This is a genomic window from Gryllotalpicola daejeonensis, assembly GCF_039538145.1.
GTDB classification, from domain to species: domain Bacteria; phylum Actinomycetota; class Actinomycetes; order Actinomycetales; family Microbacteriaceae; genus Gryllotalpicola; species Gryllotalpicola daejeonensis.
The window spans coordinates 2,405,340-2,520,682 of sequence record NZ_BAABBV010000001.1 but is presented as its reverse complement, the minus strand read 5'-3'; the positions used below and the strand labels follow the sequence as shown (position 1 = coordinate 2,520,682).

The window sequence follows — 115,343 nt, the reverse complement described above, 5'->3', positions numbered from 1 at the left end:
CGATCGCGATCAGCGTCGTGGCGATCGAGCTGATCGCCTCGGCGATCTTCTTCCCGCTGCTGCTCGCGCACGGCTTCACGCTCGGCGAGTCCGCGCGCGACGCCGTCTACTACTCGGCGATGGCGTTCACGAACACCGGCTTCACGCCGAACAGCAATGGGCTCATCCCGTTCGCGCACGACTACGTGTTCCTCACGACCCTCGCGCTCACGGTGATGCTGGGGGCGATCGGATTCCCCGTCATCTACGCCCTCGCCCGCGTCATCCGCACCCCGTCCGAGCGTCGCCGCATCGTCTCGCTGCACGTGAAGCTCACGGTCGTCGCCTACCTGCTGCTGTTCGTCATCGGCGGCATCGTGCTGTGGTCGCTCGAGCACGACAACACCAAGACGTTCGCGCGGCTCGGCACGGGCGACGGCATCTTCCAGGGTTTCTTCCTCTCGGCGATGGCCCGCTCGGGCGGCTTCGCGACGTTCGACGTCTCGCACCTGCACAACTCGAGCCTGCTCGTGACCGACATGCTGATGTTCATCGGCGGCGGCTCGGCCTCCACAGGCGGCGGCATCAAGGTGACCACCCTCGCCGTGCTGTTCCTCGCGGCGGTGGCAGAGGCCAAAGGCGTCGAGAGCATGGAGGCGTTCCACCGCCGCATCCCGGGCGACGTGCTGCGGGTGGCCGTCTCGGTCGTGCTGTGGGGCGCCACGATCGTCGCCGTCGCCACCGTGACGATCCTCGCAATCACGCACGACTCGCTCGATCACGCGCTCTTCGACGTCATCAGCGCCTTCGCGACCTGCGGCCTATCCACGGGGCTCACGATGGGCGCACCGACGCCGGCGGTCTACGTGCTCGCCCTGACCATGTTCTTCGGCCGCATCGGCAGCATCACGCTCGCGGCCGCCCTCGCCCAGAGCCAGCAGCGCCGGCTCTACGCCCACCCGGAAGAGAGGCCCATCGTTGGCTAACCCGCATGAGATCCGTCACGACGCCGCCGTGCTGCTGATCGGGCTCGGCCGCTTCGGCTCGGCGGCCGCCGCCGAGCTCGACAAGCTCGGCCGCGAGGTTCTCGCCGTCGACGTCGACGCCGCCCTGGTGCAGGAGTGGGCCGAAGAGGTCACGCACACCGTGCAGGCCGACTCGACCCAGCTCGACGCGCTGCGCCAGATCGGTGCGGCCGACTTCCAGATCGCCATCGTCGCGGTGGGCTCGCAGATCGAGGCATCCGTTCTCATCACCGCGAACCTCGTCGAACTCGGCATCCCCCAGATCTGGGCGAAGGCCGTGACACCCGCGCACGGCAAGATCCTCAGCCGCATCGGCGCGCACCACGTCATCTACCCCGAGGCCGAGGCGGGCGAGCGCATCGCACGGCTGGTGAGCGGGCGGATGCTGGACTTCATCCAGTTCGACGACGACTTCGTGTTCGTCAAGATGCACGCGCCGAGACCGATCTGCGGCAGGTCGCTCGCCGATTCCGGGGTGCGCCGCGTGCACAAGGTGACGGTCGTCGGCATCAAGCGGCCGAACGAGCCGTTCACGGATGCCTCGGAACAGACCGTCGTGCACGAGGGCGACGTCATCGTGGTGTCCGGCAGAGAGGCCGCCGTCGAGAGGTTCGCGTCGCTGGAGGAGTGACGCGGTTGCGCCACCAGGATCCGCTTTGCGCTACTCGGATCCGAGTAGCGCAAAGCGGAAGCCAGTGGCGCACACGCTATGCGCCGGACGCGAGCTCGCGGGCGCGGGCGAGCGCGGCGTCGGTCGCGCGATCGAAGAGGGCCGAGAGGTCGGCGCCCTGCAGCACCTCGATCGCCTTCTCGGTCGTGCCCTTGGGGCTGGTCACCCGGCGGCGCAGCTCGGCGGGGTCCTCACCGGTCGAGACGAGCAGCTCGCTCGCCCCGAGGAACGTCTGCTCGACGAGCAGCTTGGCTTGCCCGGGCGAGAACCCCTTGGCGAGCGCGGTCTTCGTCAGCTCCTCGACGAGCAGGAACACGTACGCGGGCCCCGACCCCGAGATCGTCGACAGCGCGTCGAGCTGCGACTCCGGCACCTCGACCACCGCGCCGACCGTCTCGAACAGCGCGCGCACGAGCGCCACATCGTCTTCTGTCGCGCGCGTTCCGGCGCTCACGCCCGTCACGCCGCGCCCGACCTGGGCGGGTGTGTTCGGCATGGTGCGGATGACGGCGACGGATGCCGGAACCGCCGCTTCCATCGTCGCGATCGTGACCCCGGCGGCGACGCTCACGACCACGGCGTCGGGCTCGAGGTCGCCGGCGACCTCGGCGAGCACCTCGGGCACGAGGTACGGCTTGACCGCCAGCACGACGAGCTTCGCCCCGCGAACGGCGATGCGATTGGCATCCGCCTCAGCCTCGGTCGCATACGCGGCGACGCCGGGCACGCCCGCGAAACTCGCCGCCTTCTCAGCCGTACGGCTCGTCACGCGCACGCCGCCCGTCACGCTGACCGCCGGCGAGAGCAGGCCGCCCAGAATGGCCCCGGCCATCGATCCGGCACCGAGGAAGGCGGTGGTGGGCAGGGTCGTCGTCGGCGCATCGGTCATGGCCCCACCTTAATTGCGCCCCGCGCCGACGCCTGCGGCCGCGAACAGGGCCGCAGTTGTCGGTCGCGGACGCACAAGCTCCTCATAGGATTGGGGCCATGACGGATGCCCCCGCCGAGCACCAGCCCGAGTCGCACGGCGGCGCCGCGATCTTCGCCGCGCTCGGCGCGAACGTCGGAATCGCGATCGTCAAGTTCCTCGCGTTCCTGTTCTCCGGCTCGAGCTCGTTGCTCGCGGAATCCGTGCACTCGCTCGCCGACTCGGGCAATCAGCTGCTGCTGCTCATCGGCGGCCGGCGGGCCAGGCGCGACGCCGACCGCGAGCACCCCTTCGGCTACGGCCGCGAGCGCTTCATCTACGCCTTCGTCGTGGCGATCATCCTGTTCTCGGTCGGCGGCGTCTTCTCGATCTACGAGGGCGTCGAGAAGATGCAGGACCTCGACCACTACGTGCGCCCGCACCTGTGGTGGCTGCCGCTCGCGGTGCTCGTGATCTCGATCGTGCTCGAGGGGCTGTCGCTGCGCACCGGCATCGCCGAGTCGCGGCCCCACAAGGGCTCCGGCACGTGGGTGCAGTTCATCCGCCGCGCGAAGAACCCCGAGCTGCCCGCCGTGCTGCTCGAAGACGTGGCGGCCCTCACCGGTCTGCTGCTCGCCCTGATCGGCGTCGGCCTCGCGCTCATCACCGGCAACGGGGTGTTCGACGCCGCCGGCTCGATCGCCATCGGCGTGCTGCTGGTGCTGGTCGCGATCGTGCTCGGCACCGAGGTCAAGAGCCTGCTGGTCGGCGAAGGCGCCACCGAGGCCGAGCTGCGCACGATCGAGGCTGCGATCCTCGCCGGCGGCGAGACGGACCGCATCATCCACCTGCGCACGATGTACCTCGGCCCCGACGAGCTGCTCGTCGCGGCAAAGATCGCGATGCCCGGGGCCAGGACCGTGACGGATGCCGCCGCCGCGACCGACGCCGTCGAAGAACGGATTCGCGCCGCGGTTCCCGTTGCGCGCCTGATCTACCTCGAGCCCGACGTCTTCGATGCGACGCGCTGATCACGCGCGTTGAGGAGCTCGCGGAGCCTGCGGCCTTCGAGACGCGGCGCTTCGCGGCCCCTCAGGATCCGCGCGCGTCTCGAAACGCGCTAGCGACGCTGCTCGAAGAACTGCAGCAGCAGAGCGGCGGATTCCTCGGCCCGCACCCCCGCGTAGACCGCCGCACTCTGCGGCAGCCGCCGGTCGCGCAGCAGATCGTAGACCGAGCCTGACGCCCCGGCCTTCTCATCCCACGCGCCGAAGACGACCGTCGGCACCCGCGCCGAGAGGATCGCGCCCGCGCACATGGCGCACGGCTCGAGGGTGACGACGAGGGTCGCGCCCGTCAGCTGCCAGTCGCCGGTGACGCGGGATGCCTCGCGCAGCGCCTCCACCTCGGCGTGCGCCGTCGGGTCCTGTCGCGCCTCGCGCGCGTTGCGCCCCCGCCCGAGCACCGCGCCGTCGGCCCCGATCACGACTGCGCCGACGGGAACGTCGCCCGTCGCGAGCGCCGCGCGGGCCTCGTCGAGCGCGAGTCCCATCCACGCGTCGTACTGCGGCGGAACGGTGAGCATCACGCCCCTTCTGACCTGGCTTTCGGGCACGGGCGGCCCGGTAGCCTTGAGCCTATGCGAGTGCACGTTGCAGACCACCCGCTCATCACCCACAAGCTGACGGTGCTGCGCGATCGCGAGACCCCCAGCCCGCAGTTCCGCGCGCTGGTCGCCGAGCTCATCACGCTGCTGAGCTACGAGGCGACACGCGAGGTGCGGGTCGAGCCGATCACGGTGCAGACCCCGGTCGCGCCCTACAACGGCCTCGCCCTCTCGAAGCCCGTGCCGCTGGTCGTGCCGATTCTGCGCGCGGGGCTCGGCATGCTCGACGGCATGATGGCCGTGCTGCCGAACGCCGAGGTCGGCTTCCTCGGCATGGCCCGCGACGAAGCGACTTTCCAGCCCACGACCTACGCAGAGCGACTGCCAGAGGACCTCTCCGGTCGCCAGTGCTTCGTGCTCGACCCGATGCTCGCCACCGGCGGCTCGCTCGGCGCCGCGCTCGAGTTCCTCTTCCAGCGCGGCGCTTCGGACGTCACCGCGATCTGCATCCTCGCCGCGCCAGAGGGCATCGAGCGGCTCGAGAAGGAGACCGCGGGGCGCGACGTGCGCCTCGTGCTCGGCGCGCTCGACGAGCGGCTCAACGAGCACGGCTACATCGTGCCGGGCCTCGGCGACGCGGGCGACCGCCTCTACGGGCTCGCGGAGTAGCCCAGACCGCCCGCTGGCGCCGGGACGACCGCGCACCCGCGCGAGTGGGGCGCCGGTGCAGGCATCCCTCGCTCTGATTCATTCGCTCCTGTCATGTTTGACATAACGCGACGTTTTATGTTTTGCTTTGTGACATGACTGACACCGTGAGCCTTCGTTCCGCCCTCGAGGTGAGCGAGACTGCCGGCATGATGATGCCCGGCCGCGGCGCTCTCATGTGTCGAATGTGTGCCTGATTCCTTCAGCCCTTCGACTGGGGTGAGTCCGCTCCCCCCGCCTGCCTCGCTGACGAGGCGCACACCATCAGGGCCGCTCTCTGAGCGCGAATCCGCGTCGGCCCGCCGCAGCATCATCATCCAAAGGATCTGATTCCGATGACCTTCACTCTGCCCGAGTCCGCTCTCACCTCCTCGACCACGGCCGCTCCCGCCGCGCGCATCGCGCCCGCAGGGACCGCCCGCGGCTTCGCCCTCTACGTCGGCTTCGACGAGGCGAAGGCCGCCGCCGCAGGTACCGACCTCGGCACCATCGTCGCCGCGCTGAAGAAGACGCTCGCCGAGGTCGCCTCCGGCGCCGAGTCGTTCGCCTCCGTCGCGCTCGCCCCCGAGGGTGCGGGCGGCCGCGACGTCGACGTCGTGCGCCTCGCCCTGCGTGACCCCGCTGCGGTCGCCAGGCAGCGCCCGGCCGGCTCACGCGCCGACGACAGCGCCGACAAGACGGGCGTCACGATCGACGTCACGCGCCGCCACCTGCTGCTCGACGGCGACCGCGTCTCGCTCACCTTCAAGGAGTTCGAGCTGCTGCAGTACCTCGTCCTTCGCGAGGGCCGCACGATCGAGCGCACCGAGCTGATCGAGTCGCTGTGGTCGTCCGCCTCCGATGAGGAGATCCCGAACGAGCGCACCATCGACGTGCACGTGCGCCGCCTGCGCGCGAAGCTCGGGCGCTACGAGGACATCGTGCGCACGGTGCGCGGCGTCGGCTACCGCTTCGACCGTCACGCCGACGTCGTGATCCGCCAGTCGCACGCGCCGTCGCCCGACCGGTTCTGAGCTCCCCGACCGGCTCTGGCCTCTTCGTAACCTTCGGCGAAGTCGGAATACGTTCCGGGGCGAGCTGGCTGAGGCATACATGACCTCTATTGCGATCATCGGTGGCACCGGGTATTCAGGCAGCAACATCGCCGCGGAAGCAGTGAAGCGCGGCATCAGCGTGACGGCCGTTTCGAGGCACGCACCGGATGCCCCGATCGACGGCGTCTCGTATGTGCAGGGCGACATCACCGACCGCGCCTTCACCGACCGGCTCGCGGCGGAGCACGACGTGGTGGTCGTGGCGATCCACGCCGTCGACGGCTCGAACCAGCCCGTGCTGCCGCAACTCGTGCCCGGCCTCGCCGAGGGTGCCGTCGCGGGCGGCGCTCGGCTCGGGTTCGTCGGCGGCGCCGGCTCGTCGCACGAGGGTGTCGGCGGCCCGCGGCTCGTCGACAAGCCCGAGTTCGTCGAGGCGTACAAGCCCGAGGCGCTGGCACACGCCGGCATCCTCGACTGGCTGCGCAGCGACGAGACGCCCAACGGGCTGCAGTGGTTCTATGTGAGCCCCGCCGAGACGTACGGCGGCTTCAACCCCGGCACCGCGATCGGCGGCTACCGCACCAGCGCCGACACGGTGCTGCGCGACGCCGAGGGCAAGTCCGAGATCTCCGGCGCCGACTTCGCGCTCGCGTTCGTCGACGAGATCGAGACCCCGACCCACATCAACCGCCGCTTCGTCGTCGGCTACTGAGCCGCTGCGCCTCCGCCGTCGGGCGGTGCCGAAGCGGCGTCGGGCGAGCAGACCTCCGTGTCCGCAGCCCCCGAGGGCCCGCACATCGACATGTTCCGTAATGTCGGATCGCCCCGGCCGCAGCGCCGTTTCGGCACTGTTCGCGGTGATGGCGCGGCATCCGGCGGCTTGATCGTGCTGCGAAGCAGCGCATAAACAACTCGCAGGAAAAATCACGAACAGATAACTAGACAGCGTTACCTGGCCGTTATATCTTCTAAGAGCGTTAGTTGTTTGCTGTGGCAGCCAACGCGGAATGTGATTGCAGGACACTCTTGGTGCAAGGGAGAGGCCCGAAGGCGAAAGCCCTCGGGCCTCTACTTTTTGGCCGCTGGCTACTTTTTGGCCGCTGGCGCAGAGGGCTCTGCTCGCTGCGCGGCTACACCGCCGGCAACTGGGCGCGCAGCTTGGTGCACAGCGCGGTGAGGGTCGCCAGCTCGTCTGCGTCGAGGGCCTGCCCGACGACGCGATGGATCGATGCGCCGTGCACGTGTGCGACGCGATAGAAGGCCTCGTAGCCGGCATCCGTCAGCCGGATGACCGTGCCGCGCGCATCGCGCGGATCCGGGCGCTTCTCGACCAGCCCACGAGCCGCGAGCCGATCGATCATGCGGCTCACGCTGGGCTGCGTCAGCAGCAGCGACTTGTTGAGGTCGCGCAGCCGAAGGGCACGCCCCGGAGCGCGGCTCAGGGTGAACAGGACGTCGTATTCGTTGAACGAGATGTCGCCGTTCGGGAAGTCGGCACCGAGGCGCCGCATGATGGCGACCTGGGCTCGGAACAGCGCTTCCCACGCGGCGACGGACCGCGCCTCATCACTCACGCACCAAGCCTAGGCTCGGCCGGCGCTGTGCCGTTTCTGTGACGGCACCGACGATCGTGGCGTCCATGTCCGTTCTGCTCATCGCCATGATCTGCGTCGCCGGGGTCGCGCTGGCCGCGATGATCACGGTCTTCACGATGCTGATGATCATCGCCCACGCCGACAGCGACGACGAGCTCTGACCGCGCGCTACGCCGCCGGAAGCTCGAGCACGAAGGTCGTGCCGTCGGGACCGGTGCGCTCGACGCGCACCGTGCCGCCGGCGCGCGCCGCGACGTCGCGCACGAGCGCGAGGCCGATGCCGAAGCCGCGGCGGCGCGGCAGGCCGTCCGCCGCCTCCGGATCGGAGTGGGCGAAGCGCTCGAAGACCCGATCTGGAGTGATGCCGCGGATGCCTGGGCCGTGGTCCGTCACGGTGAGGGCCACCACCGCGCCGCGCCCCTCACGCTCGGCACGCCCGGCGCCGGCGCCGAGCCGCTCGAGCGAGACGTCGACCCGGCCGCCGTCGGGCGTGTGCGCGAGGGCGTTGTCGACGAGTGCGGTGACGCAGCGCCGGAAGCCGACGGTCGGCATCGCGACACGCAGCGGGTCGGCGGCGTCTGCGCCCGGTGTCCGCAGCTCGATCGACACCCCGCGCTCGCCGGCGAGCAGACGCAGCGACTCGACGACAGAGGCCGCGTCGGCCGAGGCATCCGTCACGGCGTCGCCCTCGGCCGGCTCATCGCCGGCGGCCGCGAGCAGCTCGTCCACGATGCCGATCAAGGTGCCCGCGTCGCGGCGCAACTCGGCCACGGTCTCGGCGTTCGGGTCGACGGCGGTGAGCCGCAGCTGCAGCAGCTGCAGCCGCGCGTCGAGCACGGCAAGCGGGGTGCGCAGCTCGTGCGAGGCGTCCGCGACGAAAGCCCGTTGCAGGGCGAGCGCGCGCCCCAGCGGACGCACCGCCCGCCGCGCGATCACCCAGCTGATCACCGCCGCGAACACGATCGCGCCGACGCCGATCACCGCGAGCGCGACGAGCACTGCGCCCGCGTCGATGTAGATCTTGTCCTCGCCGGGCACCGCCCGCTCGCGCAGCTCGCTCGGCTGCGACTGCCAGATCACGACGATGATCGCCATGATCACGATCACGAGGACGAGCGCGACCGTCGCGATCGAGATCTGGCGGGTGACGGATGCCGCCGCGCGGCGCACCGCCGCCTCGTCGGCATCCCCGGCCCGCGCTCGCGCCCGCCCCGGCGCGCGCCCCTGCGTGCGTGCGCTCACAGCGACCCCAGCCGATAGCCCTTGCCGCGCACCGTCAGCACGACGCTCTCTTCGGTCTTACGGCGCAGGTAGTGCACGTAGGTGTCGACCGTGCCGGGCAGATCGGTCGGGGTGAACACGGCGGAGAGGATCTGCGCGCGACTGAAGGTGCGCTGCGGGTTCTCGGCCAGCAGCCGCAGCAGCTCGGCTTCTTTGGGCGTGAGCGCGACGGGGCCGATGTAGGGGGACTCGATGATGCGGTCCTCGGGGAAGAAGTCCCACGTGCCGACCGAGAGCGACGCCTCGTTCGAGGTGTAGGTGCGCCGCAGAGCCCGCAGCCGCGCGAGCAGCTCGGCGAACTCGAAGGGCTTCACGAGGTAGTCGTTCGCACCGGCGTCGAGCCCGTCGACGCGATCGGCGACGGTGCCGAGCGCGGTGAGCATGATGATCGGCGTGCCGATGCGGGCTCGGCGGATGCCCTGCACCAGGCTCACTCCGTCGAGCCCGGGCAGGCGCCGGTCGACGACCATGACGTCGAACTCCTCGGCGAGGGCGGTCTCGAGCGCCCGCGCGCCATCGGCGCGGTGCGTGACGTCGTAGCTGCCGGCGAGGTACTCGACGATGATCGGGGCGAGGCGGGCGTCGTCTTCCACGAGCAGCAGGCGAGGCATCCGTTCGCTCATGTCCTCATGATCCGCGCCTCGGCGCCAAGAATCCGCTAAGAACGCGGTCAGCCCGCGGTGCAGGCGCCCGTCGAGACGGGCGAGGTCAGGGTCGCCGCTTTGGCGAGTGTGGGCCGCACCTGCGCGAGGGTCAGCGCGTAGCCGGTCTGCGAGTCGGTCGTCGACATGGCGAAGACGACGCCGGTGACGTGCCCGGTGGAGTCCAGCAGCGGGCCGCCCGAGTCGCCGGGGCGCACGACGGCGCGCAGCGAGTACACCTGGCGGGTGACGGTCTTGTCGTCGTAGATGTCCTTGCCGATCGCGTTCACGGTCGTGCGCACGCGGCCGGCCGAGACGGTGTAGGCCCCGCCGCCCGGGTAGCCGGCCGCGAACACCGCTGCTCCCTTCTCCTGCGGCGCGGCGTTCTGCTGCAGCGGCTTCGCGTCGAGCCCGGGCACCGCGAGAATCGCGAGGTCGGTCTCGGGGTCGTAGCTCACGACGCTCGCGTGCAGCCGCTCGGACTTGCCGTCGACCAGCACGGCCGTCGAGGACGAGCCGGCGACCACGTGCGCGTTGGTGACGATGCGATCGGATGCCACGACCCAGCCGCTTCCTGAGGACTGCGTGCCGCACTTGGGCTCGTCGGCGACCACCTCGACGATCGACGGCGAGGCCGCACCGACGGCCGCAGGCACCGAGCTCGGGGGCGCCGCGACGCCCGGGATCTGCTCGTCGCCGCTCTCGAACACCTTCGGCAGCCCGGCGGCGGCGATCGCGTCGTCGACCTGGCTGAAGACGCGCTCGGCCGGCATCGGCGCATAGGAGTCGAGCGCGGCCACGATGCGCGACGAGTCGACGAGCTGGGTGACGGGGCGGAACCCGGTGCTCGTGATGAAGCCGGCGGCGAGCCACACGACCGTCGCCCACGCGAGAGCCCCGAGGACGGCGCCGAGCACCGCGTCGAGGCCGCCGGCGACCGGAATCGGGCGCACCGCCCTGCGCACCAGGTTGCCGATCGTGATGACGATGATCGCGCAGACGGCGGCGATGAGCAGCACCACGCCGAGCACCACGAGGTTGCGCTGCCACACCGGCATGCCCGAGATTCCGCCCATCGCCTCGACGAACGCGGGTGCGAGCTGCAGCGCCACCCAGAAGCCGATCAGCCAGCCCACGAGCGCAGCGAGCCCCGTGATGACACCCCGGCGCGCGTAGCGGATCACGGTGAGCACGCCCACCGCGGCGAGCACCAGATCGATGACCAGCTGCATGCCTACAACTCTTCCATTCCCGCCTGAACAGTCGGCGTAGCGTGACCGCTATGGAACTCGGTTTTCATCTGGCGCAGCTGACATTCGGCTCGGGGCCCGCCCAGCTCGGCCCGACCCTCGCGCGCGTCGCGCACGACGCAGAGGAGGCGGGTATCGCCCGCCTCACCGTGATGGACCACTTCTGGCAGATCAGCGCCTACGGACCGCCCGAGCGCGACATGCTCGAGGCGTACACCTTCCTCGGGTTCCTGGCGGCGAACACCTCGAAGGTGCTGCTGCACACGATGGTCACGGGAGTCGTCTACCGCGAGCCCGGACTGCTCGCCAAGGCCGTCTCGACGCTCGACGTGCTTTCGGGCGGTCGCGCGGGGCTCGGCATCGGGGCGGCCTGGAACGAGGAGGAGTCGAACGGGCTCGGCATCCCCTTCCCGCCCATCGGCGAGCGCTTCGAGCGGCTCGAAGAGGCCATTCAGATCGCGCTGCAGATGTGGAGCGACTCCGAAGAGCCGTACCAGGGGCGTCACTATCACTTGGGCCGCACGCTCTCGGTGCCGAAGACGCTGTCGCAGCCCCGCCCGTATCTGATCATCGGCGGGGTAGGCGAGCGCAAGACGCTTCGCATGGTCGCGCAGTACGCGGATGCCTCCAACTGGTTCGCCACCGCCGATTTCCCGCATCTGATCGACGTGCTGAAGGGTCATTGCGACGCCGTCGGCCGCGACTACGCGACGATCGAGAAGACCGCGCAGGGGCGCATCACCGAAAACACCACGCGCGATTCGCTGCTCGCCGAGCTCGAGCGCCTGCGCGGCTACGAAATCCGGGCTGTGTACTTCTCGAGCCCGCTCGGCGACCCGCACCGCGTGGTCGAGCTGCTCGGGTCGGTGACGGGCGAGGTGGCTGACTGGTGAGGGCAGTGTGATTCCTGATGGCAAAGTGAAGGGCCCCGCTCCGATGGAGCGGGGCCCACTCTCTCCCCACAAACCGCGCCCATTCCCTGCGACCCGAAGAGTCCCCTTATGCCGGGTTGGTGCGTGTAAGAACCATTGAAACGGGAGGACGACGACGTGCGAACCCCGTTGACAGCGCGGAATCTGGGCGCTAGTCGATCGTCCAGACCCGGTGGGCGTACGCCCGTGACGCCGGTCGTGACGCCCCCGTGACGCCGCGCGTCAGCCCGCGGCGACGCCGAAGAGCAGGCCGAGCAGATAGGTGACGGCCGCGGCGCCGTAGCCGATCGCGAGCTGCCGCAGCGCCCGCTTCCACGGCGAGGAGCCCGACAGCAGCCCGACCACCGCGCCCGTGCCGACCAGCGCGATGCCGACCAGGCCGGCCGAGAGCGCGACGGCGCCGAGGCCGCTCATGCCGAACAGGTAGGGGATGACGGGCACGATGGCACCCGAGGCGAAGAAGCAGAAGCTCGACAGCGCGGCGCCCATGCCGGTGCCGATCGCCTCGTGCTCGTCGGAGCTCGGGCCGTCCGCCGACAGTGCGGCCGTGTCGGTGTGCATGCCCCAGATGAGCCGCGCCGCACGCGTCTGCGCCTGGCGCTCGGTCATGCCTCGCGAGCGGAACACGAGGGCGAGTTCATTCGCCTTGACGTTCAGCTTGCCGATCGCCTCGCCCACCTCGGGGTTCGGGGTCGATGCGGCGAGCAGCTCGCGCTGCGAGTGCACCGACACGAATTCGCCGGCGCCCATCGAGAGCGCGCCGGCGAGCAGTCCGGCGACGCCCGTCAGCAGGATGACGTGCGTGGCGACGCCGCTCGCCCCCACGCCGAGCACGAGCGACAGGTTGCTGACCAGTCCGTCGTTCGCACCGAACACCGCGGCTCGGAAGGTGCCGGAGAGACGGTTGCGGCCGCGCTCGGCGAGCGCGCGCACGACCTCTTCGTGGATCTGCTCGTCGGCGGCCATCTCGGAGGTGGCATCCGGGTCGTCCGCATAGGGCGAGCGCGACTCCGCGCGCTGCACAAGCGCCAGGATGAACACCGAGCCGAGGCGCCGCGCGAGCCAGCCGAGCAGGCGGCTGCGGAAACCGACGCCGACCGGCTTGCCGACGTCGTCGCCGAGCAGGTCGAGCCAGTGCTGCTCGTGGCGCGACTCCGCCTCGGCGAGCGCGCTCAGGATCTCGCGCTCCTCACCGCTGCGACGGCGTGCGAGATCACGGTAGACGGATGCCTCAGCGCGCTCGTCCGCCAGATAGCGGCGCCACCGGCGCAGCGTGCGCTCGTCGGGCCCCGTCGGGGCGCTCTCAGGGGTGCTCATCGGGTTACCAGCCTGCCACCTGCGGCGCGCCCGCGGCATCCGCGCTCTTATAGTCATTCTGACTTTTACGCGAGGTTGGGGTTATAGTGATGGCGACTCTAAGGAGGAGCCATGTCCGGTGCGTCGCTCGCGGTATCGACCGTGATCTTCGCGCTGCGCTCCTCGGGTCGATTCGGAGAGGACGGCGGCGAGCGCGGGCTGTGGCTTCCGCTCGTGAGGCGCATCCGCGAGCCGTACGAGGGCAGGTGGGCGCTGCCCGGCGGCCCGCTCGGCGAGAGCGAGGGTCTCGCCGAGGCGGCGACCTCGACGCTGGCGAAGACGACCGGTCTCGCGCCGCGGTACCTCGAGCAGCTCTACGCGTTCGGCGACCCGGAGCGCTCCGGCGAGCAGGCAGGCTCCGCCGGCAAGCCCGCCGCCTCCGGCGACCGAGTGGTCTCGGTCGTCTACTGGGCACTGGTCGGCGACGACGAGGCGCGCGCCGCGCGCATCGGTCAGAACGTGCGCTGGTTCCCCGCCGACGACCTGCCCGCGCTCGCGTTCGACCACGAACTCATCGTCGAGTACGCCCTCTGGCGCCTGCGCAACAAGGTCGAGTACAGCCGCATCGCGAGCGCGTTCCTCGGCGCGACCTTCACCCTCGCACAGCTGCGCGAGGTGTACGAGGCGGTGCTCGGGCGCACGCTCGACCCCGCCAACTTCCGCCGCCAGATCGAGGCGAGCGGTGTGCTCGAGGACACCGGCGAGGTGCTCACCGGCGTGCGGCACCGGCCGCCGAGGCTGTACCGCTACAACCAGGCGGTCGACCTCGCCGACCAGGGGCCGCTCGGGCGGCTGGCGCAGAAGTAGCTGCACGAGACCCACAGGAGAAGACATGACCTTGCTCGACGACCGCGCTGCGGCATCCGTCACCCGCACCATCGCCGGCATCTCGAACGGCACGCTCGCCGGCGAGACCTGCGCGCCGGCGCTCGCCGACGGCCCGTGGGCGTTCGACCTGGGGATGCCCGGCTACGGCCCAGGCGCCTCGCAGGCCGACACGCTGCCGGCCGGGTCGCCCGCGCAGGGAGAGCTGCCGGCGCGCTACCGCGAGGCCTCGGCCGAGCAGCTCTCGGAGTGGATCGCCGCGGCGAAGGCATCCCTCGGCTCTCGCGTCGCCGTCATGGGGCACTTCTATCAGCGCGACGAGGTCGTGCGGTACGCGGACTTCGTGGGCGACTCGTTCCAGCTGGCGCGGGCGGCGCGCGAGCTGCCCGAGGCCGAGGCCATCGTGTTCTGCGGCGTGCACTTCATGGCAGAGACGGCCGACATCCTGACGGGCGCGGGGCAGTCGGTGATCCTGCCGAACCTCGCCGCGGGGTGCTCGATGGCAGACATGGCCGACATCGATTCGGTCGAGCAGTGCTGGGCCGAGCTGACCGCCCGCTTCGGTTCGGCCCCCGATGAATCCGGTCGCGTGCCCGTGATCCCCGTGACCTACATGAACTCGTCGGCCGCGCTCAAGGCGTTCTGCGGCGAGCACGGCGGGATCGTGTGCACCTCGTCGAACGCGGCGACGGTGCTCGAGTGGGCGTTCGAGCGCGGGCAGCGCGTGCTGTTCTTCCCCGACCAGCACCTGGGGCGCAACACCGCGAAGGCGATGGGCGTGCCGCTGTCGGCGATGCCGCTGTGGAACCCCGCGCGGGTGCGTGGCGGGCTTTCCGATGACGAGCTGGATGCCTCGCGGGTCATTCTCTGGAACGGGTTCTGCTCGGTGCACAAGCGCTTCACGGTGGCCCAGATCGCCGCTGCGCGGGCCGCGCACCCCGACGTGCGGGTGATCGTGCACCCCGAGTGCCCGATGGAGGTCGTGGACGCGGCCGACGGCGCCGGGTCCACCGACTACATCGTCAAGGCGATCGCCGCGGCACCCGCCGGGTCGGTGTTCGCCATCGGCACCGAGATCAACCTCGTGCAGCGGCTCGCTGCCGACTACCCGCAGCACGAGATCTTCTGCCTCGACTCGGTGATCTGCCCTTGCTCGACGATGTACCGCATTCACCCCGGCTACCTCGCGTGGGTGCTCGACGAGCTCGTCGCCGGGCGCGTCGTGAACCGGATCTCGGTGACGCCGCGCGTGGCCGACGGGGCGCGCGTCGCGCTCGAGCGGATGCTCGCCGCGCGGCCCGACACGACGATGGCTGCGTGAGCGATGCGCGTGATCGTCGTGGGCTCGGGGCTCGCGGGGCTGCTGGCCGCGACCGAGGCCGCCGAGCGCGGTGCGTCGGTGCTGCTGGTGACCAAGGCGGCGCTCGCCGACGCGAACACCACCCGCGCGCAGGGCGGCATCGCAGCGGCGCTCTGGCCCGATGACTCGGTCGCGGCGCACGTCGCCGACACCTTGGCCGCCGGCGCCGGGCTGTGCGACCCGGAGGCGGTGCGCGCGCTGTGCGCGGAAGGGCCCGACCGGGTGCGCGAGCTGATCGCGCGCGGGGTGCGGTTCGACGCGGCATCCGGTGGCGGCTTCGCGCGCGGCCTCGAGGCGGCGCATTCCGCGGCGCGGGTGCTGCACGGGGGCGGCGACGCGACCGGCGCCGAGATCGAGCGGGCCCTGATCGCGGCGGTGCGCTCTGCTCACGGTGTCGAGGTGCGCGAGCACACGGCGCTCGCGGATCTCGTCGTCGACGAGGGCCGGGTGGTCGGCGTCGAGTTCGCCGACGGCGCGGTCGAGTGGGCGGATGCGGTCGTGCTCGCCACCGGCGGAGCGGGGCAGCTCTACGCCCACACCACGAACCCGGCGGTCGCGACCGGCGACGGCGTCGCAGCGGCGTGGCGCGCGGGCGCCGAGCTCGCCGACGCAGAGTTCTACCAGTTCCACCCGACGGCGCTCGCGGCGCCGGCGTCGTCGACAACCGGGTCGTTCCTCATCTCAGAGGCCGTGCGCGGCGAGGGCGCCGTGCTGCGCAACGCCCGCGGCGAGCGCTTCATGCTCGACGTGCACCCCGATGCCGAACTCGCGCCGCGCGACGTCGTGGCCCGTGGCATTGCGACCGAGATGGCCGCGCAGGGCGGGGAACCCGTCGTGCTCGACGCGACCGCGCTCGGGGCATCCGCTCTCGCCCGTCGCTTCCCGACGATCGACGCCGCGACGCGCGCGGCCGGCTTCGACTGGGCGCGCCAGCCGATTCCGGTGACGCCGGCCGCGCACTACTGGATGGGCGGGATCGTGACGGACACGTACGGCCGCACGTCCCTGCCCGGACTGTGGGCGGCAGGCGAGTGCGCGTCGACAGGGGTGCACGGCGCGAACCGGCTGGCATCGAACTCGCTGCTCGAGGCGGCGGTCTTCGCGCACCGGGTGGTTGAGGACGTGCTCGCCCCCGCCGACCTCGTCGAGTACGCAGTACTCGCGCCCAAAGCGCCTCGATACCCGCGAGTACTGCGTACTCGACGCGAGGCAGCCGGAGGCGACGGGTTCTCGCGCGCCGCGTTGCAGGAGCTCATGTGGGCGCACGCGGGGGTGCAGCGCTCGGGCGAGGGGCTGCGGCAGGCGGCATCCGTTCTCAGCTTCTGGCAGGCCGACGACCTCGAAGACCGCAACCTGCTCGACCTCGCACGCGTCGTCGTCGACTTCGCGCTCGTCCGCGAAGAGTCTCGCGGCGCGCACTACCGCGCCGACTTCCCCACCCCGAAGCCCGAGCTCGCTGAGCGTCGTCGCCGCGCTCGAGAAGGAGAATTTGCATGCTGACCAGCCAGATCATCGACGCCGCCGTCTCGGCGGCGCTGCGCGAGGATGCCCCGTGGGGCGACGCGACGAGCGAGGCGGTGATCCCCGCGGGGGCGACGGCGACGGCGCAGCTCGTCGCCCGCGAGTCCGGCGTGTTCAGCGGCGGCGAGGTCTTCGCGGCGGCGATGCGGTTGACCGACCCGCGCATCGAGACGACCCTGAAGCTGCCCGACGGCGAGTTCTTCTCGGCCGGGAAGGTGCTGGCCGAGGTAAGCGGCCCGGCGCGCTCGGTGCTCACCGCCGAGCGGGTGGCGCTCAACTTCGCGCAGCGCATGAGCGGCATCGCGACGCTGACCGCGCGCTACGTCGGCGCCGTCACGGGCACCCGGGCACGCATCGTCGACACCCGGAAGACGACGCCCGGGCTGCGTGCGTTCGAACGGCACGCGGTGGTGAACGGCGGCGGTCACAACCACCGCTATTCGCTGTCCGACGCGGTGCTCGTCAAGGACAACCACCTCGCCGTGCTGACCGCCGGCGGCTTGTCGGTGACCGAGGCGCTGCGCGCCGTGCGCGCCCGCATCGGCCACACCGTGCACCTCGAGGTCGAGGTCGACCGCGTCGACCAGATCGACGCCGTGCTCGCGGCCGGCGTCGACACGATCATGCTCGACAACTTCTCGCTGGACGACCTGCGCGCGGGCGTCGCGCTCGTGCACGATCGCGCGAACATCGAGGCGTCGGGCGGCGTCAATCTCGACACGGTGCGCGGGATCGCCGAGACCGGCGTCGACCTGATCTCGGTCGGAGCGCTCACCCACTCGACGCGCTCGCTCGACCTCGGGCTCGACGTCGTGCTGTCGCGATGAGGCCCGCGTGATCCTGCTCGACGCTGCCGCGACGACGCCCGTGCGCCGTTCGGCGCTCGAGGCTGCGTGGCCGTACCTCACGGGCACCTTCGGCAACCCGTCGAGCGTGCACGAACCCGGGCTCGCGGCGGCGCGCGGGCTGGCTGCGGCGCGGCAGTCGGTCGCGTCGTTTCTCGGCTGCCGGGCGTCTGAGGTCGTGTTCACGAGCGGCGGCACCGAGGGCGCGAACCTCTGCGTCAAGGGCCTCGCGCTGGGCGCCGTGCTCAAGTCGGGGCGCGGCCGCCACGTGGTGACGACACGCATCGAGCACGAGGCGGTGCTCGAGTCGGTCGCGTATCTCGCGCGGGTGCACGGATTCGCCGTGACCTATGTCGAGACGGATGCCTCCGGCCTGGTGTCACCTGAGGGGTTGCGCGCCGCGCTGCGCTCGGCGCCGCCTGAGGGCACCGCGCTCGTCACCATCGGCTGGGCGAACAACGAGGTCGGCACCGTGCAGGACGTGGCAGCCCTGACATCCGTCGCGCACGAAGCTGGCGCGCTGTTCCACACGGATGCCGTGCAGGCGGTCGCCGCGCTGCCGGTCTCGGTCGGCGAGCTCGGCGTCGACGCGCTCTCGTTCTCCGGCCACAAGCTCGGGGCGCCGAAGGGCTCCGGCGCTGTCTTCGTACGCGCCGGCCTGCCGCTGGAGCCGGTGCTGCACGGTGGCGGTCAGGAGCGCGGCCGCCGCTCGGGCACCGAGAATGTGGCGTGGGCCGTGGCGCTCGCGACGGCGTGCACAGAGTCGGCTTCATCGCGGAGCACCCGAGTCCTGCCGAGCGCGCGTTTCGAAACGTCCGACGCGGATCCTCTCGAGACGCCTGTTGACGCACCCTTTCGAGTGATCGAGGCGGTGCTCGAGGCGGTGCTCGAGGCGGTGCCGGGCGCGCGGCTCACGGGCCACCCGACCCGGCGGCTCCCCCGGCATGCCTCGTTCGTGCTGCCGGGCGTGAACGGCGAGACGGTGCTGCTCGAGCTGGAGCGGCGCGGGGTGATCGCCTCGGCGGGGTCGGCCTGCGCGGCGGGGCGCACCGAGCCGTCGCACGTGCTGCTCGCCCTCGGGTGCACTGCCGACGAGGCATCCGGCGCCCTGCGCTTCACGTGGACGGCGGACGTGACCGACGCGCAGCTCGCGGATGCCGTGCGGGCGCTCGAGGACGCGGTCGCCGCCGTCCGTTCCTGACGCAGCCCTTACCTCGGCGGCTCGGTCGGGAATAGGGTGACCCGCAGGTGAGCACGTGGCTGCGGGATGCGTGGGGAGCGTCATGGCCGACGAGACGTGGGAAGAGCCGTGCGGCTTCAAGGCTCCCCGACGCTTCGTGCCGGACCAGCGCGAGGACCTGAGCAGCCTGGTCACCGACGGCGTCATCACCCGTCAGCAGCTCGACGACGCGGTCGCTCTGGCCGAGGCGTCGCACGCGAACGCCGCCGGGGTGCTGCTCAGCCAGGACTTCGTGACCGAGCTGCAGCTAGCGGTCGCGCGCGGGAAGTCATGGGGCATCGAGGCCGTCGACCTCGCGCATGAGCGCTTCGAGCGGGACCTGGCGCGGCGCCGATCGGGCCCGGAATACATCCGCCGCGGCTGGCTCCCGATCCGGCGCGACACGGACGGGCGGCTTCTCGTCGCGACCTTCTTCGCACCGACCCCGCAGCTGCGAGACGAGGTCGAGCTCGAGCTCGACGGCCAGGTGCGCTTCGTCGCGACGAGTCGCTGGGCGCTGCGCGAGGCGGTGCTCGACATCTTCGCGGACTACTTCGCCGACCATGCCCGCGATGCGCTCGGCGCGAGCGACCCGCTGCTGTCTGCGCGAAAGGTGCTCAGCCGCGCGCAGGCCGTCGGCGGCGGCGCCCTGATCGTCGCCTATGCCGTCTGCCTCGTCATCTGGACGCTGTCGACGATCGTGTGGACGGTGGCGGTCGGCAGCATCGTCTTCCTGTTGGCGACCACGTTCAAATACGTCGTCGCGCTGCACGGCTCGCGCTACGACGTCGTCGAGCAGCTGACGCCGGCCGAGGTCGAGGCCGTCGATGACAACGCGCTGCCCATGTACACGGTGCTCGTGCCCGTCTTCCGCGAGGCGAACGTGGTGGCGCGGCTGATCGCGAACCTCCGCACGCTCGACTACCCGCGTCACAAGCTCGAGGTGCTCGTGCTCGTCGAAGAAGAGGATCACGAGACCAGGGATGCCATCACGGCGGCCGACCCGCCGGCGAACTTCCACGTCCTCACCATTCCGAAGGGCACGCCGCAGACGAAGCCGCGCGCGTGCAACGTGGGGCTGGCCGTCGCCACCGGTGAGCTGCTCGTGATCTACGACGCCGAAGACGTTCCCGACGCCGACCAGCTGAAGAAGGCCTATCTGGCGTTCCAGCGCGGCGGCGAAGACCTCGTGTGCGTGCAGGCGGCGCTGAGCTACTTCAACGACAGCGAGAACGTGCTGACGCGCATGTTCACGCTTGAGTACGGCTTCTGGTTCTACTACATGCTCACCGGGCTGGAGGCCGCGCGGCTGCCGATTCCGCTCGGCGGCACCTCGAACCACTTCCGCGTCTCCGGGCTGCGCGCGCTCGGCGGTTGGGACCCCTACAACGTCACGGAGGATGCCGACCTGGGCATCCGCGCCTCTGCCCTCGGCTACCGCGTCGGGATCATCAACTCGACGACGCTGGAGGAGGCGAACAATGCGTTCCCCAACTTCATCCGGCAGCGCAGCCGGTGGATCAAGGGCTACCTGCAGACCTCGATCGTGCACGCCAGACAGCCGCGCAGGCTCGTGCGGCAGATCGGCTGGGTGAGCTTCCTCAGCTTCGTGCTGCTCGTCGCCGGCACGCCGATCACCTTCCTGGGCGTCATCCCGTCGTTCGTGGTCACCTTCGTGTCGATCTGGCTCGAGCACGTCACCATCGCCGACCTCGTGCCGGCCTGGGTCATGTGGATCATGCTGTTCAACTTCACCGTCGGCAACGCGGTGATGATCTACGTCAACATGATGGGCCCGTTCAAGCGCGGGCAGTACTACCTCGTCCCGTGGGCGATCCTTAACCCGCTGTACTGGATCCTGCACTCGATCGCCGCGTACAAAGCCGTCTGGCAACTGGTCACCCGGCCGCATTTCTGGGAGAAGACCACCCACGGCCTCACCACGCACCTCAGTCCGACGGAGAGGCAGGCACCGGATGTCGAGCGTCAGCCCGCCGCTTGAGCACGCGGGCCGCCGGGCGCGCGACTGGCATCACCGCCTGCGCACGCGCGTCGCCCCGTTCCCGCTGAGCCCCGGGCTGCGGTGGCTCGTGCGCCTCGGCTTCGCGGCGCCGTACGTCGTGATCGCACTGCTCGCCGCCAGGGGGCACGCCGGGCCGCCCAGCGACAACGACCTCGTCTACCAGCACGTGCTCGGCATCGACTGGAGCCGGGCCGACGTCGAATGGGTGCGCGACCTCTACCCGCCGCTCGGCATGATCTTCGCCACCGGGGTCATGCGACTCATTCCGCTCGGCGACTTCGGGCTCGCCCTCCTTGGGGCGGCCGTCGCCGGTCATCTCGGGCAGAAGACGCTCGAGAGCATGCGCCAGCGCGTGTTCCCCCCGACCGCGATCGCGCTGTTCTGCATCGCGCTCTTCGTGAACCCGTTCACCGTGTACCTGGTCGAGCGCAGCACGCTGCTGTTCATCTGCATCGCGCTGTTCGCCCTCGGCACCGACAACATGACGCGCTTCATCGCCTTCAGGTCGACGCGCGACGGGTTTCGCGCCGGGCTGTTCTTCATGCTCGCCGCCCTGACGGATTCGGTCGGAATCATCCTGGTCGCGACCGCGGCGGTCTCCTCCCTGTTCCTGCGGCCCGGCGAGAGGCAGGAGCGCGGTCGGCGCCGCGCGGACCTGCTCGTCATCGCGTTCCCGACGATCGGCACCCTCGCGCTGTGGTATTTCCTGCAGTGGGCGTTCGGCGCCGTGCCGTATCGGCTGTTCGGCATCGGAGTGACCCCGGGCGAGCTGGCGGACGAGCTCGAATACTTCTATCGCTACGGCTGGATCGTGCTCACGACCGTCGCGTGCATCTGCGTCGTCGCGCTGCTCGCGCGGCGCCCGTCGATCGCCCTGATGACCGTCGCCCTCGCCGCGGTCTACGTGCTCGCGCTGTTCATCGGCCTCGGCCACGACCCGTCTGCCGCGGGCTTCGCCGTGCTCGTGCTGCTTCTGCTCATCTTCTACACCCCCGAGATCAGACCCCGCGCCGTCGATCTCGCCCTGCCGTCCGTCGCCGGGCTGCAGGTCGCCATCATGTGGATCGCGGGCATCGACGACTACTACCTGGTCGCGTGGTTCAACGCCGTGCGTGACGCACTCGGCGGGTGAGCGCCCGGCGCGGTGCGCTGTAGCGCAGGCATCCGCTCGCCCAATATCGTGGCAATAACTGGGAGATAAGGGGTCACGGATGCCTGCGAATCCGGTCGTTCGCTTCGCCAACCGCCTCGTGCTGAGCCGCGCACGGCGCTCCGGTTCGCTCGACACGTCGGGCATGGGCGCCCTGACCACTGTGGGCGCGAAGACCGGGGCGACCCGCAGCACGCCGGTCGCGATCTTCTCTACGGCGAGCGGCGGCTGGTTCGTCGTCGGCGCGGCGGGCGGCGGCCCGAAGAACCCGTCGTGGGCACACAACCTCATGGCACACCCCGACCAGGTCAGCATCGAGCGCGGCGGCGTGAAGCGCGAAGTGACCGCCGTGCGGCTGCGGGGCGAAGACCGTGCCGCGGCGCTGCGCGAGGTGTACGCGACGGCGCCCCGGTTCCAGGGCTACCAGAAGCGCACGACCCGCGAGATCCCGGTCTTCCGGCTCACGCCACGCTGAGCTTCCCCAGCGCGCGCGACGACGCGAAGTGTCGGAATCGCGCGGCATTCCGACATCTTGCGTCGTCGCGCGGGGTGCAGGATTGGCCGGACGACGCGAAGTGCAGGAATGCCTCGCGATTCCGGCTTTTCGGGTCGTCAGACGAGCGGGGCCGGGGCGGCGAGTGCGGCGGCCTCGGCATCCGCCTCGTCGTTGTGGGCGTGGATCGCGGCGATGATCTCGCGGTCGTCGTAGAACGCGAACAGGGCGAGCGCCGCCGCGATGAAGATGCCGGAGACGAGCGCGGTCAGCTGAACCCCATCGACGGTCGCCTTGCCGTTCGTCGACCCGAGCGAGATCAGGCCCGGCACGACGAGCAGCACCGCGGTCTGACTCAGCGCTCCGACGAAGCTGCGGGCGGCGACGAACATCCCCGTGCGGTTCTTCCCGGTGCGCAAACTGTCGTACTGCGCCAGGTCCGCGAATGCCGACGGCGGGATGATGTTGGTGATCGAGATCGGCACGCCGATGAGCACCCCGATCAGCACGGCGAACAGCGCGCCGGGCACAAGGCCGTCGAGCACGTAGCGATACAGATAGATCGCGAAGTAGATGACGACGTATGCCACGCAGGCCGCCACCATCAGAGGCCGCTTCCCCACCCGGCGCGCGAGCCAGTTCACCAGCGGGTACGCCGAGACGCCGACGACGATCGCGAGCACCAGCACGATGGTCGAGAACGCCTGCGGCTGCCCGATGAGCATCGTGATGTAGTACAGCAGGGTCGCGTTGAACAGCGAGAACGCGACCTGCATCACGAAGGTCGCACTCACCAGCACCCGGAAGCTGCGGTAGGCGAATGCCGCGGCGAACGAGGCCAACAGGGGCGTGTGTGCGGCCGTGACGGCATCCCCCACGTATCTGCGCTCGTCGATCGTGAACGCAGGGATCACGGCGGCCAGGAATCCGATCACCCCGAACAGCGCGAACGACAAGCGCCACGCGGCAAGCTCGCTGAACCCGGCGCCGACGAGCGCCGACTGCAAGGTCGGGGTGACGAACACGATCGCGTTGCCGATCACGAAGAACAGGGTGTTGATCGTGTAGAACCACACGCGGCGGCGCACCTCGGTGACGAGCTCGGCGACGAGCGCGAAGTACGGCACGAGGAAGAACGTGCCGGTGATGTAGTACAGCGACAGGAACACCGCGACCCACACCGTGTTCCACGCGCTCGAGTGGTCGAGCGGCGTGAAGACGACGAGCGCGGTCGTCGCCGCCCACGGCAGCGCCGCCCACCTGAGCATGGTCGTGCGACGGCCGCCGCCGGCCCGCACCCGGTCGCTCCAGCTCGCGACGAGCGGGTTGAGGAAGGCGTCGAGCCCGCTGCCGATTCCGCGCACGAGCGCGAAGGTGAGCGCGGCGGCCGGCAGCAGCACGGGCAGCGAGCTGTCGGCCTGCGGAATGAACACGACCATCACGTAGCTCGTGATGAGCCCCGTGAGCACGGCCTGGGCGAAGTCGCCGAAACCGAAGCGGACGAGCACGCGCGTCGGGGCACGGTCGGGGCGGGGTGCAGCGGCGTCGGTCACGGTCACGGGGTTTTCCTCTCAGCGGGCTGCGCCGTCGCGGGCAGCAGGGCGGCGCGCAGCTCGCGAATGAACTTCTCGGTCTCGGTGGACGAGGGCCCGTGACCGGATTCCTCGAACCAGACGAGCTTCACCGCTGGGGCTTTGAGCACCCCGGCGTACTCCTCGACCAGCACCGACGGGGTGGTCAGGTCGTGCCGCCCCTGCAGGAACGTCACGGGCACGGCGAGCTCGTTCGCGTCGCGCGTGAAGTCGTAGTCGATGACGCGCGGCCACAGCTCGGCCAGCGACCTGGTCGCGCCGCGCACGTACCCCCAGCGATCGCGCCACGAGTACTCGGGATCGGTGAGGATGCCGCCCGTGAGACTCTGCACGAAGCCCTGCGCGCGTCGTCCGGGAGCCGGGGTCTTCGAGCGCAGCGGGTGGTGCCGCCCCGCGACCTGCCGCTGGGTGATCAGCCCGCGCACGACGGGGCGGTACTGGCCGGCCACGGGCGGCCCGACGCGCTTCAGCGCCCGCACGCCCTTCTCGTCGCCGGCGGCCGTCGCGGCCTCGAGCGCGGCGGCGTACCCGATCTCCTCATTGCGGATGCCGTCGACCGCCTGCCCGCTGCCGACGTAGGCCGCGTAGAGCTCGGGGTGGCGCTGGACAAGGCGGATGCCGAGCTCGGTGCCCCACGAGAAGCCGAGCACGCTGACCGAGTCGAGCTCGTAGCGCTCTCTGACGAGCGTCGTGAGGGTTGCGGCATCCGTCACCAATTGATCGAGCGTGAGCTCGCCCTGCGTGCGCGGGCGGTAGCTGCCGCCCACGCCGCGCTGATCCCACAGAATCAGGAAGAAGTCCTGCGCGAGCTCGCGCAGGCGGCCGGTGAAGGCGTGCCGGTTCGGAACGCCGGGGCCGCCGTGCAGCACGAGCAAGCCAGGCAGGCCGGGGCGGTCGGCGATCAGGTGGATGCGCTGCGGGGTGCCGTTCAGCTCGATTGTGAATTTCTGATCGATCGAGAACGACGGGTCGCGCTGATCGTGCTGATCGAGCTGATCGTGCGGGGACGGCATGGGGTGAATCATCTCGCGAATCCGGGTCAGCTCGCGCTCAGCGCCCCGCCCACGCCGCCGAAGCTGAAGTAGCGGTTGAGCAGCGCGAAGATCAGCACGGGCGGCACCGCGATCAGCACGGCGAAGAGCGGCGAATGGCCCGCCGCCTGCAGGCCGATGCCGGCGGTGTAGTTCGCATTCGATCTGATGAAGGTGAACGCCGCGAGGTAGTCGTTCCAGACGAACAGGAACACGAAGATCGCGGTCGACAGGATCGCGGGGAGGGAGTTGCGCAGCACCACCCGGAAGAAGGCGCCGATCACCGAGCAGCCGTCGAGCCATGCGGCCTCTTCGAGCTCGATGGGCACGGTGGCGATGTAGGCGGAGAACATCCAGACCGCGACCGAGAGCGACAGGCCGAGGTAGACGAGGCCGAGGCCGAACAGGTCGTCGATGAGCTGGACTTTCGCGAACAGCAGGAAGAGCGGGATCAGCATGAGCACGCCGGGGAACGACTGCAGCAGGAAGATCACGAGCGCGTAGATCGAGACGGCGCGACTGCGACCGCGGGCGAGCACGTAGCCCGCCGGCGCCCCGATCACCACGCAGACGACGACGGTGCCGAGCGCCAGGGCCAGGCTGTTCTCGAACCAGGTGAGTGCCGGGCCGGTCAGGGTGAACTTCAGCGACTGACCGAGGCCGATCGCCCACTGGGTGAAGGTGAGTGCGCCTGTGCCTGCGGCTGCACCGGGTGCTGCACCGGGTGCTGCGCCCTGGCCGTGCAGCCGATTCAGACCGAGGGCGCCCGAGACCGTGTTCTCGAGCGGCGAGAGCGTGATCGCCGTGATGGCGACGATGACCGCGAAACGCGCCCACCGCCCGACCGCCGCGCGTTGCAGGGGCCGGGGCCGGCCTGTCGCCGTCGACGTGGTCACGTGGCAACCCTATTTGGTTGCGTGACGCACCATTTCCTGCGCTACCCCAGCACCTGCCGCGCGACGCGCTCGATCGCGTGCACCGCGAGGTCGATCGTGGCGAGGTCGACGCGCTCGTCGACGCTGTGCACCAGGTGCCGGAAGTCGGAGTGGCGCCACCGCGGCGAGAACATGCCGAAGCCGTACGCCGGAATTCCGCGCTGCCGGAAGTACCGGCTGTCGGCGGCCCCCGGTGCGATCACCGGAACGGCGTGCGCCCCGGGGTAGGCCGCCGCGACCGCGTCGCACAGCGCCCCGTACAGCGGGGTGTCGAGCGGCGAGCGGCTGGCGGGCGACTCGCTGCCGAGCGGCTCGATGGTCACCCGCGAGGCCAGCGGCCCGAGCGCCGCGCGCAGGTGCTCGTCGACGTCGGCGGCAGAGACGCCCGGCAGCGTGCGGATGTCGAGGTCGACGTGCGCGCTCTGCGGCACCACGTTGAGCTTGTCGCCGCCCCGCACGATGTCCGGCGAATAGGTCGTGTGCGTCACCGCGTGCGCGAGCCCCGCGATCGGCCCGAGCTGCGGCAGCGCGGCGTCGATCAGCTCGGGGTCGACGAGGGCGGCCTTGACGTCGTCCGGCACGTCGAGCACCGCGACGTACTGCGGCCACAGGTCGTCGATCTGCGCGGTGGCCGCGTGCTCGCCGATGCGGGTGATGGCCGAGGCCGCCGTGATGACCGCATTGTCGGCGCCCCACGGCGTCGAGGCGTGCCGGGGATGCCCCGCGACACGCAGCCGCCGGCCAGACATCCCCTTCTCGCCCACGGTCACGGTGACGCCGCGCACCTGCCCGTCGACGGCGAGCGGAATGCCGCCCGTCTCGCTGATCACGCCGTCGACGTTCACCAGGTCGGGGCGGTTCGCGAGAATCCACTGCGCGCCGAGGACGCCGCCGGATTCCTCGTCCGCAACACCCGCGAACACGAGCCGGCCCCGCAGCGGCACCCCGCTCGTCGCGATGGCCCGCAGCGCGACGGCATACGACGCCGTGAGGTGCAGCATGTCGAGCGCGCCGCGCCCCCACACCTCGGCGTCCGGCCCCTCGCCGACGACGTCGCCGCCGAACGGGTCGTGCGTCCAGCCGCGGCCGGCGGGCACCACATCGGTGTGCCCGAGCAGCAGCAGGCTCGGGCCCTCGGGGTCCGTGCCCGGCAGCGTCGCGATGAGCGAGACGCGGCCGGGGTGCGGCTCGACCAGCTCGATGCGCACCCCAGAGCCCTCGAAGAAGCGCTGCAGGGTGGCCGCGCTGCGTGCCTCGCCGCCCGAGTCGGCAGACCCGTCGCTCACACAGGCGTTGCGGATCAGCTCGCGCAGCAGCTCGATGGTCTGGGTGGTGAGGTCGTCCTGAGTCTCGGCTGTCATCAGGCCGTCCACGCTACCGAACGGGCAGCGGGCGCTCGGCGTCGAACTCCGCGATCAGGTGCTTCACGACCTTCGTGAGGTCGCCGTCGCCCCGCTGCGCGACCGCGATCTGGCGCTGGTAGCCGGCGCCCAGGTCGAGGATCGTGTGCAGACCGGCAAGCTCTGCGCGGCATCCCAGGTCATCAGCGATCGGCTCGAGCTGCGGCAGGATCTCGCGCAGGTGGTCGGTGACCTTGAGCTCGCGCCCGCCGCGGTCGACGATCACCTCGACGTCCATGCCGTAGCGCGCCGCGCGCCACTTGTTCTCACGGTGATACCAGGGCTGCAGCGGCTCGAGCTGCTCGCCCGCGTCGAGGCGCCGCGAGAGCCACTCGACGAGGCACTGCGCGAGCGCGGCGAGCGCCCCGAACTCGAAGGTGTTGCTCACCGAGTCGCAGGCGCGCAGCTCGATCGTGCCCCAGCGCGGTGCGGGGCGGATGTCCCAGCGCAGCTCGGTCACCTCGCTGATGACGCCCGTGCGGATCAGGTCGTCGACGTAGCTCTCGAAGCCCGCCCAGTCGGGCAGCTCCCACGGCAGGCCGGCCGTCGGCAGCTGCTGGAAGACGAGCGCGCGGTTCGAGGCATACCCGGTCTGCTCGCCCGCCCAATAGGGGCTCGAGGCCGACAGCGCCTCGAAGTGCGGCAGGAAGTTGGTCAGCTGGCTGACGATCGGCATGACCTTGCGCTGGTCGTCGACGCCGACGTGCATGTGGATGCCCCAGATCATCAGGTTCCGGCCCCACCACTGCGCCCGGTCGATCAGGGTGCGGTAGCGGCTCTTCTCGGTGATGTTCTGGTCCTGCCACTTGGCGAAGGGGTGGCTACCCGACGAGAGCAGCTTGACGCCGTGCTTGTCTGCCTGGTTGCGCACGGCCTCGACGCGGCGGCGGATGTCGTCGATCGCGTCGCCGATGCGCTCGCGCGGGTCGCTGGTCAGCTCGATCGTGTTCGTGAGCAGCTCTGCGGTGATCTTCTCGCCGCCGTCGAGGACCTGAAGGATGCCGGGCGCGGCGGGCACGAGCCCGCCGGTCTCTGCGTCGGCGAGCATCAGCTCCCACTCGAGGCCGACCGTCGAACGTGCGGATTCTGCGAACGGAATCTCCATCTTGCCGAGTGTGGCACGGGGCCGGTCGGCCCGGCAGAGCCTTGCGCGGGGCCACCGTCACCCGGTAACCGGGCGCCCGCGGCGGCGAAAGCTGAGTCGGACCTGAACGAGTTGTCCTACCCCGGTAAAGGGGTAAGAAAACTCGGTGGAGTCCGGCGCCCGGGCACAAAAAAAGACCCGGTCACATGACCGGGTCTTCCAACTGTCTCAACCAGTTTGTGTGCGCCCGAAGGGACTCGAACCCCTAACCTTCTGATCCGTAGTCAAGCGGAACGAGAGCCCCGCTCATTGTGAACAGAGAGATCATTAGCCGAAGTGCACACATCAGTGCACACATGCTGGCGACTCGCCAGTCGGGCGTACATCACCTGAGTCCAAGACCGCTTCAGTCGGTCAGGACCAGTGGGAGATGTTGGATGAGGCTCGCGAGCCAAACACGAGCTAGATCGGCTTGATTCCGTAGAAACGCGGAATCCGGGCCCCATGCGCAGGTTCAGATGTCCTGAAGGGCTGGCCACCGAAGTTGCCACGGCGACAGCCTTCGATCGCTCACCGGCCCAGCACTCTTAGTGTGTCGCGTGCAAGCCGCCCTGGAGCGAGGCTAGGTCGCGTCAGAATTGATCGCTTGGCTCAACTCGCTAGCTGCGGCCGCGTAGTGGCCTATGCCGCGCACGACACGCACTCGGATTGACGACATCTTGCCGCCCGGAGACTTCAAGTCTAGAAGTACACCGGGCTGATAATCAAACATCCGCGGGACCCATTGTGCCTCGGCCGCATGGATTAGGTCGCGTGGCAGAGAAAAGACATATTCGAGCTCGGACCTTGTTCGAACCCAGAGACTCAGACTATCGCGGTCTAGGGCCCAATAGATACGCCTCCCAACCCTTAAGCGGGACTGGGCCAAGTGCTCTGCTAGCCATCTAGTGGAGGCCGTCTGCTCGGCGGCCCAGGCCTTCGCGCTTGAAGAAATTCCAGCGAGTGCCGCCAGTGCTTGTCTATCAATCCCCAATGGGGTGCGCAGCCACAGCAACACTGCGACCCCGATCAACGCTAGTAGCGCGGCTGAAAAAGGCATCCATCGAAGAATCGGATGCCAATCGAGCCACACCGCGCCCGCACCTAGCAGCGACCCGGCAACAGCACAGGCAAGAGCGGAGGTGGCAGCGCGCTCAAGCGCGCGCGAATGATCCTCGGAGACGGGCACCAACGAAATTCGAGTGCGCGACTCTAGGCCCACGCGCGATGCACTGAGCGAACCAGCAAGGTCGAAACCAGCGCCCCTTGCCATTGCGTTGAATTCTCGTGCCTGTTCTCGAATTCCACCGATCCACCCCCAGCCCCAAAAACCGACCGCAAACGCGACCGCTGCGGTGGGAATAATCAGCCCAAACGGCACCGTCGACTTTGACCCATGTGGCGAAAATAGTGCGTACGCAAAGGCGGACAACAGCACTACGAGTCCAGCCGCGGCGATCACTCCCAGCACCCGCTCAACGACCGCGAGACTCTTGCCTTGCCAAGACACGGCGCCTACCTCTTTTTCTTGAGGCTCGGGCTAAGGAACCCTACCCAACCGACAAGCATGAACACCAGGGAGTATGCCGTGATCTTGTATTCAACAAAACGGGTGAACTTCTCCGAGAAGAAGAATGCAAATGGCCTAAGGCGGGGCATAAGAAGACGCGCAATCGTGCGACTTAGGAAGACGCTGACAACAACAGTTAGCGCACCATATATGCACGAGAAGCTGGTCCAGCCACTCCTGCAAGTCATGAAAGTGTCGATCAATCCCAAAAGCGTGCCGATGAACTTGATTACGAGGTTTCCCGTGACCATGCCCACAAAGTCCGCCACCCAAGCCGCGGTACCGATGAGTTGCAGGATAAAGGCCCTCGATATCTTGCCCGTTATGTCTTGGTAATTGACGGGGTCATTCGGATAAATATAAGCGTTCTCGTTTCCGCCTGTGACAGTGTCCCGGCTGGTGAACCGCCCACTAATAGAGTCGTAGAGACGGGCTCCCATTAGCGTGAGCCCCGCACCACCGGTGGCGCGCTGCTGCGTGCCCTGCCAGCCGTACTGCGTCGACCCTGTGCTCGGGGGCGCGGATTCGAGGTTGCCGTATTCGTCGTAGCTTGAGTAGCCATCGACGTTGGTTGCGTCCCCGGTCGACGGGATCGTCATGGTGGCAACGATGCTGCCGCCGATATCCGCGAGATCGAGACTGGCTGAGGCGTTGCCGGCTTCGTTTGTGAGCGATGCGGCCAGTCCGGCGGCGATCGAGGGCGTGTACGTCGTGGTCTTGACGCCCGACGTGTCTGCGGTGGTGGCCCAGGCAGCGTTGTCCGAGCTATCGCCATAGTGATTGGTGACAGTTCCGGCACCGTTCCCGGCGGTGCTCGCTGTAAGTCGCCGTCCGTCCGGGTCCAGGTCGTAAGTCGTTGTCGTGTCGCCCTGGGTGATGGTGTGCACCGCGTCAGTGTCGAAGTAGCTCAGGGCGACGTCTCCGTTTGCGGGATCGGGGGCGTCGGCTGCGGGGAGGCTGGTCTGTCGTCCCAAGGCGTCGTAGGTGTACGTGCCTGCGCCGTTCGCGCCGGTGAGCTGCCGGGAGTCGGCGTCATACGTCCATGCCTTGAACGTCTGCGTAGCGCCGGTCGCGTTGGCGTCGGTGGTGCAGCCATCGGGGTCGCTGGTTGCGGTAAGGCTTGTGCGGTTGCCTCGGCCGTCGAAGGAGTATTGCCGCACGGTGCAGGTGGTGTCGCCGCTGTCGGGGTCGGTGGCGTCGTCGACGGTGATCAGGCGCCCTGCTCCGTCGTAGCTGTACTGCTTGCTGTAGCCGGTGGGGGTGTTGCTGGCGCCGGCTGGGGACCAGTCGTGCAGCACCTGTCCGTTCTGATTGTAGGCGCGGGAGAAGGCTAGCCACGACCCGACGGTGGTGTTGCCGTCTTGGTCGGTCTGCTGCCCGTCGTACTCCAGGGAGATGACCCGGCCGGAGGCGTCGTAGCTCAGCTGCTGGGTGATGCCGCCGGGAAGCGTCTGGGTGGTCAGTTTTCCGTCCGCGTTGTACGCGGCGGTGTAGCTGCCGACTCCCGATACCGACAGTCCTGTGGCGAGGCCGCGGTGCTCGATGTTGCCGTCAGCGTCCGTCCCGTCGTAGCTGTACGCCGACGTGGAGACGGAGGTTGTGACCGTCTTGACCTGTCCCGCGCCGGGCTGCCCCGGTGCCACGTAGGTGGTCGTCGTTGTGTCGTCGAGGGAGTTGCGGTAGCTGACCTGGCGTCCCCAGGCGTCATAGGCGGCCTCGTCGTAGGACGTGACCTGGCCGGCGGCGTTCAGGGTCGAGGTGCCGATCTGCTGTTTCGTGGCCGGGTCGTAGCGCACCTGGGTTGTCGGCACCGGGGTCGAGCCTTCAAGGTTCGAGGTCGTGATGCTCTCGGTGTCGGGGCGGCCGTCGTCCTCGTGGTAGGTGTCGGTGGTGGTGCGCGTGGCGGCGGTGTCGCCGGTGCCGGAGGTCTCGATCGTGGTCGTGGGGTTCAGCCAGTAGTCGTAGCCGGTGATCCGCGTGTCCGCGATGTCGGGGCCCTGCGCGGGGGCGGCGGCCGGCCCGGTCCAGCATTCGAGCCCGGTCCACTGCGGCTTGTCGCCGCACGGCGCGTCGTCGCTGTTTGTCCCGGCCGTGTACCTGATCGTCTTCGTGGTCAGCGAGTCGGCACTGTTCGCGCCGGGCGCGAGCGTCTCGAGGACCGCGCCGTGGGCGTCGTAGAGCGTCTTGGTGGTCACGTTCGGCTCGCCGAAGGCGGTGAGCACTTTGGTGGTGGTCGTCGGCTGTCCGAGTGTCCAGCCGGAGCTGGGCCCGGTGGGGCTCTGGCCATCGATCGGGTCGTAGCCGTAGACGGTGTCGGAGATGACGGCCTCGCCGGTCGGCAGCGGCTGGTCCGGGTCGGTGCTGGCCGAGTCCGGGCCGGCGACAGTCACGACCACCTCGGTCGGGAGCAGGTACGGCTTGCCGGTGTCTTTCACGTCGTCGTTGGGCGCGCCCGTGTCGTAGAAGATGTGGGTGTGCTGGCGCGCCTCGGTGATGTTCCCGTTGCTGTCGCTGGCCTCGTAGACCGGCGACCAGATGTCACTCGGGGTGGTGTTAGCCGGTACGAGGGGATCGGCCGGGTCGTCGTCGTTGAGGACCGCCGGCAGGTACCGGGTGATGGTCTGGGGACCACCGGTGTCTGCGCTCCCGGTTGACGTCTCGGCCACGGCTGCCTGTGTCTGCGCGCCCGTCAGGGAGTCGGTGGGGGATCCGCTCTCGTCGTAGGCCTGCCAGGTCACCAGCCACCGGCCGGCGCCCCACTGGGCGGTGTTGACGGTGTAGCCCTCGTCGTCGGTGAAGTACAGCTGCCCGTACGGCAGGTCGCTGGCAGCCGGGTTCCCCGTGACGGGGTGGTCGAGGCCGAATACCGCCCACGCGTGCGTGGGGGCGGACTGCTGCCCCCATTTCTGAACTGTTGCGGCCGTGACGTCCGGCATTCCGGCGGCGGTGGGGCTGAGCGCGTAGGCGATGCTCGTGGCCGTCGCGTCGCTCCCGGTTCCGGAAGCCGGTCCGCGCGTGACGTCCTTGAGCTTCCCGGCGCTGTCGTACGCGTACGTCCACGGCGCCTGCCCGGCCGCCGTCTCCGACGCCAGCAGCGTCAGATTCCCGTTCGTCGTATAGGTGTAGGTCGTGGTGAGGCCGCTGCGGTCGGTGAAGGCGGCGAGCCGGCTCTGCGCGTCATACGTGTAGCTCGCCACCGGCGTGATCTTCATGGCCGCGGTGGCCGGGTCGTAGGCGGTGTAGTCCACCTCGTGCAGGCGGGTGTCCGTGCCGGTTCCGGTGTAGCTGAGGGTGAGGGCCGCGCAGCCAGGGTTCAGGGTTCCGGTTGCGGGGCAGGTGAGCCCGTCGTCGTACGGCTGCGCGGCGAGGATGCGGGTGATGTGGCCGGTGGCGTCGGCGCTGAAACGCTCGGAACCTTGCTGCCCGGCCTGGGCGACCCCGGCCGGGGTCCACGTCGGCGCGCCCGACGCGGACGACAGCGTCCAGGTGGTCACGGTGCCGTCGTGCTGCGTCGCGGTGAGCGTCTTCACGCCGCTGCTGCTGGTGACGGTAAGCGTCGTGAGGGTCTGGGCGGTGTCGTCGCCCACCGGAGTGTAGGCGCCGGCGGGGCTGGGGCCGGTGGCCCCGGCCGGAGGGCTGAAGACGAGGTCGCCGTCGGCGGTACCTGCGAGGATGAGGTCCTGGTCGGCGGCCTGGCCGGTGGTGCGCTGGAGGTTCTGGTCGACGACCTGCGCGCCCGCGTAGCCGAGCCCGGACCCGTCGAGGCTTGCCGACCAGCCGGGGCCGAAGATCCCGGTCACCGCGTTCTGCGGGCCCTGGTACGAGTAGAAGTCGCGGGAGATGCCGAGGCTGTCGGCGGCGGTGGTCACCGACACGTCGCTGCTGCTGGTCTCAAGCTCCCCCGTCCACAACGCCACCTGGCCGCTTCCGGCGTCCGCGGTCGGGAACCCGTCGCCGAAGGCGTGCGGGATGCGCACCACGGTGATCGGGGCCGTGTACTGGCTGGGGCCGCCGGTATAGGCGTAGTGCACCCGCAGCTGCAGGGTGGTGACCTGGCGCGGGTCGATCTCATCGCCGGTCGCCTTCGTGGTGTCCCAGTCGAAGGCGGCCGGGACGGGGCCGCCGCTGGTGGCGGGGGAGACCGTGGTCGCCGCGTCGAGCTGCGTCCAGGCCACGCCGGGGCCGGACCATTCCAGCTGCGCCGTCGCCGAGCTCGCCGAGCCCAGCGGCGGCCCCGCGGCGACCACATGCACGGTGTTCGCGGTCTTGAACCCGGTCAGCGGGGAGGTGATCGACGCCTGCCCGTACCCGAACGAATACGTCACCGTTGCCGAGTTCACCGCATCCACCGAGGTGGTGTACGCGGTGATCGTGTGCGCGCCGATGGTCTTCGCGACCGTCACCGTCTGCGAACCGGCCGTCCCCTTGGCGAACGCAACCGAGGCGGCGGCCGCCCCGTCCACGGAGGACGTGATCTTCACCGGCGCTGTCGATAGGGCCGAGGCGGCCGCCGTGATCGTGCAGCTCACGTTCGCCGCCGGCGGCGCATCCAGCCACGCGCCGCTCGAGTACGGGGCCGGGCAGGACAGCACTGGGGCGGCGGGCTTGGCGATCGCCGTGGTCAGCGCGTACATCACCGCATACGTGAACGTCGTGGAATGGCTGTCGTGGGCTCCCACCCGCCAGTAGTACGTCGTATTATCGGCAAGGTCCACCGCTACCGAGCACCCGTACACGTGCCCCGAGGTGCCGCCGGACACGGTGCAGGTGCCCAGCTTGTTCGCCGCCGCGAACGTGTTCGCATTGTACAGCTCGAACAGCAGCGTCACCGAATCCCCATCGGCATCGGTGGACATCGCCTGCAGCGTCGGCCGCTTCGTGGACACGTAGTGCACCGAGTCGACCGTGTACTGGCCGACGACCGACATCGACGTCGGCGTGCCCGCATAGCGGTTGTACGTCACCGTCAGGCTCGGGATGTAGGAGCCCATGTTCGCCGAGTTGAACCGCTTGTACGACGCGTTCGAGGTCTCGCTCGCCCGCACCTCCAGCCCCACCGTGGTCGCAGCCCCGGTCGCCCAGTACTGCAGCGGTGTGACCACGTTCGTGCTCACCCAGCCCGCCGCCGTGCAGCTGCTGCCCGCCGCGGAGGACGCCGTCACCGTGTTGCCGGTGTTGATCGCCGGTTGGTTGTTCCACGTGATCGACGGGTAGGCGATCGCCGAGTTCGCCGGGTAGATCGTGAACGGCGTGGCCGTGCAGCTTGAGGAGTGCTCGGCCCACAGGTTCAGCGTCGCGGCCAGGATCTGCGTGCCCGAGATCGGCACCCCATCGAAGCGCACCAGCGCCCGCGCCACATGTGTCCCGCTGTCATACGTGCCCACATGCAGCAGCGTGGCGGCGTTGTAGTTCGTCGTCGGGAAGCCGGAATCGATGTACGTGTCGGCGGAGTCCGAGCCGAGCGACACCGACGGGTCCACCGTCACCGGATACGTCGCCGCGTCCAAGTACTCCTGCGACGGGGAGATGACCAGAGCCTGCTTCCCGCTGACCGTCTGCACAGACTGATCCGCGACGTCCGTGTGCTCGGGCGCGCCCGTCTTCGCATCCACGCGGGCATCCGTGACGACGGCGTCGCCCAGCCCGCCGAGCACCTTGCCCGCCTTGTTCATCACCACAACCGACGTGTCGCCGCCGGACTTCTTCGCGGTGAAGAACAAGCCGTGGGAGGTCACCGGCAGGCTCAGCTTCGCCTCCTGCGCCGAGGCCGGCTTCGACTTGAGAACGAGGAACTGCTCGAACCCGGTGCGCGTGGCCTGGATCACCAGGTCCTGCCCCGGGCGGACATCCTTGTACGTCGCCGTGTCGCCGGAGATCTTCGGCTTCGGCAGATCCCCCTCCGGCCACGACAGCGCCACCGAGTCCGCGCCCGTGCGATCAGCGACCGACACCAGCGGGCTCGTAGCCGACCCCGCCCCGCCGCCGTTGATCACCACGTCGTTCACCGGCGAGACCGGCGCGATCGTGCCGTCCGCGCGCGTCGTCAGCGTCAAGTCGACGTCACGCCAGCCGTCCTTCGCGGACGTGTCCCGCACCCGCGCGATCCCCGCCGTCGACTTGCTCGTGAACGACCCGTCGGGGTTGACGAAAGTCTGCGACGTCTCGGTGCGCTCGGACAGCACCTCCACCTGCCTGCCCTGAGCGCGCGCATCGACCTGTGCAGACACCGCATCAGGCGCGACCGTCACCGCAGCCCGCTTCGGCGCCTTCGCCGGCGCGGGGGCCGCAGACGCGGCATCCCCCGCCCCAGGCACCAAAACCGTGACCACCAGCAACGCCGCCGTCCCGGCAGCAACCGCGCCGACGCGGCCCACAGCCGACAGGAAAGAGCCAGACCGAGCCACACGGACTCCCGCTTCACTACGAGAGCCCCAAGAACGCCGAAAGCCGACGCTGATCGCTCGCTGAGCTAATACATATGCGCCCTCACCCCCGCTAGACAATCATCTCGATGCCCCCAGAACGGGGCTTTGCTTGCTTGCACAAAAGCAACCATTAGACGGCGATCATGCCGCCAGATGCCGCGGTGCGACATCCGACGGCTGACCGTCGCGCGGCTCCGCGCCCCGGAGCGGCATCGATCCACGACCGCCCTGACCAAGAGCTCAAGCACCACGGCCAAACGCAGCCGAATGCCTTTCACGAGATGTGGGCGAGTGACCTCAGTGCAATGCGCCGAGCGCAAGGATCGATAGTCGATGCACGCAGGCTCTTTTCAGAGGTGCGCGCTTTTTGATGTCGAGATGCGCGCCAAACGTGCAACTCGTAGATATGAGGGGCGGACTAGCGAGATGGAAGCGCGGGGAGCGCGCGCAGGGTGTCAAACAGGCGGTGGCGTATGCCTTCGGCGGGGCGTGCGATGCGACGCTGACGGCGACGACGGCTGACGGGGTGACCGCCGCGGCGGACTACGCGGACGGCGCGATGACGCGGTACATCGTGGAGAACGGCGTCATCCGCGAAGACCTGCTGAACCGTGAGCAGCTCAAGGACTGGGTGGACGGGCTCGATCCGCTTACCGGGGAGCGCCGGGGCCGGAACCTCGAGTCGCCGACCGCGGACCTGGCTCTGGACTCGACGATCAACGCGCCGAAGACGTACTCAATCGCCGCGCTGCTGGACCCGGAGCTGAACGCCGCGTACGAGGACCTGCAGGACCGGCTGCGGGACCGGATCATCAAGCTGTGGCAGGCCGAGCTGAACGCCCGCCGCGGGGTGCACTCCGCGATCCGGGAGGACCTCGCCCGCATCGAGGTCGTCGAACTGAAACATGAGCGGTCCCGGTCGCTGGACCCGCACAAGCACCGGCACCTGTGGCTGAACGTGCGCGTCCAAGGCACAGACGGCAAGTGGTCGAATATCGACTCGCGGGTGGCGATGCGGTTCCAGAACGCCATCAACGCCGAAGGCGACCTCGCCGCCAGAACCGACCCCGCCTGGATCAACGCCCTCGCCGCCAAGGGCCTCACCTTGAACGCCGACGGTGAGATCGCACAGCTCGCGCACCTTGTTCGGCCGCTGTCGAAGCGGGCCGCGCAGATCGAGGCGAACAAGATCACCCAGACCGCCTGGTGGAAGCAGCAGCACCCCGGACAGGAACCGTCCCGGGACGTGCTCAACCAGATCGACCGCTGGGCCTGGGCGACCGGGCGTCCCGACAAACCAGAGCGCCTCGCCGAAGACGATTGGGCGCAGGTCATCCGCGGCGAGATCGGCACCCTCGACCCGCAGGTGAATCGTCCACGACGTCCCGTCACCCCGGCTGCCGTCAGCATCGAGGATCTCGACCTCGAGCTGCTGGCCGCGAGAGCTGTCGTGGATGCCGACGCCCGCTCCACCGGCACCGGCGGACGGTTCAGCGTGCTGGACGTCCGCGCCGGCGTACTGCGCGCCCTCGCCGCCTCCGGCGTCGTCGCCGAACGCGCCCGGCTCGACGCGGTGCTGCGCCACGTCGTCAATGCCGCCATCGGGACGCACACAGTGACGCTGCTTGCCGAGCCGGGCATCCCCGCCCACGTCAAGCGGCTCATGGCCACCGAAACCGCCGCCCGCAAGACGACACTCGCGAGCCGGATCGAGGCGCTCGCCACACCTGGGCACTCGCTGCAGCCCGAGGTCATCGAGCGACTCGCCCAGCTGGTGGAGCCCGGCCGCACCCTCGACCCCGGACAGGCCGACGGGGCATCCGCCATCGCCGGCACCTCCCGCATCGTCGCGATCTCCGGACCGGCCGGCACCGGGAAGACCACCATGCTGAAGCTCGCCGTGGTCGCGCTGCGACGGCAAGGCCGCAACACGATCGTCATCGCGCCCACCAAGAAGGCAGCGGCCGTTGCCGGGCGCGAGACCGGCAGCGCGTCCTCCTCGCTGCACCAGCTGCTGCACGACTACGGGTGGCGATGGGCGACAGATGCGGCTGGTGCCACCAGATGGACTCGGCTGCAGCCCGGCGACACTGACCCGCAGACCGGCGGGACCTACCGCGGCCCGACCATCCGCATCAGGCCAACCGACCGGATCGTCGTCGACGAGGCCGGCATGCTCGACCTCGAGGCCGCCGGCGCCCTCGTCGATGTGCTCGAGCGCACCGGCGCCGGCGTCGCGCTCGTCGGCGACGAGAACCAGGCACTGCCCGTCGGCCACTCCGGAGCGATGCGCCTGTTCTGGCACCGCGCCGACGAGCGGGTGCAGCTAACCTCCGTGCAACGGTTCACTGACCCCGCCTGGGCGCAGCTCACCACCCGGCTGCGCGAGCCGGCCGGCCCCGGCGAGGCGGAGCGGGTCGCTGACGAGCTCATCCGCACCGGGCACGTCACACTGGCGAACAGCGACGCCGACGCGAAGCATCTCATGACGGGCGCCTGGTTCGACGCACAGCGGCACGGCCGCTCGATCGCCTTGGTCACCGCCACTCACGCCGAGGCGCAGAGCATCTCCGAAGCGATCCAAGCCCGCCGCATCGCCGCCGGCACGATCGACACGACACGTGCGACGGCCGGGCAGGGCGGTCAGCCGATCTTCGCCGGCGACATCGTCCAGACCCGCCGCAACAACACGGCAGCCGCGGTCCAGAACCGCCAGACCTGGACCGTCAAGTCGATCACCGCCGACTCCGTAATCCTCGCGTCGGTCTCCGACTCCACCGAGCTGCGCAGGATCAGCCACGACTACGCCGCCTCGCACCTCCACCTCGGATACGCCTCGACCGTCTACGGCGTGCAAGGCGAGACCACGGACACCGCGCTCGTCGGGCCCGGCGTCGGAGCGGCCGGACTCTACGTCGGCCTCACCCGTGGGCGGGACCGCAACGACGTCGTGCTCGTCGCACCCGCCGAGCCCGGCGCGAAGACGCAGCTCATCGAGATGATGCAGCGCCCGGACATCGAAGCCACCCTCCACGACTCGCGCGCCGCCGCGCGCGAGGACCTCAACCGCGCCGCACGACCAGCGACAGCACCAACCGCAACACCGGAGGGGAGCCGCAATGTGCACGACATGTCACGCTGAACGCCCCCGGTACGACTCCCGCCGCGCGTCGGCGCCCGGAGGTGCGCGATGAGCCGCCGGATGCCCGAACCCGATAATCACCCGGCCGTCGTGGTCGCCTTCGACCACAACTCCGCCGCCGAAGCCCTCGGCATCAGCCCGACCCGCCTGCGGCAGCACGTGCGCATGGGCGACGTGACCGTCCACTTCTCCGGCACGAAACCCATCTACCTCCTCGCCGACCTCGAGCACTTCGTCGAACAGCTGCCGACGCGGCCGAACCGACTCCCGAAACTCTGACTCTCCGCCAGTGTGGAAGACTCTCGGGCTAGAAAAGCGTGGGCTCAGACTCGCGGGCTGCGACCCCTTCGTCTCGGGTGAGGACCCACAGAAAACGGGTATTGATGAACAGCCGGTCCCTCCCGACGCGCTGATCTTGAAGCACTCCAGCGTCTACGAGCGCGTTGAGCCAGTTCGTTGCCGTCGGGCGGGACACGCGGCACCGCTCGACCACGTTTTTGATGCGGACGTAGGGCTGCTCGAACAACACCGACAACAGGTCCGCGTTTGCGCCGCCTGGTGTGATCGCCCGAACTGCCTCAGCCGCGTCACCTTGCAGCGCCGTCACCGCGTCGATCTTGCGCAAGGTCGACTGCGCCGTCTGGCGAAGTCCCTCGAGCATGAATAGCACCCACTCCTCCCACTTCTGCTCGGCCGTCACCGCAAGCAGGAGCGCGTAATACGCGTCTCGGTTTTCGATGATGTAGCGCGAGAGAAAGAGGATCGGCAGTTTCAGAATCTCTGCTTCGACGAGAAGCAGCATGTTCATCACACGTCCGGTGCGACCGTTGCCGTCCTCAAAAGGGTGGATCGCCTCGAACTGGTAATGCGCAATCGCCATCACGACGAGCGGGTCGAGCCCGAGGGGAGCGTGAACGAATTCGACCCAGTTCGACAGCTTGTCTCGGATGGTGTGCTCGCCCGTCGGCGGGGTGTAGATCGCCTCGCGGGTCGCGGGATTCGCAATCAGGGTCCCGGGCAGCTTTCGCACGTCCATCTGGCGCTGCTTGATGGTCGTACACACTTGAACCGCCGTCGTCACCGTCAGCGGGCGTGATTGAATCGCTCGCCACCCTGCGAACAGCGCGGTCCGGTACCGAAGGGTCTCCTTCGTGGCGGGGTCGGAGGCCTCATCTTCTTCCTGGGCATACCGGAACAGTTGATCCGTCGTTGTGACAATGTTTTCGATCTCGGAACTCGCCTGCGCTTCGAGCAGGGGGATGGTGTTGATCAGCACGGTCGGGTTCGGCATGCGCTGCGAGGCCTGATCAAGCGCGGCAAGCGCTGCACGCGCCTCAACGGCGGCCTTGAGAACTGCCCTAGTCTCGACGTCGACCGACGGAGGCAGCAGGGGCAGCTGGTTGTAGGGTTCCGTCGGACTCCAGGCCATGTGCAAACTCTATTCGCACATTGCAAAGTCATGTAAAGAATGGCGCGCTTTTTTTACATGTTTTGCAGACGTGCAAACCCGTTTCGCACGTGCAGTTCACGAGCAAAGAATCTGCCGTGAGATTTACACATCAGCAATCAGGATCGCTCGTTCGCCCGCAGATAGCGGTCGAGGTGCTGCACGCCGTCGCGCGCCTCGCGCTCGAGCTGGTGCGTGTAGCGGCGCGAGACGTCCTCCGAGGCGTGGCCCGAGATGCTCGCGTAGACGACCCATTCAAGACCAGCGTGCTCGGCCATGGTCGTGTAGGTGTGGCGCAGCCAGTGCATCGTCGCCGGCCGGGAGATCTTCGCATGGGCCATTGCCGCGCGCAGGTCGTCGTTCATGTCCGAGTTCTGCAGCGGCGTCCCATTCGCGCGGTGCCACACCAGCCGGTGCGGGTTCGGTCCGGTGCTCGCGTCAAGGTGCCGCCGGAGCACCGCCACAAGCTCATCGGTCAACGGCGCGATACGCGGCTTGTACGCCTTCGGGCGCACGAGCACCCACCGGCCCTCAAGCGGCACCGCCTCGAGGTTCGGCGCGACGTCGAGCTCGCGCTGCGGGCAGCGGCCGGCCGTCTTCTTACCGCAGTGCCCGCCGCAACCGTGCCGGAAGGTCGCCTCGACCAGGTTCCAGGAGATGTGCGCCGTCTTGCCGTCGAGGTCGAGGTCGTCGATGCGCAACCCGCGCAACTCGCCGTCGCGAGCGCCGGACAGCAGCGCAAGCGTCCAGCGCGGATCGTCGAGGTCGAGCAGCGCCCGCGTCTCGGCACGCGTCAGCGAGTCGCGCTCGGCCGGCGCACGGCTCGGAATGTCCACCGACTCGGCGATGTTGCGCGCCACGAGCCTCTCGTCGACGGCGTAGCCGAGCATCGCCGACAGGGTGCGGTGGGCCGCCGCGACGCTCGACGGGCCGACGCCGCGGGCGAAGATCGCCGAGTGCAGCCGCCGCACGTCCGAGGGCTTGAGATCCCCGACAACCCGCTTGCCGAGCACGGGCACGATGTTGGCGGCCAGCTGCGAGCGGTAGCCCTGCATCGTCTTGGGCTTGAGGCGCCCGCCCGCGTCCTCGAGCCACGCCTTCGCGAGCTCCTCGATGCGGGTGTGGTGGTCGAGCGGCGCGCCGTTCTCGTCGATCTCGCGCATCAGCTGCCGCAGCTTCTTGAGGCACTCCTCCCGCGTCTTCGCGTGCACGTATGCCTGCTTGCGCCTACCGTCGGAGGTGAAGCCGTTGTCGACCACGCCGCGCCACAATCCGCGGCTCTTCAGCTCGTACAGGGCGCCCTGCCCGTGGTCCCGCCTCTTCGGCATGCGGACAGGCTACGCCGGTGCACACATGCGTGCACACATACCTGTGCTGCGCGGTGTCGCCGGGTGTTACCGCCGGATACGCGAAAAGCCCCGGAATTCCGGGGCTTTTCGCCTGTTGCTGTCTCAAACCAACGTGCGCCCGAAGGGACTCGAACCCCTAACCTTCTGATCCGTAGTCAGATGCTCTATCCATTGAGCTACGGGCGCGAACGCAACTCAGACAGCCTAACAGGGCACCCCGGCGCCTCTCAAATCGGCGGCCGCCGCCCGGGGACAACTCCCAGCGCCGCACCTGGAAAGCTTGATCACGTGACCACCGCTGACCAGGCATCCGCTTCTCACAACGACGCACGCCCCGTCGTCCTCTGGGACATCGACGGCACGCTCGTGCACGAGACCCGCGGCGAGGGCTCGCGCATGCAGATGCGGGCGATCCGCGAGGTGCTGGGCGTCGAGCTCGAGCGCCCCGGCTTCGGTGCGGGCGCGACGGAGCGCATGGTCTGGGGGCGTCTCTTCGAACACGCGGGGATGCCAGTGCCGACCGACCTCGCCCCGCTCGAGGCCGCCATCGACCGGCTCTATGTCGGGCACTTCGCCGAGGTACCTCGCATCGCGATCCCCGGCGCGGCCGAGGCGATCAGAGCGATCGCGGATGCCGGATTCGTGAACTCGGTGCTGACTGGCAACGGCCGGCCGGTCTCGCGCATGAAGCTCGAGTCGGCCGGGCTGCCGATCGAGCTGTTCGACTGGAATGCCGCCTACTTCGGCCGCGAGTGGAGCGACCGCATCGAGATGGCGAAGGCCGCTCGGACGCGGCATCCGCTCACCATCATCATCGGCGACACCGTGAACGACGGGGCCTGCGCGGTCGGGTCGGGAATCCCCTGGATCGCGGTCGGCACCGGCGGGCACCCGCGCGACGAGCTCGCCGCCTATGACCCCGTCGCCTGGTTCGACGACCTCGTGGGTCGCGAGCGCGAACTGATCGAAACGATCCGCACGGCGCTCGAGCTGCCGACCGCCTAGCGGCCGCCGTCGCGCGTGCGCCACTGGCTTCCGCTTTGCGCCACTCGGATCCGAGTAGCGCACAGCGGATCCTGGTGGCGCAACCGGGGGTCGGCTGCGGGCGACGCGGCCGATAGGCGCTACGGGTTCGCGTAGAACCACAGCACCGCGACGCACACCGGCTGCGCGGCGATCGCGACAGCCAGAACGGTGCGCCGCAGCCACGGCCGGTCGACGATTCCGGGGTCACCCATCAGCGGCGCGAGCGGCATCGCGACCCGGAACACGCTCTGCTGCGGCATGAACACGGCGAGCAGATAGAGCGCGTACGACCCCGCCGTCGCGAGATTCTCGAGCCCGAGTGGGCGGATGCCTCGCCGGCCGACCCACAGCGCGAACAGCACGATGACCGCGACCACCGCCAGGACACCGGGAACGCCGAGATACCTGCCGAAGAGCTCGAACCACGCGCTGAACGGCTTGAAGTCGGTGTGGCCGAGGAATCCGTTGCGCCACGACAGCTCGGTCGCCGTGTACGCATTCGGGACTCCGGTCACGGCCCACGCCACCACCGGCCAGGCGACGCCCGCGAGGGCCGTGACGAGCGCGGCGACGGCGAGCTTCACCCGCTCGGCCGCGGGGAAGGCATCCCTGGATGATCTGCGCCAGCGCACCACGAACACGACCGCGAGCGCGAGCGCCAAGGCGAGCGCCCCTGGCCGCGCGAACGCGGCGAGAACGGCGGGCGCGATCAGCCAGCCGTACTGTCTGCGCTGCATCAGATAGATCGCCGCGAAGAACAGGAACAGAAACAGGCTCTCGGCGTAGGCGAGCTGCAGCACGAACGCGAGCGGGCCGAACGCGAAGATGACGGCCGCGAACCGCGCGCGGCGTGCGCCCGCACGATCGCGCACGACGAGGTACAGCATGACGGCCGCCGCGCCGCCGAACACCAGCGAGACGACGACCCCCGTGCCGGCGAACCCGGTGCCGGCGAGCTGCTGAATGCCGTGCACGAGCATCGGGTAGAGCGGCAGGAACGCCCAGCTGTTCGGGTCGATCTGGCCGCTCGCCGAGCGCGGCAGCACGGTGGGGTAACCCTGCTCGGCGATCGCGCGGTAGTGCGCGCTGTCCCACAGCGCCATCGCGTCGGTGAGGCTCGGAAGGTGCGGCGACCAGCCGTGCGCCGTGAGCTCGAACGCCGGCGTCACGGTCTGCCACGGCAGATGCCAGCCGTGGCCCACGACGACGAGCAGGCCGATGCCGAGCAGCAGCGTCGAGAACACACGAGACACCGCGTAGAGCGCGACGACCTCGAGCAGCTGCCGCCCCAGCGGGCGACGAGCGAGCTCGATCTGTGATTCGGATTCTGTCAGCGACGCTGTCGCCGGCCCTGCGCTGCGCATCGCTCTTCACGCTACGCCTGCGATCGAGCGGATTCGCGCGGTTGACCCCTGTGCTGCGGGCGCGCTACGGGGTGCAGTTCGGCCGGCAGCTGCGCTCGGTGAGTGCCGTCGTCAGCACGGTGCCGAGGTCCTGCGGCTGCTGCGCCGTGTAGGCCTCGCCGCCCGTCGCCTTCGCGATCTGGGTCATCGCAGCGATGTCGGTGTCCGGACCGAACCCGATCATGATCACCGGCACGGGCTTGCTCGGGTCCGCTTCCTTCTTCAGCGTCGCCACCAGGCTCTGCAGGGTGAGGGAGCTCTGATCGTCGTCGTTGACGCCGTCGGTGATGACCACGACGGAGTTGATGAAGTTCGGGTCGTAGCTCTGCCGCACGGCGCGCACCGCCGCGAGCGTCGTCTCGTACAGACCGGTGTCGCCGCCGAGGTGCTGCGGCAGACCGGCGATCTTGCTCGACAGATCGGCCATGTGCGTCGGGTCGCCGAGCGGGGCGATCGGCGAGATCTGCTTGTAGGGCACCGTGCCGTTCTGGTTCGTCGAGAACTGCCAGAGGCCGAGCTCGACATCGCCCGAGAAGCGGCTGATCGCCCCGACCGCGGCCTGCTGGAAGACATCGATGCGGCTGAGGCCGCCGCCTGCGGCATCCGCCATCGATCCTGAGACGTCGATCACGCCCAGCATCCGCCCGCGCAGCGTGACCACGCCCCACGTCTTGTAGAGCGCGAGCTCGGTCTTGCCGTCATCGGCGGCAGGAGCGGGGGATGCCGTCGGCAGCACGCCCGGCTGATCGACCGCTCCCTTCCCCGAGCCGTCACGGAAGCCGGCGGCCGTGAACACGGCTGGCTGCGCGAGCAGCGCCTGCTCGAACGAGCTCGCGAGGTCGGCTGTGTCGCCGTTCTGGGTCGAGGACGGAGTCAGCAGGTAGGGGAACTGCACCGACAGCGTGCCGTCGGCCGGGTACACCGCGGTGAGCGGCTGGGCCGCGTGCGTCTTGTTGTAGTTCGCGACCTGCTGCTCGGTCGTGATGGCGATCGTCAGGTTCGTCGCACTGACCGTGGCGGCGAGCGCGGCGCCCGCAGAGTCCGGAATCGACTTGCCCAACGCGATCAGCGAGGTGTTCAAGAGTTCGGTGTTGCCGTGGGCGTGCTGGGCGAGCGCGAGCAGGCCTGCGAGGCTGGGACCGGAGCCTTCCGGGTTCGGGATCACGGCCGTGACGGTTCCGTTGAGCACGCGGCCCCAGCTCAGCTTCTGGTCGCCGATGTCGCCGGCGCGCGCGGTGGGCAGCGCGAACAGCACCGGCGATGAGGCGATCGGCTGCTTCGCCGTGAGGGTGGGCGCGGTGCGGCCGAGCGACGAGGCGATCGACTGCATGCGGTTGACCCACACCGGGGAATCCGGGATCCAGACATCGACGCCGACGCCGTTGCCCGCTGCGATCATCGAGGCGGTATCTGCCGAGGCCTGCGCGCTGACGGTGATCTTGGAGCAGTGGGTCTTCACCTTGTCGTACTGCGCGGCGATCTGCCTCACCTCTGGGGCAATCGACGGGTCGACGGTCACCGCGAGCTTGGCGGTGGTGCTGCACTTCGGCGCCGCGGCGAGCGCCGCGGCCGGCTGGGAGTGGGTCGGCGCCAGCTTCTGCCAGGCGACGAACGCACCGCCGGCGAGCGCGAGCACGGCGACGAAGGTGATGATGCCGAGCACGGCGGGGTGGCGCGTGCTCACGCGCTGGGGGGTATGACGTCCCACGGGAGCTCCAGGGCGACCGACCGCAGGGGAGGACGGTCAGCCTTGATCGGGTTACCCCACCCGCGGGGGTGGAACGGGTGAGTTGCCGATCAGTGTAAACACACCCCGTGGTGTGTGCCACCTTCGGGGCATGCCGCAACTACTTGAGCAGCCGCGACAGCACGCGGTCGGCGAGCACCCTGCCCCCGGTCTGGCACCCGGGGCAGTACTGCAGGCTCGAGTCGTGGAAGATGACCTGCCTGATGGTCGTGGCGCACACCGGGCACGGCTGCCCCGCGCGCCCGTGCACCTTGAGACCCTCGTGCTTCTCTGCCTTCAGCTCGCTCGCCGCCAGCCCCTCTGACCGTGCGATCGCGTCACGCAGAGTGGACTGCAGCGCGGCGTAGAGGCGGTCGATCTCGGCATCCGTCATCGCGGCGGCCTTGAACGGCGACATCTTGGCCGCCCACAGGATTTCGTCGCTGTACGCGTTGCCGATTCCCGCGATGGTCGCCTGGTCGCGCAGCACGCCTTTGATCTGTGATCGGCCCGCGGTCTTGAGGATGCCGGCGAAGACGTCTCTCGTGAAGCCCGGATCGAGCGGCTCGGGCCCCAGCATGCGCACCCGCTCGATGTCTCGGGGGTCGCGCACGAGGTGCAGCTGCAGGCTCTTCTTCGTTCCGGCCTCGGTGATGTCGAGGCCGGCGCCGTCGGGCTCGAGAATCAGGCGAGCCGCGAGCGGATTCTTCGGGCTGCGGCCCGGGCGGGCGCTCACTTTCGGCTCGGTCTCGCGCCAGCGCACCCAGCCGGCGCGCGCGAGGTGCAGCACGAGATGGACCGGGTCTTCGGCTCGGTCGCCGCCTTGGTGCTGGCCTTGGTCTTGGCGTTGGTCTTGGTCTCGGCCTTGGTCTCGGCCTTGGCCGATCGCGATGTCGAGAAACTTCCCGTGACGCGTGACGCCCGCGATCGTCTGGCCTCGCAGCTGCTCGGGCGAGATCGCGAACGTCTTGAGCGCGTAGATCGCGAGGATGTCGAGGCGACGGATGACGCGGCCGGTCAGCCGCGCACCGAGATCCACGGCGAGCGCATGCACCTCGGGCAGTTCCGGCATGCGCCCAGTTCTAGCACCCGGCGCCGACACGCACACGTTCGCCCGGAGCACCCGGAGCGTGCGGAGCGTGGGGAGCCCTGCGGCTCGAAACGACGCCACGTGCCTAGAGTGATTCCGATGAGATACGTCATCGTCGGCACCGGAGCCATCGGCGGCACTCTCGCCGCGCGACTCGCGCAGCACGGCAGCACTCCCCCGCTCGTGATCGCGCGTGGCGACAACGCGGCGGCGATCCGCGCCGGCGGGATGCTGCTGCGCTCGCCCGACGACGAGGTGCGCGTCGACGCCCCGGTCGCCACCTCGCCCGCCGAGGCCGAGCTCACGACCGACGACGTGCTGGTGTTCACCACGAAGACGCACCAGCTGCAGACCGCGTTGCTCGAGTGGGTCGATCAGCCGGTGCGCGCCGCGGCCGGCGAGGTCGTCGGCACCGCGGGCGAGCTCCTTCCCGTACTGACCGCTCTGAACGGCGTCGAGGCGGAGCGGCTCGCGCAGCGCTACTTCCGGCGCGTCTACGGGGTCTGCGTCTGGCTGCCCGCGGTCCATCTCGCGCCGGGCGAGTTCACCGTGCGCATCGCGCCGGTGAGCGGCATGTTCATCGTCGGGCGCTATGGCCTGCCGTCGGCCGACGACGACGCGGGCGCCGACGTCGAGCTGCTCGACACCATCCGTTCCGACTGGGAACGGGCAACCTTCCGCGTCCACCTGGTCGATGACGTGCTGCGCTGGAAGCACCGCAAGCTGCTCGCCAATCTCGGCAACGCGGTGCAGGCGCTGGTCGGCCCAGGCGCGTCCGACGACATCTCCCGCGAACTGTACCGGCTGGCGCGCGAAGAGGGCCTCGCCGTATATGCCGCTGCGGGCATAGGCATACCCACCGACGACGAGGAAGAGCTCTGGCGGGGCGGCGTCTTCGACGTGCGGCCCGTGCCGGGCGTCGACGGGCCGATCGGCGGCTCGACGTGGCAGTCGCTCGCCCGCGGTTCCGGATCGATCGAGACCGACTACCTGAACGGCGAGATCGTGCGCATCGCCCGAGCCGTCGGAGTCGCGGCACCGGTCAACGAGGCGCTGCAGCGGCTGGCACGGCAAGCGGCGGCGGAGCGTCGCGCGCCGGCATCCGTCACCCCAGCCGAGCTTCGGAAACTCATCGGCCTCGACTGACGGCGAGCGTCCGGCTCGTGCGTTTGGCTACTACGCGAAGCGCCTGACCGTCGACCGAATGTGGTCGGCGTGAAGGTAGATGTCATCGAGCGATTCGATCGGGTGGCGCGTCTCCGTCTTGTCCTCGTCGAAGAGACCCAGATACTTCTGCCGGCCGTTGAAGTGGAGGCGAGCGATCGACTTCCGGTTGTTGTCGTCGAGCAGGATCGCGAAGTAGCTCTTCGCGTCGCGCTGGAAGATACGCTGCGGCTTGACCTCGCTGCACGCGATCGCCTTGACGATGTTGTAGCCGTCGAGTTCTTCTTCAGTGGTCTGGACCTCGGGGTCAGCCGCGAGGTCATCAACAACGACTGCCGGCGCCGTGTTGGTGGTGGGCAGGCCGGACTCCTCCGCGAGGCCGCCCTCCGCCCCAAGAGCGGTCTTGAGGCGGGCGTTCACCTGGTCCTTCAGGAACTGCGTCGCCGCCTTGTCCACAAGCACCGTGAACTGCTCCCTCACCTTCTGTGTGAAAGGGCCGTCGTAGACCTTGTTGGTGAAGAACTTCACCCAGTCGTCGCCGGGCTCACGGAACTGCACGGCGATCTCACGCTTCAACTGGCCGACGTACTTGAGCTCTTCAGCTGCGCTGATCACGGAGCCCAGATCGAACGACTCCTTCGTGAGCTTCGACAGTTCGGGAACGACTGAGTTGTCGATGTCTTCGAGGTCCAGGACGAGGAACGGTTTCGAGTCCATCCGGTTGGGAGCATCCAGATCCGTATAGAACTGGTAAACGATCCCGTTGGTAAGGAGCGCGATTCGCGCGTTCGTCACGCCGAAGTACCGGTAAAGCTGAGACGCGTTCTCCAGGCTGAGCGCGCTTCCGGACTTCTTCGCTTCGATCAGAATCTGTACTTCGTTGTCACGCATGATCGCGTAGTCGATCTTCTCGCCGCGCTTGAGGCCAACGTCAGCCGTGAACTCCGGAACGACCTCAAGGGGGTTGAAAACGTCGTACCCAAGGACGGCCGAGATGAAAGGCATGACGAATGCGTTCTTCGTAGCCTCTTCGGTCTGAATCGAATCCTTCTGCGCACGCACCTTGGTAGCGAGTGCGTTCAGCCGTTCAATGAAGTCCACGATGTTTTCTCCTCACTACCAGGGCCTTTGGCCCTCCCGCATGCTACTGATGAGCTTGTTTCATTGCAGTAGACAACGCGCCCCCAGTGTGGGGAGCTTGCTAAGCGTCAAATCTGGTGTCACCCGTGCGGGGTAGGGTCGCCGCCGTGACCGACACCTCGCGTTCCTTCAGCGACCTGGCAGACCTGATCAGCCGCCGCCTCGACGTGTTCCGGCTGCCCGGCGTGCTGAGCGTGCGCCCTGGGTTCCAGCTCGTCGACGGGTGGCTCACCCACACCCCCGCGATCGTCGTGACCGTCGACGGCGAGGTGCCGCACGGGCTGCCCTCGGAGGTAGGCGGCCATCCGGTCGATGCGCGAGTGGCATCGGCACGGAAGAAGGCCGCTCTGCTCGAGCCGGAGCGCTATGCCGCCACGGGCGTCAGTGCGCCCGACGAAGGGAAGGTGCCGGAGTTCGAGCACGAGATCCTTGTCGCAGAGCGGCCGCCTCAGTCATCCGCGCCGCCTTCAGAGAATCTCGCAGCGGAACCGGCCAAGAAGACGCAGCTGCCCTATTCGCCGCCCGCGGGCGTGCCGCTCGCGCCGGTGTCCGGCGAGCTCACGGTCGAGCTCGCGGCGTCGCCCGATGCGGGCTGGGCGCAGCTCGGCTCGTTTCTCGATGCGACCGAGACCGAGCTTGTGATCGGGCTCTACGACTTCACCTCCGCGCACGTGCTCGCTGCGTTCGAGAAGGCGGCCGCCGGCAAGCAGGTCACTCTGACGCTCGACCACCCGGCGAAGAATCCGACAGCTGACCAGACCGATGAGCAGACGGTCGCCGAGCTCGAGAAAGCGCTCGGCAGCGATCTCAAGCAGGCATGGGCGCTGTCGGGAATGGACCCGAAGGCGACCGCGACCGTCTTCCAGACGGCGTACCACATCAAGGTGGCCGCCCAGGATTCGAAGGCCGTCTGGGTCTCGAGCGGCAACTGGAACAATTCGAACCAGCCCGACATCGACCCGGTGAACAATGCAGGCGATGCGGATGCCGCGCGCAGCGGGGACCGCGACTGGCACGTCGTCGTGCGCAGCCCCGAGCTGACGCAGACGTTCGCGGCGTATCTCGAGAACGACTATCGGGTGGCGGCGCAGCACAATCAGGCATCCGCTGCCTTCATGCAGCCGGAGCTGCTGCAGCCGGCCGTCCAGACGCCTCCGTTCGCGCGGTTCTTCCCGGGCCAGACGGTGACCGATGAGATGACGATCACGCCGGTGCTGACCCCCGATGCCGGGGTGTATGTCGACGCGGTGAAGGCTCTCATCGCGAGCGCGTCGAAGACGCTGCACCTGCAGTTCCAGTACATCGAATTGCCGAAGACGACGGATGCCACGAACGAGGCGTTCGTCGACCTGGTGCAGGCCGTGATCGATCGGCAGAAGGCCGGCGTCGAGGTGCAGATCATCATGAGCGAGTACGAGACCGCTGGGTATCTCGAGCAACTGCAGGCGTTGGGGCTCGATGTCGCGAACTCCGTGAAGCTGCAGAACAACGTGCACAACAAGGGCGTCATCGTCGACGGCCGTGCGGTGCTCATCTCGAGTCAGAACTGGTCGAGCGCGGGCGCCCTTCACAACCGCGACGCCGGGGTGATCATCGAGAACGAGAAGGTCGCGGCCTACTTCGAGCAGATCTTCGCGCACGATTGGGAGCACCTGGCGGCGAAGCAGGCTGCAGAAGATTAGTTCGATTAGTTTCTGGGTTTGGGTTGCACCTTTATCGAACCTAGCTTAGACTGTTCGCAAGTCCCCGCGCCACGAGGATGAGAGTACGAGCACCGCAGGCCCGGCCTGTGCTGTGTTCGGAGTTTGACCGGGAGGGGTCGAGCTGTGGCTGCTGTGGGCGGGGGTCTGCGTGAGGCGTTTGAGGCTGTCGCGCCGTTCGCGCCGCTGGCGTGCACGGTCTTGACGGATGACCAGCTGGTTGGCGCCGCGCAGGCGGTGGAGGATCTGGCCCGCCAGGTCGAGGGTATGCAACTGGCGATCGCCCGCGAGGTCGATAACCGCACGGACGAGACTTTGGGTGAGGAGTCCCTGGCGCGCAAGCTCGGGGCGAGGAAGCCCTGGGGTGCGCTGGAGACCGTGACCCGCACCTCCGCGAAGGACGCCCGGGAGCGGGTAGTCGAGGCGCGCCGGCTGGCGAAGCTGCCGGTGCTGGAGGCGGCGGTCGAAGCCGGGGTGCTCGGGCGGGCGCAGGCGGCGGCGATCATGGAACCGCTGCTGCCGGCCACAGAGCGCGCCGACACCGCACTGGTTGAAGCCGCATGCGAGAACCTCGTGGACCTGTCGAAAGTCCTGCCGGCGACCGCGGTCGTGGACGCCGCCCAGGCGTGGGCTCTCGTGCTCGACCCCGACGGGGTGGAACCGGTGGAGAAGGCCGCCGTCGAGAAGCGGTTCTTCCGGCTCGGGCGCGCCAAAGACGGCCTCGTGAAGTTCTCCGGCGCCCTCCCGGTCGAGCAGGCCGCCGCCATCCGCACCGTCTTGGACGCATACGTGAACCCGAGAGCCGGCGCATCCGTCAGATTCGCCCCGGCCGACGACGACGGTGCCACGGCTGACCACGGCGAGCACGCCGACGCCGCCCCCGTCACGGAGGCCGCCGCCAACGGCGCCGCGGGCGAAGGTGGCGAGGCGCCGGCCGCGCCGAGCGGCACGCCCATGCTCGTGGCGACCGAGACCCAGCCGCCGACGGACATGCGCACCCCAGACCAGAAACGCGCCGACATCCTCCACGCCGTCTTCACCGCCGCCGCACGGGCGCCAGAAACACCGAGCATGGGTGGGGCACACCCCACCATCCTCGTCGTCGTGCCGAAGGAAGACTTCGACTCCGGGCACGGGGCAGCGCGCATCGACGGCGAAGACGAACCCATCAGCGCCACGACCGCGAAGCGGATCGCCGAGACCGGCGGCTACCAGGAAGTCCAGGTCGATTCGGCGGGGAAGATCCTCAACCTCGGCGACACCAAACGATGCGCCACCCCCTGGCAACGAAAAGCCCTCGCGGTCCGCGACAAAGGCTGCATCATCCCCGGCTGCACCATGCCCGCCCGATGGTGCGAAGTCCACCACATCCAACCCGATCGCGACGGCGGACCGACCGACATCCTCAACCTGACGCTGCTGTGCTGGTGGCATCACGCCACAATCGACACCGGCCCCTACCAACTCCGCATGGGCGAAGACGGGACACCCGAAATCCGCTGGATCTTCGGATCACACGCCACGGAATGGGTGAAAGCCATCCACAAACCCAGACACGCACTCACCACCGCCGCCTGACATCCGGGTGGTCTGAAACCCGGGCGGCCGGAACCTGCCCGGCCTGAAACCTGTGCAGCCGAATCAGCCGACGCGAGAAGGCATCCGCACCCGCGCAGCACTCGTCCGCTTGTCGCGGCGGGGATGCGGCGTGAGCGGCCGGGGACGGCGCTCCGTTACCGTTGGCGCTGTGACGAGATGGCTGCTGCTCGCGGGGACGATCGTCTTCGAAGTCGCCGGCTCGCTCAGCCTTGAGGGCGCCATCGAGCATCCGTGGCTCTACGCCGTCGTCGCAGTGGCCTATGTGCTCTCGTTCTGGCTGTTCGGTCGAGTGCTGCGGGCGGGCATGCCGGTCGGTATGGCATATGCGATCTGGGGCGCCATCGGCGTCGCCCTCACGGCGGCCCTCGCCGATCTGATCTTCGATGAGGAACTGACCACGCTCACGATCATCGGCATGGTGATCGTGATCGCCGGCGTCGTGCTTATCAACGTGGGCGGCGGGCATGCGGGCGCCCAAGCCACCGGTGAGCCATCGAGCGCGCGCCCGCACGGATCGGCACCGACTGCGAGTCCCACCCCGCTGGATGCGTCGCGAGACGGCCGCCCATCGGAAGGCGCGCCGTGAGCTGGTTCGTTCTCGCCCTGGCGATCCTGTGCGAAGTCGGCGCGACGCTCTCGCTCCGCATGGCGAGTGCGCCCGGCACGGGCGCGGATCCGGCGAAGAAACCCTCGCGTCTCTGGTACCTCGCCGTGGTAGCGGGCTACCTCGCGTCCTTCGCACTGTTCTCGGTCGTGCTGCGCCTCGGGCTCGGCCTCGGCGTCACCTATGGCATCTGGACGGCAGCCGGCGTCGCCCTTACCGCGCTCGCGGGGCGCGTCTTCTTCAAAGAGGCTTTCACGCGCACGATGGTCGGCGGCACGGTGCTCATCATCATCGGCGTCTTCCTGATCGAGCTCGGCCAGGCACCGACGTAAGAGCAACGCAGGCCGCGCGCCCCGGCGGCGCGGGGCGCTACTCGGTCGACGACGTCCAGGCGGTCGTGCCCTCGTTGCCGCGGGCGCGGTAGAGAACCTCGTCGCTCTGGGTGACCGTGCGGTGGTACTGCTCGCCGTCGCCGATGGCGATGCGCTCGGCGGGTGCGCCGTTACGCAGTGGCACGACCACGTAGCTCGGGCTGCCCACCCCGCTGTCGGCGAGGCGCGCCAGATAGTGGCCCTCGGGAACGGAGTCGGGCTTCTCGGAAAGGATGTCCCCCGGCGAGATCACGGCTGTCACGACGTTCTGCTCGATCTCGGAATCGTCACTCATGATTCCTGCCCTTTCGACGTTGGAAGTGCGACGGTATTCGCCACCCTGCCCCTCGAAGGGAACGCTGTCTAGGGCGTTGCGCGGTGTCTCAGTCGGTGCCCGTGTCGAACGCGGCGCCTTCGGAGACGGCATCCGTCGCCCGCTCAAGCTGCTGCTCGCTCGCCGACAGCGGCTCTGCGCCACCCAGGATCTCGTCGGCGTGGCCCGACTCGAGCGAGCCGACCAGGTCGGCCGTCGCGCCGCCGATCAGGCCGAGCGTTGCGTACTGCTCGAGGCGAGCCCGAGAGTCGGCGATGTCGAGGTTGCGCATGGTGAGCTGGCCGATGCGGTCGTCGGGGCCGAAAGCGGCGTCGCCGACGCGCTCCATCGACAGCTTCTCGCCCGAGTAGCTGAGCGCGGGGCCCGTGGTGTCGAGGATCGTGTAGTCGTCGCCGCGGCGCAGGCGCAGGGTGACCTCGCCGGTGATGGCCGAGCCGACCCAGCGCTGCAGCGACTCGCGCAGCATGAGCGACTGCGGGTCGAGCCAGCGGCCCTCGTACATGAGGCGGCCGAGTCGGCGCCCTTCGTTGTGATAATTCGCGACGGTGTCTTCGTTGTGGATCGCGTTCAGCAGGCGCTCGTAGACGATGTGCAGCAGCGCCATGCCCGGCGCCTCGTAGATGCCGCGGGACTTCGCCTCGATGATGCGGTTCTCGATCTGGTCGGAGACACCGAGACCGTGGCGGCCGCCGATGGCGTTCGCCTCGAGCACCAGAGCCACGGCATCCTCGAACTCTTTGCCGTTGATCGCGACGGGGCGGCCCGCCTCGAAGCGCACCGACACCTCTTCGGTCGCGATCTCGACGTCGTCGCGCCAGGCGGCGACGCCCATGATCGGCTCGACGATGTCGAGGCCGGCGTCGAGGTCCTCGAGGCGCTTGGCCTCGTGGGTGGCGCCCCAGATGTTGGCGTCGGTCGAATAGGCCTTCTCGGTCGAGTCGCGATACGGGAAGCCGTGGGCGACGAGCCACTGGCTCATCTCGGTGCGGCCGCCGAGCTGGCTGACGAAGTTCGCGTCGAGCCACGGCTTGTAGATGCGCAAGGAAGGGTTGGCCATGAGTCCGTAGCGGTAGAACCGCTCGATGTCGTTGCCCTTGTAGGTCGAGCCGTCGCCCCAGATGTCGACGCCGTCTTCCTTCATGGCGCGCACAAGCAGGGTGCCCGTCACGGCGCGGCCGAGCGGCGTGGTGTTGAAGTAGGTCTTGCCGCCCGAGCGGATGTGGAAGGCGCCGCACTGCAGAGCCACGAGCCCCTCTTCCACGAGCGCCGACTTCGCGTCGACGAGGCGGGCGATCTCGGCGCCGTACTCGCCGGCGCGACCGGGGACGGCGGCGATGTCGGGCTCGTCGTACTGCCCGATGTCGGCGGTGTAGGTGCACGGAATCGCGCCGTTGTCACGCATCCAGGCGACCGCGCAGGAGGTGTCGAGACCCCCCGAGAACGCGATGCCGACGCGCTCGCCGACGGGAAGGGAGCTCAGGACCTTAGACACGCCCTTAACTTTACGGGTGCGCTGAGGACCCCGAAGACGGATGCCTCAGTGCCGCACGCCCTCGAGGATCGCCTCGACCTCGTCGGGCTGTGGCCGCAGCACGTCGAGCGCTGCCTCGAGCGTGGGGGCGGCGATCGCGTCGCCGGGGTGGCCGATGATGCAGACCTCGAAGCCCCCATCGACCTGCGAGACGAACCCCAGCAGCCCGAAGGGGTTCGCGCGATCAGCACCGTGGATGCTGACACGCCACCCGTGGTCATCGATCGGGATGACGTCGAGCTCGACAGTTTCCATGTCAACCGACCCAATGGTTGCGGCGGCCGGGGTCATGATCTCCTCCTTCATCGGCGGATACTTCGGCAGCGCTCGCTGCACGCCTTCGATACTCACCCGGACCGCCGACATCCGCCCCGGGGTTGACTTTGGGTTCGATCAGGAGGCAGGGCGGGTATGTCTTCGGCATGACCGATGACACCAGCCAGCCCCGCGGCGACCAGCACCTCGAGAACGTCAACGGCCGCAGCAACGCGCCGGCGGGCGAGCCGAACAATCCGCAGGGTGCTGACCAGACCCAGGACATGCTCGGCACCCCGGACCCGACAGAAGGCACTCTCGAGAAGGACCCGGAGGAGTGGGTGAGCGGCGACGACCCCGCCACCGAGGCGCAGAAGAGCTACCTCGACACACTCGCGAAAGAAGCCGGCGAGCAGCTGCCGGCGAACCTCACCAAGCGCGAGGCCTCAGAGCACATCGATCGCCTGCGCAAGGGCCTCGGCCGCCTCGGCTGAGTTCGAGCTGCGTCTCCTCGCCCATGGTCGAGCTGCGGCCCATCCAGTCCGACGCGATCACCGCGGCGGGGTACGACGGGACTCGCCGCACGCTCGCGGTGCGCTACGAATCCGGCGCCGTCTACGAGTACTTCGACGTCGATCCAGAGCTCTACGACGAGCTGCTCGGGGCCCAGCCGCACCCGTGGTCGCGGGTTGGCGAGCGCGTGAAATCGCACCGCTTCCGCCAGCTCGAATGAGCACTTACCAGGCGGAGGCTGTCTCCGAAAGCCCCCGCGCACCATTTTGCCGAAGCGCCGATCCTCGACCTAGGGTTGTTTGCCGTTAACTAACCAGTCGAGGTCACCTCCTCGACGAGGAGGATGGATGACGTCTCTCGGAGCCCACGAAGCCACCAGCGTCTTGAGCGGGCCGGTGCTCGCAGATGCGCCCCTTCGACTGCATGCGGGGGTGATCGACTACATCCTCGTCGCGACGTACTTCGTGCTCGTGCTCGGCATCGGATTCATCGCCCGCCGCTCCGTTTCGAGCAGCCTCGACTTCCTGCTCTCCGGCCGCTCGCTGCCGGCCTGGGTCACGGGCCTCGCCTTCATGTCGGCGAACCTCGGCGCCACCGAGCTGCTCGGCCAGAGCGCCAACGGCGCGCAATACGGCATCCAGGCGGTGCACTACTACTGGATCGGCGCGATCCCGGCCATGGTCTTCCTCGGCCTGTTCATGATGCCGTTCTTCTACGGCTCGAAGGTGCGCTCCGTGCCGGAGTTCCTGCGCCGCCGCTACAACCCGGCGACGCAGCGCTTCCAGGCGGTGCTCTTCGCTGTGGCATCCGTTCTTCTCGCGGGCGTCAACCTCTATGCGATGGCGATCGTCGTGAACGCGCTGCTCGGCTGGCCGCTGTGGGTCGCGATCATCGTCGCGGGCGTCGTCGTCCTCATCTACACGCTCATCGGCGGTCTGTCCGCCTCGATCTACAACGAGGTGCTGCAGTTCTTCGTGATCGTCGCCGCGATGGTGCCCATCACGCTGGTCGGCCTGCACAAGGCCGGCGGCTGGTCGGGCGTCAAGGCGAAGCTGCTCGGCTCCCACCAGGGCAGTCTGCTGCACGCCTTCCCGGCGCATGAGCTGACCGGCATCCACAACTCGTTCTGGAGCGTCATCGGCGTCGTGCTCGGCCTCGGCTTCGTGACCTCCTTCGGCTATTGGACCACCAACTTCACCGAGGTGCAGCGCGCCTTCAGCGCGAAGGACATGTCGGCCGCGCGCCGCACGCCGCTGATCGCGGCGTTCCCCAAGACGCTCATCGCGCTCGTCATCATCATTCCCGGCATCATCGCCGCCGTGACGGTGCCCGGCATCGAGAAGCTGAACGCGGGCGGCACCTCGAACGTGCAGTACAACGACGTGGTGCCGCTCCTGATGCAGCAGCTGCTGCCGAACGGATTCCTGGGCGTCGCGCTCGCGGGTCTGCTCGCATCGTTCATGGCGGGCATGGCAGCCAACGTGTCGTCGCTCAACACGGTGTTCACCTACGACCTGTGGCAGGGCTGGCTGCGGCCGGGCAAGCCCGACAAGCACTACCTGAACGTCGGTCGCTGGGTGACCGTCATCGGCACGCTGATCGCCATCGGCACCGCCTTCATCGCGGGCAACTTCGGGAACATCATGGACTACATCCAGACCCTGTTCTCGTTCTTCAACGTGCCGCTGTTCGCCGTCTTCATCCTCGGCCTGCTCTGGAAGCGCGCCACCGGCCACGCCGGCTGGGCGGGCCTCGCGAGCGGCACGGCCGGCGCGATCGTGATCTTCATCCTGAACGAGACCGGCGTCATCCCGATCTCGAGCCAGGGCTCGAGCTACCTGGGCGGCGGCGTTGCCCTCGTTCTCGCGATCGTCGTCGGCGTCATCGTGTCGCTGTTCTCGAAGCCGAAGCCCGACTCGCAGCTCGTCGGTCTCGTGCGCGGCCTCGTCGACCAGGACGCCCTCGCCGACGCGCAGGGCGCGGGCACCGTCGGTGTCGCGTGGTACCGCAACGTGTGGGTGCTCGGCATCGGAGCCCTGGTGCTGGCCGCAGCCTGCTACATCTTCTTCATGTTCGTCTGACCCGGCCGATCTCAGGCAGCTAGGAGCTCGAAATGCCCAACCATGAGAACAAGGTCCTCAACTTCCTGTTCGACCTGCGCATGATCATCGCGATTCTGTTCGCGGTCTACGGCATCGTCTGCGTGATCTGGGGCGCAGGGTTCACTCCCGCCTCCGATCTGGACAAGGCGGGCGGCATCAACATCAACCTCTGGGCCGGCATCGGCATGATCGTGGTCGCGGGGCTCTTCCTGTGGTGGACGCTCGCGAAGCCGATCGAGAAGGCCGATGAGGATGCCGCCGCCCGGCGACTGGAAGAGAGTGAGGCCGAGGCGCAGCGCAACGTGTGAGCTGCGCCCGGCAGGTGGATTCGGCGGAGAGGTGCGGCGTCCCGGTTGTCGAGGCGCCGCACCGACCCGTTACTCCCCCACCTCGACGGCCGGAGCGGCCGCCGGTTCTTCGATCGGCGCGCCGCCGCGGAACTTCTGGTTCTTGTGCAGCACCGTGAAGATCAGCATCAGCACGCCGGCAACCGCGAGTGCCCAGTACACGTTCACGTAGGACGACACGGTCGGGATCGCGGTGGGAACCGTCCCGCCCTTCCCGTCGGGGATCGGCACGGTCACGGCGAACGCGTACAGGATGGCCGTGAACACAGGCGCCGCGAGTCCGCCGATGGTGGCGACGAGGGTCGAGGATGCCGCAGAGAAGTGCGCCCCCTCCGTATCGCCGGCCGCGTGCAGCACGGCCGCGTTGGCCGCGGTGCTGCCGAGGGCGTAGGCGACACCCCAGATGCCCATGCCGACCACGTTCACCCAGACGTGGCTGTGACCGATCGCCATCAGCGCGAAGGCGACGATGGTGCAGAAGCTCGCGATGTAGAAGGTGCGCTTCACGCCGATGCGGGTGATGATGCGGCCGACGGTGAACCCGCCGATCAGGATGAAGAACGCCGTCGGCATCAGGAACAGCGAGGTCTCGAGCACGATGAGGCCCCAGCCGTAGCCGAGCGGCCCGGCCAGAGCGGGCACCTCTGCGAACGGCTTCGGGTCGAACTCGCCGTAGCTCGTGACGGCCAGGTTCGAGATCACCGCGACGGCGCCGAAGAGGCCGCCGAGGATGAACGCGGGAACGGTGAAGCGACGGAAAGTGAGCCGCAGGTCGATCATCGGGTCCTTCACGTTCAGCTCGATCACGACCCAGAGCAGCATCACGACGAGACCTGCCACGAGGATCAGCAGGCCGCGCAGGCCCGCGCTGTCGACGAATCCGATGCCAACGGCGACGAGCGTGAGGCCGACGACCAGGGTGATGGCGCCTGCCAGATCGAGACGCTGACGGCGCGTGGTGCGGAAGTCGGGGACGATCACGAGGCCGACGATGAAGGTCGCGAGGCCGACGGCCGCCATCACCCAGAAGACGGTGTTCACGTGACCGCCGATCTTGAGGATGAACCCGCCGAGCAGGAACGAGAACACGACGCTGATGCCGACGGCTGCGGTGACGACGGCGAGGGCGCGGTTCGTGCTGTGCTCGCTGTCGGCCTTCTCACGCACGAGCGCGAGGGCGATCGGCATGGCGGCGCTGAAGCCGATGATGCCGCGGCCGATGAGCAGCACGGTGAACCCGGGCGCGACGGCGCACGCCGCGTTGCCGATGGTCACCAGCGCGACGCCGACCAGCAGGAAGGTGCGCAGGCTGACGCGCTCCGCGAGCCGGGTGATGACGGGCAGGAATCCCGCGCCCACGAGGCCGAGGATGGCGAGCACGAGGCTCGACTCGGCCGGCGTCAGGTTGTATTCCTTCTGCATCGTGTTCGACAGCGGGATGAGCGCGAGCGCCTGAGCGTCGCCGACGAAGACGATCATCGCGGCGACGATCGCCACGGCGTTGACCGGTTTGATGCGCAGCGCCGCGAGGCGGCGGTCCACGCCGGTGAGTGGTGCGAGTGAAGTAGTGGTTGTCATGTCCTGCCCTGCGTGAGAGGTCGTTGTGAGGGGCACAGCGTTGTGAGGGGCACAGCGTTGTGAGGGGCACAGCGTTGTGAGACGCACAGCGCTGTGAGAGGCACAGCGTGATGAGGGGTCGCTGAAGGCAGGCGTCAGACGTGGGCGCCATTGCCCTTGACGTTCGAAAAGCACGGGTGGGGTCGCGCAGCACTGCGCGACGGTCGCGCAGCAGTGCGCGGTGAGGGAGTCAGCCTCGGCGGTTGGACAGCACCAGGCTCCCTCCTGCGCCGAACATCATGCCGACGCCTTGAACGAAGCTCGTGGTCACATCGGGCACCTGCACGACGGCCTCGCCGCGCAGCTGCCGAACCGCTTCCTGGATCGCGAACATGCCGTACATGCCGCTGTGCGTATAGGAGAGGCCGCCGCCCTGGGTGTTCATGGGAAGGTCGCCGCCTGGGCGCGTGTGGCCTTCCTTGAAGAACGCGGCCGACTCGCCCTTCCCGACGAAGCCCGTGTCTTCGAGCATGTACATCGGCAGGTGCGCGAACGCGTCATAGAACATCACATGGTCGATGTCGGAGCGGTCGATGCCTGCGGTCTCGAACGCCTCCTGCGCGCCACGGCGGAACGGGCCGAAGCTCTCGAGGTCGTCCATCTGCGAGACGATGACGCTCTCGGTGCCCTCGCCGGAGCCGAGCAGATAGACGGCGCGGTCGGCCGAGGGCAGATCGCGGGCGCGCTCGGCACTCATGACGACGAGGGCTCCCCCGGCATCCGTCACCAGGCAGCACATGTCCTTCGTGAACGGATACGCGATCGGCGTGGCGGCCAGAACGCCCTCGACATCGATGGGCGTGCGGCGCTGCGCGCGCTCGTTCGGAATCGCCCACTCGCGCTGCGAGACAACGACCTCGGCGAGGTCCTCGCGGGTGAATCCGCGCGACTTCATGAACGCGAGCACCGGCGTCGTGAACGAGGAATAGGGGGCGAGTGCGCCGTAGGGCGCCTCGAACTGGCCGGCCATCGAGGTCGCGGCGCGGGCGTACCCGGGCACCCCGACACGCGACCGGCCGGACTCGCCGTGCGTGACGAGGACGACGTTCGCGGCGCCGGCGGCGATCGCCGCCGCCGCGTGGCGCACGAGAGCCATGAAGCTGCAGCCGCCGATCATGGTGCCGTCTGCCCAGCGCGGGCGGATGCCGAGCATGTCGGCCACCTCGATGGCGGTCGGCCCCGCCGTCGCGATGCCGTCGATCTCGGACTTGTCGATGCCGGCGTCCTCGATCGCGCGGCGCGCGGCGTTCGTGTGCAGGTGGATCATCGAGACGTCCGGCAGGACGCCGATGCGGTCGGTCTCTGCGGCGCCGACGATCGCGATGTCGCCGCCGTGCATGCTGAGGCCGGTCATGCGCGGGCCTCCTCTTCCGACGCGGCCGCCCCGCCCGATGCGACCGACGCGGCCTCCTCGGGCGAGAACACCGGCAGGAACTGGTCGCCCCGCGGTTCGAAGCCCACCTTCAGCCGCAGCCCGAGCGGAAGGTTCTCGGGCACCGGCTCGACGCCGACCACGGTCGACATCAGCCGCACGCCCTCATCGAGCTCGACGAGCGCGATCACCTGCGGCCTGTCGGTCTTGAACATCGGGAACGGCTTGTAGTTGATGTTGTACGAGGCGAGCGTGCCGCGACCGGACACCACCCGCCACTCGACGTCGTCGCACAGGCAGGTCGGGCAGTACGGACGCGGGTAGAAGTAGAACTTCTCGCACTCGTTGCACCGCTGGATGCGGAGCTCGCCGCGAGCGGTGCCCTCCCAGAACGGCAAGGTCTCTGGCGTCGGCTCGGGCACGGGGCCTTCAGACACGCTCTTCCTTTCTCTCGTCGGAGTCCTCGTCGGACGCCTTGGCTGAGTCGCTTCCGGATTGCGGCCGCTCCGCCTCTGCGTCGACCGATTCCTTGTGCGCCTTCATGCGCTCGGCGATCATGCGGTCGTAGCGCTCCAGCTCGGCGGTGAGCTTCTCGCGCGCGTCACTCGACAGGGCGTCGGGCTGCTCGAGCAGGTAGTTGACGGTCGACACCACGGTCGAAACCGCGAACATGGCCCGCGAGCCCGCGTGCTTCGGATAGAGCAGGGCGGTGAGACCCTCGAGCGACGTGGTGCCGTCTGCGATGAATCCGCGCACCTCATTGATGCGCTGCATGCGCACATCGATGACCCGCATGGCGGACTCGACCACGTTGCGGAACGCCGGCCCGTGGCCGGGCAGTGCGAGCACCTCGCGCTCGCCGACGAAGGCACGCAGCTTCTCGAGCGAGTCGAGCAGCTCGCTCAGCGTTCCCATGACGCCTGACGAGCGCGCGCCGAGCAGGGTGTCGCCGGTGAGCAGCGTGGATGCCTGGGGAAGCCAGAGGCAGACGGAGTCGTCGCTGTGGCCGGGCGTGTGGATCACGTGCGCCTCGAGTTCGCCGATGCGCAGCACCTGGCCGTCGGTCAGGAACTCGTCGGCGAAGCGCGGCGACATGGCGATGATCGGGACGCCGAGGGATGCCGCGACCGTGCGCGCCCCGTCGCTGTGGTCGGGGTGGTCGTGCGTCAGCAGCACGCCGACGACCCGGCGCCCGTCGGCCTGCGCCGCGCTCCGCAGCGCCTCGTGGTGCGCGGCGTCTTCGAAGCCCGGGTCGACGATGACCGCGGCGTCGCCGCCGAACAGCACGTAGGAGTTCGTTCCCTCATAGGTCCACGAGCTCGCGTTCGGAGCCAGCAGGTGCAGCACGCCGGGGGCGACCAGTTGCGGCGTATCGGGCGCAGGCGGCCACCCCGCTGACGCGTCGGCTGTCATCATCGACCTCCTGGTGCCTTCGTTGGCGCAGAACCAAATCGGATTCTAGAATGAAGTTCTAACACGGTCGCCGAACGCCTCGCAAGATGTGTTTGAATCAGCCAAGCGGTCGCGAGAGGAGCCCCAGGTGAGCACCGAGACAGACAGCCCCGCGACTGCGTCAGGAGCGGCCACCCGGCCCGCGCGGCAGTGGGGCAAGACCGAGCGCACCCGCCGGGTCATCCTCGACGCCGCACGAGACGTCTTCATCGCCGAGGGCTACAACGACGCCAACATCGCGCACATCGTCGAGCGCTCGGGCCTCAGCGTCGGCAGCGTCTATCACCACTTCAACGGCAAGGCCGATCTGTTCCTCGCCCTGTGGTCGGAGTTCGAGGCGGTCTACAGCGAGGCGGCGGCGAAGGCCGTTGCGGATGCCCGCCACAGCGGCGTCACCGACCCGGTCGAGCTCTTCCTCGCCGGCTCGCGCGGCTACCTCGAGGTGGCGCGCCACAACTCGAAGCTCACGCTGCTGTTCCGCGGGGGCGACGGGCCGCCCGGCTATGACGCGCTCGGCACCGACGTGGGCGAAGCCTGGGCGAAGAACAACCTGACCCTGCTCGGCCTCGAAGACAACACGACGAACCGGCTGCGCGTGCGCATCCTGATCCGCGTCGTCGTCGAGGGCGAGAGCGCCATCGCGCGCGCCAAGCGCAAGAGCGAGGTCGAGCCGATCATCGCCGAGACGCTCGCCATCATCCGGCGCATCGCGACGGTCGACTGACGCACCGCCGAGTGCGGTCAGCGCGGTCGGCCGGCGAAGTCCTGGATGAGGATCTCGCCGAGCAGGGTGAGCGTCGCGAGCACCGCTCCTGCGGCTGCGATGGGCCACACGAGTCGGCCGCGCACCCAGAACACGATGCCGATCGCGAGCGTCGCCAGGATCGAGGCGCCCACGAGTGCCAGCATGCCGTACCACCCCGCGGCAGCCACGCCGATCTCGCAGGCGGTGGTGTTGTCGCCGCCGGCGCCACAGCCGTCGAAGGCCATCGCTCCCAGTGCGCCGACGAGACCCACCCCGCCACCGGCCACGAGCTGGTAGAGCACTGACGGGATCAGGCTCAACCGGTCCCACACCCGCGCCGCGCCCCGTCGGCGCGCCGGCGCCTCCGGCCGATCCGCCTGCTGAACCCCCGTCACAGCTGCACTCTTCCACACACCCTTTGCGGCGTCACCACGAATCTCTTGACGAGGCATCCGACGACTCCTAACCTTTTGTGAATCGTGTTCTAGAACGCCATTCGGAATTGGCAGCGTTCGGTATTGGGAGTGGAGGAAGCATGGCTCAGCTCGAAGGCAAGCCGCTCGACGGCAAAGTCGCCGTCGTCACCGGCGCAGGTAGGGGCATTGGGGCGCGCACCGCGGTGCGGCTTGCGAACGACGGCGCGGATGTCGCCGTCATCGACATCAACGAAGAGAGCACTCGCGACACCGTCGCGGAGATCGAAGCCCTCGGCCGCCGGGCGATCGGCGTGGCGTGCGACGTGAGCGACGAGGCATCCGTCACCGCTGCAGCCGAACGCGTGCAGAACGAGCTCGGCGCCATCGGCGTGCTCGTCAACAACGCGGGCGTGCTGCGCGACAACCTGCTGTTCAAGATGAGCGCCTCCGACTGGGACACCGTGCTCGGCGTGCACCTGCGCGGCGCCTTCCTGTGGTCGCGCGCGGCCCAGGCGCAGATGGTGCCGAACAAGTGGGGCAAGATCGTGAACCTCTCGAGCACCTCGGCGCTCGGCAACCGCGGCCAGGCCAACTACTCGGCGGCGAAGGCCGGCATGCAGGGCTTCACCAAGTCGCTCGCGATCGAACTCGGCCCGTTCGGCATCAATGTGAACGCCGTGGCCCCCGGGTTCATCGTCACCGACATGACCCGCGCGACCGCCGAGCGCACCCACACCGACTTCGAGGCGATGCAGAAGGCCGCGGCCGAGCACATCCCGGTGCGCCGCGTCGGCCGCCCCGAGGACATCGCGAATGTCGTGTCCTTCCTGGTCAGCGAGGACGCGTCCTACGTCTCGGGCCAGGTCATCTACGTCGCGGGCGGGCCGAAGGCCTAGGCATCCCCCGCCCCTCATCACACACACGTTCAACGACGAACTGGAGATACGAAAAATGATCGACTTCTCGCTTTCCGACGAGCAGCGCATGGTGCGCGACAGCGTTCGCGACTTCATCGAGAAGGAGGTGATGCCGTTCGAGCCGCAGGTGCTGCGCAACGAGCGCGAGGGTCGCCCCGGGCTGTCCCGCGAGGAGCAGAAGGAGCTGCGTGAGAAGGCCAAGGCGGCGGGATTCTGGGGCATCGGCACCCCTGAGGAGTACGGCGGCACCGACCTCGGCGCCGTGATGACCTCGATCGTCGCGATGGAGGGCGGCCGCACCTTCGTGCCGTTCAGCTTCGGCGGCACCGCCGACAACATCCTCTACGCCGGTACCGACGCGCAGAAGCAGGAGTACCTGATCCCTGTGATCAACGGCGAGCGCCGCAGCTGCTTCGCGATCACCGAGCCGAGCGCCGGCTCCGACGCGCGCAACATCCGCACCCGCGCCGTGCGCGACGGCGATGACTGGATCATCAACGGCGAGAAGATCTTCATCACGAACGGCAACGAGGCCGACTTCGTGATGGTCTTCGCGGTCACCGACCCCGAGAAGGGCTCGGAGGGCGGCATCACCTGCTTCCTTGTCGACCGCGAGATGGGCTGGACCTCGCAGCCGATTCCGACCATGGGCGAGTGGGGCCCCGGCGCCCTGCACTTCGACAACGTGCGCGTCCCCGGCGACCACGTGCTCGGCGAGGTGGGCTGGGGCTTCAAGCTCGCCATGCAGTGGATCGGCAACGGCCGCTACCTCATCCCCTCGCGCGCGATCGGCGCCGCAGAGCGCCTGCTCGAGATGGCGATCGAGCACTCGAAGAACCGCGTCTCGATGGGGCATCCGATCGCGGAATACCAGGCGATCCAGTGGCACATCGCCGATTCGCACGTCGAGATCGAGTCGGCCCGCTGGCTGACCCTCTACGCCGCGTGGCTGCTCGAGAACAACAAGGACAACCGCCACGCGGCCTCGATCGCGAAGCTCACCGGCTCGGTCATGGCGAACAAGGTCGTCGACCGCGTGCTGCAGATCCACGGCGGCATGGGCTACACCAAGGAGCTGCCGATCGAGCGCTGGTACCGCGAGCTGCGCCTGCTGCGCATCTTCGAGGGCACCGACGAGATCCAGAAGCGCACCATCGCCCGCAACCTCATCAAGGGCCACGCGAAGGTCAGCGTTCTCGGCGCCTGATCACCACCCCACGAATACGGCCGCGTCTAAATCAAGGAGGATTCATGACGGCCACCGAAACGCTCACCCCGAGCGCCACGGTCGAGCGCGTGCGCCAGCTGTTCAACCCGAAGTCGATCGCGCTGATCGGCGCTACCGACAAGTCCCACTGGTCGCTGTCGATCTACAAGAACCTGATCGACGGCGAGTTCCCCGGCAAGGTCTATCTCGTCAACCCGCGCGGCATCGTCGTGCACGGCCAGCAGTCGTACGCCACGGTGGCCGACCTGCCCGAGGTCGTCGACCTGGCGTTCGTCATGGTGGGCACCGGCGTCGTCATCGAGGTGATGGAGCAGGTGGCGGATGCCGGCATCCGCAGCGCCGTCGTCCTGACCTCCGGCTTCGGCGAGGTCGGCGAAGAGGGCGCCGCCCTCGAGGCCCGCCTGGTGCAGCTCGCCGAGGAGCGCGGCATCACCGTTCTCGGCCCGAACGGGAACGGCTACGTCAACGTCGCGAGCGAGATCACGCCCTACGGCCTGCTGCTGCCCGGGAAGCTCAAGAAGGGCTCGATCGGCGTCGTGCTGCAGAGCGGGGCGCTTGCGAGCGCCGTGATCCAGCTGGCGCAGACGCGCAATGCGGGCCTCAGCCTGCTGGTGTCGATGGGCAACGAGTCGATGGTGTCGATGACCGACGTCATGCGCTATCTCGTCGAGGACGAGGCGACGAAGGTGATCACTCTGTTCATCGAGTCGATCCGGCACCCCGAGGACTTCCTCGAGGTCTCGCGCATGGCGCTCGCAGCCGGCAAGCCGATCGTCGCGCTCAAGGTCGGCCGCAGCGAGGGCGGCGCCCGCGTCGCGAAGGCGCACACGGGCTCGCTCGTCGGCGACGACTCGATCATCGACGCGGTGTTCCGGCAGAACGCCGTCATCCGCGTCGACTCGCTCGAGGACCTGATCGTGACGTCGGAGCTGCTGTCGCACGCCGCCCCGCTGCCCGGCCGGCGCATCGGCTTCGTCACCCCGTCGGGCGGCGCCTGCGAGGTCATCTCGGACCGCGCGGAGGACGAAGGGCTGCTGATCCCCGACTTCTCTGCGGAGACCGAGGCGAAGCTCGCCGAGGTCCTTCCGGACTTCGCGAGCGGCCACAACCCGATCGACGTGACCGGCTACATCCTGATCGACCCGCTGCTGCCCATCAAGGCGCTCGACGCGATTCAGGACGACCCCAACATCGACGAGATCGTCTACGTCGCCGACCTGCCGCACGAGGTGCCGCCGGACTTCGATGCGGCCGTCGCGCGCTACTCGCTGCAGGGCGACGCGATCAAGCACGCGCACAAGCCCGTCATCGTCATGTCGAACACGATCACCGACATCACCCCGAGCGGTCGCGCGGTCGCCGAGGCGACCGACTTCCCGGGCGTCGTCGGCGGCATCCACCACGGCATGACGGCGCTGGGCCGGGCGGCCGAGTGGTCGGAGCGGTATCGCGCGGCGATCGCCGCGGGTGCGGGCGCCACTGGTGGCGCAGGCGCCACCGGCACCCCGATCGCCGTCGATGCGGCCCCAGGCGAGACCTTCGCAGAGCGCAAGGCGGCCGCCCTGCTCGCCGAGAACGGGGTGCCGATGGTGCCCAACGCGCTCGTCGACAGCGCCGAGGCCGCGGCCGAGGCTGCGGAGCGCTTCGGCTACCCCGTGGTGGTGAAGCTCGCCGCCGACGAGATCGAGCACAAGAGCGACATCGGCGGCGTGCGGCTCGGCCTGGCCGACGCCGACGCGGTGCGCCGCGCCTACGACGACGTGGTCGCCGCGGGTCGGGGCGCGGGCGCGGCGAACCCCACGGCGCTCGTGCAGCCGCAGCGCTCGGGCGGTGTCGAGCTCATCGTCGGTGCGGTGCGCGACCCCAAGTGGGGCCTCGTGCTCGCCGTGGGCCTCGGCGGCGTCTGGGTCGAGGTACTCAAGGACTCGACGCTGCACCTGCTGCCCGTCGACCGCGCGCAGATCAAGAAGGGGCTCGAGTCGCTGCGCGGCGCGAAGCTGCTGAACGGCGCCCGCGGCACCGAGGCCGCCGACATCGACGCGATCGTCGACGTGGTCGCCGGCATCGCCGACGTGGCGCTGCGCCTCGGCGACCGCCTCGAGTCGCTCGAGGTGAACCCGCTGCTCGTGCGCGGGTCGGAGATCGAAGCGCTCGACGCACTCATCACCTGGAAGTAGCGCGGGAGACCGCACGCGAAGCAGCGCTGGGGACAGCGCGCGAGGCGACGCGAGAGACGATGCAGAAGGAAGAAGAAGGATGCCGCTCGATCTGAACGCCGTGGGGAAGTCCAGCGCCCCGAAGACGGTGAGCTGGAAGGCCGACGAGGCACTGCTGTACGCGATCGGCGTGGGCGCCGGGCAGGACGACCCGCTCGCCGAACTCGCCTTCACGACCGAGAACAGCGACGGGGTCGAGCAGCGCGTGCTGCCGACCTTCGGGGCGATCCTCACGCAGTTCCGCGGCGCGTCGAAGCTCGATATCGGAACCTTCAATCCCGCCATGCTCGTGCACGCCGAGCAGAGCACCAACCTGGCGGGTGCTCTGCCGGCGAGCGGCGAGCTCGAGGTGAGCTCGACGATCACCGGCATCTACGACAAGGGCAGCGGCGCCCTCGTCGTGAGTGAGACGACGGGGCGAGAGCCCGGCGCCGGTGAGCCCCTCGTGACGACGCGCTCTGCACTCTTCATCCGCGGCGAGGGCGGCTTCGGCATCCCCGGCCCTCGCGATGAGTGGGCGGTGCCCGAACGCGACGCGGACGTCGTGCTCGAAGCATCCACTCGCCCTGACCAGGCCCTGCTCTATCGCCTGAGCGGCGATCACAATCCCCTGCACTCCGACCCGGCCTTCGCGAGCCGCGCCGGATTCCCGCGGCCCATCCTGCACGGAATGTGCACCTACGGCGTCGTGGGGCGCGTGTTGCTCAATGCACTCGCCGACGGCGACCCCGCGCGCTTCGACACGCTCTCCGGTCGCTTCAGCAAGCCGGTGTTCCCGGGTGAGCGTTTGCGGATCAGCGTATGGAACGATGGAGACCGGCATCTGTTCCGCGTCAACGGCGAACGCGGGGACGTCGTTCTCGATAGAGGGAGCTTCGTACTTCGATCGGCGTGACCGCCGGCGGGGGCCATTTCGAAGACGAAAGGCAACAGCAGCACATGAGAATCGCTGTCCTGGTGAAAGAGGTGCCGGACACGTACGGCGCCCGGAAGCTCGACCTCGAGACGGGGCTCGCGAACCGCGACGCCAGCGACCGGGTGCTCGACGAGATCGGCGAGCGCGCGCTCGAGTTCGCGATCTCGTACGCGGAATCCGCCCCTGACACCGAGATCGTCGCCGTGTCGGTGAGCCCGGAGGTCGCCGCGAACTCGCTGCGCAAGGCGCTCGCGATGGGCGCGCACCGGGTCGTGCAGGTGGCGGATGCCGCGCTGGCCGGCGCCGACCTGACGCTGACCGCGACCACGCTCGCAGCCGTGCTTCGGAAGGTCGAGGCAGACCTGATCATCACCGGGAACGTCTCGACCGACGGCTCTGGTGGCGTCATCCCCTCGATGGTCGCCGAGCACCTCGGGCTGCCGAGCGTCACCGCGCTCGACAAGGCGGAGATCGTCGCAGGCGAGGGTGGCGGTGTCGGCGTGATCCGCGGCGAGCGCACGGTCGACGGCGCCAAGCTCGGCGTCGAACTCGCCCTGCCCGCGGTCGTCTCGATCACTGAGCAGATGCCCGACCCGCGCTTCGCGAGCCTCAAGGGCATCATGGCGGCGAAGAAGAAGCCGTTCGACGTCCACTCGCTCGCCGAGCTCGGCGTCGACGCCGACGAGCTCGTGCCCCGGTCGATCATGACCGCCGCGGCCGAGCAGCCGCCGCGCGGCGCGGGCATCAAAATCGAAGACGACGGCACCGCCGCCGCCCAGCTCACCGACTTCCTCGCTCAGAAGGGGCTCCTGTGACCGACTCGACGTTCCCGGGCGACGCCATCCTGATCCTCGCCGAGCTGACCGCGGGCGGCGCGCCCGCCAAGACCGTCGCGCAGCTCGCCTCTGTCGCGGCCGGCGTCGGCACGCCCGTCGCGGTCGTCGTCACGCCCGCGGGCGGGGCGGATGCCTCGGCCAGTGCTCTCGGCGAGCTCGGCATCTCGCAGGTGCTCGTCGCAGAGACCCTCGACGACGCAGCCGTGCCGAGCGCCGCGTATGCCGATGCCCTCACCGCGGCGGCCGCGCTCGTCGCGCCGGAGGCCGTGATCGTCTCGAACACGATCGAGGCCCGCGACGCCGCCGCCCGCTTCGCCGTGCGCACCGGGAACGCCCTCGCGGTCGACGCCGTCGGCGTCTCGCGCGACGACGAGGGCCTCGTCGCCCACCACTCGGTGTTCGGCGGCACCTTCAACGTCGACTCCGCCGTCACCTTCGGCGTGACGGTGATCACGCTGCGCGCCGGTGCGGCCGAGGCATCCCTCGCCTCCGTCACGCCCAGCGTCACCAAGCTCGACGTCGCCGCGCCCGCGCAGACTGCGAAGGTCACGGCGCGCGAGCCGGTCGAGAGCGCGTCCTCGCGGCCGGAGCTGCGCGGCGCCGCCCGCGTCGTCTCGGGCGGCCGCGGGCTCGGCTCCGCAGAGAAGTTCGCGCTCGTCGAAGAGCTCGCCGACGCCCTCGGCGCTGCGGTCGGCGCCTCTCGCGCCGCGGTCGACGCCGGGTACATCCCCTACGCGCACCAGGTGGGGCAGACCGGTGTCTCGGTGTCGCCGCAGCTGTATGTCGCGCTCGGCATCTCGGGCGCCATCCAGCACCTCGCCGGCATGCAGACCGCGAAGACGATCGTCGCCATCAACAAGGACGCCGACGCGCCCATCTTCGACGTCGCCGACTTCGGCGTGGTGGGTGACGTGTTCCAGGTCGTGCCGCAGCTCGTGGACGCGATCAAGGCGAAGCGGGGCTGAGGCCCGTGGCTGACACGACGACGAAGTCGATTCGCCGCGGACTGCCGCGCGTGCGCGGCGGCGAGCCCTGGCCGCCCGCCGCGGAGGTGCAGGTCGCGGCGCGCGCGGCTGCTGTGCCGAGCGCCGGGGCGGATGCTTCGACCGCGGCGCCCGCGCAGCCAGTGGCGCCCGCCGCTTCGGTCGCCACCGTGGTCGCGACGCCTGCTGCTCCGGCAGCTGCGCCGGCGCCCGCGGCCCCTGCTGCGGGCGCACCTGCGGCTCCCGCCGCTCGCACCGCCGCCGTGCCCACCCGGATCCGCCGCGGGCTCCCCCGTGTCGCCGGGGGCGCTCCGTGGCCTCAGGTCGATGACGCGGCTCTCGCGGCCGTCGCCGCGGCAGCGCCGGCTGCACCTGCGCCGACCGCAACCCCTGACGCTGTCACCAGCGAAACCGCGGCAGCACCTGCCGCCGCCCCTGCCGCAGAGGCTTCTGCGGCTGCGCCCGCTGCCGCGGCACCGGCCGCTGCTGCCGTCGCGGTTCCCCGCCACATTCGCCGCGGACTCCCGCGCGTGGCCGGCGGCCCCGCCTGGCCTGACATCGATGACGCCGCCCTCGCGGCTGCGGCAGCTGCCGCTCCGGCGCCAGCGGCTCCGGCGGCCAGTTCTCCCGCACCGGCTGCACCCGCGCCCGCCGCTGCCGCCCCGGCCGCTGCGCAGCCCGCCGCGGCCGCACGCGTCGCCGCCGAGCCCGCGAAGCCCTCGGCCCCCGCACAGCCCGCTGCTGCGGCGCCGGCAGCCACTCCCGCACCGGCAGCCACTCCCGGTCAGGCGCCGACCGCGACCGCAGCCGCGAAGCCGGCACCCGCGGCCACGGCAGCCGCGCCGCAGGCATCCGCTCGCCCTGCTCCTGCGCCCGCGAAAGAGCCGCGCACCTATCGCGGCCTCACGCTCACGCAATGGGTGTGGCGCTCGATCGGCGGCGTCGCGGGCATCGCGGCGTTCGTGCTGCTGATCATCCTGGCTGCGCGCGGGCTGCTCACCTTCCAGTGGGCGGCTGACTTCGTGAAGACGTACCCGGGAAGCTACGAGCTGCCGAAGTCCGCGCCGGTGGGCATGCCGGTGTGGCTCGAGTGGCAGCACTTCCTCAACACGTTCTTCATGCTGCTGGTGATCCGCACGGGCATCCAGATCAGGGGCGAGCGCAAGCCGCCGGCGAGCTGGTCGCCGCGTTGGAATACGAAGCGGCGCATCAGCCTCACCGTGTGGCTGCACCAGTCGCTCGACCTGCTCTGGGTGCTGAACGGCGTCGTGTTCATCGTGGCGCTGTTCGCGACCGGCCAGTGGATGCGCATCGTGCCGACGAGCTGGTCGGTGTTCCCGAACGCGCTGACGGCGGCGATCAAGTACGCCTCGCTGAACTGGCCCACCGAGGACGGCTGGACGAACTACAACAGCCTGCAGCAGCTGAGCTACTTCGGTGTGGTCTTCCTGCTCGCGCCGCTCGCGATCGTCACGGGCGTGCGCATGTCGGGGCTGTGGAAGCGCGAGTGGGAGCGCGCCAGCAAGATCTACCCCGCGCCGCTTGCCCGGGCGGTCCACTTCCCGACGATGATCGTGTTCTGCGCGTTCATCGTGGTGCACGTCGCGCTCGTCTTCGCCACCGGTGCGCTGCGGAACCTGAACCACATGTACGGCCACAGCGACGTCATCAGCTGGACCGGGTTCTGGATCTTCGTGGCCGCCCTCGTGGTGCTGGCCGCCGGGTGGGTCGCCGCCCGGCCGCTCGTGGTCGCGCCGATCGCGTCGCTGTTCGGGAAGGTCGGGCGATAAGGGCAAGGGGGTAAGTCGGACCCTCGTCGGTCGGTCGCGCTTACTGCGTGAACGCGAGGCAGGCGACGAGGCCGCCGATGAAGACGAGAACGGATGCTGCGCCGATGCCGACCAGTCGATGCATCCGCTTGCGCTCGTCGCCGCTCGCGCCCCAGATCTCTGCGCGCAGGTGAACGCGGTGGGCTTCCTCGACGATTTCGGCGGTGCGATCGACGGAGAGGTCGAGGGCGCCGTTGGCCGCCTGGTGCTCGATGCGCAACGCCTCCTCGAGCGTCATCGGTGTGCGGCCGATGCGCTGTCTCTCAGAGGCCGGTGGGCGAGGCATCCGTTCTATTGTCGCGCCGGTGGACGCGTGCGCGACCTGCGAAGTCAGCCGAGCGCGCCGGTCTCGGCGGCGATGGCGTCGCCGTCGGCCTCTTCGACCGAGTAGTCCATGCCGCGCTCCTCGTCGCGCTGCGCCTCCTCGCGGTCCTGCGGGCGGCGCTCGCGGCGGTGGTGCTCACCGGCAGCGGGGGCGGCACCGGGCGCGGGGGTGGCTGGCGCGAGTTCGCCGGTCGCCTGCACGCGAACCGTCAGCTCGACCGGCCCCGAGTCGGAGGCCGCGATCGCCGTCACGACGAACGACTGCGGTGCAGGGGCTGCCACCGTGGCAGGCGTGCCCGGCTGGGCGACGAGCGGAGCGGCGGCGTGGGCGGGGGCGGCTGCTTCGGGTGCAGTCGTCTCCGCCGCGGGCGCCGCGATCTGTGGCGCGGTCTGTGACGCGGTCTGTGGCGCGATCTGTGGCGCAGTGGCGGGCGCAGACTCCTTCTCGGGCTGCTCGGTCGAGGCATCCGTCGCCCCAGTGCTCGGCGCGACGACGGGCGTGACATACCCGGCGTGCGTCATCGACGCGATCTGCGCCGTGATCATCATCGACTTCTTGCCGGCGGCGCGCAGGCGGCGCTGGCGCCAGACGAAGTACGGCTTGCCGACGAGCGCGAGCACGATGCCGATCGCCGCGTAGATTCCGAGCACGAGCCAGCCGTGCCAGGCCTCGGGCCCGACGCCGTAGGCGGTGCGGCGGAACAGGTTGATCGTCGCGGTGCCCGTCACAAAGTCGTGCAGGAAGCGGAAGGGCTGCGGCACGAGAGCAGGCGGGTAGGCGCCGCCCGAGCCGGGCACGTTCGCGAAAACGAAGAGCAGCAGCGCCGCGCCGGTCACGAAACGACCCATGAAGTAGGCGAGGCCGTTGACCACGCATCCGATCGCGAAGCTCGTCGCGGCGCCGATCGCCCAGAGCTGGAAGAAGTGGCCGTCGACGGCGTGGACGACGAAGCGTGCGAGCAGCAGGGCGAGGCCCGGCAGCAGGATGCTCGAGGCGGCGAACACCGAGAAGCGCTGGTAGTGCTTGAGGCCGCCGCCCATCATGCCGACGAACATCGAGATCATGTATCCACTGATCGAGCACACCAGCGTGAGGTAGAAGAGCGAGGTGCCGATGGAGTCGTACGACGGCAGCGGCGCCAGATCCTGGACGTGGACCGTCGTGTGCGAGGCCGCGCCGACCTGCTGGAAGAACTGCTGAGACAGGCTCGCGAGCTGGAAGCTGCCGGCGCTCGCGATCACGAGGTTCGCCTCGCCCTGACCGGGCTGGAAGGCGGCGGCGATCTCACCGCTGCGCACCTCGGCCTTGGCCTCGTCGATCGACTCGATGACGCGCACCTTCACGGCGCCCTTGGACTCGCCCTGCAGCTGCTCGGCGACCGGCTGCATCACGGAGGTCGGGCCGACGACCGCGACCGGCACGTTCTTGAAGGCCGGCGCGTGGAAGGCGAACACGTAGCAGAACACGAACGCGATCACGAAGAAAACCGGAAGCCAGACCTGCATGCCGATCATCTGCAGCCCGGTGGGCAGCTTCGCGTACCAGGCGCGATAGCGGGCGCGGATGCCGACAGGGGCCGGCGCTTCTGTCGCGGTAGCGACTTCAGCCGTTGTGGTCATGTGATTCCTTCGTGAGGTTGGTTGCGAGACGAGCGCTCGATTTGTCGTTGAGTCGCTCGAGAAGCTGGGCGAGGGTGGCGATCTCGTCGACGGTGAAGTCCTCGACGAGATCCTTGACGGTCGTCGCGCCGCTGCGCGTGATCGCCTCGATGCGCGCCGCACCGTCTGCGGACGCGGTGAGCAGGCTCGCGCGGCCGTCCTGCGGATCGCGAACGGATGCCACGAAGCCGGCCTTCTCGAGCGAGGCGATGCGCCGGCTGACCGCGGGGCGAGAGAGCCCGATCTGCTCGGCGAGCCCGCTCGAGCGCACGGGCCCCTGGGTGATGATCATGCGCAGCAGCAGCTGCGCCACGGGGTCGAGGGCGCTGTCGCTCTCGATCAGCAGGGCGGTCGCCGCGGTGTGGCGGTGCCAGATGCGCATGAGCTGCGCCTGCAGCCGGCGTTCGGCATCGTTCCGCGATTGTTTCACGATGCAACTATAAACTAGTTGCGTGCAGAAATCAACTTGTAGGCGGCGGCACAGGTGAAGCGCCTGGACCGGGTTGCCGAGCTCCCGATCCGCTGACGATCATCGCTCCATCGCGCACCGGCTATACCGAGCACTGGCTTCAGAAACACGGCTACAAGCCCAGGCAGATCTGGCGACCGACGCGCACTGGGTAGTAACAAGCGCGCGGCGCTGGGCGGTCCTTTACTGCACGCGTCGCTTGCTCAACTCGGGTCGGGCAGAAGTCGTGCGCCTTGCGATTCACGGCGCTGCAGTTCTAGGACGGGTGGCAGGTGCGGTCCGCTGATGGTGACCACCTCCGGACCGAGATCGGCGAAGGCCGCGAACCCCTCGGGGAACGCGCGCACATGCAGGGCGAATCGGTCGCCCTCGACGATTACCGGACGTAGTTCCCACATCGTCAGATCGCCCGCGTCGGCCGCCGCGGCAGCCACTCGCCGGTCCACGTCTTCCACGGCCGCGCGTGCCGCAGGCCGTTGCTCCTCTGACTCAATTGGCGCCAGCCGTGATGCGAGGAGCTCCCAGGCGGCGCTGGAAGCCAGCGCTACAGGGTCCGTTGCGACCCGCTGCGCGACTCCATTGCCCGAGAGACGCTCCCCCGTCCGGACCATCGTGTGGACCGTCAGGCGATAGTGACCGTCAGGTCCCGGCAATGTCGCGGCGACGCCGACATGCGGATCGGTGCTCGACCAGGCCACGACCTCCAGCGATATGGCATGCGCCGGCACAAAAACCGTCGTCCTACGCGCATCCTCGTTCATACACGCAGTGTCGTCCCGCCGACTAGCAACGGCAAAGATCGCCCCAGCACGCAGGCGGATCGGCGCGGTCCCCGTCATAGTCACCGCAGCTGCTACTGCACGCGGCCTTCAGCCGTTGACGGGCGCGATCCTCGCCCTGAGCAGCGCAGCAAGCATCCTCAGCGGGCTTGCCTATGGTGCGTGGAGGGCCGCGCCGCGCCCACGCGCGATACAGCTTGCCGCTTCGCTCGTCCTAGTCGCCGGCGTCGTGACCGGAGCAGTATGGCCCGCGATTCCTGGGCTCATGGTCATGCTTCTTGTCGGCGGGACGGCGATCGCGCCGCTCATCGCCTCCAGCTCACAACTCGTGCAGGCATGCGTCGCCTCGTCGCGCATCACCGAGGCCTTCACGTGGGTGAACACGGCATCCGCGACCGGAATCGCGGCCGCGGCTGCGCTGACCGGAACGCTCGTCACCGCGCACGGCGTGTCAACCGCTACCGCTGCGGTTATCGGGCTCGTCACAATCGCTGCGGGCAGCGCCGCTGTCAACCTGGGCTCGGAATCTCCAGCACGCTGACTCAGCAACAAGGCGAGATTGTGCTGATGTAGGGCAGGAGTCGCCACACTCTCGTGCGGCTGTCTGACTCGCACTTTCGCGGGGCGCATCGCTTCTTGCGCTGAATAACCTAGACACATGTCGATGCGATCGCGAAGCATTCTCCTCGTCGGAGCGCTCGCTTTCATCTTCATCGCCGCCGCGGCGATTCTCTCCGTCGTGCATTTACGTGGAGCGGTGCCGTCGTCGAAGTCGGGTGTTGCATCGGCCTCACCATCGGAGGCACCATCCAGCGCACCGAGTTCACAGAGCATGGCCCCGCTGACCGCCCCCAGGGACGCAGGACCGCAACTGGACGCCACAGGGGACGCGAAAGCAACCACGGCGACCACATTCGCCTACACCGTGGAGCCGTCCGACACGATCTCTGCGATTGCATACCGCTTCGGACTGTGCAACGCGGACATCTACGGCGCCAACGACTGGCTCAACGGGCACGATGACCAGCTCCTGGTGGGTCAAACCCTGACGATCCAGCGCGTCGCCGCCGCACGGCACGATGCGGCCGACTGTCACACCGCCGTCTATGACTGACCCAATGCCCGCAGCGCACCCGGCCTCAACAGCGGCGCGGCAGAGCACCTCGATCCTCTACATTGCGCTGATCTTGGCGGCCACCGGGCTGGCCATGCTGCCCGCCTACCGGATCGTCGTCTTCACCATCGCCGATCAAGCCGCCGAATACAGCAAAGCTTCAGTCGCGTACGGTCCGAACGTCCCCGCCGATGTGGAGGGCGGCTCACCGCTATTCATCGTCGTGAGTCTGCTCCCGATGGTCGGCCTGTTCGCAGCAGGAATCGTCCTTGCGATTGTCGTGGCACGCCGCAGACGCGTCACGGTGCCGGCCGCGGCGATCACCATCGTGATCCTTGCGGCAGCAATTGCGGCGATCTACATCGGCGTACAGCTTGCAACGGGGCCAAATTGGCCGCCGTCAAACCTGGTGAGGCAGTGACGCGAAGCGTGGCGACAACGATTGCTCACCCAGACGTACCGCGGCGCAAGAGAAGCGTTGCCCTGGCCCGTCGCTGGCGAGCGCGGCTGCGGAACCGAGCGTGCGGGGCAACGCAGCCGCGCGGTGACGGATCGCCTAGCGGGCGTGCGGCCCAGCGTAGCGCGGCGTATCGTCCTGCAAGTGCGTGAGCGATCGGCCGATCGAGTGACAGTGCCCGATGTCGTGGGGCTGCCGTTCCATGTCGGTCGCGATGTCGCGCACGATGCGGGTGTGGTGTTGGCGAATCCGGACCCTGATGGTCCGCCCATCGGGGCGCTGGCGTGGCCGGGGCTCTTCTACATCATCTCGCAGCGCCCCGCCGCAGGGACGATCCTCTACCGGTGGGACTCCGTCGCCGTGGACGTTGTCTCTTACGGCTCGACGGATTCCGGCGCCCTAGTGATCCGCCCGGATACGCCTCCAGCCGATGTCGGCCATGCCGAGCCTGAACGTGACTTCTTCGTGGATCTCGCAGAGTCGGACGACTCGGTCAACTGAGCCGTCCGCACCCGAACGTAGGTCGGTCGGCTTCAGCACCCGCAGACTGCAATGTGCGCAAGCGCGCCGCCCGAGGACTGCAGCGTCCGCCATTGCTAGGGTCGCCGTATGATCAGCGTTGACGCCTGGCTCGTTATAGACGCTGTGCTGGACAACACGATTTCCGACATCATCCAGTCAGGCGAGTCCGACGAGGAGAACGTCGTCGACCATGCTCAGCAACTCCGCCAACGCGGCTGGGATGCGAACGCAGCGCATCCGCTTCGCGGCCACGGCCCGGTAGGGTGGCCACCCCGCGACGCAACTCTCGACCTCACCCTGAGTGAGTCCGATCTGGCGTTCATTCACGCACAAATCGACAAATCGATCCGGCTGACCCGCATCATTCTCGACTCCGAGCGCCTCACCGAAGTCGTCCGCGTGGAACAACTCAAGTCCCTCGCTGGTCTTGAAGCCGCCGCCAAGACAATGTCGCAGCGCTGAGAATCGCCGCGAGGCAGGCATCTCACTAGCCGATCGGTCAGCGTGCGGGCCCTAGCCGAGCGCTGACGAGATGCAGGTTGAAGTTCGGTCGTTATCTGGTTGCGGCGGGCACGAGCCGGGCGTACGTGTTCTGGAACGCTTCGTAGAATGAGGGGTTGGCGCCCTCGAACGCGCCCAGCCGGCCATTGTCGAGGGTCTGGCAGCCAGAAGCGTTCCACCACAAATCAACGTCGTCCGCGTGCCCGAACTGGAACGCCATGATGGTGACCTCGTCGAATAATGCGGGACAGTTGAAGTTGCCCTTCGGCTTCGCGAGGTCGATCTTGTTGATAACGGATGCCAGCTCGCGGGAGCCTTCAGCCCCTAGCTGGGTTTGTGAAGCAAGATCCCGGTTCTTGTAAGAACAGACCAGCGCGGCGGTCGGCTGTCGGGAATCCGGCAGTAGCTTCCCGGACCCGCCCGAACGATCCGGCACGTCACGCGCGGAGCCGAGGACCGCCGGGCACGACGCAGTCGCGGTGACCGAGATGGTGGGCCTCGACGGCGTGAACCACGTGCCTGGCGTGCCCGCGCATCCGCTGAGCGCAAGCGCAACCAGCGCCATCTCGATTCCGAGAACAGCTGCCACACCGCGCGACATCATGCTCAGACAGTATCGAAACCGCCACACCGCGTGATGCGCAGCGCGCCACCTGCCTGCGTACGTGTGCCCGCAAGGCGGTCCCTCATCGTGCGCTTTGGGGGCCGAGCCCGCTGCCGCGAGGCGTAAGTCTGTATCAATGCACGTTTACCCCGCACGGTGGAGATGCCCGCATTGACACCTCAACTGCAACATCGAGCCTGGTGTCTGAAGAAGAACTGATCCGCGCGACGACGCTATGCATCGTCGACGACGGTTTCCGACGAACCGTGTTAGCGGATCAGATGCGCAGGGCGCGATTTGAGGGCGCGAATGCAAGCAGTTGCGTGGGAAACGTACGCACACGTGCTCGGCGTCGATGTAAACCGCGCTGGGCTGGCACGCTCGATTCGGCCACCGTCCCGTCACAGTCCTGGGCGGCATTCCTGAGAACGGCCGAGGGCCTCAGCACGTGATCGGCAGCCCGAAAAAAGTGGGGCTGATAACAAAGAAAAGTGCGGAGACGGAGGGATTTGAACCCTCGGTCCCCAAGAAGGGGACTCCACCTTAGCAGGGTGGTGCACTCGACCGGACTATGCGACGTCTCCAATGCCCACCGGGGCGGGCATCCGTTACACCTTATCAGGCGCAACCGGCCTGATCAGCCAGCCTGCGTCACTCGCCTGGGCGGCCGGTCACGCCCTTCGTGCAGGTCTGCTGGTCGGCGGTCTGCCCCGTCGCGCCGCGCGTGAGCTGCACCTCGCCAGGCGGCGTGGTCGCTGTCGTCTCAGGCGTCGTCGGGCTGGTGGCCGGCGTCGTGGGCGCGGTGGAACCCGTGCCGCCCCCGGTGCCGCCCGACCCGCCGGCGAGAACAGTGCCGCGACCCGTCGACGCCGAGAGCACGACGGGCTGGTCCTTCTGGATCGCGTCGGCGAGCACGGACGCACCGTAGCTGTCGGGGACGACACGGTTCGCGTTCGACGGGTCGCTGACCACGGGGTACTGCACGAAGGTGATCTGCGACAGCGGGATGCTCTTGAGCGCCACCGCCATGCCGACCATCGTCTGCGTGTTCCCCAACGTGTCGGACAGGGTCATGTTCTGAGTCGCCGCTTCGGCGAGCTGATAGAGCTTGATCGGGTTGCTGAGCGTGCCCGCCGAGGTGACCGTGCGCAGCAGCGACGAGAGGAAGTTCTGCTGGTTGCTGATGCGGGCGAGGTCGCTGCCGTCGTCGACGCCGTGGCGTGAGCGCAGGAACGCGAGCGCGTCCTGGCCCTTGATCGTGCTCGTGCCTGCCGGCAGCTTGAGACCGACGTAGGGGTCGTTGATCGGCGTCGCGAGGCACACCGGCACGCCGCCGACCGCGTCAGACATCGCAGCCACTCCGTCGAAGCTGATCTCGGCCGCGTAGTTGATGTCGTCGATGTCGAGAAGCTTCTCGATCGTCAGTACCGGGCAGGTCAGGCCGCCGTACGTCAGGGACGTGTTCAGCATCTGCGCCGACATCGCGCTGTACCAGCCGCCGTTGGGGCTCGGGCAGGACGGGATCGGAATGACGAGGTCGCGCGGGAAGCTGACGACGGTGGCCGCCGTGTGCGCCGCGTTCACATGCAGCAGCATCGTCACGTCGTTGTTGCCCGCGCCGCTCGACGCCTTCAGGTCGGCTCGGTTCTGGAACTTCGCGCCTTGGCCGGTGCGCGTGTCCGTGCCGACGAGCAGCACGTTGAATTCACCGGCCAGCGCGGTCGCCTGGGGTTCGACGGCCTTCGTGACGGGCGCCGCGGTGCCCGTCTTCTGCTGGACGAGGTGCACCTGCGAGTTCTGCTGAACGTTGCGGTTGACGTCGGCGAGCGCGATGGCCGCGATGCTGAGCGAGCTGACCACGGCCACGCTGACGACGGATGCCACGAGCTTGCTCGCAAAGACGAGGGGATGCTTCGCCAGCCCGCGTGCATGCCGCAACACCGGCTTGCGCCGCGCTGCCGACCGACGTGCTTCAGGCACCTGGACCCCACAATGATCATCGCGTCGGGAAGGCGACGCTCCGTGGTCATTATGGCCCACGTCAATAGCGACTGTTCAAGGGGCTGGTCTCGAGGGCGTAACGGTCAGATCCCCCGGTCAGGGGACAGAACGCCTGGTTCGCTTGGCGGATGCGGAGGGATTTGAACCCCCGGACGATCGCTCGTCAGCGGTTTTCAAGACCGCCGCATTAGGCCGCTCTGCCACGCATCCGCGTCGAGTCTATCGAGCCGAGCTGTGACTATTTGCCGTAGGGCCGCGAGCAGGTGTAGTCGTCGGCGGACTGGCCGTGCACCTCGCTCGGCAGGGCGACGGCGCTGCTGCTCGGCGAGGCGCTCGGGGTCGAGCCTGCGGTGGGGGCAGTACTCGGCGTCGGGGTCGGCGCGGACGCGGCATCCGTCGCCGCACCGGTCGCCGCGCTCGCGCTCGTCGCATGCGACGGATCCTGCACAGATCCGATGCCAGTCGTGCCCGTCACCTGCACCGGCTCATCGTGCTGCAACGCGGTGAGGAGCGCCTGCTCGCCCGCTTCGTCGGGGGCGACCGCGCCGCCGCCGTCGACGTAGTTCGTCGGGAACTGCACGAAGACGACGTTGGCCAGGTCGGCGCCCTTGAGCGCGACAGCCATCGACGCCATGGTCTGCACGTTCGACAGCGAGGTCGACAGCTGCATGTTCGAGGCGGCGGCCTTCGCGAGCGAGTACACCTTCAGCGGGTTGCCGAGCGTGTCAGCCGACTTGATCGTGCGCACCAGCGATGACAGGAAGACCTGCTGGTTGCTGATGCGGCCGAGGTCGGAGCCGTCGCCCACGCCGTGGCGGGTACGCAGGAACGCGAGCGCCTGCTGGCCCTTGATGGTGCTGGTGCCGGCGGGCAGGTCGAGGCCGGTGTACGGATCCTTGATGGGACCCGAGAGGCAGACCGGCACACCACCGACGGCGTTCGACATGTCGACGACGCCGTCGAACTGAATCAGCGCCGCATACGGAATGGACAGCCCGGTGAGCTTCTCGACCGTTAGCGCCGTGCACGCGAGGCCGCCGTAGCTGAGCGTCACGTTGATCTTCTGCGCGCTCATCGCCGAGTAGTAGCCGCCCTTGGGGTTCGGGCACGACGGAATCGGGACGAGCATGTCGCGCGGGAAGCTGACGACGGTGACGTGCTGGTGGTCGGCCGAGACGTGCATGAGCATCGTGACGTCGTTGAGGTTCTCGCCGCGCTCGCCGTAGGCCTTGTTGCCGTCGCCGGAGTCAGAGCCCGCGAGCAGCACGTTGAACGACCCCTGCAGCGCTTCGATGCCCTGCTGCTGGGTGACCTCTTTGTGCGTGGTCGGGTCGACGAGCACGACGGCCGGCTTGGTCGAGTGCACGACGTCGCCCACCGCCATCGTCGTGAGCGAGAACGCGCTCACCCCGGCGACGACCGCGATTCCCGCGATGATCTTTCCCAATGAGGCGAACGGATGCCTGCGGCTGAGCCTGCCGTGACGCGCAATCGACTTCGGCCTGCCGGGTCGACCGTGACGCGGTCGCAACGGGGCAGCGGTCGGGTCGGTCATCACGTCCTTGGGGGTCGGCCGGGGGTGGCTGGGATCCGGGGGTCGGATCTCCACCCTTTCAGAGCAGACCTGGCAATGGACTTAGAGAGCCGCGGGCTGCCGCCGAGGATCAGCGCGCCACTCGGTCAGAGCGCCGCGAGCACGGTGGCCAGGCCGTCTTCGTCGACGGTTCCCGTGACCTCGCTGGCGGCGGCCTTCACCTCGTCGGGGGCCTGGCCCATGGCGACCGCGCGGCCGCCGATCGAGACCGCCCACTCGAACATCTCGAGATCGTTGCGGCCGTCACCCGCGACGAGGACGTCCGGCCCGGGAATCCCCAGCTCTTCACGCACGCGCGCGAGCGCCGTGCCCTTGTTGACGCCCATGGGCGCGATGTCGAGCCAGGCAGTCCAGCCGATCGAGTACGAGACCTTGTTGAGGCCCATGCCACGCACGACGTCGAGGAACTCGTCGGTGTCGAGCTCGGGTGCGACCACCACGACGCGGCTCGCCGGGAAGCCTGCGAGCTGGTCGAAGTCGACCTGCTCGGCGTTGCTGAGCTCCCAGTCGGTCATGCCCTCTGTGTAGCGGCGGAAGCCCGTGGCATCCTCGACCATGAAGCTGCCACGCGGCAGGTGAGGCCGAATCGTCTGCAGCACCTCGGTGGGGTCGAAGGTCTCGACCCATTCGCGCCGATAGCCGGTCGGCTCTGCGGCGTCGCGCTGCATGATCAGGGCGCCGTTCGAGCACACGACGTACTCGGGAGTGAGCCCGAAGTGCTCAAGGATGCCCTGCGCGGTCTCCCAGCTGCGACCCGTCGCGAGGGTGACCTCGTGGCCGGCCGCCTGCACGCGCTCGACCTGCGCGCGCACGGCGGGCGAGATCGTCTCGTCGATGCGGATCAGAGTGCCGTCGACATCGAGACCGATCAGCTTCCTCACGCCTGCGGAACCAGGGTCTCGAGTCCGCCGAGGTAGGGGCGCAGCGCCTCGGGAACCCGCACAGAGCCGTCGGCCTGCTGGTGGGTCTCGAGGATCGCGACGATCCAGCGCGTAGTCGCGAGCGTGCCGTTGAGGGTCGCGACAGGCGCCGTCTTGCCCGCCTTGGGCGCCCCGCTCGCGCTGCCTGCGCCGTCGTCTTCGCTGGGACGGTAGCGGATGCCGAGGCGCCGCGCCTGGAAGGTGGTGCAGTTCGACGTCGACGTCAGCTCGCGGTAGGCGCCCTGCGTCGGCACCCACGCCTCGACGTCGTACTTGCGGGCGGCGCTCGAGCCCAGGTCGCCGGCGGCGGTGTCGATGACGCGGTAACTCAGCTCTAGCGCCGCCATCATCTCCTCCTGCCAGGCGAGCAGCCGGGCGTGCTCAGCCTCGGCGTGCTCGGGCTTCGTGTAGACGAACATCTCGAGCTTGTTGAACTGGTGCACGCGGATGATTCCGCGGGTGTCCTTGCCGGCCGAGCCCGCCTCGCGCCGGTAGCACGTCGACCACCCGGCGTAGCGCAGCGGGCCGTTCTCGAGGTCGATGATCTCGTCGGAGTGGTAGCCGGCCAGTGCGACCTCGCTCGTGCCGGTGAGGTAGAGGTCGTCGGCCTCAAGGCGATAGATCTCGTCGGCGTGCGCGCCGAGGAATCCGGTGCCCTGCATGATCTCGGGCTTGACCAGCGTCGGCGTGATGAGCGGCGTGAAGCCGTTCGCGAGCGCCTTGTCGAGCGCCATGTTCATGATGGCGAGCTCGAGGCGGGCGCCGATGCCGCGCAGGAAGTCGAAGCGCGCACCGGAGACCTTGGCGCCGCGCGCCATGTCGATCGCGCCGAGCAGCTCGCCGAGCTCGAGGTGGTCGCGCGGCTCGAAGTCGAAGCTGGGGATCTCGCCGACGGTCTTGACGACGACGTAGTCGTCTTCGCCGCCCGCGGGTACCCCGTCGATGATGATGTTGCCGAGGCGGCGAACGGCCGCCTCGAACTGCGCTTCCGCGTCGGTGACGGCGGCCTGCGCGGCCTTCACCTTGGCCGCGAGCTCCTGCGCCTGGGCGACGAGGGCCTGCTTCTCTTCCTTCGGCGCCTTCGCGACGAGCTTCCCGTGCGCGTTCTGCTCGGCGCGCAGCGTCTCGAACTCGGCGATCGCGCTGCGGCGCTGCTGGTCGGCGGCGAGTGCCTCATCGACCGTGTCAGGGGACTCGCCCCTGGCCACCTGAGAGGCTCTGACGACGTCGGGATTCTCGCGCAGCAGAACGGGGTCGATCACGCAATCAGTCTAGGCGGCGGCCTCCTGGCGATCGGCACGGTACCGTGAGGGAATGAGCGACCCAGCGCCCGAGATCTCGCGCGCGCCCGACGGCGGCGCGGCCGGTGCCGTGCCCGGCGGCGCGCTCGTGAACACGGTCGCCGCGGTCGTCAATCCGATCAAGGGCGACGCGATGCGCGTGCGGCAGTCGATTTCGCGGTTCGCGCACTCGACGGGCGCGGGCAAGCCGCTGTGGTTCGAGACCACCGAGGATGATTTCGGGGCGGATGCCGCGCGCAAGGCGGTCGCAGCGGGGGCGCGCCTCGTGCTCGCCTCGGGCGGCGACGGCACCGTGCGCGCGGTGGCCGGGGCACTGCGCAACACCGGCGTCGCGCTCGGCATCGTGCCGAGCGGCACCGGCAACCTGCTCGCACGGAACCTGGGCCTGCCGATCGGCAACACCGAGGCCGCAGTCGAGGTGGCCTTCAGCGGCCAGGACCGCACGATCGATGTCGGCATCGCCGAGTTCACCCGCCCGGCGGACGACAGCGGCGAGATCGCAACGACCGAGCATGCGTTCACGGTGGTCGCCGGCGTCGGCGTCGACGCCGCGATGATCGCGAACACGAGTCCCTTCCTTAAGGAGCGCTTCGGCTGGATCGCCTACGTCGACGGCATCCTGCGCTCTCTCATCACCTCGAAGCCGGTGCGCGCCCGCGTGCGCATCGACGGCGAGGGGCCGCTCAATCGCACCTTCGACGTGCACTCGGTGCTCGTCGGCAATGTCGGCGGGCTGCCGGGCGGCGTCGAGCTGATCCCCGACGCGCGCATCGACGACGGCGTGCTCGACGTGGCGATCATGCACCCGCGCACGCTGTTCGGCTGGCTGTACATCGGCCGCACCCTCGTGTGGGAGAACCAGGTGCTGCGGCACACGAAGCTCGGGCGGAAGCTCATCAGGGTGCAGTCGCAGTTCTCGCCGAACGTGCTCGAGTACGCCCGGGGACCGGTCGTCGGCGTCAAGCTCGAGAAGCCGGTCGAGGCCGAGCTCGACGGCGACGAGATCGGGCTCGTGACGAAGGCCGTGTTCCGCGCGGACGCAGGCAGCCTGATCGTGCGCGTTCCCGCGTAGCCTGACTACATGCGCCGCAGCTCGAAGGCTCTTGTCGCTCTCGGTGTCACCGCCGCCGCGGCCGGCGGCGGTTATGCCTGGTACCGCTGGCTCATGCGCCGGCAGGCGACCTGGCAGCACATCCTGGCCGAGAACATCCCCGTGCACAGCGCCTATTGGCGTGCGCGGCGCGAGTTGCCCGGCGACATCCTCTACGTGGCGATCGGCGACTCGGCCGCGCAGGGCATCGGGGCGTCCAGGCCGGCCCGCAGCTACGTCGGCGTGATCGCGAAGCGGCTCGAGAAGCTGTCGCGGAAAAGCATCCGCGTCATCAATCTCGGCATCTCGGGCGCGACGCTCGGCATCGCGCTCGACAAGGAATTGCCGCGCTTCGAGCGCCTCAAGCCCGCCCTGCTCGAGAACGCGATCGTGACCGTCAGCATCGGGGCGAACGATGTCGCGGGCTGGGACTCGGCGCGCTTCGCCGCCCAGATCGACGAGCTGCTCGGCCGGGTCGCGCGGCTCGCGCCGCATGCGATCGTCGCCGATCTGCCGAGCTTCTACTTCCTGCCGGGCGAGCGAAAGGCGACAGAGGGCAACCGGATGCTTCGCGCCGCGGCCGCTCGCCACGGGCTGCGTGTCGTCGACCTGCACGAGACCATGCGGCGCGAGGGCATGCGCGGCGTGGCGACGCAGTTCGCGGGCGACCTGTTCCACCCGAACGATCGCGGCTACGACGTGTGGGCGAACGCGTTCATGGACGCGGTGGAGGACCGTCTCGAAGAGGTGCTGGAGGCTCAGGCATCCCTCGATGCTTCTGGCTCTGATTCTTCCGGCTCCTCCGGTTCCTCCGACAGCAGCCCGCGCAGCCAGTCGCGCGCCTCGACGAACACCTCGTCGGCGTAGCGCGGGTCGAACTCGGTGGGCTGGCGGTCGGCGCGCGGGTACGAGCCGAGGAAGATCACCCGCGGGGTGAAGCGATAGAGGCCGAGCAGCGCATCGGCGATGCGCTCTTCGGTGATGTGGCCCTCGAGGTCGATGATGAAGCGGTGCCGCCCCAGGGCGTCGCCGATCGGGCGCGACTCGAGCAGACTCATGCTGACGCCGCGGGTCGAGAACTGCTCGAGCAGCTCGACGAGCGCGCCGGGGGCGTCGGTCGGCAGCTCGGCGATGAGGCTCGTCTTGTCGGCGCCGGTGGCTTTGGGGATCGTCTGGTCGCGGCTCACGAGCGCGAAGCGGGTGACGGCGTTCGGGTTGTCGATGATGTTCTCGGCGAGCACCGAGAGCGCGTGGTGGTCGACGATCGTGGGCGGGGCGATGGCGGCGTCGGCGACGGATGCCTGCTCGCCGTCCTCGTTCTCGTCCAGCAGCTGCGTCGCCGCCTGCACGTTGCTGCCGGCGGGCAGGTGGGAGTGCTCTGGCAGGTTCTTGTCGAGCCAGCCGCGGCACTGCGCGTAGGCGACGGGGTGAGCGGCGATCGTTCTGACGTCTTCGAGCTTCGTGCCCGGGCGTGCGACGAGGACGAAGCCGACGGGGACGAGGTACTCCCCCACGATGCGTAGGCCGGGGATGGTCGCGAGGGCGTCCTGCGTGGCCGAGACGCCGCCGTCGATGGAGTTCTCGATCGCGATCACGGCGGCCTTCGATCGGCCCGTGACGACATCGTCGAGCGCTTCGCCCACGTTGTTGACCGCGCGCCACGGCTTTCCCTTGGCCTCCTCGACCTGCTTGAGCGCGAGCTCGGTGAAGGTGCCGGCTGGGCCGAGGTAGCTGTAGGTGTCGCTGGCGTTGCTGGTCGAGTTGCTCGCGTTGCTCGTCACGCTATGAATCTTTCCGTACACAGGCCGGGGTTAGGGAAGTTGTACACATATTCGGTTGTGCGGCTCTGAATGTCGGTGGTCGGTTCTAGTCTTGGGGCATGTCGGAAGTCATCGAGCGCGTGCGCCAGCTCCCCGGTCTCGTGGCCGGGATGCTGCCGCATGCCACCGACATCCGGCAGCTCAGCAATACCGAGCTCACCGACCTGGTCAGTGTGCTCGGCGGCGCACTCTCGGCGCTGCAGCGAAGCGCCGCCCTCGCCGCTGCAGTTATCGATGAGCGCTCGGCGCGCGAGCTCGGTGCTGAGTCGCTGGCTCGGAAGGCGGGGGTGAAGTCGGGGGCGGAGCTGGTGCAGAAGCTCACCGGCTCTTCCCTCGGGGATGCGAAGAAGGCCGTGCGGGTCGGGGTCATGCTCGAGACCGCCGCGGCGGTTTCGCCTGTTGAGTCCGGGGATGCCTCGCCCGGGCCGCGTTCCATTGGAGCGCTCGCCGCTGTCGGGGGTGACTGGGCTGCGCCTGTCGCCGTCGCCGTCAGGAACGGGTGGCTGTCCGCGGAGTGCGGCGACCGGCTGAAGACCGGGCTCGGAACACCCCGCGACGACGCCTCCACCCCCGCGTTCCGCGCCGCGGTGCTGCGCCTGATCGAAGACTGCTGGGACGGGGAGCTCACCCCCGAAGCACTCGAGCGGGCCGCGAAAGCGGTGCGCGCCAGCCTCGACAAGGACTGGGCGCAGAACAACGGGCAGCGGCTCTACGAGCAGCGGTCGCTGAAGCGCACCGTCCGCGGCGACGGCATGGTCAAGTACGACCTGCTCGTGGACCCGCTCACCGACGCGCAGCTGTGGACACCGATCTTCCGGCACCTGTCCCCGCGGCTCGGCGGGCCACGGTTCCTCACCGACGAGGAACGCGCCCGCGCTGCCGAACTTCAGCAGGACGCCCGCACCAACGAACAGCTCCTCGCCGACACCTTCACCGCCTTCCTCATCGCCGGCGTCACCACCGGCGGTGTGTTCGGCAAGTACACCCCCACGGTGAACATCGCCGTCACCACCGGCGAGCTGAAGAAGGGGATCACCGCCGACCGGGCACGACAGAACGCCTCACCAACTGCGGCCGACGGAAGCCCACCACCTGAGGCGGATCCGCCACCCGACGGCATCGCCTGGCTGGACGGCGCGCCCCACGCCGTCTCCGGGCCGCAGCTGATCGCCGCCCTGTGCGACGGATCGATCGCCGGCATCCTGCTCGACCAGACCGGGCAAGCAATCGACGCCACCAAAGCAGAGCGCACCTTCTCGGCCCGACAAAGACGCGCCATGGCCATCCGCGACGGCGGCTGCCTCATGCCCGCCTGCACCATGCCCCCGGAGGCGACCGAAGCCCACCACATCAACCCCTGGTCCGAGCACCCCGACAACCAGAAGACCGAAACCCGCGACGGCGTTCTGCTGTGCAAAGCCGACCACCTGAACCTCCACAACCACGGCGGCAGAATCCAACGCCGCGGATCGACCTACTGGCTCATCTGGCCCGGGCAAGAACCCATCCGCCTGCAACCCAAACACGCACTCATCGCACAACTGCGCACCCAAGGAGACATCGCATGAGCGCCGCGTCGTCCGCTACGCAGGCTCTACCGGGCCTCGCGCCGCCGCATTACGGGCGGTTTCGCGAGCGGCTCAACCCCTGTCGCGAGCCCCGCAGCCCCTGCCAGGATGGGGCCATGACTTCTCGTGCAGGGACGTACGCGCAGGAATCCGATCTCATCGATGACGAGGCAGTCGTCAAGGCGTATTACGAGCTCAAACCGGACGCCTCGAACCCGGCCCAGCGTGTGGTGTTCGGTACGTCCGGCCACCGCGGCAGCTCACTCGACACCGCCTTCAACGAAGACCACATCGCCGCCTGCACTCAGGCGATCGTGGAGTACCGCGAAACGCAGGGCATCACCGGCCCGCTGTTCATCGGCGCCGACACACACGTGCTCTCAGGCCCCGCCCTCACGACCGCGCTCGAGGTGCTCGTCGGCAACCAGATCGAGGTCTACACCGACGCACACGACGGCTACGTTCCGACGCCCGCCGTCAGCCACGCGATCATCAAATACAACAGGGAGCACAACGGGGCAGACGGCAAGGCCCCGCTCGCCGACGGCATCGTGGTGACGCCGTCGCACAACCCTCCGCGCGACGGCGGATTCAAGTACAACCCGCCCCACGGCGGTCCCGCAGACACCGATGCCACCAGCTGGATCGCGAACCGCGCCAACGAGCTCATTGCCGACGGTCTCAAGGGCGTCGAGCGGGCAGAACCGAGCGCGGTCGAGGGGTACGACTTCCGCGAGGAATACGTCGCCGACCTCGTCAACATCATCGATATCGAGGCGATCAAGTCTGCGGGCGTGAAGATCGGCGCAGACCCGCTCGGCGGGGCATCCGTCGCCTACTGGCAGCTCATCGGCGAGAAATACGGGCTCGACCTCACCGTCGTGAACCCGCGCGTCGACCCCAAGTGGCCGTTCATGACGCTCGACTGGGACGAGAAGATCCGCATGGATCCGTCGAGCAAGCACGTCATGGCGAGCGTGCTCGAGCACAAGGACGAGTTCCAGGTGGTCACGGGCAACGACGCCGACGCAGACCGGCACGGCATCGTCACACCCGACGGCGGGCTGCTGAACCCGAACCACTACCTCGCGGTGGCGATCCAGTACCTCTACACCCACCGCCCGCAGTGGCGAGAGGATGCCGCCATCGGGAAGACCCTCGTCTCGTCATCGATCATCGACCGGGTCGCGGAGTCCCTGGGCCGGAAGCTGTGGGAGGTGCCTGTCGGCTTCAAGTGGTTCGTGCCGGGGCTGGTCGACGGCTCGGTGGGGTTCGGCGGCGAGGAATCCGCCGGCGCATCGTTCCTGCGGAAGGACGGAACCGCGTGGACGACCGACAAAGACGGCATCCTGCTCGCGCTGCTCGCCAGCGAGATCATCGCGGTCACCGGCAAGAGTCCGTCGCAGCTCTACAGCGAGCTGACCGCGCAATTCGGCGACCCCGTCTACGAGCGCATCGACGCGGCAGCGAGCAAGGATCAGAAGGCGAAGCTCGCGAAGCTCGCGGGTGACGCGATCACCGCCACCGAGCTCGCGGGCGAGCCGATCACCGCGAAGCTCTCAGAGGCGCCGGGCAATGGGGCGGCCGTCGGCGGCGTGAAGGTGGTCACCGAGAACGCGTGGTTCGCGGCGCGCCCGTCAGGGACAGAGGACGTCTACAAGATCTACGCGGAGTCGTTCAAGGGCGCCGATCACCTCAAGCAGGTGCAGGCCGAGGCGAAGGAGATCGTCGACCGCGCCATCGCGTAGGGCACGCGGCGCAGCGCGGCGGCTCAGCGCAACCCGGCGCACGGCGCACGGCGCATGGCGCATGGCGGAAGGCGCATGGCGCATGACGCACGCGACGCGGATGCGCCCGCGACTCGAGCGCGCAGGCATGCGAAAGGGGCCCTGGGATCGCCAGGGCCCCTTCCTGTTGCGCTCTGCCCACGTAGGCCACGCGCAACTCACTCAGGCGAGTGACTCAGCTGTCACCAGGTGAACCAGCCGAAGAGTCCACCGTGACCCTTGTCACCCTTGTCATCCTTGCCGCCCTTGCCGTGGCCCTTCGAGGGCGTCCACGGCTTCGGGTGCGTCGGCGTGTTGTTGATCGGGATGATCTTCGAAACGGCACCGGTCTTGTCGTCCAGCAGAACGCCGTGGTTCTGCGGGTGCGAGAAGTTGAACAGCACCGACAGCGACGTCGCCGTCTTGTCGAAGGAACCGCCGCCGATCGAGCCCGTCTTCCAGTTCTGCTCCACGAACTTCAGGATCGAAGGCTGGCTGACGAGGGTGTGCGACACCGTGTTCGCGCTCGTGTAGGGCGAGATCACGAGCAGCGGCAGGCGCTGGCTCGGGCCACAGCGGTCCTGGTAGCCGCCGAGCGCCGGAACGCCCTTGGTGGCTGCCGTGGTGCAGATGGTGGTGTCGTTGGTGGCGCTGTTCGAGCTGTTGGTGATCTTCGGCGCGACGTGGTCGTACCAGCCGTCCGAGTCGTCGTACGAGATGACGACGGCGGTGCTCTTCCACTCCGGCGACTTCTGCAGAGCGTTGATCAGGTCGATGTCGAACGTCTGCTCGTCGAGCGGGTCGGAGTAGGCGGCGTGGCCGTCCTGGTACTCCGGGGCCTTCACGAACGAGACGGCCGGCAGGTTGCCGTTGTTCAGCGCGGCGTAGAAGTCGCTCGTGTCGTACTGGTGGTTCGCCTGGTCGGTGTGGCCGATGGCGTCCACCGATGACGGCGGCAGGTGGTGCGGGTTCGACGTCGACTTGTAGTACGCGAACGGGTTGTGGTGCGGCGAGTAGTCGACCGACGAGCCGCCGGCGACGTTCGTGTGGGTCGAGCCGCAGATCGCGTAGCCGGTCGAGCTCGCAGCAGCCGTGGTGGTCGGCTTGAAGCCGCCCTGGAACCAGCCCCAGGTCACACCCTGCTCGTTGAGCAGGTCGCCGACGTTCTTACCGGAGAGACCGCCGAGCGCGTTCGACGAGGTGTGGTTGTTGTCGGCGCAGTCGTCGTAGACCGGGTCCGGGTCGTTGATGACGGTGCCGACACCGGTGGTGGCGTCAGGGTCCACGACGGTGTAGCTGTCGGGGGTCGCCGTCTTCTTCGGGTTGGTCGTGCCCGACGTCGGGTCGTACGAGCTGATGCCGTGCGTCTGGCCCGAGATCAGGTTGAGCGCGCCGGGGGTCGACGGCCCGAAGGTGGCGTCCCAGCTGTTGTCGCTCATCGTGTAGTTCTGGGCGTAGTTCCACATACCGGTCACGGTGTTGCCGTCGTAGTAGTCCATCGCCAGACCCGGCTCACCGAACGCACCCGTGCAGGTGTCCTTTGAGACGTTCTGCACGAACTGGTCCATGGCGCCGTTGTTCAGGGCGGCCTGCTCGGGCTTGTAGTTGTGGTTCTGGTCACAGGTGACCGCCTGGGCGGGGGTCAGTCGCTGCGGGTTGTACTCGTTGGGGTTGTTGTTCAGCAGCGCCGGCGTGAGGCCGTTCACCTTCGGGGTGTTCTTCGCGGCGGTGAACTTGGTGCCGTCGGTGTTGGCGGCGTTCGGGTAGGTGCCGAAATAGTGGTCGAACGAGACGTTCTCGCCGTAGATGACCACGAGGTGCTTGATGGGGGTGGTCGTGTGCGCGGAGTTGTCCTTCACGGGCTTGGCCTCGGCGGGCGCCACCGCGAAGGCGGTCGCCACGGCGAAGCCGGCCGCGACGGCCAGTGCGCCACCGGCAATGCCGAAGCGCCGCAAACGTGCTTTCTGGAACACGGTTGACTCTTCTTCCTCTTCTATCCCGACGCCCTTGTGCGCCGAGCCCTGTGATTCGCGGCACCGGATGCCTGCAGCATCCGCATCACGCGAACAAACCCTTCCCGAACCAGTCGGAGGCGTTCTTCACACCGGGAAGCGCGAAGTAATAGCCGCCGCCGATCGGCGAGATGTAGTCGACGAGCGGCTCGCCGGCCAGGCGCTTCTGCACCGTCACGAACTGCCGCTCGATGTCCTGGTTGAACGCCGTGAACACGAGCCCCTGGTCGAGGTTGCCGTTCGCGTCGACACCGGCGTCGTAGTTGAACGCCCTGCGCAGCATCCGCTGATTCGCCGTCGCCGCCGTGCGCGGGTTGGCCAGCCTGATGTGCGCATTGAACTGGATCACCGCACCGGTCGAGTCGAGCTCGTAGTGCGGGTCGTCGAACTCCTTGGTGCCCGTTAGCGGCGCGCCGGAGCCGCGGAAGCGGCCGAAGATCTGCTGCTGTTCGTCGAGCCCGATGCGGTCCCAGAATTCGACGAGCATCCGGATCACTCGCACCGCGAGATAGCTGCCGCCCTCGACCCACGCCGGCTCGCCGTTCTCACCGCCGTGCGTCCAGACGAGCTCCTTCATGGCCTTCGCATCACTCGTCAGCGGGTTGCTCGTGCCGTCTTTGAAGCCCATGAGGTTGCGCGGCGTGCCGCTCGGCCGCGGCGGCGACGAGAACCCGTCGCGGCGCCAGCGCAGCTGCATGTCGCCGCGGGTCGCGCGCAGCAGCTCGCGCACACCGTGGGTCACCACGTCGGCGTCGTCGGCCTCGAGCTGGATGAGCAGGTCCCCGTCGCAGATCGAGCGATCGAGCGCGTCGTCCTCGAAGTCCTCCATCGTGCGCAGCTTGGCCGGTTTGACGGATGCCAGACCGAAGCGCCCGTCGAACAGCGATGCCCCGACACCGACGGTCACCGTCAGCCCACCCGCGACGCCGTCGGGGCCGAGGATGCCGGAGTCCGACGGCACGGTCGAGATGCCGACTTCCGGTGCCGCAGTGCCAGAGGTGAGGAAGCGCGCCCGCTCGGTGATGGTCTGGAAGAGCCGCTGCAGACCGGCGCGGTCGGCTGCGGTCACGTCGAGTGCGAGCAGCGCCGTCGAACGACGGACGGGCGCGAGGATGCCCGCCTGATGCGAGCCGTGGAAGTCGAACTTCGCCGGCGTTCCGTTCTTGCTGCTCGCCGCCGCAGCGTCGGCCGCGGTGGGGTGCGCCATCGCCGCCGCGACACCGACGGGTGCCGCCACGGCGGCTCCGGCGAGCGCGCCGAGGAACCCGCGCCGCGAGGCGGTGCGGTCCTGCCCCGCGCCATGATCGCCGTGCGCCGCGCCCGCATCGCCGCCCACCGCCGCTGCGGCCGCGCGCACTCCGTGCGGCACCGGGCACTCGCCGCTCATCGCCCGAACCGCACCGTGCGGAACGGGGCAGCGGCCCTCGGGGGATTCGTTCACGATGCCTTCGCTCACTGCAGAGCCTTTCGCGGTTCCGTGATCTCGGCCACCGGTGCCAGCAGCTCGACCAGCCGGTCGAGAGAGGCGTTGAGCTGCTGTCGCTGCGACCGGCTCAGCGACTCGAGCGGCACCCAGCTGCCGTCGGCGCGGCGGTAGCCCTCGACGAGCTTGGTGCTGGCAGCGAGTGCGGCCCGCGTTTCGGCGAGATCGTCGTACCGACTGGTCAGAAGCCCGGTGAGAACGGACAGCGCCTCGGCCGAACCGCCGAGGTTCGCGTCGATCGTGGCGAGGTTCGTGTGGCTGCCGGCATCCGTTGCGCCCGTCAGCTCGAACTGGATCGCGTTCTCGACGATCTCGTGCGCACGCAGGCCGATGTCGATGGGGTCGATGCGGTCGGTGCCGGGGTCCTTCGCCAGCGCATCGACGGCACCGACCAGCTTCGTCGTGTAGGGCGCGAGCTGCGCTGCGGGCGACCCCGACCACAGCAGCGCCTCGATCTTGTGGAAGCCGGTGAGCGCCGGGTCGGTGAGCGCCGTCTTGCCGGCCGCGGGCGTGCCGTTGATCGCGGTGTCGTGGTCGCCGAACGCGCCGTAGGCCGCACCGAGCCCCTCATAGCTGAGGTGCGCCGTCAGCCAGTCGCGCTTCGCCGCGGTCAGATCTCCCCGGGCGACGTCCGCATTCAGCTGCCGCACCTGCGCCTGCAGCGCGGGCAGTCGGCCGTCGACCCACTGGCCGTATGCCTTCGCCACGGGAATCAGGTCGTTGGTCGTGACCGGCACGATGCCCGGCGTCAGCTGCGCCCCCTTCGGCGCGGCGCCCACTTTCACCACCGGGCCGGCGACGGGGTCCGCGTCTGCCGGATAGCAGACGAGCCGGTAGTCGCCCTTGCCGAGCACGACGCTGCCGGTGGCCGTTGCCCCGACACCGACACCGTCGACCTCGAGGAAGACCTTCTTGGTGTCGACGTCTTGCAGCTGCACTTCGACGTCGCCGGTGTTGCCGTTGTAGAAGTGGAAGGTGCGCGCGCCGCCCGCGGCGACCCCCTTCGACGAGCCGGAGGCGCCGGCATCCGTGCCCCAGCTCTGCCCGCAACTCGAGATCGTGAGTTGCAGCGTTCCGTGCGGCAGAGCGGATGCCGCGGCCGCGCCGCCGGCGGGTGAAGGCGCGGGCCGCAGCATGACGCCGACCACGATTCCGGCGGCGGCGATGGCGACAGCGACGGTTCCCCATATGAACGGCGACCGAGACCGGGCCGAGAACGGTGAGCGCTGTGTCATGGGGTGCCTTCGGGAGCAGAACCGGCCGGAGACGCGGGGGAATCCCGGACCGACACTCGAGCGTGTGACTCGAATGGGCGACGCCAGGCGCCACCTCAGATGAGGCTATTGGCGGGCTCAACGACGGATCGGCCAGTTCAGAATCTGTTCACCTCGAGGTCACAGAGCCGTCCCCTGCGCTGAGGGTTACCGTTGGGCTATGGCACGCGCGGCATCCTCTGATCTTCGCTCGATTCCGATCACGACGATCGACGGCGTTACCACGTCGCTCGCCGACTACGCCGACAAGGTCGTCATGGTGGTGAACGTCGCGTCGAAGTGCGGGCTGACCCCGCAGTACGAACAGCTCGAGCAGCTGCAGAAGACGTACGAGTCGCGGGGATTCACGGTGATCGGATTCCCGTGCAACCAGTTCGCCGGCCAGGAGCCGGGCACCGCCGAGGAGATCGTCGAGTTCTGCTCGGCCACCTACGGCGTGACCTTCCCGCTGATGGAGAAGACGAAGGTCAACGGGCGCGACGCGCACCCGCTCTACAAGGAGCTCAAGCACACCCGCGACCGCCTGCACCTCGCCGGCCCCGTGCAGTGGAACTTCGAGAAGTTCCTGATCTACCCCGACGGCACCGTGACGCGCTTCCGCCCGCGCACGCTGCCCGATGACCCGCAGGTCATCGAGGCGATCGAGCGCGGACTGGAGCAAGTCGCAACCGCCGCCTGACGGTGCCGTGAGCCACTGCGAGCCGATCACCGCCGACGATTCGCGAATCTGCTTCTCAGGGTGTAAATTTGCAGTCACCGCAAATTTTTATCGCCAATGCCGGCGGCGTCGGCGATGTCGGCGCGCCGTGGATCCGGCATCCTCTCGAACCTGAATCATCTGGTTCCGACTCTCACCAAAGGACTTAAATGTCAGAAGCTGTCGCGCCCGCGGGCGCACACGGTGGCAATAAAGCCGTGATGTCGCACCAGCAGATCCTGCTGGTCATCTACGGCCTCATGGCCGGCATGTTCCTCGGCGCTCTCGACCAGACGATCGTCGGTACCGCCATCCGCACCATCGGTGACGACCTGCACGGTCTGAACCAGCAGGCGTGGGTCACGACGGCGTACCTGATCACGTCGACGATCGCGACGCCGATCTACGGCAAGCTCTCCGACATCTTCGGCCGCCGGCCGCTCTACATCTTCGCGATCATCGTGTTCATCGTGGGCTCTGCCGCGTCGTCGTTCTCGACCTCGATGATCATGCTCGCCGCCTTCCGCGCCTTCCAGGGCATCGGTGCCGGCGGCCTGATGTCGCTGCCGCTCGCGATCATGGGCGACATGCTGTCGCCGCGTGAGCGCGCGAAGTACCAGGGCTACTTCCTCGCCGTCTTCGGCATCTCGTCGGTCATCGGCCCGCTCGTCGGCGGCCTGTTCTCCGGTGCGCACCAGATCCTCTGGATCTCCGGCTGGCGCTGGGTCTTCCTCGTGAATGTGCCGATCGGCATCATCGCCCTGATCATGGTGATCACGTTCCTGCACCTGCCGAAGTTCGGCGGCAAGAACGCCCCGCGCATCGACTGGTGGGGTGCCGCGACCGTCATGACCACCCTGGTTCCGCTGCTGCTCGTCGCCGAGCAGGGCCGCGACTGGGGCTGGACCTCGGCCGCCTCGATCACGTGCTACGTGATCGGTGCCGCGAGCGCCATCGCCTTCATCTTCATCGAGGTCGCCATGAAGGACGACGCCATCATCCCGATGAAGCTGTTCCGCTCGGGCGTGTTCTCGATGGCCACGATCCTCGGCGTGCTCGTCGGCTTCGGCATGTTCGGCGCGATGCTGACCATCCCGCTCTACCTGCAGATCGTCACCGGCCTCACGCCGACCGAGTCCGGTTTCGCGACGCTGCCGATGGTGCTCGGCCTGATGATCGCCTCGATCGTCTCGGGTCAGCTGATCTCGCGCACCGGCAAGTACCGCATCTTCCCCGTCACGGGCACCTTCGTCACGGCGATCGGCTTCTTCCTGCTGACCTTCATGACGATCGACCGCCCGCTGTGGTTCATGCTGATCGCGATGTTCGCCATCGGCCTCGGCCTCGGCCAGCTGATGCAGACGCTGACGCTCGCGAGCCAGAACTCGGTCGAGCCGCGCGACATGGGTGTGGCGACCGCCGCCTCGACGTTCTTCCGTCAGATCGGTGGAACGCTCGGCACCGCGGTGCTGCTGTCGGTCCTGTTCTCGGTGCTGCCTGGCAACATCCAGACCGCGACCACGAACAAGGCCGACCTGACGCACGCGCTGAACGCGGCCCTGAACCCCGCCGTGGCCGACAAGGCCGACAACAAGGCGATCATGAACATGTTCTGGACGCCGATCGTCGGTCCGCTCAAGACGCAGATCCAGCAGCAGCTCGACCAGGGCACGCAGCAGGCGCTGGATGCCGCCAAGCAGCAGGTGACTCAGAAGGTGACCGAGGCGGTCAACGCTCAGGTCGCCGCCGGGGCCATCCCGCAGGCCGCCGCGCAGTCGGTCATCGACCAGCAGGTCCAGGCCGCGCTGCCCGACGCCCAGAAGCAGGCTCTGCAGGCCGTCGCCGACAAGGCGAACGCCTCTGTCGTGAACGGCAAGGTCGTCGTCGACTTCACGAACGCCGACCAGCGCAAGGCCGTCGTCGACGAGGTCGCGCCGAAGATCATCGACAAGGTCAAGGGCGGCACGTCGTCGAAGAGCGCGGGCAACATCGACACGAGCAACACCTCGTTCCTCAACAACGCCGATGACGCCCTGAAGCGCCCGTTCCTCAAGGGCTTCAACGCCTCGACGATCGAGATCTACTGGGTCGGCATGATCGTGATCCTGATCGCGTTCGTACTCACCTGGTTCTTCCGGGTGCCGCCGCTACGCAAGGTCTCCGCTCTACAGCAGCAGGCAGACGCGGCCGCCGCGGCGAACGCCGCCGAGCAGTCGGCGCAGTCGCCCGCCGAGGAGCTGGAGCTGCAGGCCGTCTCGGCGGCCGACCGCACCGGCGCGCTCGTCACGTCGACCACGGGCCAGCTGAACCTGACGCTGGACGCCGAGGAGGCTGACCGCACCGGCCGCGGCGAGCAGAAGGACTAGTTCCCAGCGCCGCTCCCAGCGCCAAAACGCACGATTCGTCACTTCCGAACCGCGGTTCGGGGTGACGAATCGTGCGTTTTGCGTTCAGCGCGCATTGTCGTCGAGAGGCGTCCCGTACATTCCAGTCATGACCCCTGCGCAGGAGCTGAACACCACCGACCCGATGGACTCGCCGACGCCGTACGCCGAGGCGCTGCGGCAGTTCGCCGCCAGAGACACGGTGCGCATGATCGTCCCCGGGCATTCGGGCGACCCCGGCGCCTCCCCCGAGCTCAGCGCCTTCTTCGGCGAGCAGCTGCTGCGCCTCGACGTCGCCCCGCTCGTCTCCGGCATCGACCTCGGCCTCTACACGCCCTATGAGCGCTCGCTCGAACTCGCTGCAGAGGCCTGGCAGGCCAGCCGCACGTGGTTCCTCACGAACGGCTCGTCTCAGGCGAACCGCATCGCCGCGCTCGCCCTCGGCTTCTACGGCGCGCGCACCCAGCCCGTCGTCGCGCAGCGCAGCACGCACTCGAGCTTCATCGACGGCATGATCATCGCCGGCCTCGACGCGGTGTTCGTGCAGCCGAGCATCGACGTCGACCTCGGCATCGCCCACGGCGTCTCGCCCGCGCGCCTCTCTGCGGCACTCGACCAGGCACCCGACGCCAAGGCCGCGTACGTCGTGAGCCCGTCGTACTTCGGCGCGACCCCCGATGTTCCGGCACTCGCGGCGGTCGCGCACGCGCACGGCGTACCGCTCGTCGTCGACGCCGCCTGGGGAGCGCACTACGGATTCCACCCGGAGCTGCCCCCGTCGCCCGTCGCCGTCGGCCAGGCCGGTTCGGGCACCGGAGCCGGCCACGGCGCCGACCTCGTCATCATGAGCACGCACAAGCTCGGCGGCTCTCTCACGCAGTCGGCGATGCTGCACCTGGGCCATGGCGAGTTCGCGCGAGCGCTCGAGCCGTTCGTCGACCGGGCCTTCGTGCTCGAGCAGTCCACGTCAGAGAGCGCGCTGCTGCTCGCATCCCTCGATCTCGCCCGTCATCAGCTGCAGACGGGCCGCGCGCGCATCGGCGAGTCGCTCGAGGCGGCCGAGCAGCTGCGAGCCAAGATCAGGGAGCGCGGGCGCTTCCGCATCGCGAGCGATGCTTTCGTGGACGCCGGGGCGCCCATCACCGCGGGCGGAGCCCGCGGCTGGGAAACGGACATCAGTGCCGTCGATGCCTCGCGCGTCTCGATCGACGTCGGCGCGGGCGGCCTGCTCGGGCACGCGGTGCGGTCTGTCATGCTGCGCGACCACGGCATCCAGTTCGAGCTGTCGACGGATGCCTGTGTGCTCGCCATCGTCGGGCCTGGCTCGCACCCCGACCTCGACCGGGTCGTGGACGCCCTGCACAGCCTGCGCGCGGATGACCCGGAGGTCGCCACCGCAGGCTTCGTGCGCGCGCCACTGCCCGAGCCGGGAGAGAGACGGATGCTGGTGCGAGACGCCGCCTTCGCGGCATCCGTCGTCGTGCCCGCCGAGCACGCGGTCGGGCGCGTCTCCGCCGACTCGCTCGCCGCCTACCCGCCGGGGATTCCGAACGTGATGCCCGGCGAGGTGATCACTGCGGAGACGGTGGAGTTCCTGCAGCACGTGGCCGCCGCGCCGACCGGGTACGTGCGCGGAGCCGTCGACCCCGCGGTCGAGACGCTGCGGGTGGTCGCTTAGTCACCAGCCGCCGCCCCCGCCGCCGCCGAAGCCGCCGCCCGAGAAGCCCCCACCCCCGCTGCTGAACGAGCTCGAACCACCGGAGCTCGACCACGAGTGCGAGCCGCTCGACGTGCTCGTGCTCGTGCTCGCGGTCGTCGCGTAGTTGCTCGAGGCGAACGCGTTCGCGAGCAGGAAGGTGCCCATCGGCTGCAGCGTCGGGGTGACCTCGGTCGGCGTCGTGGCCCAGTAGCCGCCGAGCACCTCGCGCCACTCCTTCTCAATGTCGAACAGGATCGCGTAGGGCAGCAGCTTCTCGTAGAGCTTCACCAGCTGCTCGCCGTTCGGCGTGCCGTCTGCGCTCACGATCGGCGTGGTCTCTGCGCCGCTCGGGCTCTGCAGCATCTTGATGCGATCGGCCTCGGCGAGGCGCAGGTAGTCGCGGATGCCGAGCAGGTGCTCATAGGCCGGCAGCGCGGACTCGGTGAGCCGCTCGCGGGGCCAGACGAAGACGACCGTCGCGACGCCGAAGGCGATCGAGATGACGAGAGCGACGTTGTGCACCCACGAGCTCAGCCCGACGAAGTGCAGGCCGGCCAGCAGCGCGATTCCGACGACGACCAGGGCGAGGCCCGCGATGAGCAGGCTCGTGCTGAACCGGGTATGCCTGCGGGCGATCAGCCCCTGCTTGCGCACCGAGCGATGCGCGTCTCTGAGCAGCTTCGAGACCGCGTCGCCCACCTTGGCGTTGTCGCGCCTCAGCGACACCGTCTTGCCGTGCTTCAACGACCCGAAGAGCGTCGCGACCGCCGTCGAGTCGTCATCGTCGAGCACCCGGCCGTCGAGCAGCTTCAGCGTGTAGACGTCGTCGTCGGTCTTCTCGGTGCCCTCGTCGTCGCGCGTCATCGTCGCCGCGCGACTGGTGACCAGCTCGGTTACGAGGGCGGGGAACGCGCGGTCGCGCTGGTCGAGAAGCTCGGCCGCCTCCATCACGCCGATTCCGGGGAACGCCTCATATTGGGGCACGATGATGCCCGTGCCCTTCGGGTTGCCGAGCGATCGGAACCGAACGATGATCGCGAGCGCCAGCACGACGACGGCGAGGCCGAGCACGATCCACACGATCAGGCGCGGGATCGAGATCGGCACCGCGAACGTGCCGCCCGTGAAACCGACGATCATCGTGACGTTCTCATGCGGTCCGAGGTTCGAGGCCGACGCCGTGAACGTGCTGCCATCGCCGTTGTGGGCGCAGACTGTCGTCGCCCCCTGCTTCCCCTGATAGCAGGCGTCGTCGCCGTTCAGCGCACCGGCGAGGTCGGCGGGTACGTGCAGCGTCGCCGTCACCTTGTCGAACATCACGTCCCAACCGGTGCCGTTCACATCGAAGTTGAACCGCTGAGCGCCGCCGAACGCCTGCTGCTGGATCACGTCGCGCATCGTGTACCTGATGACGTAGGTCTGCCGGCCGGTCACGTACTCGTACGGGTCGCCGATCTTGAGCACGGTGAAACCGCCGCCGTTGTCGGACTGGTACTGGATCGGCGTGCCGTCGGCGTCGGTCACGCTGCGGACCTTGAGGTGCAGCGACCGCCCGTCAGCGGTGCGCGGGATCGCGCGCAGGATGCCGTGGTTGAGGTCGTAGTCGGAGAACTGCGTGTCGAAGGTCTCGGTGACGGCGAGATCCGCGTGGTGCGCGGCGTCCCTCGTCAGCGTGTAATCGGTCGTCAGGCTGTTGAACGAGAAGTCATCGATGGAGCTGCTGCTCTCGCTCGAGGAGTCATCGCCGTTCCAGCCGTCGATGAAGCCACCGACGATCGAGACTCCGAACCACCCGATCGCGATCACCGTCAGGAATCCCGACCAGATCCGATGAGCCAGAGTGAATCGGCTCCTGCTGCTTCCCCCGCGCTTCGCCACGCGACGAGACTAGCGAAGCGGCTTGGCGTGCCTTTCGACCCGCGCGCGGCTCCTGCTCACCAGCCGCCACCACCGCCGCCGCCGAACCCGCCGCCCGAGAAGCCACCGGACGAGAAACTGCCGCCCGAGCTCGACCACGAGTGAGAACCGCTCTGAGTGCTCGTCGTGCCGGGGAAGTTGCTCGTCGCGAATGCGCTCGCGAACGCCAGGTTCTGCAACGGCAGCAGGGTCGGAGTGACCTCGGTCGGCGTCGTAGCCCAGTAGCCGCCGAGCACCTCGCGCCACTCCTTCTCGATGTCGAACAGGATCGCGTAGGGCAGCAGCTTCTCGTAGAGCTTCACGATCTGCTCGGTGCTCGGGCGGTCGCCGGATGCGCCCGGCTGCGTACCCGACGCCGCCGACGCGGATGCGACCGGCTGCGTCTCAGCCCCGCTCGGGCTCTGCAGCATGCGGATGCGGTCCGCCTCGGCGAGCTTCAAGTAGTCGCGGATGCCCAGCAGGTGCTCATAGGCGGGAACGGCCTTCTCGGTGCGGCGCTCGAGCGGCAGCACGAGCGCGCCCGCGGCGAGCGCGATCAGAGCGACCACCCCGAGGATCACGAACTGCGGCCAGGCGAACAGCCCGATGAGCGCACCGACGAAGAAGAACACCACCGTCCCGAGGAACAGGGGGGCGGCGAGGGCGAGCATGCCAAGCCCGAGCGGCGAGCGCTTACGCTTGATCAGCCCCTGCGCACGCACCGATTTACGGGCATCCTCGAGCAACTTGCGAATGCGGTCGCCGACCTTGCGGTCTGTCGGGTCGAGGGTTACGGCAGCGCCCGGGGCACTTGCGCGGAACAGCCTCACGGCCGCGTCGGCGTCCTCGTCGTCGAGCAGGGTCGGGTCGAGCAGGGTCAGCGAGTAGAGGTCGTCCTTCGTCTTCTTCGTGCCGCGGTCGTCACGCGTCATCGTGGCCGCCCGGCTCACCACCAGCTCGGTGATGAGCGCTGGGAAGGCCCGGTCGCGCTCGTCGAGCAGCTCGGCGGCTTCCAACACGCCGATGCCGGGGTACGCCTGATACTGCGGAACGATGATGCCCGTGCCCTTCGGGTTCCCGAGGAACCGCACCCGCACGAACACCGCCAGCGCGAGCACGACGATCGCGACGCCGAGCAGGATCCAGGCGAACAGCCGCGCCACCGAGATCGGGATCGCGAAGGTGCCCGGCTTGAAGCCCACGCTCATCGTGATGTTCTCGTGCGGGCCGAGGTCGCTGCCCGAGACGGTGAAGACGGCGGGGCTGCCCTCGCTGATGCCGCTGGCCGCGGTCACACCGGTGCGCGTGATGGTGCACCTGGCGGTCGAGCCGGCCTTCCCCCGATAGCAGCTGTCATCGCCGGTGAGCGAGCCGGCGAGCTCGGCCGGCACGTGCAGCGTCGCGCTCACCGTGCCGAACGGCTGCGCCCACCCGGTGCCGTTCACGTCGAAGAGGAACTGCTGGGCGTCGCCCGCGTCGTGGATCACGTCGCGCATCGTGTAGGTGATGACATAGGTCTGGGCGCCGGAGACGTACTGATCGGGGTCGCCGATCTGAATGGTCAGGAATCCGGCCGTCTGCTCGTCATCTCGCTGCCACCTGACGGGCTGGCCGCTGCCGTCCGTCACGCCCTTGATCTTCACGTGCAGCGAACGGCCGTCTGCCGTCGACGGAATCGCGCGCACGATGCCGTGATTGATCGAGTTCTGCGGGAACCGGGCGACGAACTTCTCGGTGACCATGAGGTTCGCGCGGTGCTGCGCGTCGCGGCTGAGGCGGTAGTCGGTGTGCAGGCTGTCGAAGGTGAAGTCGTCGACGGATGCCTGTGCGGGCGCGGCCCCGGCCAGGAATCCCCCGCCCACCAGCGCTCCGACGATCAACGCGAGAAGAAATCGGATGCCCCACCGCTGAATCACGCGACGAGCCTAGCGAGCCCGTCGCGCGCACCGGCCGCTCAGGCCGCGGCCCGGCGCGTCAGTCGTGAACGCGCTGCCCCGGCGGCCGGCCCCACTGGTCGAGCTCGATGACGACGTGCCCCGGCTTGCGCGCGCCTGCGCCGACGCCCGCCCCCATGCCGATGCCGAGCGGGTCGCCGTCGGCCTCGGGCGACGGCGCCGGGACCGTGGTCTGACGCTCGAGCTCGAGCTGGGTCTCGTAGCGCACGGGGTGGAAGACCTCGTCGAATGCGGCGCCGAGCATGCCGCTGCCGATCGAGCCGGAGCCGCGCTTCTGCGTCTTGTCGCTGAAGTCGACCACACCGAGCTTGTGCAGCACCCACAGCAGCAGGCAGACGCCGATGACGACGGCGCCGACGATGAGGGGGTTCACGCGCGCCAGGGTAGCAAGCGCGTCTGACAGCACCTGTGCGCCGGGCATGAACCCGCGGCCGGGGAGCGCCGAGCCCCGGTCAGGGCACCCGGTTGAGCCACTCGGGCGTCGCGAACTTCTCGGTCACGAGGCGCTCGGCCGCAGCGTATTCGGCCGGAGTGATGTCGCCCGGCGTCGCACGGTACATGCTCGAGAACTGCTGCTTCATCCGCTCGATGATCTCTGCGCGTGAGAGCCCCGTCTGCGAGCGCAGCGGGTCGACCCGCTTCGCGGCAGAGGCGATGCCCTTGTCGCTGATCTTCTCGCGGCCGATGCGCAGCACCTCGGTCATCTTCTGACCGTCCATGTCGTAGCTCATCGTGACGTGGTGCAGCACCGCGCCCGATCCGAGGCGCTTCTGCGCGGCGCCGCCGATCTTGCCCTTGGGGCTCGTGATGTCGTTGAGCGGCACGTAGGAGGCGTCGATGCCCATGCCCTTGAGCGCGAGGATCGCCCACTCGTCGAGGTAGGCGTAGCTGTCGGCGAAGGTCATGCCCTGCACGAGGTCGATCGGCACATACAGCGAATAGGTGACGACCGAGCCCTTCTCCATCATCATCGCGCCACCGCCGGTGATGCGGCGCACGACGTCGAAGCCGTACTTCGCAGCGCCCTCTGGGTCGACCTCGTTCTTCACCGACTGGAAGCTGCCGATGACGACGGCGCTCTCTTCCCACTCCCAGAAGCGCAGGGTCGGCTTCCGCGCGCCGGTCGCGACCGAGGCGGTGAGCACCTCGTCGAGCGCGAGGTGGGTGACGGGGCTGACCGCAGGGGCGTGCACGACCTCCCACTCGTAGTCCGACCAACTGGTCGCGTTCGCGAGGCTGCGCCGAATGGCCACGCCGACCGACTCGGGGGTGAAGCCGAGCAGCACGGCCCCCTCGGGGAGCGCCCGGCGCACAACATCCGCGATCGCCTTCGTGTCTGACTCGACCGGCAGCCCGTTGACGGCGGCGTCGATCGCGTCGAGCGCCTCATCGGGCTCGAGGAAGAAATCGCCGGCGAGGTGGAAGTTCACGATGCGGCCGTCTGCGACGTCGAGGTCGACGACGACCAGCTTTCCCCCGGGGACTTTGTACTCGCCGTGCATGCTCCCACCTTACGTAGGAGCATGCACGGCGAGGTGCACGGCGGGCGAACCGCCAGGCTGATCAGATCGCGGGGCTGGCGTGCCTGATCAGGTCGAGGGCCTGAGCGGGGAACCAGGACCCCGCTGCAGGGTCGACCTGGCCCCAGAGCGGGTCGAAGGCTGCCTGGCCTGCGGCATCCGTCGGCCAGCCCGGCTGGGAGTACGCGCTGTAGTCCCACGCCCGGGCGCCGCCGGCCGCATCGCACTGGCCGTCGGACTCGCCCGGCGTCTTCACCCAGAGGTACGCGTCGACGAGCGGCGTGCCCGTCTTCGTGGTCGGGGCGAGGCCGAGTCCCGCGCCCGGCGGGTTGCACCAGTTGCTCGCGCGCAGGGTCGCGATCGTGGCGGCACTCTGGTTGTACGGCGCCGCCGCGTAGGCGCTCATGTCGTTCGGGCCCGCGCCGTTGCGGCTCGTGTCGATGACGACGTGCGCCGTGGGCGCTGCCCCTGCGGCGGCGAGCGCGGTGGCGTACTGCTGGTCGATCCAGGCGGTGTTCGCCGTCGGGTCGGCCGCCGTCGGCGACCACTTCTTGTTGGTGTCGAGGGCGCCCGTGCCGTTCCAGTACTGGTTGGGGCAGTCACTTCCCGGGTTCGCGTCGCCCGCATTGACGAGGGCGATGCAGCTTGAGATCCAGGTGCCGATCTCGGCCGAGTTCTGCGTCCACTGGTAGTTCGAGACGTTCGTGAAGAACCCCTGCGCACGGTTGACGCCGGCCTTGATGAGGCGCGGCGCGAGGTCCCCAGGGGTCAGCCACGCCGCGTTCGTACCATCGAGGTAGACGCTCGTGTTCGGCTTCGCCTCGAGGGCGTCGACGGCGTAGTTCAGCTGCGTGTAGCGCGCGTCGTCGGCACCGGGGGTCGTCACGCCGCAGTTGGTGTTCGGCAGCAGGCCGAGTCCGTCCGGCTCGACCAGCACCGCTGCCTTGGCATTGCCGATGCCCGCCGCGATGCCATCGATCCACGCCTCGTAGTCGGCGGTCGTCTGCGCGCCGCCCGCCGAGTACGAGCCGCAGTCGCGGCCGGGGATGTTGTAGGCGACGAAGACCGGCACGGCCTTCTGCACGGCCGCCGCCGCGACCGACTGCTGCACCGTCTTGCGCACCTGCGCGGGCGTTCCGCTCGTGAGCCAGACGGCCTGCGGCGTCGCGAGCAGCTTGGCGAGAGCGAGCGCGTCCTTCGTGTCGTGGGACTTGGCGAGCTGCAGCGCCTGCTTCACCCCGTCGCTGCTCGGCGTCTTGACGAGCAGCCGTGCTTGGCCGAGCGCGTGGCTCGACCTCTGCGGGGCGGCCGGCCCGTGCGGGGTGCCGGCGACGGCGGGGGCGGCACCGACCAGCGCCAGTGCTGCGGCGGCGACGGTCGCACCGAGCGCGACCTTCCACCCGGTTGATCTGAGCATGGATTCTCCTCATTGAGACGTCCGTTGGCACCCCCGAGTGGGGGCAGCTCCGACATTCCCGGCCTGAACTGGTTAAGTCAAGACGCAGGCGCCACGCTCACGAGCTCAGGCGAACCGCTCGTCGAGCCACCGCACCAGGTCGGCGATGACCTCGTCCTTGTTGATCTCGTTGAAGACCTCGTGACGGGCATGCTGATAGACGTGCACCGTGACGTCGCTCAACCCGCTACGTGTGCGGTACGCGTTCGCGAGCTTCACCACCGACTTCTCGCCGCCGAGCGAGTCGTCTGACCCGATCTGGATCAGCAGTGGAAGGTCGCGCTCGAGGTTGCGCGCCGGCCGCCCGAGCAGGCGCATGGCATCGAGCACGCCGAACTTCGCGAGCGGCTCCGCGGCGAAGTTGAGCGGGTCCTGGCGGAAGCCGGTCTGGATCACCGGGTCGCGCGACAGCCATTCCTGCCCCGTCGTGCCGAGGTGCTTGTGGCGGCCGTTCAGGTTCCCCGCGCGCATCGAGCCGAGAGTGCGGTAGGCGGTTCCGGTGAGCACTACCGCGTCGTAGTCGCTCGCGTGCGCGTTGATGAGCCGTTGCGCCATGAGTGATCCCCAGCTGTGACCGAGCAGGATCACCGGAACGTTCGGATGCCTGCCCCTGATGATCCCGCCGAGCTGGCGCAGGTCCTCGATGGTCGCCCGCAGTCCGCCCGGGCCGAGGCGCCCGAGCTTGGTCGCGTCGCCGCCCCACTGTGCGAGACCAGTCTGGCCGTGGCCGCGGTGGTCGTCGGCGTAGACCGCGTAGCCCGCGTCGTTCAGCGCCTGCGCCACGTGCCGGTAGCGACCCGCGTGCTCGCCGATGCCGTGCGCGAGCTGCACGACGGCGCGCGGCTGCTGCCCCTCGGGAAGCGGGAACTCGTAGTAGGTGACCACCACTCCGTAGTCGTCGGTGAAGGTGTGCGTCGTCGGCGCCATGCGCCCATCTTTCCGGAACGCGCCGGCACCCACCGGAACTCGTCGGTCGAAGCGGTCGTTGCAATCAGGTAATTAGCAAGGCTAAGGAGTATCGTGGGGCCTGTGACGGAAGAACTCGACCTCGACGCCCAGCTGCGCATCGCGGTGGGGCGCCTCAATCGGCGCATCCGCGCCGAGAAGGCGAGCGACGACCTCTCCGACGGGCAGTTCAGCGTGCTCGCACTGCTCTATCGAGAGGGCCCGCACACCGTCGGGCAGCTCGCCGACGCCGAGCATGTCACCCCGCCCTCGATGAACCGCCGCGTGAACTCGCTCGAGGCCGGCGGCTACGTCGCCCGCGAGAGTTCCCCCGACGACGGCCGCAAGGTGGTCGTGCGCGTGACGCCCGCAGGCGCGGCCTTCGTCGCCGAGACCCGTCGCCGCCGCGAGCAGTGGCTCGGGAAGCGCACGCGCGAGCTCACCGACGCGCAGCGAGAAACCCTGCGCCAGGCATCCGTCATCATGCGCGAGCTCGCTGATCGCTGACCGAGCCGTCGCCAGAACCCTGAAAGTCGCACAGATTTGAACAACCTCTTCCGGTCCCTCGCGGGGATCAACTACCGCATCTGGTTCGCCGGCGCGATCGTCTCGAACGTCGGCACCTGGATGCAGCGCACCGCGCAGGACTGGATCGTGCTCACCGAGCTCACCCACAACAACGCGACCGCGGTCGGCGTGACGATGGCGCTGCAGTTCGGCCCGCAGCTCGTGCTGCTGCCGGTGACGGGTTGGGCGGCCGACCGCTTCGACCGGCGGAAGCTGCTGATGTGCACGCAGGCGGCGATGGGGCTGCTCGGCGCGGGGCTCGGCATCATGACCGTCACGGGCGTGGTGCAGCTCTGGCACGTCTACGGCTTCGCGCTGCTGCTCGGCGTCGCCGCCTCGTTCGACGCCCCCGCGCGCCAGACCTTCGTCGGCGAGCTCGTCGACACCCGCAACCTCTCGAACGCGGTCGCCCTCAACTCTGCGTCGTTCAACGCCGCCCGCACCATCGGGCCCGCGATCGCCGGCCTCATGACCGCGGCCGTCGGCGCGGGCTGGGTCTTCCTGATCAACGCGGTGACCTTCGCCGCCGTGCTGATCTCGCTGCAGCTGCTGCGGAAGGACCAGCTCAACCGCCAGGTGAGATCGGCGCGGCGGGGCGGGCTGGTCGAGGGCTTCCGCTACGTGCGGCGGCGCCCCGACATCATGGTGATCCTGCTGATGGTGTTCCTGATCGGCACCTTCGGCCTGAACTTCCCGATCTACACCTCGACGATGGCATCGACCGTGTTCGGCAAGGGCGCCGGGGAATTCGGCATCCTCTCGTCGATCATGGCCGTCGGCTCGGTCGTGGGCGCGCTGGCTTCCGCGCGGCGCGAGAAGCCGCGCGTCTCGCTTCTTTTCCTGGGCGCGCTGCTGTTCGGCCTGGGATGCCTGCTCGCCGCGGTCATGCCGACGTACTGGCTCTTCGGCGCCGCGCTCGCGCTCATCGGCCTCTTCTCGCAGACGCTCATGACGACCGCGAACGGCACCGTGCAGCTCTCCACCGACCCCGCGGTGCGCGGCCGGGTGATGGCGATCTACATGGCGATCTTCATGGGCGGGACTCCGATCGGCGCGCCGATCGTCGGCTGGGTCGCCGACACGCTCGGGCCGCGGTGGGGGCTCGGGGTCGGGGCGGCCTCGGGCATCGTCGCCGGCGCCGTCGGCGTCGCCTACCTCATCAAGTACCGCGGACTGCGGCTGCGCGTGCGCGGCGGGCGGCCGGCCTTCGTGCTCGAGGAGCCCGAGGCGGCGCGGCCGGAGGCTGCGGCGGCGTGACTACGCCTCGCGCGTGATCTCGACCTTCACGAAGGTCTCAGCCGCCGCGACGCCCGCGTAGACGCCGCGGATCGGCGCGATGTCGTCATAGTCGCGCCCGTGCCCGACGTAGACGTGGCGGTCACCGGCCGGGATCAGGTTGGTGGGGTCCCAGCCGCGCCACGTGCCGCAGAACCACTCGACCCACGCGTGCGACTCGCCGACGACGGTCTCGTGCAGCGGCGCGTCGGGCTTCGGGTGCAGGTAGCCCGAGACATAGCGGGCGGGAATCCCCACCGAGCGCAGCGCGCCGAGCGCGACGTGCACGATGTCCTGGCACACCCCGCGCCGCGCCGACCACGCCTCGGCTGCGGTGCTGTCAACGCGGGTGGCGCCCGGCACGTACTCCATCTCGCCGCCGATGCGCGCGCAGATCGCCTCCGCCGCAGCGCACGGGCTCCCTGAGGCCTCCGCCACCTGCGCGGCGAGCTTCATCAGGTCGCGCGGCGGCTCGGTGCGTGCGCTCTGCCGCAGCTGCTCGACGCTCTCGACGGTGCGGCGGCTGAGCTGCGCGAGCTCGTCCCACGACGTCGGGCAGTGGTCGTGCGCCTGCTCGGCGACCTCGATCAGGCTGCTCGCCGAGAGCACGAGCTCGCGGTGCGGCGAGAGCACCTCGAACGCGGTGACCCGCGTGCCCCAGTAGTCGGTGTAGCTGTGCTGCGGCGCGTTCGGCCGCGTGTCGATGTGCGCAGACAGCACCCACTGGCCCTCGCGCGATGCGGGAAGCATCCGCGCCTCGTTGTACGACGCCGATGCCTCGCCCTGATAGCGGAAGCCCGTCGTGTGCGTGACCCTCAGTCTTTTCATGAGCCCTGCCGTTTCATGAGCCCTGCCGTTTCATACCCGCTCGCCCGCCCAGGTCGGGACCACCTGCGACGGGAAGTACCGCTGCTTGACCGCCTCGCTCGCGGTGCTCGTCGCCCGCTGCACGCCCTCCATCGCGTGCGGCAGGTCGTCGAGGATCTCGGCGATCGGCCGGTATTCGAGGCTCGAGACCGCCTGGCCGAGCACCCGCAGCGCCTGGTCGCCAGGGCCGATGCGGTCGGTGCGCGGCTCGAGCGCAGAGAGGCTCTCGATCGCCTGGCTGATCGAGAACAGCACGGAGCGCGGGAAGATCCGATCGACCAGCAGGAACTCGGCCGCGTTGCGCATCGATGAGGCGCCGCGGTAGGTGCGCAGGTACGCCTCGTAGGCGCCGCACGAGCGCAGGATCGTCGTCCAGCTCGGCCCCGACACGTCGGTCAGCGTGCGCGTGGCGAGCAGCCGCGCCGTCATGTCCGCCCGCTCGAGCGCGAGCCCCAGCGTGAAGAACTGGTACGCGTCGTCGCGGCTCATCACCGTCTCGTTCGTGCCCACGGCGAGCGCGGTGCGCTCGCGCACCCAGTGGAAGAAGTCGTGCACGCGCTCGCTCGCGACCTTGCGCGGCATGCGCGTCGTCGTCGTGTTGAGGCACTCCCAGAGCTCGGTCGAGATGATCTCTCGCGCGCGCCTCGCGTTCTCGCGCGCGGCGTTCAAGCAGTAGGCGATGGATGCCGGATGCTGCCGGTTCACCGCCAGGATGCCGAGCACCGTCTCGCGGTCGATGCGGGTGCGCTCCCCCGTCGCCGGGTCGTCGGCCGGGGCATCCGACCCCATCACGCCGAGCAGCGCTCGGCACGCGGTGTCCTCGTCGACCCACGGGTCCTCGAGCAGCAGCTGCAGCTGGACGTCGAGGATGCGCGCGGTGCCGTCTGCGCGCTCGAGATAGCGGCCGATCCAGAACAGGCTCTCAGCGATCCGGCTAAGCATCCGCATTCCCCTCGTCTGTGTGCGCGCGAGCCGCTTGCTGCTGCTGTTGCTGCTGAGTGGCGGCGAGCTGGTCCTCCGGGGCGTACTGCGGCCCGGTCGTGCCGTATGGCGCGACCGAGGCGAGCGGCGAGCCGGCCGCGACCAGCTCGATCGGCGCCGCCTGCTCCGCCGTGATCGCCGAGACATCGTGCATTCCCGTGGCGGGGTGAGCCGCGCCGGGCGCTGTGCCGCGCCCGAGCACCCAGGTGTCCTTCGAGCCGCCGCCCTGCGACGAGTTCACGACGAGCTGGCCGGCGGGCAGCGCGACCCGGGTCAGCCCGCCGGGCAGCACCCAGACCTCGTTGCCGTCGTTCACGGCGAAGGGGCGCAGGTCGGTGTGCCGGGGCTGCATGCCGTCGCCCGTGAGTGTCGGGATCGTCGACAGCTGCACGACCGGCTGGGCGATCCAGCCGCGCGGGTCCTCGATGAGCTTGGTGCGCAGTGCGTCGAGCTCGGCGCGGCTCGCGGCGGGTCCCACGACGAGGCCCTTGCCGCCCGAGCCGTCGACCGGCTTCACGACGAGCTCGTCGAGCCGGTCGAGCACCTCTTCGAGCGAGCCCGGGTCCTCGAGGCGCCAGGTGTCGACGTTGGGGATGATCGGGTCTTCGCCGAGGTAGTACCTGATCAGATCGGGCAGGTAGGTGTAGGCGAGCTTGTCGTCGGCCACCCCGTTGCCCACCGCGTTCGCGATCGTGACGTTGCCGAGGCGCGCGGCGGTCAGAAGCCCCGGCGTGCCGAGCACCGAGTCGGCGCGGAACTGCAGCGGGTCGAGGAACTCGTCGTCGATGCGGCGGTAGATGACGTCGACGCGGGTCGGGCCACCCGTCGTGCGCATCCAGACGTGCCCGCCGCTCACGTACAGGTCACGGCCCTCGACGAGCTCGACGCCCATGAGGCGCGCGAGCAGCGTGTGCTCGAAATACGCGGAGTTGAAGACGCCGGGCGTGAGCACCACGACGACCGGGTCCTCGACACCCGCGGGCGCAGAGGCACGCAGGGCCTGCAGCAGGCGATAGGGGTATTCACCGACCGGCCGCACCGACATCGACACGAACAGCTCGGGCAGCGTCTGCGCCATGACCCGCCGGTTCGACACGATGTAGGAGACCCCCGAGGGCACGCGCACGTTGTCCTCGAGCACCCGCCACGTGCCGTTCTCGTCGCGGATCAGGTCGACGCCGGAGACGTGCACGCGCACGCCGTTCGCACTCTCGATTCCCGCGGCCTGGCGGAAGAAGTTGGCTGAGGTGGCGATGAGGGATGCCGGGATCACGCCGTCTGCGACGGCCTGCTGGCGCCCGTAGGCGTCGGAGAGGAATGCCTCGAGCGCCCGCACCCGCTGCTTCACGCCGGCCTCGAGGCCGACCCACTCGTCCTCGGCGATGATGCGCGGCACGGCGTCGAGGGGGAACGGCCGCTCCTCGCCCGCGAAGTCGAAGGTGACACCCTGGGCGAGGTAGCTGTTGGCAAGGGCATCCGCTCTGCCCTGCAGCTCCTCCTGCGTCATCCGCTCGAGCGCCGCGTGCAGCTCGCGGTAGGAATCCCGCGCCCGCATGCCGCCGTCTTCGCCGGGCCCGCGGAACATCTCGTCGAAGGCGCTGTGGGGGCGCCCGGGTGCCAGCGTCGCACCGTAGCCCGCGAACAGATCTCCCATGACCCGAATCTAGGAAGAGGGTGTTGCGCCCGCGTTTCCGGCGTGGGTGCGGTTTGTGTCGGCAACCTATGCTGACCACATGCCCGACCGCTTCGTCGTCAGCCTGCCCGATGACCGCCTGACCGCCCACCTCGAAGCCCTCGCCGACCCGGTGCCCGACAACGTCGACTTCGTCGAGTGGCACCTCGACGGCCCGGCGCCGGCCGATCGCATCGACATCGCGGTGCTTCCCTATATGTCGGTCGACTCGGGCCGGCTGCAGTGGCTCTCGAGCGCGCACATCGAGCTGGTGCAGTCGCAGTCGATCGGCTACGACGGCATCG

General features: G+C 69.0%; 99 protein-coding genes and 3 tRNA genes (2 of these 102 cut by a window edge). 50 read left to right on the top strand and 52 right to left on the bottom strand.

Annotated features, from left to right (window positions below):
• Both ABD736_RS12215 and ABD736_RS12210 read left to right on the top strand, forming a co-directional pair.
• Positions 1-965, top strand: partial view of a TrkH family potassium uptake protein gene (locus ABD736_RS12215; protein WP_344792052.1) — the 3' portion only. It extends 472 nt beyond the left edge of the window; 965 of the gene's 1,437 nt are visible here — the last part of the coding sequence; its start codon lies off the left edge, out of view; it ends in the stop codon at positions 963-965.
• The gene (locus tag ABD736_RS12210) at positions 958-1,635 is read left to right on the top strand and encodes a potassium channel family protein (protein WP_344792051.1); all 678 of its coding nucleotides are present in this window, start codon (positions 958-960) and stop codon (positions 1,633-1,635) included. The genes ABD736_RS12215 and ABD736_RS12210 overlap by 8 nt, the downstream gene beginning before the upstream one ends.
• A gap of 76 nt (positions 1,636-1,711) precedes the next feature.
• Here the strand turns inward: ABD736_RS12210 and proC are convergent, their stop codons facing one another.
• Positions 1,712-2,563 carry a pyrroline-5-carboxylate reductase gene (gene proC, locus ABD736_RS12205; RefSeq protein ID WP_344792050.1) on the bottom strand — a complete coding sequence of 284 codons (852 nt, stop codon included), beginning with the start codon at positions 2,561-2,563 and terminating at the stop codon, positions 1,712-1,714.
• Positions 2,564-2,661: 98 nt separating this feature from the next.
• On the opposite strand from proC, the gene ABD736_RS12200 reads away from it, so the two are divergent.
• Positions 2,662-3,612, top strand: a complete 951-nt coding sequence (locus tag ABD736_RS12200) for a cation diffusion facilitator family transporter (RefSeq protein ID WP_344792049.1) — start codon at positions 2,662-2,664, stop codon at positions 3,610-3,612.
• 89 nt (positions 3,613-3,701) lie between these two features.
• On the opposite strand, the gene ABD736_RS12195 is transcribed toward ABD736_RS12200, so the two are convergent.
• On the bottom strand, positions 3,702-4,166 hold the full coding sequence (locus tag ABD736_RS12195) for a nucleoside deaminase (protein ID WP_344792048.1): 465 nt from the start codon (positions 4,164-4,166) through the stop codon (positions 3,702-3,704).
• A gap of 54 nt (positions 4,167-4,220) precedes the next feature.
• Here ABD736_RS12195 and upp point away from each other — a divergent pair, with 54 nt between their 5' ends.
• The 3 genes from upp to ABD736_RS12180 all read left to right on the top strand — a co-directional run bounded on the left by upp (position 4,221) and on the right by ABD736_RS12180 (position 6,641).
• Positions 4,221-4,856, top strand: coding sequence for a uracil phosphoribosyltransferase (upp, locus tag ABD736_RS12190; protein WP_344792047.1), 636 nt, complete (start codon positions 4,221-4,223; stop codon positions 4,854-4,856).
• Positions 4,857-5,230: 374 nt separating this feature from the next.
• The gene (locus ABD736_RS12185) at positions 5,231-5,908 is read left to right on the top strand and encodes a winged helix-turn-helix domain-containing protein (RefSeq protein WP_344792046.1); all 678 of its coding nucleotides are present in this window, start codon (positions 5,231-5,233) and stop codon (positions 5,906-5,908) included.
• Positions 5,909-5,987: 79 nt separating this feature from the next.
• Positions 5,988-6,641: an NAD(P)-dependent oxidoreductase gene (locus tag ABD736_RS12180; RefSeq protein ID WP_344792045.1), complete on the top strand. Its 654-nt coding sequence runs from the start codon at positions 5,988-5,990 to the stop codon at positions 6,639-6,641.
• A 418-nt stretch (positions 6,642-7,059) separates the two neighbouring features.
• Here the strand turns inward: ABD736_RS12180 and ABD736_RS12175 are convergent, their stop codons facing one another.
• From ABD736_RS12175 to ABD736_RS12160, 4 genes are all read right to left on the bottom strand, one after another.
• Positions 7,060-7,503, bottom strand: coding sequence for a MarR family winged helix-turn-helix transcriptional regulator (locus tag ABD736_RS12175; RefSeq protein WP_344792044.1), 444 nt, complete (start codon positions 7,501-7,503; stop codon positions 7,060-7,062).
• 189 nt (positions 7,504-7,692) lie between these two features.
• The gene (locus ABD736_RS12170; RefSeq protein WP_344792043.1) at positions 7,693-8,766 is read right to left on the bottom strand and encodes a sensor histidine kinase; all 1,074 of its coding nucleotides are present in this window, start codon (positions 8,764-8,766) and stop codon (positions 7,693-7,695) included.
• Entirely contained in the window at positions 8,763-9,428 is a 666-nt protein-coding gene (locus ABD736_RS12165) for a response regulator transcription factor (RefSeq protein ID WP_344792042.1), read from the bottom strand. The genes ABD736_RS12170 and ABD736_RS12165 overlap by 4 nt, the downstream gene beginning before the upstream one ends.
• Before the next feature lie 47 nt (positions 9,429-9,475).
• Complete coding sequence (locus ABD736_RS12160; protein WP_344792041.1) at positions 9,476-10,678, bottom strand: MarP family serine protease; 1,203 nt, start codon at positions 10,676-10,678, stop codon at positions 9,476-9,478.
• Between the two features lie 50 nt (positions 10,679-10,728).
• Between ABD736_RS12160 and ABD736_RS12155 the strand changes: the two genes are divergently transcribed.
• Positions 10,729-11,589 (top strand): LLM class F420-dependent oxidoreductase, encoded by an 861-nt coding sequence (locus tag ABD736_RS12155; RefSeq protein ID WP_344792040.1) that lies wholly within the window; start codon positions 10,729-10,731, stop codon positions 11,587-11,589.
• Between the two features lie 261 nt (positions 11,590-11,850).
• Here the strand turns inward: ABD736_RS12155 and ABD736_RS12150 are convergent, their stop codons facing one another.
• Positions 11,851-12,945 (bottom strand): VIT1/CCC1 transporter family protein, encoded by a 1,095-nt coding sequence (locus ABD736_RS12150; RefSeq protein ID WP_344792038.1) that lies wholly within the window; start codon positions 12,943-12,945, stop codon positions 11,851-11,853.
• Between the two features lie 111 nt (positions 12,946-13,056).
• Here ABD736_RS12150 and ABD736_RS12145 point away from each other — a divergent pair, with 111 nt between their 5' ends.
• From ABD736_RS12145 to ABD736_RS12110, 8 genes are all read left to right on the top strand, one after another.
• Positions 13,057-13,791, top strand: coding sequence for an NUDIX hydrolase (locus ABD736_RS12145; protein WP_344792037.1), 735 nt, complete (start codon positions 13,057-13,059; stop codon positions 13,789-13,791).
• Positions 13,792-13,816: 25 nt separating this feature from the next.
• A complete protein-coding gene (gene nadA, locus ABD736_RS12140) occupies positions 13,817-15,130 on the top strand; it encodes a quinolinate synthase NadA (RefSeq protein ID WP_344792036.1) in 1,314 nt (437 codons plus the stop codon).
• A gap of 3 nt (positions 15,131-15,133) precedes the next feature.
• Positions 15,134-16,669 carry an L-aspartate oxidase gene (locus ABD736_RS12135; protein WP_344792035.1) on the top strand — a complete coding sequence of 512 codons (1,536 nt, stop codon included), beginning with the start codon at positions 15,134-15,136 and terminating at the stop codon, positions 16,667-16,669.
• On the top strand, positions 16,663-17,517 hold the full coding sequence (gene nadC / locus ABD736_RS12130) for a carboxylating nicotinate-nucleotide diphosphorylase (RefSeq protein WP_344792034.1): 855 nt from the start codon (positions 16,663-16,665) through the stop codon (positions 17,515-17,517). The genes ABD736_RS12135 and nadC overlap by 7 nt, the downstream gene beginning before the upstream one ends.
• Positions 17,518-17,524: 7 nt before the next feature.
• Complete coding sequence (locus ABD736_RS12125) at positions 17,525-18,736, top strand: cysteine desulfurase family protein (protein ID WP_344792033.1); 1,212 nt, start codon at positions 17,525-17,527, stop codon at positions 18,734-18,736.
• Positions 18,737-18,818: 82 nt separating this feature from the next.
• Positions 18,819-20,756 (top strand): glycosyltransferase family 2 protein, encoded by a 1,938-nt coding sequence (locus tag ABD736_RS12120; protein ID WP_344792032.1) that lies wholly within the window; start codon positions 18,819-18,821, stop codon positions 20,754-20,756.
• Positions 20,731-21,909, top strand: a complete 1,179-nt coding sequence (locus ABD736_RS12115; protein WP_344792031.1) for a hypothetical protein — start codon at positions 20,731-20,733, stop codon at positions 21,907-21,909. Before ABD736_RS12120 ends, ABD736_RS12115 begins: the two co-directional genes overlap by 26 nt.
• A 79-nt stretch (positions 21,910-21,988) precedes the next feature.
• Complete coding sequence (locus ABD736_RS12110) at positions 21,989-22,402, top strand: nitroreductase/quinone reductase family protein (protein ID WP_344792030.1); 414 nt, start codon at positions 21,989-21,991, stop codon at positions 22,400-22,402.
• Positions 22,403-22,539: 137 nt separating this feature from the next.
• Here the strand turns inward: ABD736_RS12110 and ABD736_RS12105 are convergent, their stop codons facing one another.
• The 6 genes from ABD736_RS12105 to ABD736_RS12080 form a co-directional block, all read right to left on the bottom strand.
• On the bottom strand, positions 22,540-23,979 hold the full coding sequence (locus tag ABD736_RS12105) for an MFS transporter (RefSeq protein ID WP_344792029.1): 1,440 nt from the start codon (positions 23,977-23,979) through the stop codon (positions 22,540-22,542).
• Positions 23,976-25,025 (bottom strand): alpha/beta fold hydrolase, encoded by a 1,050-nt coding sequence (locus tag ABD736_RS12100; protein WP_344792028.1) that lies wholly within the window; start codon positions 25,023-25,025, stop codon positions 23,976-23,978. Before ABD736_RS12100 ends, ABD736_RS12105 begins: the two co-directional genes overlap by 4 nt.
• Positions 25,026-25,051: 26 nt before the next feature.
• Positions 25,052-25,939, bottom strand: coding sequence for a carbohydrate ABC transporter permease (locus tag ABD736_RS12095; protein WP_344792027.1), 888 nt, complete (start codon positions 25,937-25,939; stop codon positions 25,052-25,054).
• A gap of 41 nt (positions 25,940-25,980) precedes the next feature.
• Positions 25,981-27,339 (bottom strand): M20/M25/M40 family metallo-hydrolase, encoded by a 1,359-nt coding sequence (locus ABD736_RS12090; protein WP_344792026.1) that lies wholly within the window; start codon positions 27,337-27,339, stop codon positions 25,981-25,983.
• A 13-nt stretch (positions 27,340-27,352) separates the two neighbouring features.
• Positions 27,353-28,483 (bottom strand): glutamate--cysteine ligase, encoded by a 1,131-nt coding sequence (locus ABD736_RS12085; RefSeq protein WP_344792025.1) that lies wholly within the window; start codon positions 28,481-28,483, stop codon positions 27,353-27,355.
• A 1,533-nt stretch (positions 28,484-30,016) separates the two neighbouring features.
• Entirely contained in the window at positions 30,017-36,445 is a 6,429-nt protein-coding gene (locus ABD736_RS12080; protein WP_344792024.1) for a DNRLRE domain-containing protein, read from the bottom strand.
• 517 nt (positions 36,446-36,962) lie between these two features.
• On the opposite strand from ABD736_RS12080, the gene ABD736_RS12075 reads away from it, so the two are divergent.
• Both ABD736_RS12075 and ABD736_RS12070 read left to right on the top strand, forming a co-directional pair.
• Positions 36,963-39,638, top strand: coding sequence for an AAA family ATPase (locus ABD736_RS12075; protein ID WP_344792023.1), 2,676 nt, complete (start codon positions 36,963-36,965; stop codon positions 39,636-39,638).
• 60 nt (positions 39,639-39,698) lie between these two features.
• On the top strand, positions 39,699-39,917 hold the full coding sequence (locus ABD736_RS12070; protein ID WP_344792022.1) for a hypothetical protein: 219 nt from the start codon (positions 39,699-39,701) through the stop codon (positions 39,915-39,917).
• A gap of 28 nt (positions 39,918-39,945) precedes the next feature.
• Here ABD736_RS12070 and ABD736_RS12065 read toward each other — a convergent pair whose 3' ends face one another.
• The 3 genes from ABD736_RS12065 to ABD736_RS12055 all read right to left on the bottom strand — a co-directional run bounded on the left by ABD736_RS12065 (position 39,946) and on the right by ABD736_RS12055 (position 42,620).
• Positions 39,946-41,067: a Fic family protein gene (locus tag ABD736_RS12065; RefSeq protein WP_344792021.1), complete on the bottom strand. Its 1,122-nt coding sequence runs from the start codon at positions 41,065-41,067 to the stop codon at positions 39,946-39,948.
• 137 nt (positions 41,068-41,204) lie between these two features.
• A complete protein-coding gene (locus tag ABD736_RS12060; RefSeq protein ID WP_344792019.1) occupies positions 41,205-42,413 on the bottom strand; it encodes a tyrosine-type recombinase/integrase in 1,209 nt (402 codons plus the stop codon).
• A gap of 134 nt (positions 42,414-42,547) precedes the next feature.
• Positions 42,548-42,620: transfer RNA gene (locus tag ABD736_RS12055), tRNA-Arg, on the bottom strand.
• Positions 42,621-42,722: 102 nt separating this feature from the next.
• On the opposite strand from ABD736_RS12055, the gene ABD736_RS12050 reads away from it, so the two are divergent.
• The gene (locus ABD736_RS12050; RefSeq protein WP_344792018.1) at positions 42,723-43,439 is read left to right on the top strand and encodes an HAD family hydrolase; all 717 of its coding nucleotides are present in this window, start codon (positions 42,723-42,725) and stop codon (positions 43,437-43,439) included.
• Positions 43,440-43,558: 119 nt separating this feature from the next.
• On the opposite strand, the gene ABD736_RS12045 is transcribed toward ABD736_RS12050, so the two are convergent.
• The 3 genes from ABD736_RS12045 to ABD736_RS12035 all read right to left on the bottom strand — a co-directional run bounded on the left by ABD736_RS12045 (position 43,559) and on the right by ABD736_RS12035 (position 47,661).
• Positions 43,559-44,824 carry a hypothetical protein gene (locus ABD736_RS12045; protein ID WP_344792017.1) on the bottom strand — a complete coding sequence of 422 codons (1,266 nt, stop codon included), beginning with the start codon at positions 44,822-44,824 and terminating at the stop codon, positions 43,559-43,561.
• Between the two features lie 64 nt (positions 44,825-44,888).
• Complete coding sequence (locus ABD736_RS12040) at positions 44,889-46,547, bottom strand: VWA domain-containing protein (RefSeq protein WP_344792016.1); 1,659 nt, start codon at positions 46,545-46,547, stop codon at positions 44,889-44,891.
• A gap of 163 nt (positions 46,548-46,710) precedes the next feature.
• Complete coding sequence (locus ABD736_RS12035; protein ID WP_344792015.1) at positions 46,711-47,661, bottom strand: DNA-formamidopyrimidine glycosylase family protein; 951 nt, start codon at positions 47,659-47,661, stop codon at positions 46,711-46,713.
• Positions 47,662-47,778: 117 nt separating this feature from the next.
• Between ABD736_RS12035 and ABD736_RS12030 the strand changes: the two genes are divergently transcribed.
• On the top strand, positions 47,779-48,825 hold the full coding sequence (locus ABD736_RS12030; RefSeq protein ID WP_344792014.1) for a ketopantoate reductase family protein: 1,047 nt from the start codon (positions 47,779-47,781) through the stop codon (positions 48,823-48,825).
• Positions 48,826-48,855: 30 nt separating this feature from the next.
• On the opposite strand, the gene ABD736_RS12025 is transcribed toward ABD736_RS12030, so the two are convergent.
• Positions 48,856-49,944, bottom strand: a complete 1,089-nt coding sequence (locus ABD736_RS12025; protein WP_344792012.1) for a type I restriction endonuclease — start codon at positions 49,942-49,944, stop codon at positions 48,856-48,858.
• Between the two features lie 146 nt (positions 49,945-50,090).
• Here ABD736_RS12025 and ABD736_RS12020 point away from each other — a divergent pair, with 146 nt between their 5' ends.
• The 4 genes from ABD736_RS12020 (at position 50,091) to ABD736_RS12005 (ending at position 54,218) form a co-directional block, all read left to right on the top strand.
• On the top strand, positions 50,091-51,665 hold the full coding sequence (locus tag ABD736_RS12020) for a phospholipase D-like domain-containing protein (RefSeq protein WP_344792011.1): 1,575 nt from the start codon (positions 50,091-50,093) through the stop codon (positions 51,663-51,665).
• Positions 51,666-51,809: 144 nt separating this feature from the next.
• Positions 51,810-53,261 carry an HNH endonuclease signature motif containing protein gene (locus tag ABD736_RS12015; protein ID WP_344792010.1) on the top strand — a complete coding sequence of 484 codons (1,452 nt, stop codon included), beginning with the start codon at positions 51,810-51,812 and terminating at the stop codon, positions 53,259-53,261.
• A gap of 169 nt (positions 53,262-53,430) precedes the next feature.
• A complete protein-coding gene (locus ABD736_RS12010) occupies positions 53,431-53,868 on the top strand; it encodes a DMT family transporter (RefSeq protein ID WP_344792009.1) in 438 nt (145 codons plus the stop codon).
• The gene (locus ABD736_RS12005) at positions 53,865-54,218 is read left to right on the top strand and encodes a DMT family transporter (protein ID WP_344792008.1); all 354 of its coding nucleotides are present in this window, start codon (positions 53,865-53,867) and stop codon (positions 54,216-54,218) included. Before ABD736_RS12010 ends, ABD736_RS12005 begins: the two co-directional genes overlap by 4 nt.
• A gap of 37 nt (positions 54,219-54,255) precedes the next feature.
• Here the strand turns inward: ABD736_RS12005 and ABD736_RS12000 are convergent, their stop codons facing one another.
• The 3 genes from ABD736_RS12000 to ABD736_RS11990 form a co-directional block, all read right to left on the bottom strand.
• The gene (locus tag ABD736_RS12000; protein ID WP_344792007.1) at positions 54,256-54,552 is read right to left on the bottom strand and encodes a hypothetical protein; all 297 of its coding nucleotides are present in this window, start codon (positions 54,550-54,552) and stop codon (positions 54,256-54,258) included.
• Positions 54,553-54,640: 88 nt separating this feature from the next.
• Positions 54,641-56,083: an argininosuccinate synthase gene (gene argG / locus ABD736_RS11995; RefSeq protein ID WP_344792006.1), complete on the bottom strand. Its 1,443-nt coding sequence runs from the start codon at positions 56,081-56,083 to the stop codon at positions 54,641-54,643.
• A gap of 45 nt (positions 56,084-56,128) precedes the next feature.
• Positions 56,129-56,377 carry a hypothetical protein gene (locus ABD736_RS11990; RefSeq protein WP_344792005.1) on the bottom strand — a complete coding sequence of 83 codons (249 nt, stop codon included), beginning with the start codon at positions 56,375-56,377 and terminating at the stop codon, positions 56,129-56,131.
• 167 nt (positions 56,378-56,544) lie between these two features.
• Between ABD736_RS11990 and ABD736_RS16385 the strand changes: the two genes are divergently transcribed.
• The 4 genes from ABD736_RS16385 (at position 56,545) to ABD736_RS11970 (ending at position 59,300) form a co-directional block, all read left to right on the top strand.
• Complete coding sequence (locus ABD736_RS16385) at positions 56,545-56,871, top strand: DUF3072 domain-containing protein (protein ID WP_425555015.1); 327 nt, start codon at positions 56,545-56,547, stop codon at positions 56,869-56,871.
• Between the two features lie 23 nt (positions 56,872-56,894).
• A complete protein-coding gene (locus ABD736_RS11980; protein WP_344792004.1) occupies positions 56,895-57,110 on the top strand; it encodes a KTSC domain-containing protein in 216 nt (71 codons plus the stop codon).
• Positions 57,111-57,237: 127 nt separating this feature from the next.
• A complete protein-coding gene (locus tag ABD736_RS11975) occupies positions 57,238-58,971 on the top strand; it encodes a sodium:solute symporter family protein (RefSeq protein WP_344792003.1) in 1,734 nt (577 codons plus the stop codon).
• Positions 58,972-59,003: 32 nt separating this feature from the next.
• The gene (locus ABD736_RS11970) at positions 59,004-59,300 is read left to right on the top strand and encodes a hypothetical protein (RefSeq protein ID WP_344792002.1); all 297 of its coding nucleotides are present in this window, start codon (positions 59,004-59,006) and stop codon (positions 59,298-59,300) included.
• 69 nt (positions 59,301-59,369) lie between these two features.
• Here the strand turns inward: ABD736_RS11970 and ABD736_RS11965 are convergent, their stop codons facing one another.
• The 4 genes from ABD736_RS11965 to ABD736_RS11950 form a co-directional block, all read right to left on the bottom strand.
• Positions 59,370-60,917 carry an MFS transporter gene (locus tag ABD736_RS11965; protein WP_344792001.1) on the bottom strand — a complete coding sequence of 516 codons (1,548 nt, stop codon included), beginning with the start codon at positions 60,915-60,917 and terminating at the stop codon, positions 59,370-59,372.
• A 229-nt stretch (positions 60,918-61,146) separates the two neighbouring features.
• Positions 61,147-62,310 carry a thiolase C-terminal domain-containing protein gene (locus ABD736_RS11960; RefSeq protein WP_344792000.1) on the bottom strand — a complete coding sequence of 388 codons (1,164 nt, stop codon included), beginning with the start codon at positions 62,308-62,310 and terminating at the stop codon, positions 61,147-61,149.
• A complete protein-coding gene (locus ABD736_RS11955; protein WP_344791999.1) occupies positions 62,307-62,765 on the bottom strand; it encodes a Zn-ribbon domain-containing OB-fold protein in 459 nt (152 codons plus the stop codon). Before ABD736_RS11955 ends, ABD736_RS11960 begins: the two co-directional genes overlap by 4 nt.
• Positions 62,758-63,741, bottom strand: a complete 984-nt coding sequence (locus tag ABD736_RS11950; RefSeq protein ID WP_344791998.1) for an MBL fold metallo-hydrolase — start codon at positions 63,739-63,741, stop codon at positions 62,758-62,760. The genes ABD736_RS11955 and ABD736_RS11950 overlap by 8 nt, the downstream gene beginning before the upstream one ends.
• Positions 63,742-63,868: 127 nt before the next feature.
• Between ABD736_RS11950 and ABD736_RS11945 the strand changes: the two genes are divergently transcribed.
• A complete protein-coding gene (locus ABD736_RS11945) occupies positions 63,869-64,504 on the top strand; it encodes a TetR/AcrR family transcriptional regulator (RefSeq protein WP_344791997.1) in 636 nt (211 codons plus the stop codon).
• 17 nt (positions 64,505-64,521) lie between these two features.
• Here the strand turns inward: ABD736_RS11945 and ABD736_RS11940 are convergent, their stop codons facing one another.
• Entirely contained in the window at positions 64,522-64,920 is a 399-nt protein-coding gene (locus tag ABD736_RS11940) for a hypothetical protein (RefSeq protein ID WP_344791996.1), read from the bottom strand.
• Between the two features lie 140 nt (positions 64,921-65,060).
• Between ABD736_RS11940 and fabG the strand changes: the two genes are divergently transcribed.
• The 7 genes from fabG (at position 65,061) to ABD736_RS11905 (ending at position 73,827) form a co-directional block, all read left to right on the top strand.
• Complete coding sequence (gene fabG, locus ABD736_RS11935; RefSeq protein ID WP_344791995.1) at positions 65,061-65,837, top strand: 3-oxoacyl-ACP reductase FabG; 777 nt, start codon at positions 65,061-65,063, stop codon at positions 65,835-65,837.
• 55 nt (positions 65,838-65,892) lie between these two features.
• A complete protein-coding gene (locus tag ABD736_RS11930; protein WP_344791994.1) occupies positions 65,893-67,065 on the top strand; it encodes an acyl-CoA dehydrogenase family protein in 1,173 nt (390 codons plus the stop codon).
• 44 nt (positions 67,066-67,109) lie between these two features.
• Entirely contained in the window at positions 67,110-69,263 is a 2,154-nt protein-coding gene (locus ABD736_RS11925) for an acetate--CoA ligase family protein (RefSeq protein ID WP_344791993.1), read from the top strand.
• Between the two features lie 79 nt (positions 69,264-69,342).
• Positions 69,343-70,197, top strand: a complete 855-nt coding sequence (locus tag ABD736_RS11920) for a MaoC/PaaZ C-terminal domain-containing protein (protein WP_344791992.1) — start codon at positions 69,343-69,345, stop codon at positions 70,195-70,197.
• A gap of 44 nt (positions 70,198-70,241) precedes the next feature.
• The gene (locus ABD736_RS11915) at positions 70,242-71,033 is read left to right on the top strand and encodes an electron transfer flavoprotein subunit beta/FixA family protein (RefSeq protein WP_344791991.1); all 792 of its coding nucleotides are present in this window, start codon (positions 70,242-70,244) and stop codon (positions 71,031-71,033) included.
• Positions 71,030-72,019 (top strand): electron transfer flavoprotein subunit alpha/FixB family protein, encoded by a 990-nt coding sequence (locus tag ABD736_RS11910; protein ID WP_344791990.1) that lies wholly within the window; start codon positions 71,030-71,032, stop codon positions 72,017-72,019. The genes ABD736_RS11915 and ABD736_RS11910 overlap by 4 nt, the downstream gene beginning before the upstream one ends.
• Positions 72,020-72,024: 5 nt before the next feature.
• The gene (locus ABD736_RS11905) at positions 72,025-73,827 is read left to right on the top strand and encodes a cytochrome b/b6 domain-containing protein (RefSeq protein WP_344791989.1); all 1,803 of its coding nucleotides are present in this window, start codon (positions 72,025-72,027) and stop codon (positions 73,825-73,827) included.
• Positions 73,828-73,867: 40 nt separating this feature from the next.
• On the opposite strand, the gene ABD736_RS11900 is transcribed toward ABD736_RS11905, so the two are convergent.
• The 4 genes from ABD736_RS11900 to ABD736_RS11885 all read right to left on the bottom strand — a co-directional run bounded on the left by ABD736_RS11900 (position 73,868) and on the right by ABD736_RS11885 (position 77,079).
• Complete coding sequence (locus ABD736_RS11900; RefSeq protein WP_344791988.1) at positions 73,868-74,152, bottom strand: hypothetical protein; 285 nt, start codon at positions 74,150-74,152, stop codon at positions 73,868-73,870.
• 44 nt (positions 74,153-74,196) lie between these two features.
• The gene (locus ABD736_RS11895) at positions 74,197-75,810 is read right to left on the bottom strand and encodes an ABC transporter permease (protein ID WP_344791987.1); all 1,614 of its coding nucleotides are present in this window, start codon (positions 75,808-75,810) and stop codon (positions 74,197-74,199) included.
• Positions 75,794-76,279 carry a MarR family winged helix-turn-helix transcriptional regulator gene (locus ABD736_RS11890; protein WP_344791986.1) on the bottom strand — a complete coding sequence of 162 codons (486 nt, stop codon included), beginning with the start codon at positions 76,277-76,279 and terminating at the stop codon, positions 75,794-75,796. Before ABD736_RS11890 ends, ABD736_RS11895 begins: the two co-directional genes overlap by 17 nt.
• A 242-nt stretch (positions 76,280-76,521) precedes the next feature.
• Positions 76,522-77,079: a hypothetical protein gene (locus ABD736_RS11885; protein ID WP_344791985.1), complete on the bottom strand. Its 558-nt coding sequence runs from the start codon at positions 77,077-77,079 to the stop codon at positions 76,522-76,524.
• A gap of 247 nt (positions 77,080-77,326) precedes the next feature.
• On the opposite strand from ABD736_RS11885, the gene ABD736_RS11880 reads away from it, so the two are divergent.
• From ABD736_RS11880 to ABD736_RS11860, 5 genes are all read left to right on the top strand, one after another.
• A complete protein-coding gene (locus ABD736_RS11880) occupies positions 77,327-77,638 on the top strand; it encodes a hypothetical protein (RefSeq protein WP_344791984.1) in 312 nt (103 codons plus the stop codon).
• Positions 77,639-77,755: 117 nt separating this feature from the next.
• On the top strand, positions 77,756-78,211 hold the full coding sequence (locus ABD736_RS11875) for a LysM peptidoglycan-binding domain-containing protein (protein ID WP_344791983.1): 456 nt from the start codon (positions 77,756-77,758) through the stop codon (positions 78,209-78,211).
• 4 nt (positions 78,212-78,215) lie between these two features.
• Positions 78,216-78,632: a hypothetical protein gene (locus ABD736_RS11870; RefSeq protein WP_344791982.1), complete on the top strand. Its 417-nt coding sequence runs from the start codon at positions 78,216-78,218 to the stop codon at positions 78,630-78,632.
• A gap of 210 nt (positions 78,633-78,842) precedes the next feature.
• Entirely contained in the window at positions 78,843-79,169 is a 327-nt protein-coding gene (locus tag ABD736_RS11865) for a hypothetical protein (protein WP_344791981.1), read from the top strand.
• A gap of 108 nt (positions 79,170-79,277) precedes the next feature.
• Entirely contained in the window at positions 79,278-79,652 is a 375-nt protein-coding gene (locus ABD736_RS11860; RefSeq protein ID WP_344791980.1) for a hypothetical protein, read from the top strand.
• A 91-nt stretch (positions 79,653-79,743) separates the two neighbouring features.
• Here ABD736_RS11860 and ABD736_RS11855 read toward each other — a convergent pair whose 3' ends face one another.
• From ABD736_RS11855 to serS, 7 genes are all read right to left on the bottom strand, one after another.
• Positions 79,744-80,295, bottom strand: a complete 552-nt coding sequence (locus ABD736_RS11855) for a hypothetical protein (protein ID WP_344791979.1) — start codon at positions 80,293-80,295, stop codon at positions 79,744-79,746.
• A gap of 494 nt (positions 80,296-80,789) precedes the next feature.
• Positions 80,790-80,879 (bottom strand) — tRNA-Ser (locus ABD736_RS11850).
• 67 nt (positions 80,880-80,946) lie between these two features.
• Positions 80,947-82,275: an LCP family protein gene (locus ABD736_RS11845; RefSeq protein WP_344791978.1), complete on the bottom strand. Its 1,329-nt coding sequence runs from the start codon at positions 82,273-82,275 to the stop codon at positions 80,947-80,949.
• Between the two features lie 143 nt (positions 82,276-82,418).
• Positions 82,419-82,506, bottom strand: a tRNA-Ser gene (locus tag ABD736_RS11840).
• 28 nt (positions 82,507-82,534) lie between these two features.
• Complete coding sequence (locus ABD736_RS11835) at positions 82,535-83,743, bottom strand: LCP family protein (RefSeq protein ID WP_344791977.1); 1,209 nt, start codon at positions 83,741-83,743, stop codon at positions 82,535-82,537.
• 233 nt (positions 83,744-83,976) lie between these two features.
• Entirely contained in the window at positions 83,977-84,771 is a 795-nt protein-coding gene (locus tag ABD736_RS11830; protein ID WP_344791976.1) for an HAD family hydrolase, read from the bottom strand.
• Complete coding sequence (gene serS, locus ABD736_RS11825; RefSeq protein WP_344791975.1) at positions 84,768-86,072, bottom strand: serine--tRNA ligase; 1,305 nt, start codon at positions 86,070-86,072, stop codon at positions 84,768-84,770. The genes ABD736_RS11830 and serS overlap by 4 nt, the downstream gene beginning before the upstream one ends.
• 52 nt (positions 86,073-86,124) lie before the next feature.
• Here serS and ABD736_RS11820 point away from each other — a divergent pair, with 52 nt between their 5' ends.
• Both ABD736_RS11820 and ABD736_RS11815 read left to right on the top strand, forming a co-directional pair.
• Positions 86,125-87,183, top strand: coding sequence for a diacylglycerol/lipid kinase family protein (locus ABD736_RS11820; RefSeq protein ID WP_344791974.1), 1,059 nt, complete (start codon positions 86,125-86,127; stop codon positions 87,181-87,183).
• Positions 87,184-87,192: 9 nt separating this feature from the next.
• Positions 87,193-88,068 carry an SGNH/GDSL hydrolase family protein gene (locus ABD736_RS11815; RefSeq protein WP_344791973.1) on the top strand — a complete coding sequence of 292 codons (876 nt, stop codon included), beginning with the start codon at positions 87,193-87,195 and terminating at the stop codon, positions 88,066-88,068.
• Here ABD736_RS11815 and pheA read toward each other — a convergent pair.
• The gene (gene pheA / locus ABD736_RS11810) at positions 87,960-88,982 is read right to left on the bottom strand and encodes a prephenate dehydratase (RefSeq protein ID WP_344791972.1); all 1,023 of its coding nucleotides are present in this window, start codon (positions 88,980-88,982) and stop codon (positions 87,960-87,962) included. The two genes, ABD736_RS11815 and pheA, sit on opposite strands and share 109 nt — an antisense overlap.
• A gap of 98 nt (positions 88,983-89,080) precedes the next feature.
• Between pheA and ABD736_RS11805 the strand changes: the two genes are divergently transcribed.
• Together ABD736_RS11805 and pgm are read left to right on the top strand one after the other, a co-directional pair.
• Positions 89,081-90,589 (top strand): HNH endonuclease signature motif containing protein, encoded by a 1,509-nt coding sequence (locus ABD736_RS11805; RefSeq protein ID WP_344791971.1) that lies wholly within the window; start codon positions 89,081-89,083, stop codon positions 90,587-90,589.
• Between the two features lie 116 nt (positions 90,590-90,705).
• Entirely contained in the window at positions 90,706-92,337 is a 1,632-nt protein-coding gene (gene pgm / locus ABD736_RS11800; RefSeq protein WP_344791970.1) for a phosphoglucomutase (alpha-D-glucose-1,6-bisphosphate-dependent), read from the top strand.
• A gap of 221 nt (positions 92,338-92,558) precedes the next feature.
• Here pgm and ABD736_RS11795 read toward each other — a convergent pair whose 3' ends face one another.
• From ABD736_RS11795 to ABD736_RS11785, 3 genes are all read right to left on the bottom strand, one after another.
• Entirely contained in the window at positions 92,559-94,328 is a 1,770-nt protein-coding gene (locus tag ABD736_RS11795; protein ID WP_344791969.1) for a phospholipase C, read from the bottom strand.
• An 85-nt stretch (positions 94,329-94,413) separates the two neighbouring features.
• The gene (gene efeB, locus ABD736_RS11790; RefSeq protein WP_344791968.1) at positions 94,414-95,823 is read right to left on the bottom strand and encodes an iron uptake transporter deferrochelatase/peroxidase subunit; all 1,410 of its coding nucleotides are present in this window, start codon (positions 95,821-95,823) and stop codon (positions 94,414-94,416) included.
• Entirely contained in the window at positions 95,820-97,085 is a 1,266-nt protein-coding gene (locus ABD736_RS11785) for an EfeM/EfeO family lipoprotein (RefSeq protein ID WP_344791967.1), read from the bottom strand. Before ABD736_RS11785 ends, efeB begins: the two co-directional genes overlap by 4 nt.
• A gap of 199 nt (positions 97,086-97,284) precedes the next feature.
• Between ABD736_RS11785 and ABD736_RS11780 the strand changes: the two genes are divergently transcribed.
• From ABD736_RS11780 to ABD736_RS11770, 3 genes are all read left to right on the top strand, one after another.
• The gene (locus tag ABD736_RS11780) at positions 97,285-97,803 is read left to right on the top strand and encodes a glutathione peroxidase (RefSeq protein WP_344791966.1); all 519 of its coding nucleotides are present in this window, start codon (positions 97,285-97,287) and stop codon (positions 97,801-97,803) included.
• 188 nt (positions 97,804-97,991) lie between these two features.
• Complete coding sequence (locus tag ABD736_RS11775; RefSeq protein ID WP_344791965.1) at positions 97,992-100,187, top strand: MDR family MFS transporter; 2,196 nt, start codon at positions 97,992-97,994, stop codon at positions 100,185-100,187.
• A 127-nt stretch (positions 100,188-100,314) separates the two neighbouring features.
• Positions 100,315-101,883: an aminotransferase class I/II-fold pyridoxal phosphate-dependent enzyme gene (locus tag ABD736_RS11770; protein ID WP_344791963.1), complete on the top strand. Its 1,569-nt coding sequence runs from the start codon at positions 100,315-100,317 to the stop codon at positions 101,881-101,883.
• Here the strand turns inward: ABD736_RS11770 and ABD736_RS11765 are convergent, their stop codons facing one another.
• From ABD736_RS11765 to ABD736_RS11740, 6 genes are all read right to left on the bottom strand, one after another.
• Positions 101,884-103,782 carry a DUF2207 domain-containing protein gene (locus ABD736_RS11765; protein ID WP_344791962.1) on the bottom strand — a complete coding sequence of 633 codons (1,899 nt, stop codon included), beginning with the start codon at positions 103,780-103,782 and terminating at the stop codon, positions 101,884-101,886.
• 56 nt (positions 103,783-103,838) lie between these two features.
• Positions 103,839-105,716 carry a DUF2207 domain-containing protein gene (locus ABD736_RS11760; RefSeq protein WP_344791961.1) on the bottom strand — a complete coding sequence of 626 codons (1,878 nt, stop codon included), beginning with the start codon at positions 105,714-105,716 and terminating at the stop codon, positions 103,839-103,841.
• Between the two features lie 58 nt (positions 105,717-105,774).
• Positions 105,775-106,128 carry a hypothetical protein gene (locus ABD736_RS11755; RefSeq protein ID WP_344791960.1) on the bottom strand — a complete coding sequence of 118 codons (354 nt, stop codon included), beginning with the start codon at positions 106,126-106,128 and terminating at the stop codon, positions 105,775-105,777.
• A 79-nt stretch (positions 106,129-106,207) separates the two neighbouring features.
• The gene (gene lplAB / locus ABD736_RS11750; protein WP_344791958.1) at positions 106,208-107,257 is read right to left on the bottom strand and encodes a lipoate-protein ligase LplAB; all 1,050 of its coding nucleotides are present in this window, start codon (positions 107,255-107,257) and stop codon (positions 106,208-106,210) included.
• Between the two features lie 61 nt (positions 107,258-107,318).
• On the bottom strand, positions 107,319-108,692 hold the full coding sequence (locus tag ABD736_RS11745) for a glycoside hydrolase family 6 protein (protein ID WP_344791957.1): 1,374 nt from the start codon (positions 108,690-108,692) through the stop codon (positions 107,319-107,321).
• Between the two features lie 105 nt (positions 108,693-108,797).
• Complete coding sequence (locus ABD736_RS11740; RefSeq protein ID WP_344791956.1) at positions 108,798-109,658, bottom strand: alpha/beta hydrolase; 861 nt, start codon at positions 109,656-109,658, stop codon at positions 108,798-108,800.
• Positions 109,659-109,760: 102 nt separating this feature from the next.
• On the opposite strand from ABD736_RS11740, the gene ABD736_RS11735 reads away from it, so the two are divergent.
• Together ABD736_RS11735 and ABD736_RS11730 are read left to right on the top strand one after the other, a co-directional pair.
• Entirely contained in the window at positions 109,761-110,183 is a 423-nt protein-coding gene (locus tag ABD736_RS11735; protein WP_344791955.1) for a MarR family winged helix-turn-helix transcriptional regulator, read from the top strand.
• A gap of 36 nt (positions 110,184-110,219) precedes the next feature.
• Positions 110,220-111,500 (top strand): MFS transporter, encoded by a 1,281-nt coding sequence (locus ABD736_RS11730; RefSeq protein ID WP_344791954.1) that lies wholly within the window; start codon positions 110,220-110,222, stop codon positions 111,498-111,500.
• Here ABD736_RS11730 and ABD736_RS11725 read toward each other — a convergent pair whose 3' ends face one another.
• From ABD736_RS11725 to ABD736_RS11715, 3 genes are read right to left on the bottom strand one after another with little or no spacing between them, the layout of a single operon-like run.
• Positions 111,501-112,346, bottom strand: coding sequence for a transglutaminase family protein (locus ABD736_RS11725; protein WP_344791953.1), 846 nt, complete (start codon positions 112,344-112,346; stop codon positions 111,501-111,503).
• Between the two features lie 30 nt (positions 112,347-112,376).
• On the bottom strand, positions 112,377-113,327 hold the full coding sequence (locus ABD736_RS11720; RefSeq protein WP_344791952.1) for an alpha-E domain-containing protein: 951 nt from the start codon (positions 113,325-113,327) through the stop codon (positions 112,377-112,379).
• Entirely contained in the window at positions 113,320-115,020 is a 1,701-nt protein-coding gene (locus tag ABD736_RS11715; protein WP_344791951.1) for a circularly permuted type 2 ATP-grasp protein, read from the bottom strand. Before ABD736_RS11715 ends, ABD736_RS11720 begins: the two co-directional genes overlap by 8 nt.
• Before the next feature lie 79 nt (positions 115,021-115,099).
• Between ABD736_RS11715 and ABD736_RS11710 the strand changes: the two genes are divergently transcribed.
• A protein-coding gene (locus tag ABD736_RS11710; RefSeq protein ID WP_344791950.1) for a 2-hydroxyacid dehydrogenase crosses the window boundary here: on the top strand, positions 115,100-115,343 show its 5' portion. It continues 704 nt past the right edge of the window; only the first 244 of its 948 coding nucleotides appear in the window; its start codon is at positions 115,100-115,102; its stop codon lies beyond the right edge, outside the window.

Coding starts and splice junctions, on each gene's coding strand:
- ABD736_RS12100 (WP_344792028.1), bottom strand. CDS start 25,025: ATGCCGTCCCCGCACGATCAGCTCGATCAGCACGATCAGCGCGACCCG.
- ABD736_RS16385 (WP_425555015.1), top strand. CDS start 56,545: ATGACCGATGACACCAGCCAGCCCCGCGGCGACCAGCACCTCGAGAAC.
- lplAB (WP_344791958.1), bottom strand. CDS start 107,257: ATGCACGGCGAGTACAAAGTCCCCGGGGGAAAGCTGGTCGTCGTCGAC.
- ABD736_RS12060 (WP_344792019.1), bottom strand. CDS start 42,413: ATGCCGAAGAGGCGGGACCACGGGCAGGGCGCCCTGTACGAGCTGAAG.
- upp (WP_344792047.1), top strand. CDS start 4,221: ATGCGAGTGCACGTTGCAGACCACCCGCTCATCACCCACAAGCTGACG.
- ABD736_RS11980 (WP_344792004.1), top strand. CDS start 56,895: ATGGTCGAGCTGCGGCCCATCCAGTCCGACGCGATCACCGCGGCGGGG.
- ABD736_RS11820 (WP_344791974.1), top strand. CDS start 86,125: ATGAGCGACCCAGCGCCCGAGATCTCGCGCGCGCCCGACGGCGGCGCG.
- ABD736_RS12030 (WP_344792014.1), top strand. CDS start 47,779: ATGAGATACGTCATCGTCGGCACCGGAGCCATCGGCGGCACTCTCGCC.
- ABD736_RS11975 (WP_344792003.1), top strand. CDS start 57,238: ATGACGTCTCTCGGAGCCCACGAAGCCACCAGCGTCTTGAGCGGGCCG.
- ABD736_RS12045 (WP_344792017.1), bottom strand. CDS start 44,824: ATGCGCAGCGCAGGGCCGGCGACAGCGTCGCTGACAGAATCCGAATCA.
- nadA (WP_344792036.1), top strand. CDS start 13,817: ATGACCTTGCTCGACGACCGCGCTGCGGCATCCGTCACCCGCACCATC.
- ABD736_RS11815 (WP_344791973.1), top strand. CDS start 87,193: ATGCGCCGCAGCTCGAAGGCTCTTGTCGCTCTCGGTGTCACCGCCGCC.
- ABD736_RS12085 (WP_344792025.1), bottom strand. CDS start 28,483: ATGGAGATTCCGTTCGCAGAATCCGCACGTTCGACGGTCGGCCTCGAG.
- ABD736_RS12090 (WP_344792026.1), bottom strand. CDS start 27,339: ATGACAGCCGAGACTCAGGACGACCTCACCACCCAGACCATCGAGCTG.
- nadC (WP_344792034.1), top strand. CDS start 16,663: ATGCTGACCAGCCAGATCATCGACGCCGCCGTCTCGGCGGCGCTGCGC.
- ABD736_RS11965 (WP_344792001.1), bottom strand. CDS start 60,917: ATGACAACCACTACTTCACTCGCACCACTCACCGGCGTGGACCGCCGC.
- fabG (WP_344791995.1), top strand. CDS start 65,061: ATGGCTCAGCTCGAAGGCAAGCCGCTCGACGGCAAAGTCGCCGTCGTC.
- ABD736_RS11885 (WP_344791985.1), bottom strand. CDS start 77,079: ATGAACGAGGATGCGCGTAGGACGACGGTTTTTGTGCCGGCGCATGCC.
- ABD736_RS11855 (WP_344791979.1), bottom strand. CDS start 80,295: ATGATGTCGCGCGGTGTGGCAGCTGTTCTCGGAATCGAGATGGCGCTG.
- ABD736_RS12035 (WP_344792015.1), bottom strand. CDS start 47,661: ATGCCGGAACTGCCCGAGGTGCATGCGCTCGCCGTGGATCTCGGTGCG.
- ABD736_RS11920 (WP_344791992.1), top strand. CDS start 69,343: ATGCCGCTCGATCTGAACGCCGTGGGGAAGTCCAGCGCCCCGAAGACG.
- ABD736_RS11900 (WP_344791988.1), bottom strand. CDS start 74,152: ATGCCTCGCCCACCGGCCTCTGAGAGACAGCGCATCGGCCGCACACCG.
- ABD736_RS11870 (WP_344791982.1), top strand. CDS start 78,216: ATGCCCGCAGCGCACCCGGCCTCAACAGCGGCGCGGCAGAGCACCTCG.
- ABD736_RS11720 (WP_344791952.1), bottom strand. CDS start 113,327: ATGCTTAGCCGGATCGCTGAGAGCCTGTTCTGGATCGGCCGCTATCTC.
- ABD736_RS12155 (WP_344792040.1), top strand. CDS start 10,729: ATGGAACTCGGTTTTCATCTGGCGCAGCTGACATTCGGCTCGGGGCCC.
- ABD736_RS11990 (WP_344792005.1), bottom strand. CDS start 56,377: ATGGAAACTGTCGAGCTCGACGTCATCCCGATCGATGACCACGGGTGG.
- ABD736_RS11925 (WP_344791993.1), top strand. CDS start 67,110: ATGACGGCCACCGAAACGCTCACCCCGAGCGCCACGGTCGAGCGCGTG.
- ABD736_RS11770 (WP_344791963.1), top strand. CDS start 100,315: ATGACCCCTGCGCAGGAGCTGAACACCACCGACCCGATGGACTCGCCG.
- ABD736_RS11860 (WP_344791980.1), top strand. CDS start 79,278: ATGATCAGCGTTGACGCCTGGCTCGTTATAGACGCTGTGCTGGACAAC.
- ABD736_RS12160 (WP_344792041.1), bottom strand. CDS start 10,678: ATGCAGCTGGTCATCGATCTGGTGCTCGCCGCGGTGGGCGTGCTCACC.
- ABD736_RS11895 (WP_344791987.1), bottom strand. CDS start 75,810: ATGACCACAACGGCTGAAGTCGCTACCGCGACAGAAGCGCCGGCCCCT.
- ABD736_RS12070 (WP_344792022.1), top strand. CDS start 39,699: ATGCCCGAACCCGATAATCACCCGGCCGTCGTGGTCGCCTTCGACCAC.
- ABD736_RS11785 (WP_344791967.1), bottom strand. CDS start 97,085: ATGACACAGCGCTCACCGTTCTCGGCCCGGTCTCGGTCGCCGTTCATA.
- ABD736_RS11930 (WP_344791994.1), top strand. CDS start 65,893: ATGATCGACTTCTCGCTTTCCGACGAGCAGCGCATGGTGCGCGACAGC.
- ABD736_RS12065 (WP_344792021.1), bottom strand. CDS start 41,067: ATGGCCTGGAGTCCGACGGAACCCTACAACCAGCTGCCCCTGCTGCCT.
- ABD736_RS12000 (WP_344792007.1), bottom strand. CDS start 54,552: ATGAGTGACGATTCCGAGATCGAGCAGAACGTCGTGACAGCCGTGATC.
- proC (WP_344792050.1), bottom strand. CDS start 2,563: ATGACCGATGCGCCGACGACGACCCTGCCCACCACCGCCTTCCTCGGT.
- ABD736_RS11775 (WP_344791965.1), top strand. CDS start 97,992: ATGTCAGAAGCTGTCGCGCCCGCGGGCGCACACGGTGGCAATAAAGCC.
- ABD736_RS12180 (WP_344792045.1), top strand. CDS start 5,988: ATGACCTCTATTGCGATCATCGGTGGCACCGGGTATTCAGGCAGCAAC.
- ABD736_RS12200 (WP_344792049.1), top strand. CDS start 2,662: ATGACGGATGCCCCCGCCGAGCACCAGCCCGAGTCGCACGGCGGCGCC.
- pgm (WP_344791970.1), top strand. CDS start 90,706: ATGACTTCTCGTGCAGGGACGTACGCGCAGGAATCCGATCTCATCGAT.
- ABD736_RS11805 (WP_344791971.1), top strand. CDS start 89,081: ATGTCGGAAGTCATCGAGCGCGTGCGCCAGCTCCCCGGTCTCGTGGCC.
- ABD736_RS11915 (WP_344791991.1), top strand. CDS start 70,242: ATGAGAATCGCTGTCCTGGTGAAAGAGGTGCCGGACACGTACGGCGCC.
- ABD736_RS12135 (WP_344792035.1), top strand. CDS start 15,134: ATGCGCGTGATCGTCGTGGGCTCGGGGCTCGCGGGGCTGCTGGCCGCG.
- ABD736_RS12120 (WP_344792032.1), top strand. CDS start 18,819: ATGGCCGACGAGACGTGGGAAGAGCCGTGCGGCTTCAAGGCTCCCCGA.
- ABD736_RS11740 (WP_344791956.1), bottom strand. CDS start 109,658: ATGGCGCCGACGACGCACACCTTCACCGACGACTACGGAGTGGTGGTC.
- ABD736_RS12195 (WP_344792048.1), bottom strand. CDS start 4,166: ATGCTCACCGTTCCGCCGCAGTACGACGCGTGGATGGGACTCGCGCTC.
- ABD736_RS12150 (WP_344792038.1), bottom strand. CDS start 12,945: ATGAGCACCCCTGAGAGCGCCCCGACGGGGCCCGACGAGCGCACGCTG.
- ABD736_RS12145 (WP_344792037.1), top strand. CDS start 13,057: ATGTCCGGTGCGTCGCTCGCGGTATCGACCGTGATCTTCGCGCTGCGC.
- ABD736_RS11715 (WP_344791951.1), bottom strand. CDS start 115,020: ATGGGAGATCTGTTCGCGGGCTACGGTGCGACGCTGGCACCCGGGCGC.
- ABD736_RS12115 (WP_344792031.1), top strand. CDS start 20,731: ATGTCGAGCGTCAGCCCGCCGCTTGAGCACGCGGGCCGCCGGGCGCGC.
- ABD736_RS12110 (WP_344792030.1), top strand. CDS start 21,989: ATGCCTGCGAATCCGGTCGTTCGCTTCGCCAACCGCCTCGTGCTGAGC.
- ABD736_RS11725 (WP_344791953.1), bottom strand. CDS start 112,346: ATGAAAAGACTGAGGGTCACGCACACGACGGGCTTCCGCTATCAGGGC.
- ABD736_RS11875 (WP_344791983.1), top strand. CDS start 77,756: ATGTCGATGCGATCGCGAAGCATTCTCCTCGTCGGAGCGCTCGCTTTC.
- ABD736_RS11950 (WP_344791998.1), bottom strand. CDS start 63,741: ATGACAGCCGACGCGTCAGCGGGGTGGCCGCCTGCGCCCGATACGCCG.
- ABD736_RS11960 (WP_344792000.1), bottom strand. CDS start 62,310: ATGACCGGCCTCAGCATGCACGGCGGCGACATCGCGATCGTCGGCGCC.
- ABD736_RS12165 (WP_344792042.1), bottom strand. CDS start 9,428: ATGAGCGAACGGATGCCTCGCCTGCTGCTCGTGGAAGACGACGCCCGC.
- ABD736_RS11780 (WP_344791966.1), top strand. CDS start 97,285: ATGGCACGCGCGGCATCCTCTGATCTTCGCTCGATTCCGATCACGACG.
- ABD736_RS11745 (WP_344791957.1), bottom strand. CDS start 108,692: ATGCTCAGATCAACCGGGTGGAAGGTCGCGCTCGGTGCGACCGTCGCC.
- ABD736_RS11970 (WP_344792002.1), top strand. CDS start 59,004: ATGCCCAACCATGAGAACAAGGTCCTCAACTTCCTGTTCGACCTGCGC.
- ABD736_RS12185 (WP_344792046.1), top strand. CDS start 5,231: ATGACCTTCACTCTGCCCGAGTCCGCTCTCACCTCCTCGACCACGGCC.